The organism is Rhodococcus sp. FH8 (assembly GCF_019266085.1).
GTDB lineage: Bacteria > Actinomycetota > Actinomycetes > Mycobacteriales > Mycobacteriaceae > Rhodococcus_F > Rhodococcus_F qingshengii.
Map to the genome: position 1 here is coordinate 1 of NZ_LPNQ01000065.1, position 111864 is coordinate 111864.

Genomic DNA, 111864 nt, shown 5'->3' on the forward strand with positions numbered 1-111864 from the left:
CCGCCGCCGCGGCGTTGCAGTTCGAGGGCGAGGTGCAGGGCGATGCGGGCGCCGGACATGCCGAGGGGGTGGCCGACGGCGATGGCGCCGCCGTTGACGTTGACCTTGGCGGGGTCGAGGCCGAGTTCGCGGGTGGAGGCGATCCCGACGGCGGCGAATGCTTCGTTGATTTCGACGAGGTCGAGGTCGGTGGGGTCGATGCCTTCCTTCGCGCAGGCTTTGGCGATGGCCCGGGCGGGTTGGGACTGGAGGGTGGAGTCGGGTCCGGCGACGACGCCGTGGGCGCCGATTTCCGCGATCCAGGTCAGGCCGAGTTCTTCGGCTTTGGTTTTGCTCATCACCACGACGGCGGCGGCGCCGTCGGAGATCGGGGAGGCGGAGCCGGCGGTGATGGTGCCGTCCTTGCTGAACGCGGGACGCAGTTTGCCGAGGGATTCGGTGGTGGTGTCGGCGCGGATGCCTTCGTCCTGGGCGAAGACGATGGGCTCGCCCTTGCGTTGGGGGATGGAGACGGGGACGACTTCGTTGTCGAAGAGGCCGTCTTTCCAGGCGCGGGCCGCGTTCTGGTGTGAGGCGGCGGCGAAGGCGTCCTGCTCGGCGCGGGTGATGTGGGCGGTTTCTTGTTGGTTGACTTGTTCGGTGAGCAGGCCCATGGCCTGGTCGGTGAAGATGTCGTGGAGGCCGTCGTAGGCCATGTGGTCGCGGAGGGTGACGTCGCCGTATTTGAAGCCTTCGCGGCTTTTTTCGAGCATGTGGGGTGCGCGGGACATCGATTCCTGCCCGCCGGCGACGACGATGTCGAATTCGCCGGCGCGGATGAGTTGGTCGGCGAGGGCGATGGCGTCGATGCCGGAGAGGCACACTTTGTTGATGCTCAGGGCGGGGACGTTCATGGGGATGCCGGCGGCGACGGCGGCTTGGCGGGCGGGCATCTGGCCGGCGCCGGCGGTGAGGACCTGTCCCATGATGACGTAGTCGACCTGTTCGGGTGCGACTGAGGACTTGTCGAGGGCGCCTTTGATGGCGATGCCGCCGAGGTCGGACCCGGAGAGGTCTTTCAACGATCCGAGGAGTCGACCCATCGGGGTACGAGCTCCCGCAACAATCACAGTGGTCGTGTCGGTCATGCCAGTTCAACTTTCAGTTCGGTGCCGGTTGCGGCGACTACGTCTTCGACGCTGACATCGGGGGCGAGTTCACGCAGGACGAGTGGACCTTCTTCGCTCACGTCGATGACGGCGAGGTTGGTGATGATCCGATTCACCACGCCCTGGCCGGTGAGCGGCAGGGTGCAGGCGTCAACGATCTTGGGGTTGCCGTCGCGGTCGTTGTGCTCCATGACGACGATGACGCGTCGGGCTCCGTGGACCAGGTCCATCGCGCCGCCCATGCCCTTGACCATCTTCCCGGGGACCATCCAGTTGGCGAGGTCGCCCGTCTTCGACACCTGCATACCGCCGAGGACTGCGGTGTCGATGTGGCCGCCGCGGATCATCCCGAACGAGAGGGCCGAATCAAAATATGCTGCACCGGGATTGACGGTCACGGTCTCTTTGCCGGCGTTGATGAGGTCAGGATCGACGTTGTCCTCGGTGGGATACGGTCCGGTGCCGAGAATTCCGTTCTCCGAGTGCAGGACCACACGAACGTCCGAGCCCAGGTATCCGGGAATCAGTGTGGGAAGGCCGATTCCGAGATTGACGTACTCCCCGTCGATCATCTCTGCGGCCGCCCGCGCTGCCATCTGCTGGCGCGTCCAACCCGTCACTGTCACTGGTGCGGTCATCGTGTGGTTCCTTCCGAAGCGCTGACGGTTCGCTTTTCGATTCGCTTGTTCTGAGGTCCGGTGTGGACTACGCGCTGGACGAAGACCCCAGGTAGATGCACTGACGCCGGATCGATTTCACCGGGTTCGACGAGGCGTTCCACCTGCGCGATGGTGATGCGACCGGCCATGGCAGCGAGAGGGTTGAAGTTCATCGCGGTCTTGTCGAACACGAGGTTGCCGTCGGTGTCACCGAGAACGGCGTGCACGAGTGCGTAGTCGGCGTTGATCGCCTCTTCCATCACGTAACGCTTGGTTCCGAAGACGCGAGTCTCCTTCGGAGGCGATGCAATAGCGATCGAGCCGTCGGCGTCGTAGCGCCATGGCATTCCGCCGTCGGAGATGGGGCTACCCACTCCGGCCGGTGTGAAGAATGCGGGGATTCCGGTTCCGCCGGCACGCAGACGCTCGGCGAGCGTGCCCTGCGGCGTCAGTTCCACTTCGAGTTCGCCGGCCAGGTACTGCCGGGCGAACTCCTTGTTCTCACCGACGTACGACGCGGTCACTCGTCGGATACGGCCGGCGCTCAGCAAGATGCCGAGACCGTGATCGTCGACGCCGCAGTTGTTGGAGAACACCTCGAGGTCGGTTGCACTCGTAGCTGCGATCGCGTCGATCAACACGTCGGGGATGCCGCACAAGCCGAATCCGCCGACGGCCAGCGTTGCGCCGTCGACGATGTCGGCGACCGCCTCCACTGCGGACTCGTACACCTTTGCTGTCATGTTCTCTCCCTGCCAAGCGTTCATTGAGTAGACACTCACTCACTTCGATATCCAGTGAACTATCTCCAGTTCACAGGTACAAGGAATCTCGAACATCAACCGAGAACTGATCGACTACTGATCGTCTGAAGGAATTTCGTTCATTGAATGGACGCTAGGATGGCTGCATGCCAACTCACGGGCAATCGCCGGCCATGGTCGCGCGGGTGGCTGCACTTCTGCGAGCCCTCGGCGCGTCCGAACCAACGGGCACTTCCACCACGGAATTGGGCAAGGTCACCGGCCTCGCTCGGCCCACTGCGCACCGACTGCTCACGTCCCTGGCTGCCGAAGGACTGGTCGACCGTGACGCACGAACCGGTCGGTGGTCTCTCGGCCCGGAGTTGTACCTCCTGGGGGCGGCGGCCGGAAATCGGTACGACATCACCGACCGGGCTCGCGACGTCGTCGACGAACTTGCCCGGGTCACGGGGGAGAGCGCCTTCCTGTCGGCACGCCGAGGTGACGAGACCGTCTGCATCCTGAGTCAGGAAGGCAGTTTTCCACTGCGATCTCACGTGCTGCACGAGGGGAAGCGATTCCCGTTGGGGGTCGCGTCGGCGGGGCTTGCCATCTTGAGCCATCTACCGACGCGGGACGTCGACGACTATTTCGCCCGAGTGAATCTGGAATCGGAATGGGGTGAGATCCACAGTGAGGCATCACTCCGTGAGCGAATCGAGTCGACGCGTGTCACCGGGTACGCGGTCAATCCAGCCCTCATCGTCGAGGGAAGCTGGGGGATGGGTGCCGCGGTGTTCGATCGCAACGGTCGCCCGGCCTGGGCGCTGAGCCTGACCGGAGTGGAAACACGCTTCCGGCCCGCGCGTCATGCCGAGTTGGGAACGCTACTCCTCGAGTATGCTCATACGTTGTCGAACCGACTGAAAACACATGCAGTGAACTAGCTTTCGATAAACACGCTTTAGGCAGGAGCGTTCTTTACCTTCGTGCGCACGTGTGCCTTCTCGCCTTGCGGGCCGAACAGGTGCAAGATCTCCACCACCTGTTCATCGGCAGGCCCGAACCAATGGGGCTCGGCAGTGTCGAACTCCGCGACTTCCCCGGGGTGCAGGACAACCTCGTTCGCCCCCAGGATGAGACGCAGATCCCCGGCGAGGACGTAGAGCCATTCGTAGCCGGCGTGGGTGACGAGCTTCGGTGGACGCGGCCCGATCACCTGCTTGAAGACCTGCACTCGGCCGGGATAGCGCGTCAACGGAACGACGGCACTGCCGTTCTTGCGTCGGCTCGGGGTGAGATGGACCCGAGGATCGCCCGTAGCGGGGGCGCCGACGAGTTGGTCCAGCGCGACCCGGTGCGCTCGGGCAAGCGGCAACAGCAGATCGAGGGTGGGACGACGCTTACCCGATTCGAGGCGTGAGAGTGCGCTGACGGAGATGCCGGTGGCTTCGGACAGGCCCTCGAGGGTCAATCCGCGATCGCGTCGGAGCGTGCGCAGTCTCGGTCCGATATCGGTGATCAACTGCTCGAATTCAGCATCCATGCTGTCCATCTTTGCAGTTTCCGCAAAATTTCTACCGGCTTCGGACGCTGGAGAGCAACGATCCTTTCGACAGTCGAGTACGGCAGAGCACTTCGAGAGATGGAGTCCGACCATGAAACCTTCGAGCGGGATCGAACCGCAAGTGATCGGACTCGATGCAGGGCGGCGATGGGGCATCCTGGCGATCTGCTGCACGAGCCTGTTCGTCGTCGGGTTGGACACCACCATCGTCAACGTGGCCCTGCCGACGATCGGTGAGGGATTTCGCGTCGGAACCCGTGGTCTGGAATGGGTCGTCAACGCATACACACTCGTCCTGGCGAGCTTGCTGATCTCGTCCGGAGCAGTGGCCGATCGTTTCGGCAGGAGACGAGTCTTTCAGATCGGGCTCGTCGTCTTCGGGGTGGCGTCGATTGCCTGCGCGCTCGCTCCGTCCGTCGAGATGTTGATCGCGGCGCGGATCGTCCAAGGCGTCGGCGGGTCGATGCTCAGTCCGGTTGCCTTGGCGATCGTCGTCAACGTGATGACCGACCCGAAGGAGCGGGCCAAGGCAATCGGGGTGTGGGCCGCGGTCTTCGGCCTGAGTATGGCGGCAGGGCCGATCGTCGGCGGCGTGCTCATCGAAAGTTTCGGCTGGCGATCGGTTTTCTGGATCAACGTGCCGGTGATCTTGGCCGTGCTCGTCTTGACTGCTGTGTTTGTACCGGAGTCCCGAGCGCAGCAGTCGCGACGTCTCGACCTTCCCGGTCAGTTGCTACTGGTGATTCTTGTCGGCGGGGCGGTCGCCCTTCTGATCGAGGGTCCGCGAATCGGATGGTTCTCTGCCGCGGCGACGGCAGGGTATGTCGTTGTTGCTGCAGCGTTGGCCGCATTCATCCGCGTCGAATCACGCAAGCGCGAGCCGCTGATGGATCTGGCGCTCTTTCGCCGCAGAACGTTCTCGTCGGCTGTGATCGGCGCTGTCGTGGTGTTCGTGGCGTTGAACGCGACGCTACTGCTCGGCACGTTCTACTTGCAGCACTCCCGCGGTATGAGTCCGGCCCTGGCCGGCGCGATCACCCTCCCGATGGCTGTTGCGGCAACGGTCTGCGCGCCGTTGTCCGGAATACTCGTCGGACGCTTCGGCCCGCGGCGGCCGCTGCTGATCGCCGGTAGTTTCACGACGCTCGGTGGACTGTGCCTGGTCTCGCTCGACAACAACACGGCGATTCCGATGCTGTTGGCCGCTTACCTGTTTCTCGGTATCGGATTCGGGTTCTCTAATGCCCCCATCACCAACACCGCCGTCAACGGGCTGCCGAGATCGCAGGCGGGGCTTGCCGGTGGAATAACTTCCAGTGCACGCCAATTCGGTGCCGCTCTCGGTGTGGCGCTGGCCGGCGGCATTATCGGCGGCAGTGCATCGGTGGATGTCGCGCAGGCATCGAGGTCGGGATGGATCCTGGTTGCCGGATGTGGGATCGCAGTCCTGTTAATTGCGCTCGCATCTCGGAATTCCGAGGAACTCCCCGGCTGATCACCTCGCGCGTTCGTGGGAGCTTCACCCTGCGCGGGTGATTCCAAGCGCGTGCCCAACCGATACAGATGATGGGGTATCAGATCGTCGTATCCGAGCGGGGAGTGCCATGTGCCAGACACCTAAGGACGCAACACCGGCCACAGTCACGGCGAATCGCGAGGCAGTCGCACGGTATGCCATGGACGACCGGCAGGATTTTGCCGACGCGGATCGAGGGTTGATCGCTCCGTTGCCGGGCAAGGTTGTCGCCGATGACGGGCATACGGTCTTCGATCCCGATGCGATGGCATACCTCGGTGACGATGTTGCCGCGCCGGAGACAGTCAATCCGAGCCTGTGGCGTCAAGGACAACTGATGCGCCGAGGTGGTCTGTATCAGGTGACGGATCGCCTTTACCAGGTACGGAACAACGACCTGGCAAATTTGACGGTTGTCGAAGGTGGCGAGGGACTGATCGTCATCGACTGTATGGCGGGGGTCGAATCGGCGCGCCAGGGTATGAAGATGATTCGTGAGCACGTCAGCGACAAGCCAGTTTCGGCGATCATCTACACGCACACCCACATCGACCACTACGGCGGAGTCAAAGGGATCGTCGATCTGGACGACGTGACGTCCGGGCGAGTTCCGATCATCGCACCGGGCACGATCGCGTCGTTCGACAAGTTCGCGATCGGGGAAAACGTCGTCGCCGGAAATGCCATGGCGAGACGGTCCTTCTACGCCTTCGGTGGATTGCTCGATCTCGATGCCAAAGGGATGGTTACCTGCGGCATCGGCACGATCAGCACGAAAGGTCCACTTGTCTCGTATATTTCCCCCACTGACAGCATCACGGAGACCGGAACGAAGCGTGAGATAGCCGGTCTGGAATTCGAGTTCCTCTACGCGCCGGACACCGAGGCCCCGGAGGAAATGCACATCTGGATCCCCGAACTCGCCGCGCTGACCTGTGCGGAGAATGCCAATCATTCGCTCCACAACATCCAGACCTTAAGAGGTGCGCGCACTCGCGACGCTCGGAACTTCGCGCGGTATCTGGACGAGACTCTCGAGCGGTGGGGAGACGACGCGGCTGTTCACTACGGACCGCACACGTGGCCGGTGTGGGGTAACGAGAACCTGGTGCCGTTCATCGAATCGCAAAGGGACACTTACAAGTACATTCACGACCAGGCGCTCCGTCTCGCGAACAAGGGGTACACGCCGCTCGAAGCTGCCGAGGTGATCGAACTACCGGACGAACTCGGGCGCAAGTGGTACAACCGCGGATATCACGGCACTCTGCACCACGACGTTCGCGCCGTGTACACCAAGGAACTGGGAATGTGGGACGGCGATCCGGTGTCGCTTCATCCTCATCCGCCGGTCGAATCGGCGAAGAGGTTCGTCGATCTCCTTGGCGCGCAGAAGATCCTGGACGAGGGTAAGCGGGCATTCGACGCCGCGGACTACCGATGGGCGGCAGAGATCCTGCACAAGTTGGTGTTCGCGCAACCGGAGAACGCCGAAGCGAGGAACCTGCAAGCCGACGTCTACGAGCAGATGGGCTATCAAGCCGAAGGGCCGCAGTGGCGTGGGATCTATCTCTCGGCCGCATTGGAACTACGCGAGGGCGCCCAGCCTGCCCCGTACGTCACGGCAAGTCAGGACAGTGTCCTCGCGATGCCCATCGACATCCTCTTCGACTTCGTTGCAATACATCTCATCGGCGACAAGGCCACCGACGCGGAACTGCGGATCGATTTCGTGTTCACCGATCGCGGCGACGAGGCATGGACTGCGTGGGTCAAGCGCGGTGTCCTCAATGCACGTAAGGGTGCGTCACCGAACACACAACTGACGGTCTCGGGCCCGAAGGCGGCGCTCGTGGGAGCGCTTCTTCAACCGGGCGCGGCCGCCGAACTGGCCAAGGCCGGGCAGATTTCGCTCGACGGAGACGAATCAGCGCTCGAGACGCTGGGAGGGTTGCTCGATACCTTCGATCCCAGTTTCAATATCGTCACGCCGTAACGAAGGGATAGCTTTCGATGTGTACACGCTTGGTCTACTTGGGGCCCAACGACACTGTGATCACTGCTCGATCGATGGATTGGAAGGTCGACCTCGGAACAAACCTCTGGGCATTCCCGCGCGGCATGACCAGAGAGGGCTGTGCAGGTCCGAACTCGATACAGTGGACGTCGAAATACGGAAGTGTTGTCGCGACGGCCTACGACATGTGCACGACCGACGGGGTCAACGAGGCTGGGCTGTCTGCCAATCTTTTGTGGTTGGTCGAGTCCGAGTACCCGACGTATGACGGTTCGACCGCGGGATTGTCGATCGCGGCGTGGGCGCAATACGTCCTGGATCGCTTTGCGACAGTTCAGGAAGCGGTCGAAGTGCTCGCGTCGGAACCGTTCACGGTAGTGACCGCCGCCGTTCCCGGCGAAGACCGCCTCGCAACGCTGCACATGTCGCTCTCGGACGCCGGGGGAGACAGCGCGATCATCGAGTACGTCGGTGGACGCCCGACGATTCATCACAGCCGTGAGTACCAGGTGATGACCAATTCGCCGATCTTCGATCAGCAACTCGCCGTCAACGAGTACTGGAAGCAGATCAACGGAACCGTCATGCTGCCCGGAACCAACCGTGCCGCTGACAGATTCGCGCGGGCATCGTTCTATGTGGATGCGATACCGCAGACGGACGATCCGCGGTCGGCATTGGCATCCACCTTCAGTGTTATTCGGAATGTATCGGTGCCCCTGGGTATTTCGACTCCCGACGAGCCCAACATTTCATCGACCCGTTGGCGCACCGTCGTCGATCACAAACGCACGCTCTATTTCTTCGAGTCGGCGATGACGCCCAATACCTTCTGGGTGGACGTGGCGTCGATGGATCTCGCGGAAGGGACACCCGTCCGAAGGCTCGGACTCGGACCGAACGAGAGCACCGTCTATTCCGGTGACTCCACTGACCAGTTCGAACGGGCGGAGGCATTCACGTTCGCGGGAGCATAAGGCTTCGGGGCGTAGTAAAAATCCAATCGTGAAACTTCTTGACATTTATACTCCGTTCAGATGAAACTTTGTTGCATATTCGGGTTTCGTCAACGGAGGACGGCATGGGCATCACAGTGCAGACACGGAACGATGGTGCGCAGCTCAAACGGCGCAGGGCGCTCGTCGCCGGCTCCGTCGGAAATTTCATCGAGTGGTACGAGTTCGGTGTGTACGGGTTCTTCGCGACAATCATCGCGTCGAACTTCTTCAGCGCCGACGGTTCCGGCGACCTCGAAAGCCTGATCAAGACGTATGCGTCGTTTGCGTTGGCGTTTTTCTTCCGCCCAGTGGGGGCCGCGCTGTTCGGTCGACTCGGTGACCGCATCGGCCGACGTCCCACCCTGGTGATCGTTCTTCTGCTGATGTCGGCTGCGACGACCCTGATCGGTGTGCTCCCCACCTACGAGAGCGTCGGAATTCTGGCACCGCTTCTCTTGACGGTCCTTCGAATTCTGCAGGGATTGTCGGCCGGTGGTGAGTTCGGCGGTGCGGTGTCGGTGATGACCGAGTTCGCTCCGCCCGGACGACGTGGGCTGTACGGCTCGTGGCAGTCGTTCACCGTCGCACTCGGACTGCTCGCCGGTGCGGGTATCGCAGCACTCCTCGCCACTGTCCTCGACCCGTCACAGCTCGGTGACTGGGGCTGGCGTATCCCGTTCCTCCTTGCACTGCCGATGGGGCTGGTTGCCCTGTGGCTCAGGCTCCGGCTCGAAGAAACGCCGTCGTTCGAGCGTGCTCGATCAGTCCAGTCCGAACCGACAGCTGATGCGCCGGCGCCGGTAGTGCAGCCGACTGTCGGAGAGACGGCCAGGGCGATTCTGCTCGGAATCGGGCGGTTGATGGGGTGGTCTGCTGCCGGTTACACGTTCCTCGTCGTGATGCCGACTTATCTTCAGAGTTCGCTCAACGCGACTTTTCATCAGGCACTTGTTGCTTCCGTGCTCGCCAATGCGGGCTTCGCGGTGACCATTCCGATCGCGGGTGGACTCAGCGATCGCATCGGACGACGCGCGGTCATGCTCACCGGCACCGTGATAATTCTGGTCTTGGCTCTGCCGCTGCTCAACGTCCTGCAGAACGAGCAGACGTCTTTGACAGCCAAGGGATTTGCAGTGTTTGCCGCCGGCGCCGCAGTGGGACTTGTTGCCGGACCCGGACCCGCCATGCTCTCCGAGATGTTCCCCACCTCGGTTCGGTACACCGGATTGGGACTCGCATACTCCCTGTCCAACGCGGTCTTTTCGGGCTGCGCCGGTTTGATCATCACGTGGCTGATCAAGGAAACTTCCAATCTCGATATTCCGGCCTACTTCGTGATGGCAACGTGCGCCGTCAGCGCGATCGCCTTGAGTACCTTGCGAGGGAATGCCCACAAGCGGGCACTCGTCGACTGACCGCAGTTCTTCCGAATGCCGAAACGATGCGAGTAAGGGATATTTCATGAGAGTCATCGGTCTGATGTCCGGTACTTCGTACGACGCTATCGATGCTGCCGCAGCAGACATCCGGATCGACGGGGACACTCTTGTGCTCACCCCACTGGGCATGGTCAGCGAACCGTATTCCGGTGAGTTGCGGGCTGCGGTGGCGGCTGCGGTACCGCCGGCGTCCACCACTGTCGGTCAGATCTGCCAACTCGACACCGAGATCGGACAGGCATTTGCGGCCGTGGCTGCGCGGGCGAACGAGGAACTGTGCGGTGGCAGTGCGGAATTGATCTCCTCACATGGTCAGACGATGTTCCACTGGGTCGAAGGAGCGCAAGTAAAGGGCACTCTTCAGCTCGGGCAGCCGGCCTGGATAGCCGAGAAGACCGGATGCACGGTCGTGTCGGACCTGCGCTCTCGCGACGTGGCGACGGGTGGTCAGGGTGCACCACTGGTCAGTGCGTTCGACGTATTGTGGCTCAACGGAAGAACTTCGGGTTCCGTCGCGCTCAATCTCGGTGGCATCGCGAACGTCACTGCTCCGGGAGGCGCTCCGACATCGACGGCAGATGGTGCCGCAGTACCGATTGCCTTCGACACCGGCCCCGCAAATGCGTTGATCGACGCTGCGGTAAGCGAATTCACCGCGGGGGAGCAGTGGTTCGATCTCGGAGGTGCTCTGGGCGCAGCCGGCACACCGAACGTCGATCTGCTCGCACAACTACTGAGCGAACCGTATTACGCGCAGCCCGCTCCCAAGAGCACAGGCAAGGAATTGTTCCATCGGGACTACCTACTCGCCGCACTGCGGGGCTACGAATCCTTGTCTCTGGCCGACATCGTCGCGACACTGACTGCACTGACCGCCCGGACCGTCGCCGATTCCGTCAAAGCGCTGGCGGCTACCGAAGTGGTGGTGTCAGGCGGTGGCACCAAGAACCCGACGTTGATGGCGATGCTCCGTGACGAACTGGGCGACATCGCGCTTGTCTCTTCGGACGAGCTCGGCGTCACTTCCGACATCAAGGAAGCATTGGCTTTCGCGGTTCTCGGCTATCTCACCGCACACGGATTGCCTGGAAGCATTGCTTCGTGCACCGGTGCGCGTCACGCCAGTGTGCTCGGATCTCTGACGCCAGGAAGCCGTGGGCTGCCTAGAATCACATCGGTGCCGTCAGCTCCGAAAACGATGCGAATCGAGGCGTTATGACTTTGGACCGGAGTGCTCCGGCGTCCGTCGACCTGCTTGCTCGTATTCGTGCATCACTGAGTAGCCTCTCGCCTGCCGAGCTGCGGATCGCCGAAATCATCGAAGCCGACCCCAGTCTGGCCTCCACCCTGACGGTCAACGACCTCGCCGAACGAGCGTCGACAAGCACGGCGACAGTGGTCCGCACAGCCAAACGACTCGGTTTCGAGGGTTATCCACAGCTTCGTCTCGCGCTGGCGGCGATCAGCGGGTCCGGTACAGAGAACACGATTCCGCTCGGTGTGGACATCGTTGCTGCCGACTCGGCCGGTGAGGTGATGGCCAAGCTCGCCGAGTTCGAATCCGAACAACTCAAGGGCACGGCGCAATTGACAGATCCTGCTGCGCTCGAAGAAGTTGTGTCCCGGATTCGATCCGCCCGCCGCGTCGAGGTCTACGGCATCGGCGCCTCTGGCATCGTCGCGCAAGACCTCACGTTGAAGCTCTCTCGCATCGACGTCAACTGCCGGGTTCATCTCGACCGAGACGCGGCCATGGTCAGCGCCAGCTTGCTCGGACCGGACGACATCGCAGTGGGGATCTCACATTCGGGTGAGACTTCGGATGTCGTGGAACCACTTGCCCTTGCGCGTCGAACCGGGGCGTCGACGGCTGCGATCACCGGAGGGGTACGATCGACGCTCGCCGTGCAGTCACATCACGTTCTGCTCACTGCCGGTAGAGAATTCGGTTTCCGATCGGCTGCGATGGCAAGCCGCACCGGTCAGCTGTTGGTAGTCGACACAATTTTTGCGATGGTGGCGCACTCGCTGCCCAGCGCACTCTCTGCTCTGCAACGAAGCCATGATGCCATTGCTTCGAAGCGGCACTGACGAGGAGTCGTCGCTGTGAGTACTGACGAGGAGTCGTCGCTGTGAGTACTGACGAGGAGTCGTCGTAATGAATATCGATCGAGGAGGACTCGCCACAATGCAATTGGAAATGCTCTCCACCGAGAGACCCAACCCTCTGACCCGCGATCTCGATGTCATGTCGGTGTCGGGTCTGCTGACGGTGATGAATCAACAGGACGCAATCGTGGCCGGCGCGGTGGCAGCGGTACTACCCGCCATCGAAGCCGCAGTCGACTTGATCGTCGCGGCCCGAGCACAAGGTGGTCGACTGATCTACCTGGGAGCGGGGACAAGTGGGCGTCTGGGAGTTCTCGACGCGGTGGAATGCCCTCCGACGTTCGGGACCGATCCGGGCGAGGTGATCGGCATCATCGCCGGTGGCCCTGGAGCGTTTCTGAACGCCGTCGAGGGGGCAGAGGACGATCCGCGAGCGGCTGGGGTCGATCTCGACGCAATCTCGTTGAACGCCAACGACGTCGTGGTGGGTCTGGCTGCCAGCGGTCGTACCCCCTACGTCATCGGGGGACTCGATCACGCCCGCGAACTCGGCGCTGCAACAGTGGCAGTCTCGTGCAACCGGAACGCGGCAATGAGTTCTCACGCCGGCGTGGCCATCGAAGTGGAGACCGGCCCCGAAATCCTCACCGGATCGACGAGGCTCAAGGCCGGAACTGCGCAGAAGATGGTGTGCAACATGCTCTCCACGGCGAGTATGGTTCGCTCCGGGAAGGCATTCCACAATCTGATGGTCGATCTTCGGCCGACCAATGCCAAGCTTGTCGATCGTGCGAACCGGATCGTCGCGGCAGCCACCGGAGTCGATACCGAGATCGCTGCGGAGACCATCGACAATGCCGATGGTCATGTGAAGGCAGCGGTCGTCATGTTGTTGGCCGAATGCGACTTCGCCGAAGCAACCGAACTGTTGGACCGCGCTTCGGGTTCGGTACGTGAGGCCATCGTCGGAGCCGGCAAGAGCAGTGAGGAAGTCTGAATGGAAATCGTCATAGTTCCCAGTCCGGAGGACGGCGGGCGAATCGCTGCAGATATCGTTTGTGGCGCAATCGAAAACGGAGCGCGGACGCTCGGCCTCGCGACCGGATCGTCACCGCTGCACACGTATCGAGAGCTGATCAAGAGGCATCGAGAATCGGGAGTGTCGTTCGCGGCGATGAGCGCGTATCTTCTCGACGAGTATGTAGGTCTCACGTCCGATCAGCCGCAGTCCTACGCGCACACCATCCGCACGGAACTCGTGGATCACCTCGACATCGACAATGCGCGAGTGTTCAGCCCCGACGGCGGGGCCGCGGATCCCAGTGACGCTGCCCGGCGTTACGACGCTGCCATCGCCGAAAACGGTCCCATCGACGTGCAGATCCTCGGCATCGGCCTGAACGGACACATCGGTTTCAACGAGCCCTCCTCCTCGCTTGCATCGCGCACCCGAGTGAAGACCTTGACCGAGAGGACCCGCGCCGACAATGCACGGTTCTTCGCAGACCCAGCCGACGTACCGCATCATGTGATCACGCAAGGGCTCGGAACCATCAGTGATGCACGGCATCTCGTCCTGATCGCGGACGGCGCCCGCAAAGCGCCCGCCGTCCGGGCCGCGGTCGAAGGTCCGGTCTCGGCATTCTGCCCGGCGTCGGTGCTGCAGCTGCATCCACACGTGACCGTCATAGTCGACGAGGCAGCTGCCGGCGAACTCCAACTAGCGGACTTCTACCGCTACACAACCGAGCACAAGCCTGCAGAGCAGGGTTACTGAAAAGCGGGCTGCTGAAAGCGGACTTGATCTCCAGCGCAGTTGAGGTCCTAGCCTCGGGGGATGATCAACGCCAGAGGTCCAGCGGTATCCCCGCCTGCGGCGCCCCGATTCTTCTCACCACCGCTCAGTGTCGCGATCGTCGGAGCGGGGCCGGCGGGAATCCACGCCGCCGGCGCTCTCGCCGAACTTGCGCCCGGCACCAAGACAGACGTGTTCGAGCGTCTACCGACGCCGTACGGACTGGTGCGCTACGGTCTCGTACCAGGGCACCCCGAATCCGAAAAGTTCGCCCATTCTCTGCACACCACGCTGGTCGCCAGTGACTTCCGGCTGTTCTGCAACGTGGAGATCGGAAAGGACCTTTCAGTCGGTGACCTACGTTCTTCCTACGATGCCGTGATCATCGCAACCGGTGCGCCGCGGGATGCACCTCTCGACATTCCCGGCGTCGAGCTTCCAGGTTCTTTCGGTGGCGCCGAGTTTGTCGGTTGGTACAACGATCACCCGGACAGCTCGCCGCAGTGGCCGCTGAACGCGGAATCGGTCGCAGTGATCGGAGGTGGCAACGTCGCACTCGACGTCACCCGTATGCTCCTCGCCGAGGCGCAATCGCTGCAGGCCACGGACGTCTCCGACCAAGTTCGGGAAGGGATCGCCGGCAGTCGAGTTCGCGAAGTACACATCTTTGTCCGGCGCGGACCAGCCGACGCTCGCTTCTCCCCGAACGAGTTGCGCGCTCTCGGTGAACTGCCCGGAGTCGATGTTGTCGTCGATTCTGTCGATGTCGTACCGGACCGGCATGTCGAGCGGATGACCAAACAGTTGGCGCACACCCGACTGACAGTCGAGACACTCCGTGGTTTCGCGGACGCTGCTTCTGCCGATCGGACTTCCCGGCGCCGAGTTCACCTGCACTTCTACCGACAGCCGGCGCAGATTCTCGGCAGCGGGAAAGTCGAAGCACTCCGCGTCGAGCGGACAGACCCGGACGGATACGGTCACGTCACCGCTTCGGGTATCTGTACCGACTATCCGGTTCAAGCTGTGTACCGGGCAATCGGATTTCTCGGGACGCCACTTGCCGGGGTGCCTTTCGATCACCGACGAGGCAATGTTGCGCACCAGGGCGGCGCAGCGGTCGACGAGAGCGGCTCGCCGATCGCAGGTTTGTTCGTGACGGGCTGGATGAAGCGAGGTGCCGCCGGGCTGATCGGTGCGGCTCGGCCTGATGCACGCCAAACTGTCGAAACCTTGCTGCGACAGTTGGATTCGGCATACGAGCGTCGAGCCGGCAATGGCCGGCTCGCGGAGGTCCTCGGGGCCGGCAGAGTGGTGCCCGTCGATTGGGATGGATGGCTTCGCATCGATGCCGCCGAACGTGCCCTCGGTGTGAAGCATGGGCGTGATCGGATCAAAATCAAAGAGCGCGACGAACTCGTTCGCATCGGCACGGAGTCGGCAGTTCACGCCGAATAGATTCGCTGGGGTCTGGAGTACCACCGGGGTTACGCTGAAGTGAGTCACTCCGATTCATTGTGATCGAGGTGCGGAACAGAAGTGTCATGAATGAACGTGGTGCGCAGGCCAGTGACGCGACAATCGCGAGCGGGCCCCTGACCGAACGGGGCACCGTCACCGAGTTGCGCCTCTCAACGCTGCGGGTGGTGCGTGACGGCCAGAACGGTGCAGACGGTCTCGGCCGCCTTGTGGCGGATTGGGAGGAGGGGCGAACCCCGTCCGACCTGAGCGATTATCTGCCTGATCCAGCCAAGATTCGTCGGGCGGCGCTGATCGAACTGGTCGGAATCGACATGGAGTACCGCTGGCTGAAAAATGATTGCCCGAAACGGCTCACGGATTACTGTGCCGAGTATCCCGAATTACTCGAAGAACCATTACCGGCCGAGCTCCTGTACGAGGAGTTCCGGGTGCGGAAGCAGGGTGGGGAGGACGTCGCAGCAGCCGAGTACCTCAGCGAGTTTCCCTTGCAGGCAGAGAGTTTCGAGCAGATGTTCGACCGTGATTCGATGGCCGGTCGCGAAGACGTGATGATGTTGGGACTGTCGGGTTTCGACGAGTTCGAAATCGGGCAGCACCTGGACGATTTCGAGCTGGTGTTGGAACTCGGGCACGGCGCATTCGCCCGAGTGTTCCTCGCTCGGCAACTCTCGATGCAGCGGTGGGTTGCGTTGAAAATCTCGCGCAACGTCGGAGTCGAGCCTCAGACTCTCGCCCAGCTCGACCATCCCAACATCGTCCGGGTCTTCGATCAACGGTTGCTCGAGGAACGCGCACTGCGAGTCCTGTTCATGGAATACGTGCCGGGTGGGACCCTGCTCGACGTGGTCAAACTTGTCCGCGTGACACCGCAGGCGCAGCGGTCCGGACAACTACTTCTCGACGCCATCGACAAGACCCTGGCGAAGAAGGGAGAGATGAAGCCCAGCGAGACGAGCCTGAGGAGCGAGATCGCTGCGATGTCGTGGCCGGAGACCGTGGCCTGGATGGGGATGCGACTGGCCGATGCCCTCGAGTATGCGCGTGAGCACGGCGTATTACATCGGGACATCAAGCCGGCGAATGTCCTGCTCAGCGTCGAAGGCATCCCCAAGCTCGCCGACTTCAACGTCAGCTCGAGTGAGGAGGTCTCGACCGAGGACGCTGCATGTTTTGTCGGAGGCTCGCTTGCCTACATGTCTCCGGAGCAATTGGAGGCCTGTGCGGTGGGGGCGCCTGGCACACTCGACACCCGTAGCGACATCTATGCACTGGGCGTGATGTTGTGGGAACTCCTCACCGGGAGTAGGCCTTTCACGGACGACGGTACGGGGGAGAGCCCACCGTCGCCCAAGAAGGCGCTCGAGGCCCGCCGGCGCGGGGTGGATCCCGCAGCCGAGGCACGGCTACCGGACGACTGTCCGCCGGCGCTGCGCCGAGTTCTGGTCAAGTCTCTCTCGCCGGAGAGAGACGGAAGGTGGTCTGGCGGCCGAAAGTTGGCTCGTCAGTTCGCACTGTGTCTGGACCGGTCTGCTCGCAATCTGGTGGACCCACCGGAAGGGAGTCCACGTTCGACGTTGTGGAAGTGGGCGCTGCCGATAGTGCTTGCCGCGATCGGAATTCCGAATCTTCTTGCGGCGGGCTACAACTACTACTACAACAAGATGCTGATCATCTCGGGTCTCTCGCCGCAGGCTCAGCAGCATCTCGAGCAGGTTCATCTGGTCATCGGGGTGGCTGCGTTCTCTCTCGGTGCCGCAGCGATCCTGTATTGGTGTCGGCTTGCACTCACCGTGCCTCACGGACTGCGCAACGGTCAGACGTACAGCGCGGAGGTCTTGAACAAAGCGCGTACTGCGACGCTGAACGTCGGACATCGCGCGGTCGTGATCGCATTCGGTCTGTGGGTTCTGGCCGGTATCGCATATCCGGTCGCATTGCAGATTGCCGCCGGCGGAATTCCGCAGCGGGCCTACGTGCACCTGATGTCGTCGCTGGCGGTGTGCGGCGCCGTCGCAGTCGCGTATCCGTTCTTCATCCTGACGTACTACTCGGTTCGATGTCTGTATCCGATCTTGTTGTCACACGGCGAGTTACGAAGCGACGACGGACGCGATATTCGCTCGTTGGGTCGGAGCAGCACGCGTTACCTCGCAGTCGCGGCGTCGGTTCCACTGGTGGGAATCGCGGGGCTCAGTTTTGTCGGTTCGGGTGCCGGTGAGGAACTCAACGCAACAGTCCGTGCGTTGTGTTTGGGCGGGATCGCCGGATTCATCGTTGTGTATCAACTGTTTCGACGGATCGAAAGTGATCTCCGAGCACTGCTGCGCGTCGTGTCTCTCGAGGTGTCGGCGTCTCCGTAAGTGCCTGACAACCGTGTTCGAGTTCGGCCTATGTGGCAGTGCTCTTGCGTGCTCGGCTGCGACGAACTGCTTTGGTGGGAGGCGGAGACTTCTCTTCCGATTCTTCCTGAGGGTCGTCGCGCCAGTGAATCTCGATTTCTATCTCGACTTCGTTGCCGTCGACTTCGATCTCGAGTTCCCACCGAACCTGTTCCGGAACACTGATTTCGATCGAGTCCCCACCCGACCCCAGCTCCACTTCCGATCCACTGGCGAGGGCTTGGCCGAGGGCGATGAGTCGGTCGGCGACTTCCTGCCGTGAGAGTTCTGACTTCCTCTTGATCTCCAGTTTGGGCACGAGCACTCCTGACCTCGGCGGATTCTCCCTTTCACGGTAGTTGGACGAAGGGGAGATTGTCGGAGTTTGTGGAACCACACAGCAGGACGCGTCGACGCGCAACAAACCTGAAGGCGCTGTTGGGGGCGTGAGAAACAGCGAGGAATCCGGCTCACTTCCAGCACGGACGAATCGGTCGGGAGGGCCCTGTCAGCGATGATTTTCGCGAAAGTCTGGGTTCAGTCCAGAAGATTGCGCAATAGTGGAAAGGTGCCTTCGACGCCGGATTATGCAGCCCAACTGCGTAACGCTGAGCTTCGCGTGACTCGTCCCAGAGTCACGGTGCTCGAGGTTGTGCATGCACGCCCACACGCAGCCACCGAGACTGTCTTCGATGCTGTGCGGGCTGTTCTGCCGGGGGTGTCGCGGCAGGCGGTCTACGACGTGTTGCACGCTCTCACCGACGCCGGGCTGATCAGGCGGATCCAACCGTCCGGATCGGTGGCGCTGTACGAGTCACGCGTCGGCGACAACCATCATCACGTCGTCTGCCGGTCCTGTGGGGTCGTTGCAGATGTCGACTGCGCAGTCGGAGAGGCACCGTGTTTGACGCCGTCGGCGCACAACGGTTTCGTTCTCGACGAAGCCGAGGTCATTTACTGGGGCCTGTGTCCCGACTGCTCGACAACTCAGAGTTTGCGATCACAAACGTGATCGAAGTCCGTTCTACTCGCTCATGGAGGGATTACCGTGTCCGATAGTTGCCCGGTTGCTCACGACGGAAACACCGAGAGCACCAGCGAAAGTGAAAACCCCGCAATCCCGTCTCCGACGCCTACCGGGAATCGTCCGAGAACAAACAGCGACTGGTGGCCGAATCAGCCGGATCTCTCTGTCTTGCATTCACATTCGTCGAAGTCGAATCCGATGGGTGCCGACTTCGATTACGCCCAGGAATTCGCCAAGCTCGATGTCGAGGCGCTAAAGCGCGACGTCATCGCGTTGATGACGGCGTCGCAGGATTGGTGGCCGGCCGACTACGGGCACTACGGCGGACTCTTCGTGCGTATGAGCTGGCATGCTGCCGGCACCTATCGCATTGCAGACGGCCGCGGCGGTGGCGGCCAAGGTGCTCAGCGTTTCGCCCCGCTCAACAGTTGGCCGGACAACGCCAGCCTCGACAAGGCCCGGCGCCTGCTTTGGCCCGTGAAGCAGAAGTACGGAAAGCAGGTTTCCTGGGCCGACCTGCTGGTGTTCGCGGGCAACTGCGCCCTGGAGTCGATGGGGTTCAAGACCTTCGGCTTCGGATTCGGCCGAGAAGACATCTGGGAGCCCGAGGAGATCTACTGGGGTCCCGAGGACACCTGGCTCGGCGACGAGCGTTACAGCGGAGACCGTGAGCTGTCCGGACCGCTCGGAGCCGTGCAGATGGGCCTGATCTACGTCAATCCCGAAGGACCCAACGGGCAACCGGATCCGGTAGCGGCCGCCCGCGACATCCGTGAAACGTTCGCCCGCATGGCGATGAACGACGTGGAGACAGCTGCGCTGATCGCCGGCGGTCACACCTTCGGCAAGACGCACGGAGCCGGACCGGCCGACCTCGTCGGACCGGAACCGGAAGGTGCTCCCATCGAGCAGCAGGGACTGGGCTGGAAGAGTGCCTTCGGCACGGGTGTGGGTAAGGACGCGATCACCAGTGGTCTCGAAGTCGTGTGGACTCCCACTCCGACGAAGTGGGACAACACCTTCTTGGAGATTCTGTACGGCTACGACTGGGAGCTGACCAAGAGTCCGGCGGGTGCGTGGCAGTGGATTCCGAAGGACGGCGCGGGGGCGGGCACCATCCCGGATCCGTTCGATTCGTCGGCCGGACGCACCCCGACGATGCTGACGACCGACCTGTCCCTACGCCTGGATCCGACATACGAGAAGATCACCCGGCGCTGGCTCGATCATCCGGAAGAATTCGCCGAAGAGTTCGCCAAGGCTTGGTACAAGCTCCTTCACCGTGACATGGGACCGGTCACGCGCTACCTGGGACCTTGGGTTCCCGAGCCGCAGCTGTGGCAGGACCCGGTTCCCTCGGCCGATGATCAACTGATCGGGGACGCAGACATCGCGATCCTCAAGAGTCGACTTCTCGACTCCGGGCTGTCCATTTCGCAGTTGGTATCGACGGCGTGGGCGTCTGCCGCGAGCTTCCGCAGCACGGACATGCGCGGCGGCGCCAACGGTGCGCGAATCCGACTGGAGCCGCAGAAGAATTGGGAAGTCAACGAGCCCGCAGCTCTCTCCTCGGTGCTTCAGACTCTCGAGCGGGTTCAGCAGGACTTCAACCAGGCTGGTGGAGCAAAGGTTTCTCTCGCCGACCTGATCGTTCTGGGTGGTACAGCGGCCGTCGAACAGGCTGCGAAGAACGCCGGACAGGACATCACGGTCTCGTTCACTCCGGGACGTACGGACGCAACGCAGGAGCAGACAGACGTCGACTCGTTCGAGGTACTCGAACCCCGGGCCGACGGATTCCGGAACTACCTCAAGGGAGGCGAGAAGATTCCGGCAGAGATTCTGTTGGTCGACCGCGCGTACATGCTGTCGCTGACCCCGCCCGAGGTGACAGTGATGGTCGGCGGACTTCGCGCGCTGAACGCGAACTTCGGCAATACCCGTCACGGCGTGTTCACCGATCGTCCCGAGACGTTGACCAACGATTTCTTCGTCAACCTTCTCGACATGGGTACCGAGTGGAAGCCGTCGAAGACGGACGAAAACGTCTACGACGGTGTTGATCGCGTGACGGGCGATCCGAAGTACACGGCAACTGCGGTCGATCTCGTTTTCGGATCGAATTCGCAACTGCGTGCACTCGCCGAGGTGTACGCCAGTGCAGACGCCAAGCAGAAGTTCGCCGAGGACTTCGCCGCAGCCTGGACCAAGGTGATGGACCTCGACCGGTTCGACGTGAACTGATCCAGCAGATCGTCGACGACGCCCCGCGAGCTTGTTCTCGCGGGGCGCCGTCATTTCACGCGCACGATAGCGTGGTCGTGTGGCCGATCAATTTGCGCTGGTACCAGCGGTGTACGTGATGTTCTGTCGAAGCAACCCGGTACAACGGCGCGAGGTGCTGCTGCAATTGCGCGAGGGCACGGGATTCATGGACGGATACTGGGCTCACGCTGCTGCGGGCCACGTCGAACGGGGGGAGTCGGCGATCGACGCTGCCGTTCGGGAGGCTGCGGAAGAACTTGGTGTCGAGTTGCTTTCCTCGGAACTGAAGCCGCTGACCGTGTTGCATCGCCGCCACGCGGACGGGAGCGAACCGGTGGATCATCGAGTGGACTTCTTCTACGAATGCCGCACGTGGTCCGGTGAACCACGCCGGATGGAGCCGTTGAAATCTGCAGATCTGCGGTGGTGGCCGGTTGACGAACTCCCGGAGAAGTTGGTCGACCACGAGCGTTTCGTAATCGAAGCCCATCACTCCGGTCAGCTCGCACCCATCCACAGCTACGGCTTCTGACCGGGTGAGGATCTGATTCAGGCTTCGCTGGCAACGATGACCGGGCAGTGTGCTTTTCGAATCATCGCACTGCTCGTGGTGCCGAGAGCGGTGTCGTCGAACGAACCTCGTCCGCGCCGGCCCACGACGAGAAGCCGTGCCTCGGTGGAGAGTTGTTCAAGAATGGCAACCGAGGGGCCGTCGAACTCGATCTGACGGATTGCGACGCCAGGGTAGAGCGTGGCCCAACCCGACAGTTGCCACGTCAGCGGCGTCGAGTGCTGGGGCGAGTGCCCGGATGCGACGTCTCGACGCAGTTCGGCCTCTGGCGGCGCGGCGTGAACGACGACCAGTTCGGTGTTCGCTGCCTCTGCTTCCTTGAATGCGATGGCCAGAGCGCTTTCGCTGTAGGCGCTTCCGTCCAAACCGACGACAACCGGCAAGGCTGCCGCAGCGCTGCTTTCACGCGGTGTTCCGACTCTTGCGAACGAACATGTCGGTCCAGGTGCGGCGGGATCGTCCTGTGGTGCGACGATCAAGGCGGCCTCGGACGTCAACGCGGTGAGGATTGCGGTGTTCTCCCCGGAGATCAGATCGGTCCGGATCCGAAGATCTGGCGACACCGACTCGGCGATCTGAATGGCCTCCATGAACAGGCCGGTCGGCGATGCCGAGGTGTTCAGATCGGCGCTCGGAGCTACGAAAACGATTCGCATCCAGAGACCGTGGCGATGTGCGAACTCAGCCGCCCACGTGATCACGTCGGGGCGCAGCGGGGATCCGTCGATGCACACGACCACCGCTCCGTCCGCGGACCACTCCGAGGTGATGAGGTCAGTCGATAGTTCGGGCTTCATCGTGAACTCCTCGGGCTGTGTCTGTTGAATGCGAACTAGCTTGCAGGACAGTGCCGAACAGCAATCCTGCTCCGATTATCGAGCACGCGGCAGTCGTCAGGGGCAACCACACGAGCGTCGTGACAGCGAACATGAGCACGAGCAACGGGGCGAGGAGATGGCCGGGTTTCGCTCGGCGTTCGTGTTGCTGCTTTTCTGCCCAGGCTCGGTGCTTCGTGCCGTCATTCATGTTGTTTCACCTCAGTTCTCACGTCGGAAACCGACTTGTGACCAAGCAGTCCGACATGCGCCTCGTCGCGCATTCTTTCGACCATGTGGGGGTAGTGCAGTTCGAATGCCGGCCGCTCACTGCGGATTCGGGGGAGTTCGGTGAAGTTGTGTCGCGGTGGTGGGCAGGACGTAGCCCATTCGAGCGAGTTTCCGAAGCCCCAAGGATCGTCGACGGTCACAATTCGGCCGTACCGGTAGCTCTTGAAAACGTTCCAGATGAACGGAATTGTCGAGGCTCCGAGCACAAACGCGCCGATGGTCGAGATCGTGTTGAGAAGAGTGAAATTGTCAGACGGGAGGTAGTCCGCGTACCGCCGAGGCATGCCCTGGGCGCCGAGCCAATGCTGGACGAGAAATGTTGCGTGAAAGCCGATCAGGGTCAACCAGAAGTGAATTTTGGCGAGCTTCTCGTCCAACATCCGGCCGGTCATTTTCGGGAACCAGAAGTAGATTCCGGCGTATGTCGCGAACGCGATTGTCCCGAAGAGGACGTAATGGAAATGCGCGACAACAAAGTACGAGTCGGTGACATGAAAGTCCAAGGGCGGGCTGGCAAGGATGACGCCGGAAAGTCCGCCGAACAGGAATGTGACCAGGAAGCCGACGGAGAACAGCATGGGCGATTCGAAAGTCAACTGCCCCTTCCACATGGTGCCGATCCAGTTGAAGAACTTGACTCCGGTGGGAACTGCGATCAGGAAGGTCATGAACGAGAAGTAGGGGAGAAGAACGGCGCCGGTTGCGTACATGTGGTGCGCCCACACAGCGATCGACAGTGCAGCAATTCCCAATGTTGCGTAGACCAATCCGGTGTATCCGAAGATCGGCTTGCGGCTGAAGACGGGGAAGATCTCCGAGACTATGCCGAAGAACGGCAGCGCCAGAATGTAGACCTCGGGATGGCCGAAGAACCAGAACAGATGCTGCCACAACATGACTCCACCGGTGGCGGGGTCGAACAGGTGCGCTCCCAGGTGCCGGTCCACCCACAGTCCGATCAAGGCAGCAGCGAGCAGCGGAAAAACGAGGAGGATCAGCATGCTGGCGACCAGCGCATTCCACGTGAAGATCGGCATGCGGAACATCGTCATACCCGGGGCGCGCAGGCAGACGATCGTCGAAACGATGTTGACTGCGCCGAGGATGGTGCCGACCCCGCCGAGAGCGAGACCGATGATCCACAGGTCGGCGCCCATGCCGGGGGAATGGAGTTCGCTGGTGAGCGGTACGTAGGCGGTCCAGCCGAAATCTGCCGCACCACCAGGTGTTACGAATCCGGCGGACGCGATCAGGCCGCCGAAGAGATAGAGCCAGTAGCTGAAGGCGTTGAGTCGCGGGAAACACACGTCCGGCGACCCGATCTGCAGTGGCATGAGGTAGTTGGCGAATCCGAAGAACACCGGGGTCGCGTACAGCAGGAGCATGATCGTGCCGTGCATGGTGAACAACTGGTTGTACTGCTCGTTGGACAGGAATTGCATTCCCGGAACGGTCAATTCCATGCGCATGAGTAGTGCCATCAGTCCGCCGATCAAGAAGAAGGCAAACGATGTCACGATGTACATCAGACCGATCATCTTGTGATCGGTGGTCCTGAGGATCTCGACCAGTTTCGAACCCTTCGGAGCGGTTCGGGGAATTGCATCGGCGGGGGAATCGACCTCACCGACCGGCCGGGGCGCGAGATCAACCACGACGGCCGCCTACGCACATCGACGTGACGAAAGACCGAGAATGCCTGGGACTGTGGAACATAACGCAATGATCGTGGCGACCGGGAACTCGGACGAGGGGAAAAGGTCCCTAGGATCGGAACAGAGGCATGGCGTAGATCACGTGGTCCGGTACGGTCGAGAGAGTTGTCTTCACGAGCCGAAAGAAAGCGAGATGGTCATGGCATGTCGTATCAGTGAACTGGTGCTCGGTTGCCGGGAACCCGAGGTGCTGGGCCGGTTCTGGTGCGAGGTCCTGGACTTCGTCGTGCTCGATCGAATGGACGACGGTTCGTTGGAGATCGGCCCACGCGAAGGGTTCGGCGGTCCGCAGCCGACGATCATCCTCAGTCGCAGAGACGAACCGGAGAAGGGTAAGCCCCGCCTGCATATCGACGTCAACGCCACCGATCGCGATCAGGAGGCCGAACTGGAACGCCTGTTGAGTCTTGGTGCGCGGCCGGCCGACATCGGCCAGACAGGGCACGAACAATGGCATGTCCTGGCCGATCCGGAAGGTAACGAGTTCTGCCTGCTCAAGGCCCAACTGGATCCGCTCTGACGCTCAACGATGCTGGATCGGCAACGGACTTCGCCTGGGGCTCAGCGGAACACGCCACACCAGTTCGGTGACACCGTTCTCGCTGGTGATGTTGCTCGAGCCTCCGCACTGACGAGCGCGGGTCGCCAGGTTGTCGAGACCGTGGATTCTGGTTGCCTGGTCGATTCCCACACCGTCGTCGACGATGCTGATGACAAGCTCCTCGGTGGCCCGGATGGTGACGTCGATGGCATCGGCATGTGCATGCCGCAGAGCGTTGCTCAAGCCCTCGCGCACAACGGCTTCGGCGTGCGGGGCAAGTCGAGACGGGACGGAACTGTCGATGGTTCCCTCGAAAGTGACGCTGGGAGTGATCGACGAGTGGCCGGACAGACCGTTGACGGCATCGAGTAGTCGCCGCCGCAGGCTTGTGGGAGTAGACATCTCGCTCGTATGGAGGTCGAAGACTGCGGTGCGGATTTCACGGACTGTTCGATCGAGTTGATCGACAGAGGTGTCCAATACGGTTCGAACGGTGTCCTCGTCGCCTGGACGTTGCAGCACCCCCTGCAAACTCAACCCGGTGGCGAACAGCTGTTGGATGACGTGGTCATGGAGATCCCGCGCGATTCGGTCGCGATCTTCGAGGACGTCGACCAGTCTTTCTTTCCGTTGCTGTTCTGCGAATTCGACAGTGACAGAAGCGATGTCTGCCATCGCCGTCAGTTGCTCGATCTCGTCCACTCCCCACGGGCGGTTGCTGCGGCGTGACGCGAAGAGAACACCGCCGCCGAACGAGGTCCCGGAGAGGGGGAGTGCGACCACTGATTCGTCGCCGGAAACATTCAGTGCCGGAACGGAACTGCCATGTGGTGCAGAGATCGGCCGCCGGCTCCGCGCAGCGTCGTCGATCACGGTCCCGGACAGATCGACGGCTGATCCGGTCGCGGGGACAGGCTGGGAATCAGCAGCATCGGCGACGTGGACTACCGGCTCTCTGCCGAGGTCGTAGCGAACGACGCACACAAGATTTCCATCCGTGAGGTGCCGCGTCGTCCGAACCAGTTCCGATAGCGTCTCGTCGCGGGATCCGCCGCTGAGCAGACGTGCATTGACGGCGGCGACGGCCTTGAGCCAGGCTTCTCGCGTCCGGGATTCCTCGAACAGACGCGCATTGTCGATGGCGATGCTCGCAGCATTTGCCAGAATCTGGAGTACAGCCTCGTCGCGGTCGTCGAATGCAGTCCGTTCCGAGCTGTCCGCGAGGTAGATGCTGCCGAACACCTCGCCCCTGACGAAGATCGGAACACCGAGAAACGTGTCCATCGGCGGATGATTGGTCGGAAACCCTGCCGAGGACGGATGCGAGGAGATTCGGTCGGTTCGAACCGGGCACGGTTCTCGAACGACCAGGCCCAGCAGGCCGTGACCTTCGGGAAGATGCCCGATCTTGGCAACCTGCCCCTGAGTCATACCGGAGTGGATGAATCGGGACAAGCGTCCGTCGGGGGATTTCACGCCGAGCGCGCCGTAGTCCGCTTCGAGGAGATGTCGCGCGACGTCGACTATCTGTTGCAGGGTTTCGTCGAGCTGGAGTGTGGACCCGACGGTCAACACGGCACTGAGCAGTTTGGGAATTGCAGTCGGGTTGAGAGCAGTCAGCTCTGCGCTTCCGGCGATGTCGCCGAAAAGGCTGAGCATGAGCGCGTCGCGGCTACCTGGCATGGTGCGTGCCCGTGGTGGCGGAGAAGGGCGAGCCGGACGGCGTCAGCAGGTGAGTGGTCGCCTGGCCGGAAGGATCCGGGTGCGAAGTGCCCGCACGAAGCTTTGTCGCCAGAACTGCGGCCTGCGTTCGACGTTCGAGACCCAGTTTCTCGAGGATGCGTGAGACGTAGTTCTTGACTGTTTTCTCCGAGAGTTCTGCGTGCGAGCTGATCTCTCGATTGCTCAGTCCCTTGCCGATCAACTCGAAGATCAAGAGCTCCTGATCGGTCAACAGGGCTGCCGCAGTACCCGACTCCTGTTCGGACCGGATGCGCCGGACCAAACCGATCACCGCCTGGGTGTTCAACAGCGACTTGCCGGTAGCAACCGTGCGGATCGCCGACACCAGGTCGTGGCCGCGGATGTTCTTGAGGACGAATCCTCGTGCGCCGGCGATCAGGGCGTCGAGCAGTGCGTCGTCGTCGGAGTACGACGTGAGCATCAAAGTGGCGGCGCTCGGGTAGGTCGACGCCAGTTCTCGGCACAGTTCCACACCGTTACCGTCGGGAAGTCTGACGTCCATGACAACCACGTCGGGTCGGCATTCGGGTATTCCGGCCGAGGCTTCGCGAACACACGACGCCTCGCCAACAACGTTGAATCCCGGTACCTGATTCAACAGGTCTGCCAATCCACGACGGACGATCTCGTGGTCGTCGACCAGATAGATGCCGATCGTCACGGTGGTCACCTCTTCCAGCTCACGCCTGCCGTCGATGTTACCGGACGGTAATGTCCCGACAGGATCGGGTTGTCCGACCGATGGTCGACAAAAAACCCGCGTCGAAGGGTGCGAGACCGAGTCTCGATTGCACAGAGTCAAAGGTCCCGACCGTCACGAGATCTGAATCACCCAGATCTCGTGAGGCGGTGGGTGTGAGCTGAATGTGATTGCACCGGTGGCTGTTCGATCCGCTCAGTCGACGGGAGCGAGTTCGACGGAGACGTAGACACCCTTGCCTTTTCGGTGTGCGAGTGCCTCGCCGGGGCGATCGATACCGTCCAGTTGGAGAACGATCGGACCTTGTTCCGGGTAGAAATTGCGCCACCAACTCTTCTTGTCCGGCATGGCAACGCCGATCGTCACATGGTCGCCTTTTCGTTTGTAGGACACGGGCGCGCTGAAGGTACGACCGGACTTGCGTCCGACGTAGGTGATGACGGTCATGGAACGGCCCAATAGTTTGCCTACGATCGGAGCGCCGATCAGTGGTTGGACCACTACGTTCACGGCGGCGGATACACGTTGGAAAGTGTTCACGAGAAGCCCTTTCACGACGAATGCTGCACGAATTCGAATCCTGCACGGAAATGGTGCGTGCAGTAGTTCTATCCTGCTCGACCGGGATTGTCGCGTGGGCAGAAATTGGTACAAACCGGTGTGCCGAAGCGAGTAGCGTGGGGTACGTCGAGGGTCATTCGAATATGCGCGGTCAAGCCATGTCGTCCTCGACGCCAACCCGGTCTGTGGTCGAACGGCCGAGAACTGGAGCGCCTGTATGGCGTCGAACCCGTCCGATGTGTCGAATGCACGAGGGCAATCCGAGTCGACTGACGAGGATCAGAAAACACCGTCGATCTGCCCGGCGTGTCAGCACAGTATGGAATCCCACGATCCGCTCGGGGTTCGCTTCTGCGCAGTGACTGCCGACCGCGATCTCGATCGAAAGTGCATCTGCGCTGCAGATCGCGAGGAGATGCAGCACTATTCGCGCTACTGAGGTGCATCCTGCATCCCAATCGGAGACGCACCGACCTGTAGTCGCCGACAGTGCTGGATGCCCCGAACCCGCCCTCGTCTATCGACGATCAGCACGTGGTGGTGATGTGTGCGTAGTGCACTTTTACCTGTACGACGTGCAGGGCTGCAATGTGTATGTGCGCTGCCCGCCGCGCTCAGAGGTGACCGGATAGACCGCCGGTCGCGGTGTGTGCTCGCTTCGCCGAACGACTACCTGCTCCAACGCTGCCGTGCTTACTCGATCAGATCCACCTCCCAATTCGTTCGTTGAATCTGTGTATCGACCTCGCGAATCTCGCGGGCGAGGTCGTCCGCGATTGCCCGAAGTTCGGTGACGGGGACTGCCGCGACATAGACCAATTCTGATCGGAGTTGACGACCGTAACCTCGCTCTTCGCGCCCGGACGCGGCGTCCGCAGCGGCATTGACTGCAGAGTGTCTCAGACGCAGCACATCTCGATGGGCGAGTGCATCTGTGACAGTGCCGTTTCCGAGGATCGCCTGCGCATTGGTTCGATTGATCGCGCGCATCAACCGTTCGAGTTCGCTCAGAGTTGACGTCAGCTCTTCGAGAAGGACGGCGGCGTCTTCGGCGGGAACTTCTCCCTCCTGGTGGCGTGCATTGTCGACGATCCGCTCGCGCAAGTGCGCAACCTTGCGAGTGGTGTCACTGCGTAGCGCCAGTGCCTCTGCCAGTTTCATGGATGAAGCTCCTGCTCTGACCTGAATCGGGAACTCCAAGCTAGCACTCGGTTGACAACCTGGGTCGGATTCCATTGTCTTGCTGCGTTCTTCCCAGTTCAGCATTCGAATCATCTTGGAGACAGCTGGTGCTGCGTGTCCTTCGATGAAGCGATGCAGCCGGTGGAGCACGCTGCGCACGGTCTCGGGTCGACGGGGCGGGCGAGGTATACGATGGTCCGCCGTCGATCTCGCGGTTCAGACTGAAATAGTCGCCCCGCGACGAGTTAGAGTGCGCCTTTCCTATTTGTTCGTCTTCGGGAGGCCAGGGGGATTGACCAGCGACTTGTCGACTGCCTCGTTGGTGATCTTCCATCGCTCGAGAACTTGCTCGTATGTGCCGTTTTCGATGAGATGATCTATCGCCTCGCTGATCGGTTGTACCAAGCCGTTGTCTTTCTTGACCAGTACACCGATCTGGCCCAACGCGGCCTCACCGGCTCCGGAGAACTGACCGATCACTTCGTTCTCGCCAGTCTGTGCAGCGTGAAACTGCGATGACGGGTTGGGGCCGAAGTAAGCGTCGATTCGACCGGAAGACAGCGGCAGGTAGTAGTCAGTGGTCTTCTGGTACACGGTGATTTCAGCGGGAGCACGCCCAGCTGCGAGGTTGTCCTCATTCCACTTCACCAGCAACGCCTCCTGATTGGTGGCAGCGCCGACTCCGATCTTCAGTCCGGCGATGTCTTCCGGCTTCTCGAGTGAGAGATTCCTGTCCTTTCTGACCTCGAACGCGAGAGTGTCGAGGCGGTACGTCGCGAAGTCGTATTTCTCTTTGCGCTCTTCGGTGACCGTCACGTTGGAGATGAACGCATCTGCGTCTCCCGAATCGATCCGCACCGAATTCTGCGCCCAATCCGCGACCTGAAGGTCGATTTTCAGCCCGAGCACCTCTGCAATCAAATACGCGAAGTCGGTCTCGGAACCGATGACAGTCTTGTCGTCGTCGGCATAGAAGCGCAACGGTGGAGCGGTTCCAGCGTTGCCGGTGATTCGGATCGTGCCCCGGTCGCGGAACTCCTGAGGGACCTTCGCTGCGATCGAATCAACCTTGTCGGTGCTGATGCGGTTCTGCTCGGCCGACAAGTTGATACTGGATGTTGTTGCACCGGAGTGTTGCCCGGTCGATTCTTCATCTGGGCTTCCGCAAGCGGTACCCAGGAGAGTAACTGTGGCCAGGGTAGAGATCAGAAGCGTTGCGGTGCGAGGACGGGTGAACATCGGGTTCCTTCCGGGAAGAGGGTTTGTCGAAGCAGGTTGTCGAGATCACGAAGTGTGGGCTAGCTCTTCCACGCATCCACGAAGTCCACCGAGTAGAGATCGGCTTGGATGCGCAGGTCGTGAACCGCGGGAGTCGTCGCGTAGATCAGCGAAGAGGCGTGCAACGGGATCGCCAGTGCCTGATCGGCAATCAGTTCCTGAATCTCCTTCAACACCACGTTTCTCGCATCGACGTCTACGGTCTGAGATTGTTTGACCAGCAATGCATTCAGCTCCGGAGTCGAGGCGATGCCTTTGGTCGAGCCGAGAGTGGGACTGAACACCAGCAGTACGTCACCGTCGGCGCGCAAGCTCTGGAAGTAGATCGATTCCCATGTGCCGTCGGTTCTCGCGGCGTTGTCCTCGGCAGTCGAGCGAGGTTGCAAGTTCACTGCAACTCCGATGTCGCGCAGCTGAGATTGGATCAGTTCGAACTGCGATTGGGGGAGGTGGTTGCGGTAGGCCAATTCGACGGTCAGTTTCTCACCGTCCTTGGTTCGGAATCCGTCACCGCCGACTGTCCATCCACTGGCGTCCAGCAGTGACTTCGCACCCGACGGGTCATAGGTGTACTCGGACGACAGATCGGTGTAGCCGGGCGCTTTCACCGACAAGATGCTTCGCGCTTTCTCGTCACTCGGTGTGTAGGTGGTGTCGATGATCTGCTGGGGATCGATGCCCTTCACCAAAGCACGCCGCACGCTCAGGTCCGCAAGTACCGGCGCGAACGTGGGGTTGAGCAAGAGCGAGTCGTTGATGCCGGCAGCAAGGGACGGGATGACAGTGAGTCCGGCGCCTTCTGCCCGGTCGACGTCTGTGCTCGGAATGTCGATCGCGGCGTCCAGTTGTCCTGACGTCAAACCGCCGATTCGCACCGAGGATTCGGGGACCACCAAAAAGGTGATCGAATCCAGATAGGCCTCTCCCTTGTTCTTGTTGAGTGAGGATCCCCAGCGGTACCCGTCCCGACGAGCGAGTACGACCTTCGCGTTGGTCTCCAGTTCTTTCTGTACGAACGGGCCGGAAGCGATAACGCCCTGGGCGCAGCGTTCTTCGGGCGTCTTCTTCAACGATTCCGGTGCGATGATGGCGAGCGTGTCGGAGCGGGCGGCTTGAAGGAAGCCCGCTGACGGTTCCGAGAAATTGAGTGCGACAGTGGAAGCGTCGAGTACCTCCGCTCCAGTGAAGTTTGCGAGATGTGACTTCGCAGTGGTCGCGAAACCACTGTCTCCCAGTCTCTTCTGGCTTTCGAAGTTGTCCGCGACAACCTGCGCATCCAGACGCTCGCCGTTGCTGAAGGTCACGCCGTCCCGCAGAGCGAAGACGAATCGTCGACCGTCGTTCTGGACCTCCCAGGACGTCGCCAACCAAGGCACGATCTCCCCGGTCTCGAGGTTCTGGTCGACGAGTTTGTCGTAGAGTGGATGGAATGCCGTAGCAGTTTGACCGTTCAGGGTCTTGTCGATGCACGGTGGAAACGTATTGATCGCAAAGGTCAGATCGCCCCCTGACACGGGCTCGGAGTCGGCGCTCGCAGCTGGCGTTGCAGTGCTGCAGCCGGCTGCAACTGCAAGCGTCGACGCCAGGATGGCGACTCGGATCGGTATGGATGAAAGCCGCGACGTCGTCATGGGCTGAGTTCCGTTCATCGTGGGGAAGTGCGAGTGGTGTCGAAGATGTGGGACCGCAGGGTCGTTCCGGTGTATTCGCGCCGGAACACGCCCCGATCTTGCAGAAGTGGCACGACGGAACTCGCGAAGTCGTCGAGCCCCCTGGGGAAGTGGGTAGCGGTCAGGATGAAACCGTCAGCTGCTCCCGATTCGAAGAGGTGCGTCAACTCGTCCGCCACTTCTTGCGGCGAGCCGACAATCTCGGGAGTGAGATCATTGCGCGCGAACAACTCTGCGGTTTCGGCGATGGTGAGATTTCGGGATTCGATCAGGCGTGCCAATCGACGCGAGGGGCCACTACCGCGGTTGAGAACTTCGGCGATCGGAGTGGACGGATCGAACTGCGACAAGTCTAGTCCTGCGGAGTGGGAGACCCACTCGATTGCCGCATCCGGATGGATCAAGGATCGCAGGTACTCCTGCCGTTCCTTCGCGATGCTCGTCGTCTCGCCGACTATCGGTTGCACAGCGGCGACGAGGCGCACCGAATCAGGGTCGCGTCCGGCCTCTTCCGCGTAGCCGCGAATTGCCTTGCGCTTCGCTCGAAGATCTTCCTCCAACGGGTCGATCGCAAAGACCAGATCTGCCCACCGCCCACCGAATTCGCGCCCTCTCACAGATTCACCTGCCTGGATGAAGACCGGGCGGCCCTGAGGTGATTGTGGCAAGGTGAGTGGACCCTGCACCGACAAGTATTTGCCCTTGTAGTCGGCCGCGTGAATCTTGCTTGTGTCTGCGTAGATTCCGCTGTCGCGATCGGCCGATACGGCGTCGCCGTCCCACGACGACCAGAGTGCGGTGGTTGCTTCGAGAACTTCGTCGCCGCGCTCGTACAGTTCTTCTCTCGGAAGCCGATCGACTTCGGGAAAGTTGTCGTTAGCCGGACCGGGTGCCGTCATCACGATGTTCCAGGCCGCGCGCCCACCGCTGAGTATGTCGAGGCTGCCCAGAGTTCTCGCCAGGTTGTACGGGCTGTTGAAGCTTGCCGAAAGGGTTACGCCGAGACCGATACGATTTGTTGCGCCGGCCACCACTGCAGCCAACTGCGTCGGATCATGTTGAAAGCCGGTCAGCAGACCGTATTTGGTGTGGCCGTCGACGTAGTGCACACGCTCAGGTATCAGTATCAGGTCGAATTTTGCTCGTTCCGCTGCTTGCGCGTATCGCTCGTAGAGCGCTCTGTCCTCGAAGGCATTCTCCGAGTACGAATGCCGCCACATTCCGGCACTGTGCATACTCGGAAAGACCATGTAGGCGCCGAGGATCATCTGTCGTGTCATCGCTGGTCCGGATTCCTTGGTGTGTGATGGATGTCAGTGGAGACGGGTCGTTCGGGGTCGGCGCTCCACCCCGACCACGACGCGACGTAGACCGCGGAGCTGATGCCGACCGCTGCAAGCGCCAGTGCGTTGTGCGACGCGGCAACTCCGCCGCCGCAATAGGACACGACGGTGGCACCACGCTCTATTCCGAACTGGTGGAAGTATTCTCGTAACTCGCGGTCGGGAAGTAGGAATCCGTTGTCGTCGAGTAGGTCAGTTGCCGGCGCTGAGATAGATCCGGGAATGTGGCCGGCGCGGAAACTGCTCGATCCTCGGGCGTCGAGCAATCTGCCGGCCGATGCCGCGCGCAGGGCGTCTTCTGCGTCGGCGAGTGTCGTGCTAGTGGTGGAAGGTGGTACGGGAATCGAATCGTTTGTCGATATGCGTTTCCGGGCTGTAACCCATCCGGACGATCCGCCGTCCAAGTACCGCACTGAACGTCCTGCCCAGCGAAGCGTGAACCACGCGCGGGCCGCAAGCAGGGGGCTGTCCGAACTGTAGACCACGATGTGAGCATCGGCGGATACTTTCAGATCGTTCAGTGTTCTTCCGAATGCGTCGAGGTCTGGCAGCGGTCGATTCCCGTCAGTCCCGCCGCCACTGCTTTGAAAGTCGTTGATCGACAATGTGATGGACTGCGGCGCAGTAATGATTCCGGCTCCGCCCTCGCTGTTGTCTCGCACCACGTTGACGACGACGAGCGTCCGATCGGAACGAATGAGTTCGCGGAGTTCGGTTGCGGAAACAATGACTGCGCGACGCTCGATTCCCCCTGCTTCTGACATGAAAGATATTGTGTAACAATTGCTTCAGTCAAGAAAGAGATAAGATCGTGGCAATCTTTACTCATGGCGCCACGGCTGCCAGCACTTGTCCGGCATCGATGACATCTCCCACCGTTACTGTCACCGCCGAGACGATTCCGGGTGAGGAAGCACGAAGGGCAGTCTCCATCTTCATTGCTTCTACGACCGCGACGACATCACCTTCCGACACCCGCGTTCCAGTCTGCAGCACTGCCAGCACGGTTCCCGGCATCTTCGATGTGATCTCTCCGTCGCTGAGATCGGAATCCTTTGCTGTATAGACTTTCTCGTCCACCTTCACGGTCCAGCCACCAACGCACACCCATGTACCGGTGCCGACTCCGAGGCGCCCAGCGGTGGTTGTCAAACCATCGGCGACCAGACTGAGTGTCAGCTCGTCGGTTCCACCCCTGACGACCACCGAAATGTTCCGGCCGTCGGCGGCGACAATCCAGTGGTTGCTTCGTTGTGAGATGACGGTTGTCGGCACGACGCGGCCGTCGGCAATGAGTTCGCGTCCGATCGGGTCGGATCCCAACTTGCGCAATGTCTCTCGATGTAGTCCGTGGGGGCCGGTCCACGACGACCCGGTGACCGGCGATTGTTCCTCGACGGAAGTCCACACCATCGCAACAGCAGCGGCGGTGGCCTGGAGCTCTGCAGAATCCGGGATCAACCGAGTGAGGTGCTCGTCGACGAAGGAAGTGTGAATGTCATCCGCGCGCACAGCCGGTGTCGCCAAGAGAAGTCGGAGGAAACCGATATTCGAGGTTCCACCGAAGTAACTCGAGTCGGCCAAAGCTCGGTCCAATGATTCCAGTGCGGTTGACCGCGTCGGACCGCTTGCTATGACCTTTGCGATCATCGGATCGTAGAACGGCGGAATGCTGCCGGCACCCTCGAAAGCACTGTCGATGCGAACCCCCGACGGCCAGGCTATGTCCACGGAATGTGAAGGTGCGGGCCGAAACCCGTTCGACGGATCCTCGGCGTAGATTCTGGCTTGCACCGCGAAACCCCGCAGCGCGATATGGCGCTGCTGTAACGGCAAACGGGCGCCGAGGGCGATGTCGAGTTGCAGTTCGACGAGATCGACGCCGGTCACTTCCTCGGTGACCGTGTGTTCGACTTGTAGGCGCGTGTTGACTTCGAGAAAGTAGTAGCGGTTTTCGGCGTCAACCAGAAATTCGACGGTTGCCGCATTCACGTAGCCGACGCCTCCGAGTAGTCGCAGAGCGTCGTGCTGCATGGCTCCCAGGACCGATTCGGGGACAGAACTTGCCGGTGCCTGCTCGATGATCTTCTGGTTCCGACGCTGTAGGGAGCATTCACGGGTGAAGAAGTGAACTCCTGTACCGAAGGAATCGAAGAGGACCTGAACTTCGATGTGACGCGGACGCTCGACCAGCGTTTCGATCATCAGGTCGCCGCGGCCGAAGTTCCTTTCGTTCAAACCGATTGCAGAGGTGATGACCTCTCGTGCGTCATCACCCGGATGTAGTCGAACCATCCCCTTGCCGCCGCCCCCGAACACCGGTTTCAGCAGCACCGGCACGTCGAGAGATCGAACGTGACCGAGGACGGTATCGGGATCGGCGCTTGCCTCGCCCCACGCGGTGAGAGTCGGGATGCCGGCGTCAGCGGCGGCCTTCTTCGCTCTTGCCTTGTCTCCGAGTAGAGCGATGGATTCAGCGGCCGGACCGACGAATGTCAGACCTGCAGCGACGACGGCTTCAGCGAAATCGGAGTCTTCGGAGAGGAATCCGTAACCCGGGTGCACGGCATCGCAATCCGCGGCCAGCGCGGCCGCAATGATTTGATCCGAATCGGTGTAGGACTCCGAGGGGATGTCTCCGTCCAGAAGCACGGTGTGATCGGCGAGGCGATGCCACTGTGCGTGTGAATCGACGGGGGAGGAGATCGTCACTACCGACATGCCGAGACGACGCGCCGTGCGCGCGATGCGCGTGACGATTTCACCCCGATTGGCGATGAGAAGTCGAGTCATGTTCTCACATCCTGAAGACGCCGAAGCGCGTTGTTCCGTGATTGCGGGGAAGCATGGACAGCGCGAGTGAAACCCAGGATCGCGTGTCGACCGGGTCGACGATCGCGTCAACCCATAGCCTGGATGCGACGTACACCGACTCGCCCTGCCGGTCGTAACCTTCGCGTATCGGCCGTTTGATTTCCTCGATTTCCTCTTCCGTGAGCGGAGTTCCGCGTGTGCGCGCAGATTCGATCTTCATCAATGCCATCACCGACGCTGCTTGCTCGGAACCGACCACGGTGGTCTTCGCGTTCGGCCACACGGCCATGAAGTCAGGACCTATCGAGCGTCCGCACATCGCGAGGTTTCCCGCCCCGTAGCTTCCGCCGATGACGATGCTGAGCTTGGGAACCCTGGCGCAGGCAACGGCATTGACCAGTTTCGCGCCGTGTTTGGCGATACCTTCCGCCTCGTACTGCTTCCCGACCATGAATCCGTTGACGTTGTGCAGGAACAACAATGGGATGTCTCGTTGTGAGCACAGTTCGACGAAGTTCGCGGCCTTGAGGGAGTCCTCCGAAAAGAGCACACCGTCGTTCATGATGACCCCGACGGTGTACCCCTCGATGTGGCCGGTCCCGCAGACGATGGTTCGGCCGTAATTCGCTCGGTACTCGACTAATTCGCTGGCATCGAGCAGGTGGGCCAGAACGTCGCGCGCGACGATCGGGGTTTTCGAGGAGGCCGGGATCACCGTGTCGAGATGCTCGGGGGAGTGAAGAGGTGGTCGCGGAGATCGTGACGGCGCCCGTACCTCCCGTCGATCACCGCGGGCGACGATGTCGGCGATCATGCTCAGAGCCTCGATGTCGTCGTTGGCGATGTGATCGACGACGCCGCTGATCACCCCGTGCACGTCGGCGCCGCCGAGCTCTTGCGGTTCGACGTCGACACCGGTTGCAGCCTTGACCAACTGAGGGCCGCCCAGATAGACGGTGCCGGTACCGCGGACGATGACGGTCTCGTCGCACATCGCTGGGATGTATGCACCTCCAGCCGTGCAGGAACCCATGACTGCTGCGATCTGAACGATGCCGTCTGCCGACATTTCGGCGATGTTCTTGAACATCTCGCCGAAATGGTGCTCGTCGGGGAAGATCTCGTCCTGCATCGGAAGGAAAACACCTCCGGAATCGACGAGATAGACACACGGCAACCTCAGCCGACGAGCGACGGATTGCAATCGCAGTTGCTTCTTGACGGTCAGCGGGTAGTAGGTGCCGCCCTTGACGGTGGCGTCGTTCGCGAAGATGGCGCAGAGTGAGCCGCGGATGAGCCCTACGCCCGTGACCAGACCAGCCGACGGGAGTTGCTCGTCGTACACCTCGAATCCGGCCAGTTGTCCGATCTCGAAGAACGGGGACTGCACGTCGAGAAGAGCATCGATGCGTTCGCGAGCGGGCAATTTGCCGCGAGCCCGGTGCTTGGCGACCGACCGCTCGGGTGCCCCGTGAACGGACAAGTGTTGCGCGTCCGCAACTCGCTCGCGAATTTCCTTGTATGCCAGTAAGTTTTGCTCGCGGGTACCGGGGTCGAGTTGTGCGGTGCGTTCAATGACGGGCATGGGACGTACCTACTGTCGGTTCGGAGGAAGCTGTGCGGAGGGAGAATACGAGCGCAGTCGCTGCTGCAGTGATCAGTGCGACGATTGCCGACCACACGCGTTCATCGGATGCGAGAGGTCCGACTACAGAGGCGATGCCGGCAATTCCCTGCTGTACGAGTCCGCAGTAAGCGACGGCGATGGCTCCGCCTTCAGCAAAATGCGTCACTGCTGATGCTGCCGAGTTCGGGAAGAGAAGCGATTGCCCAAATGTCAGTGCGATGTATCCGAGCAGGAAGACCGCGAGCAACGGCGTGGAACCGAGTGGGGGATACCAGCAGAGCATGAGGACGAGGCCGGCAAGCAGCATGCACAGCGCACCTCGACGCATCAACTTCTCTGAACCGACGGTTGTGGCCCTTCGATTGACGTAAAGCGCGCCGCTGAAGTAGGCGGTTCCGTAGAGGATTCCGAAGGCTCCGAATGCCCACGGTTGCAAGTCGAATCGATCGCTGAACAGGAAGGGGCTCGATTGCTGCACAAGGACTATCGCGCCGAAACCCAGGCCCCCCGCAATGGCTGGTTTGTAGAACTGGGGTGTCAGGACTATGGCATTCCACCGAACAACGCGTTCGTTGTTGTCGCGGACTGTGGTGTTCTCGGTCCTCAGTGCCACCGCAGCGAGTGCTGCTCCGAGTACTCCGAGCACGCCGAAGCCGGTTCGCCACGAGGTGAACGACGCAAGAGCGCCGCCGATCAGTTGGCCACCGCCCAGTGCCACCACAAATGCCATCGACAACAGCGACAAGCGGCTAGCCAACTCCGAACCGGTGAACTTGTCCTTCACCATCATTCGCACGATGATGGCCGCACCTCCTGCTCCGATGCCTTGAACGATCCGGCCGATCAGTAGTACGGCGGCGCTCTGGACCAAAGCCAATGCAATGCAGGCGATCACGAACAATACCAAGCTGGACAACAGTGCCGTCCTGCGTCCGAGTCGATCTGCCAACCGCCCCCACACGACCACCGGAAGTGCGGCACTGATCACGAAGAGTGTCACCGACCACTTCACCACGGAATCTTCGATGCCCAGATCCGTCGCGATCTTCGGCAGTGAAGGGAGGTAGATGGTCGTGGCCATTTGTGCTGTCAACACGACGGCACAAGCCAGCGGTGTCACTGCGACAGTGCGGTCGTCGCTCATTCCGTGACACTTCGTAGGACGTCGGCGAAGCGCTCGATCGTTGCATGTGGAAGGTCCGCCCGAAGCATCAGTCTCAGCCCGGCTTTGCCCCGGCCGATGACAGGGAAGAAGACCGCCGATGTGTAGAAACCGCTAGCCAGCAGTTTCTGTGCTGCGGTGATGGTTTGTTCTTCCTCGTGGAGCGTGACGAAGCGGATCGGGAGTCCATCGCCCGATGCCGGCGTGTCGACGAGCGAATCGAACAGTTCGACAACCGTGCGGAGTTGCCGCTGCCGCTTGTCGACCTCTCCGCTGCGGTGGAGCTCCACGGACGCCGCAATAGCACCCAGCCCGGCTACGTTCACACGCTGCGACCACGTCAACGGGCCGCCGTAGCGAAGTGCGAGATCACGATTTCGACTGCCCCGTTCCGGCCGAGTGCGATCGCACCGCCGGAAGCACCGAATCCCTTGTTCAGTGATGTCAGCAAGAATGTTCGATCATTGAGGCTGCCGATGAGATCCAGGACCGCGCCACGCCCGTTGTGTCCGATGACCGAGGTGCTGTGCGCCTCGTCGAGAACGAGAATCAGTCCGTATTTGGCCTGTAATGCAAACAGTTCGTTCAGGGGCGCCTTCCCGCCTGTGCTGTAGACGGTGTCCGCCACGTATGCCACCTGAGAATTTGTTCGGCAAAGACTTTCGAGTTCATCGACGTCGTCGTGCCGAATGGTCACGATCGTCGTTTCGTCGGCGACGCTCGCCTTCATGGCATTGAGGCAGAAGTGTGCGTTCTTGTCGAACACCATGAGGGGAGGTTCACCGCCGGTGAGCAACCCGGACGCGACGAGGGGGAGCAAGCTCCACGCAGCGTTTGCGGCGGATCCGAGGGTGAGCACATGTGCGTCAAGCAGTTCGCTCAACGCGGCCTCTGTGTCGTCGAGAAGGCTGGAGTGGACTCTCATCCGCGAGATGGAACTGTTCAACGTTCGTTCGCGCTCGAGAGCGGCGATCGCACCCGAACGAATTCGGTCGTCGGTGTCGAGCCCCAGATACGAGTACGTGGAGAAGTTCTCGAATTCGTATCCTTGGATCGTCCGGTGTTCGAAACCTGCGACGCGATCGGCAGTGAGATCGGCCAGACCCTCACTGACTGCGCGATCCCAGAATGGGTCGCTCAAATCAGCAGCACGCCTGAGGTTGGAGTACAGATTCCTATCTTTCAAGCTCTCGGCAACCGTCATTTCGCGGCTGTTCCCTTCACTGGATTCGATAGCGGAATTACTGCGTTGATGCACTGAGGGGCATCGCCGTCAGTTGACATTGCTCATTGAGGACGAAAGACAATTCGATGTCAAGCATTACGGAATCGAGACGCCGAGAAAAAGGAAGAAACCCTATGGTTTGAAACTAGTTGAATCTGTAACTTAAGGCGTTGTTGCAGTTCAGGGACGGTGATGATTTATCACGATTTCCCGTGATAAATCGGATAATGCCGTGAGTCACAGACTTGTGTGCACTTCCGCGTGATGTTCGAAGAATATTATGATCCGCATGCGTCAAAGGGTTAGCACGGAAGCGATAAGGCTTCTGTCTCATATTTTTCGAGGATCTCGTGGAGGTTCGGCAATCAGGCGATCTTGTATCTGGAATCGATTTTCTTCTTAATGAATTTCAAAACGTGTTAGGTCCGCCTATCGAATGCTTTACTCGGAGTATGGATGATCCGGCAATGAATCATCCTCGTTGCGACCACTTGCTGCGCAGAAGCATCAGTGCGGTAAGGGTGAGGCCCCATCCGATTGTGGACAGTGCGACGCCCACGCCTGCCTGTCCGGTGACATCGGCACTGGCGTCGATGCTGAATGCTGTGGTGAATCCTGCAGCAGTGCCGGCAGCGGCCGTCATACCGCCGGCCTTCATCCATCGCGAGCAATGGGCGGAACCGAAACACGCCAGAATCACTGTCAGTCCACAGGCGACGACCTGCCAGGTGGGGAACTGTGTCGGGGCAGGCAGGCCGGGGCCGCGGAATCCGCCTTTGTAGTCGGCTGACCAGCTGAGCCAGCCCACGCAAGACAGAAAGCCCAGTGCAAAGGCCAACAGGCCGGTGCTCCACAGTCCGAGTGAGCCCGATCCCGTGTGCCCGCCGCCGAGGGCGGTCGTGGAGTGCTCCAGGCCAGTTCGTTCCGAACGCCAGATTGTCCAGATGATGCTCGCGCCGATAGTTGCGGGCACGCCGACGAAGATGAATGCAATCCAGAGAAACTGCGGCCAGGAGAACTCGAGATCGACAGTCATGGTCGGAGTATGCGCGTACTTCGAATCATGTGCGCCCATCTGTCAATCTGGCGAGTTGCGGGTCAACCTTCCTCGACCTTCTCCACATGTGTACTTGTAGGGTCCAGGTCGATATTCCGTGTGTTGATCAGTCGAAGCCTGGGAACCGGATCGCCCGTGGTGTCGTCGATCAAGATCGAGTGTGGCTCACCGTCATCGAAGGCGTGGCGCTCTCCCCACTGTCGCAGGCTAATGATCACGATGAACAGATCCATACCGCGTTCGGTCAGGATGTACTCGTTGCGGGTACCTTGCGCGTTCGGTTGGACTTCGAAGATTCCCTGCTCGACAAGGACTTTGAGCCTGTCCGTGAGAATGTTCTTTGCGATGCCCAGGTTTCGTTGAAACTGACTGAATCTCGATGACCCGTCGAAGGCGTCACGCACGATCAGCAGCGACCATCTGTCGCCGATGATGTCGGCCGCTCGGGCCGTCGGGCAGTGCGGGTCCGTCCATTGTGCGCGATCCGGCATCGAGTTCCTCATTGGTTGCGTTTTGAAACTGTATTGACGTAACCTCCAAATGGTATCAAAACGCAACCAAGTTGAGGTGGAAGTGACTGCACGTCATGCTGTCGAGAACGCGCGGGGCAAGTTGAAAATGTCTCGCGGACTTCGCCTGTTGCTCGCAGTGCTCTGCGGGGTCTCGGTAGCCAACATCTACTACGCACAGCCGCTCCTCGGGCAAATAGGCTCGGATCTTTCCATTCCTCCGGCCGGCCTCGGTTTCGTAGTCGCACTCGCCCAACTCGGTTATGTGGTGGGGTTGATCGTGTTGGTGCCATTGAGCGATCTCGTGAATCGAAAGAAATTGATCGCAATCCAGATCGTCGCTGCTGCAACGGGAACGATGCTTGTTGCTCTGGCCACCACGAATCTGCAGCTGTTGATCGGGATGGCGGTCGCAGGCACGTTCTCGGTAGTTGTTCAAGTCATAGTTGCCTATGCTGCGGCAATCAGTGACCCGGACGAGCGGGGCGCAAACATCGGTGTCATCACCAGCGGCGTTGTCGTCGGCATCATCCTCGCTCGGACTGTCGCCGGCGCAGTTGCGGATCTGGCAGGCTGGCGGGCGGTCTACGCGGGATCCACTTTCATTTCGGTACTGGTCGCGGCCGTCGCGCTGACGATGCTGCCGAAAGATCCTAGTTTGCAACACGATAGGCGTTCGTACGTGCGTGCAATGGGGTCTGTCGTGACGTTGACGCTTACGAACCGACTGTTTCGCACCCGGGCCCTGATCGCCTTGTTCCTTTTCGCGTCCTTTGGTGCTTTGTGGAGCGGAATGGCCCTGCCGTTGAGTGAGGAACCATGGCGGTTGTCGACCACACAGATCGGGCTCTTCGGAATCGCAGGATTGGTCGGAGCATTGGGCGCGGTCGGTGCCGGTCGGTGGGCCGATCAAGGCAAAGCGCAACGCGTCACCGGGGCGTCTTTGGTCGTTCTCTTGCTGTCGTGGGTATTCAACGCGCAGGCGACGCACTCGCTGGTGTTACTCGTAGTCGGTGTTGTTGCGTTGGACTTCGCCGTACAGGCTGTTCATGTCACGAGCCAGAATCTGATCGTCGCGAACACACCGGAATCGTCGGGGCAGATCATCGGTAGTTACATGGTGTTCTATTCGTTGGGCAGCGCGGCTGGGGCGGTTTCCACCACTATGGTTTTCGACGCGGCAGGGTGGGGCGCTGCAAGTATTCTCGGCGGCGCCTACGCGTTTGCAGCCTTGATCGCATGGACGATCGATCGATTGCGGACCCGCAACACTCTAGGGAGTTGGGAGCCACGTCCTGGCCGCGACGACCAAGGCGTTCACACCGATGGTCAGGGTCGGCTCGATCACGGGAGCGTAGTGCGGAGAGTGGTTCGACGGCACGGTTCGCAAAGCCGGATCAGTCATGTCACCTGTCGTGAACAGTGAAGGGTCGGTACCGCCCAACAGCCAGTACGACAGTGGCGCACCGGCACTGGTCGCGAGAATGCCGACATCTTCACTACCTGCTCCCGCACCGGGATCGAGAATCTTGTTCGTCCCCAACCATTCGGCAAACGCATCGAGTGTCTTGTCCAGCGCTGCCGGATCATTGACGACGATCGGAAAGTGCTCCGTCTCTGTGATGGTCGGTGAGGTGGGTGCACCGGCGGTGGCCGCTTCGCCCCGGACGATGCGGTCGACGCTGTCCAGGATGCGCTGACGCACACCTGCGTCGTAGCTGCGGATGTTGAGTTGCAGTTCTGCTTCGCCGGGAATGACGTTGGCGGCATCTCCAGCATGGATGGAGCCGACGGTGAGGACAGCTGTGGCAGTACTCGGGACCTCGCGTGAGATGACAGTTTGCAAACGCAACACGGTTTCGGCTGCCATGACCACGGGATCGACCGAGTTCTCCGGCATAGATCCGTGGGCGCCCTTTCCGACCAGTCTCACACGAAGTGAGTCCGATCCCGCATACGAGGGGCCGGCGTGCCCGGCGATCGTGCCTGCCGGTAGCGGCGATACATGTTGTCCAAGAACGATGTCGGGCCTCGGGAATCGCTCGAACAGTCCGTCGTCGACCATGGCTTGCGCACCCGCGCCAAGTTCCTCAGCCGGTTGGAAGACGAGGACAAGAGTGCCAGACCATGTCGTCGTATCGTGAGAGAGGATCCGGGCCGCACCGAGTAAGCAGGTCGTATGCAGGTCATGCCCGCACGCGTGGCTGACCGAGACGGTCTTTCCCTGATCGTCGGTCGTTGTCACGGTACTGGCGTAGTCCAATCCGGTTTCTTCCCGAACCGGGAGGGCGTCCATATCCGCACGCAGCAGCGCTGTGGGGCCCACTCCGTTCTTCAGGACTCCGACGACTCCGGTAGTCCCGACACCGGTGGTGGTGTCGAATCCAAGTGCTGTTAAATGTCTTTCCACCAGACTGGATGATCGTTGCTCGTGAAACCCCAGTTCCGGATGGCTGTGGAGGTCCTTGTACAGGTCGATCAAATCCAGATCCACGGCGATCGTTTCGTGCACTGACGAGGTCATGAGTGTCCTCTCGGTAGCGTCTTTTCAGGCTAACCGGGATGACGGGTCGGTAAACAGGACCTTAGGTCCCACGGTGCCGGTGATGCGGAGTCTGGTGCTACGGCACGTAGAACGATGTGACACCTGGGGTGATGATGGATCCGGCCACGGACAGCACGGCAACAGCGATTTGACCGGTCCCGGTCTGCACGATCGCCTCTGCTGGGACTCCGTTGAGACCGTCCGAGAGCCGAGCGGAGCCGGAGGCCCCGGTCGAAAGGTTCAGCCAGCGCACTTCGGACGAGAGCAGGCATCCCCACCGGCCTTCCTTGCCTCCGGTGATCGTCACCGTGCCGGGTTGTTCACCGACGACAGCTACGCAGCGGACGGCCGGCGCGTCGAAGCTGCCGTTCGGGTTGCCGTACGGCGCAGGGTTGATCTGGAATGGAATGGTCACCGCGGCGGATGCGAGCGCTACCGACGTCAGAGTAGAAGCGATCACGACGGATGTGCAGACGCTCAGTCGGCGAACGAGATTCATCACGGAGGCCTCCAGCCATGTCCAGGTGATTTGCTTGTCTTCCCCGACGTAATGTTTTGGTCGTAGCTTCCCTTCTTGCATCGCCGCATTGAAGACGACAGCCTCACCATATCCGGTTGCACAGGAGAATTCAGGTACTCGTCGCTATTCGCTACATGTGGCGGCCTCAGATGCCGTCCGTCGAACCGCCTCTGCCGTCGTCGAAGCACGTACTACGGCAACCGGTGTTCCGGCTGCGGGATCGAAACTCCAGTCCTGCCGATAGGACTGGAGTAGATCTGGATCTGTGATCATCGCACCTGGCGACAATCGCTGGGCGAGCGTGTTCAAAGCGTCGACATTGACCATGATCTGGTTTCAGCCTTCCGCTCCGAGATGTGAAACTCATTGTGTCCAAGGCATGTCCGTGGACCTGAGAGTTGAAAGTCAGTATCTCGAGTGCGGTTGAGATCCACCGAATATGGCGTACGTCATATGTTGCTGAGGTCGGTCAGTACCTGATCGAAGGCACCGGTACGTCCAGGTGTCACTACCTTCTGAAACAGTGTCAGGACACATTCGTCAAGGGCGTCCGTTGCCGTGAGGGTTCTTCTGGCGACGGTGCTTCTACCGGACCATCGGCCACGTTCCATGTGTGCCAATGCGATTCCGTCACGCCGGGCTGTTGCCTTTCGGCCCGATGAATGAACGAAGAGGTATGTTCTGCCCGCGATATCGACTTCGCACAGCTTGTTCTTGCGGCGCATGGCCTTGGGCTTCTGGTCGATCAGGGTCCCGATCGTTCCGTCGGACAATCGAAGTGATGCAGGTCGGCCTTTGCGGAATGTGAGCCTGGATCGATCCTGCTCGGCTGTTGACGATTTCCTCTTCCGCCCGCCGGCAACGCTCTCCGATCCGTCGTCGGATGCGGGAATCAGTTCGCCTTGAACGTTCCCCGACGGATCGAATATCGATACGGCCGAACCACCTTCAGCAAGGTTGACGAACCAGCCGGTCTCTGTAGGGGTGTTCCATTTCATGTAGATGATTATTCTTCATCAGTGCCGAGGAACATCAGCCGACAGCCCGAGACGAGGATCGCGGTCAGGATTCGACAGTCACCTCGATCACGCCATCGTCGCCGTTGAAGCGAACCGCCGGCCAGTACCCGTCCATGAAATGCAAACCGCACGAGTCTGTCAGACGTTGACAATCGCTTCGACGGCCTGACGGTGAAGAGCCTGGTGCTGCTCGAAGACGTGGCGTAGGCGGGGAAGCATGCCGCGTGCAAGGGTGCCGAGCGTTTCGTCGACGATGCCGAAGCTGGGATTTGTCCTCACGTGAGCAGCGCAGACATCGAAGAAGGCAAGCCGCGATTCTGCTGGGGCGGGCACAACGCCCGACCCGTGGCAGGAGCCGTTCTTCGCCAATCCACTCGCAATGTCCCGCTGACTGGGCATCCGGAACCTTCTGCGCCGCGACTGCCTTAGCGTTCTACGTCGATAACCACGTGAAGGGATTTGTTCAATGGCGAAGAATCAGGCACCCCCCGCGACACAAGCCAAGGACATCGTTGTCGATCTACTGGTGATCGGGTCCGGTACCGGCATGGCTGCCGCCCTCACCGCGAACGAGCTCGGCTTGTCCACGCTGATCGTGGAGAAGACGCAGTACGTTGGCGGTTCGACGGCGCGGTCCGGTGGAGCGTTCTGGATGCCTGCCAACCCGATCTTGGCGAAAGCCGGTGCGGGCGACACCGTTGAGCGCGCGAAGACATACGTGCGGTCGGTGGTCGGTGATACTGCCCCTGCCCAACGTGGGGAGGCATTCGTCGACAACGGTGCGGCCACCGTCGACATGCTTTACCGCACGACGCCCATGAAGTTCTTCTGGGCCAAGGAATACTCCGATTACCACCCCGAACTGCCGGGAGGTAGCGCCGCCGGACGTACCTGCGAGTGCCTGCCGTTCGACGCGTCGGTACTCGGCGCGGAACGCGGTCGCCTGCGGCCCGGTTTGATGGAAGCCGGACTGCCGATGCCGGTGACAGGTGCGGACTACAAGTGGATGAACCTGATGGTGAAGAAGCCGAGCAAGGCTTTCCCTCGCATCATCCGCCGCCTGGCGCAGGGCGTTTACGGCAAGTACGTACTCAAGCGGGAATACATCGCAGGCGGTCAGGCGCTCGCCGCCGGCCTGTTCGCAGGTGTGGTCCAGGCCGGTATCCCGGTGTGGACGGAAACGTCGTTGGTTCGGCTCATCACCGAAGATGGCCGCGTAACGGGTGCAGTTGTGGTGCAAGACGGACGTGAAGTGACGGTGACCGCTCGGCGTGGTGTCGTTCTGGCAGCCGGCGGGTTCGACCACAACATGGAGTGGCGCCACAAGTACCAGTCGGAGAGGCTCGGTGAGCACGAGAGCCTGGGCGCAGAGGGCAACACCGGCGAAGCGATCGAGGCAGCACAAGAGCTCGGCGCAGGTATCGGATCGATGGATCAGTCGTGGTGGTTCCCGGCGGTGGCAAGCATCAAGGGCCGCCCGCCGATGGTGATGCTCGCAGAGCGTGCGCTGCCAGGCTCGTTCATCGTCGACCAGACCGGTCGTCGATTCGTGAACGAGGCGACGGACTACATGTCGTTCGGCCAGCGCGTGCTCGAACGGGAAAAGGCCGGAGATCCGGCCGAGTCGATGTGGTTTGTTTTCGACCAGGAGTACCGCAACAGCTACGTGTTCGCAGGCGGTATCTTCCCCCGTCAGCCGCTTCCGCAGGCATTCTTCGACTCCGGCATCGCGCACAAGGCGAGCAGTCCGGTCGAGCTTGCCCGCAAGGTCGGTCTTCCCGAGGAGGCTTTTGCCGAGTCCTTCGAGAAGTTCAACGAGGCCGCTGCTGCCGGTAGCGATGCGGAATTTGGTCGCGGCGGAAGTGCATACGATCGGTACTACGGCGACCCGACAGTGTCCCCGAACCCGAACCTGAGGAAGCTCGACACGAGTGCCCTCTACGCGGTGAAGATGACGCTCAGCGACCTCGGCACCTGCGGCGGTGTGCAGGCGGACGAGCATGCACGCGTGCTTCGTGAGGACGGCAGCGTGATCGACGGCCTGTACGCGATCGGCAATACTGCGGCCAACGCATTCGGTCACACCTACCCGGGCGCCGGTGCGACGATCGGCCAGGGGCTGGTTTACGGATACATTGCCGCCCACCACGCAGCCGAGAAAGTAGCTTCGACTCAGCAGTAGATCCACTAGGCAACAGATCGCCGAACGGGAGATCAGCACGCGTTTCCGATGCCGGGAACGTGCACTGGTCTCCCGTTCGGCTTGTAGGAGCAATGCCACCCGTATGTCCCATCTCGGTAACGCTGACGCGCCGGGTGACCAAGACGCGGTATCGTCTCCAGAAGTGACATGGGGCACTGGCGATTGTGCGACCAGATGCCATCTACCGAAGGCGCGCCTGATATCGACCGGTCGGGTCGAATGCGCAAAAACAGGTATGTACCCAGGTAATTCAACCGTGGTGTGGAGCGTCGTGAAGCGACAGCGTATGAGGTGATTCCTCATCCGCAACGCAAGGATCTCCATGTTCCACCCCCTTTCCGACCATCCGGGTAGACACCCACCCTGTCGATCTTCGAATGAGAAGCCTTCGGTTTGTTCCGGCATTCGTAGTCCTCGATCAACGATCGATTCAGGCACTGCCTCGATGTAGAACCCGTATCTCCTGTGCTGTCACCAGGAGATACAGACCTGCGGGTCTATGCGCGCGCTCGCGTTCGAGAGCGGTCACCGTACCTCTCTCCATGGCGCGATCCGAACATTTCACTCCAACGGAGTCTTGGTGCGATACACCAAGTAGCTCAGCACGTATTGAGTGCTGTCTGCGGGTAGAGCCTGCACCTGCTCCGAGCACATCAGTCAAGGAAAACATGAGTAAGCACAGAAAACACAAGCCTTCCAGCACAAAACGATTCATCGCCGTAACTGCGGGACTGGGCGCCCTTGTGGGGGCCGGAGCAGTAGCCAATGCAGGTACCGCCGGTGCGCAGGGCTGGTCGGCGAGTTGCAATTGGGAGTGGCCGGTAAGCGGATCACTTTCGCAGGGTTACCACGCGGGACATGACGGAGTCGACTTCGCTGTCAACGTCGGCACCGCGCTCCACGCGCCCACATCGGGCACGATTTCTGTTGCCGGACCCAATGATCCGGGTGGATATGGAACGTACATCCAGTTGGAAGCGGACAGTGGCGAGCAGATTCAGATGGGCCACCTCTCCGAAACATGGGTCGGTGTGGGGCAACACGTCGAGGTAGGCGACGAGATCGGGGCAACGGGTAACACCGGTAGCTCCACCGGCCCACATCTGCATCTCCGCATTCACAGTGGAGGCGCCGTCGATCCCATGTCCTTCCTGAGTTCGATCGGGGCGTGCGATACCGGGTCAAGTATTGTTCCCGCGCCCGCGCCCGCGCCCGCGCCCGCGCCGGCACAGGACGTAGCACCCGAATTTGCACCGGAACCGGCGCCTGCTCCCGTTGTCTACTCTGAGGCATCCGAATCTGTACCGGTAGAAAGCATTCCGGAGTCGGAGACTCCAGCGCCCGGCTCAGAGGTAGTCGTTGCAGCCGGTGATACATTGTTCGACCTCGCGACAGAACGAGGTCTCACCTGGCAGCAGGTGTGGGACATGAATCCGCAGATCGTCAATCCCGATCAGATCCTTGTGGGCGACGTGATCAACTTGTGAGAGTTGATAATTCGATACTGATCCGGAGATGAGTCAACGGCTCGTACACGACCGGTTTCAGTACCCCAGTTGACTCCGAGTTCCACTTCGTGCGCGTGAGCGCTGCAGCCGGGCCGTGCATTTCACGGTCCGGCTGTTTTGCGCGCTCCGAGAAGTGATTCCTACCGAAGTACTGATGTGTGGTGGTTCGCTTCTAGGGCAGCCACGGCCAATCGCTGGGGATCTTGCCGATACTATTGAGCCCGTGAACCGGTCCGCGATCACCTCCCTACATCGACGTTGGTCAGATGAGGGCGTCGATAATTTACGGGCGCAGCTGCTCGATCAGTCGCGGATCGTCAAGCCGCCCCACACTCTCGTCTCCCCATGGGCGGAGACCGATGACGGGCTGATCGATGTGCGTGGCCTGACAGCGGGTAGCGCTGGATTGGACATCCGGTATCTCACGTTGGAACGGATTGATCTGAGTTTCGCTCGGGGTCCGATCTCCGTCTTCGAATCCGAATTATTGGACTGCCGTTTCGATTTCGTGGCACTGACCGGACAGCCCCGTTTCAATCGCCGATTCGAACGGTGCAGTTTCCGGGGTGCGACGCTCTCTCGTCTGGCGCTCGGACCGAGGGTCGTCGATTGCGATTTCACTGGAGCCAAAGCACGCGGGCTCCGCTCCGTGCCCAATACGGTGTTCGAACGATGCGCATTCGACGACACAGACCTGACTGGTGCGCAGTTCGCCGATACCTCATTCGTGGAGTGCACTTTCGGCGGCGCACGATTCTCGGCGGCCACGAGTTTCGTGCGGTGTTCCTTCACCCGGACCGCTGTCGAGTTCTCCGAGGCGCAAGTGTCGCGAACAACGTGTGACGGCACCGCGATTCCGGATCAATGGGAAGGTGAGGCCGATTCAGCAGTCGCACTGGAGCGGTATGCCGGTCGATATGCCCGAGCACTTGGCGTGGGGGATACAGAGGGTATGGCCCTCGATCCTGAAATGGATGATTCGTAAAGGGGGCAGATCGATGACTCGCGGGGTCACGTTCAGGACAGTATTCGGTGGACCGTCGGTGCCGCTTGACTTCATCGAGGAGTTGACTCGGCTCAGACACCGGCTGAGGGGCATCGCGATGCAGTACGACTTCGATCTGTTTGTTGTCGTTGGTGGCGACATCTCCGTGGTGACCGATCCGACCGGGATCCGGCTTCCGCGTGTGTTTCTGGGCAGGCGTACCGCTACGGCGCAGGTACAGATGAACACTGACGACGTGATGGGGGTGCCCGACCCGCGTGCATTTCTGTACACGACGATCCATGCGGCACTGACGGAACTGATCACGCGTGTCTCAGACCGCGACAACGACTTCGATGCGGACGGGGAGCGAGCGAAGATCGAGTTCTTGATCCTCGATGACATTGGCGAGCGCGAATCAAAGCTGTGATGGCAAATGACAAATGCTGCGCTCCCGAATTCGTCAGGCTGTTGTAACTCTCTGGCATCAAACACTGCGGTGACCACTTCACAGAAAATCGCCGGGTGCCGGCAATGGACGAACCTCACTATGAGTTCTGCGGTGCGCGGTAGCGGTGACAAGTAGGTAGCGTTCAGCTGCGGCGTAGTCGGTGATCGATGTTCCGTCGGGCCCGGGGGTTTGAGTGATCAGGTCGAGGTATCGGCGGCGATAGAGGTATGCGTCGGGCTGGGTCAACAGGTACTCCGCGGCAGCGACGACGTCCAGGCTCGGTGCGGCTCGTCTGAGCCGGGTGCGCGCCGGCTGGTACGCAGCTCTGGCGTGTTTGGTCGGCCCGGTGGCCGTGTAGTGCCCGTCGCTGTGGTCGTCGTCTCGGGCATTGTCATTCATATCGTCGCCTTGGTGTGAATGAGCTCGACGTTGCCGTTGTAGTAGCCGAGGACACGGTGATCCATCATCCGCCGCCACAGTGGTGGTACGGCAGCGCAGACGATCATCACCGCGTATCCGGCAGGGAGTTGCGGAGCGGTTGGAGCGCTGCGCAGAGATTGGTAGCGCAGACGCGGATTCGCGTGATGGTCACTGTGTCGTTGTAATTGGTACAGGAACAAATTGGACAAGAGATGATCACTGTTCCAACTGTCTTCGGGCCGGGCTTTGACAAAGCTGCCGTCTTGTCTTCGCGCACGGAGCAATCCGTAGTGTTCGAGGTAGTTTGCGGCCTCGAGGAACGTGATCCCGGCCAAGGCTTGCAGGAGCAGCCAGGGCAGTATCTGCCACCCGAATAAGGTGATCAACGTCCCGAACAGTGCGGCGCTCAGCGACCATGCCTGCACGATGTTGTTTCGAGGCGACAGTGCGGGTGAACCCTGCCGGCGCAGGCGTGCTGATTCGATCCGCCAGCCCGATTTCAGACCTCCGAATACGCTGCGGGGCAGGAATATCCAGAACGATTCCCCGAAACGAGCACTGGCGGGATCGCGCGGCGTCGCAACGTTGACGTGGTGACCGTGATTGTGCTCGATGTAGAAGTGCCCGTAGAACGATTGAGCGAGCACAATTTTCGCCAACCGCCGCTCGAGGCGGCTGCTCTTGTGGCCTAGTTCGTGTGCGGCATTGATACCGACGCCCGCAACGACGCCGACGGTCATCGCCAGTGCGATCTTCTCTCCGGTTGCCATCGGGGCGTGCGCCCAACACCATGCGGCGAAGACGAGGCCAGCGTATTGAAGTGGCACGAACAGGTAGGTACACCAGCGGTAGTAGCGGTCGTCCTGCAATGCCGCGATCACGTTGTCGGGTGGGCTGCGGCCATCTGCGCCGACTGCGACGTCGACGATCGGGATGACGAGAATCAGGATCCAGGCACCGGTCGCCCAGAACAGGCCGAGGTGCAAATATTCGACCAGCAGCCAGGACAGGAAGGGACTCAGCGGGATCAGCAATCCCAACGGCCACCAGTAACGCTTCCGATCCCGCCATGCAGTAGCGTCGACACCTGCTTCGGCGCTCGCTCGAATGTCGTCGGTGTCTGTCATCGAAACTTCTCGAGCACGGGAAAGTGGAATACGGTCATTGCTCTCCAACGGTTCGTGCGGACTTTCGAAGTGGTGTGCTGCGGCGTCTCAGGCGGTTAGGCCAGGTCGGCGAATGCGATGATGTTGTCGTTGTAACTGCGTGCGGTTTCGTCGAAGGATCCACCGCACGTGATGATCCGGAGTCCGGGGTGGTCGATGTCGCCGTATACGACGTCGGTGGGAAAGTCCTCTTTGGGGAAGTGTTCGACACTGGTAGCGGTGAACACTGCGCGACTTCCGTCTTCGCTGGTGACGATGATGTCGGCTCCTGTTTCGAGATTCCGCAGATCGAAGAAGACCCCGTCGGTGCCTTGCCAGTCGACGTGGCCGGCGATGATTGCCGGTCCGACCTCACCGGGTGCGGGAGCGCCGGTGTACCACCCTGCGTCCTTCCCATCCGGTGGGACCTCGAGTGCTCCATCGGTATCGAGTCCGAGATCGATGATGTCGGTGTCGACGCCGATGGACGGGATTTCGAGGCGCGCGGGGCGGTGGTCAGCAGTTACCGGCGCCCTTTCGGGCAGTGCAGAGTCAGTGGCGCGCGGCGCGGATGTGGTGTCTTGTCGAGGCGACGAGTGTGGTTGTGAATTTCCGCTGTCGGATTGTCCACCGGCGCATCCGACCACCGTTACGAGTACTGAAACAGTAAGGGCGAGAGCCGTGATGGCTCGGCGAGTTCGCGGAGCCATCACGGAGTTTTCGTCTTTCATCTATCGACTTGTCCGACGGATGACGAGGGCCGACATAGCCACGACGCTGAAGAAGCCGACGAGCAGGGCGATCCACCCTCCACTGGACTGTCCGCCGCGTTGGGATTGTGTGCTTCCGTCACCGGTGTCGACCGACCCTCGTGGTACCTGCTGCACCTGAGGGGCTCGAACATTCGGGGATTCCGGGCCTACCGGTTGAGTGGTCGGGGTACCCGTTCGAGAAGCTGACGTCGTCGGCACCCGAGACGGGACGGTTACCGTCCCGGGAACGGTGGGAGGTATTCCCGGCAGTGGTGGGAGACCGGGAATCTCGGGTATGGACGGAATGTTTCGGCTGGTCGTGATGATCGGCGGTACGTCCACAGTGGTTGTAGTCGTGCCGTTCGGCCCTGGTGTGGTGGTCGTCGCTTCCACCGGTGTACCAGTCGTGGTTGTAGTCACCTCCGGCGGGACGACCGTCGTGGTTGTAGTCACCTCCGGCGGGACGACCGTCGTGGTTGTAGTCACCACCGGCGGGACCACAGTCGTGGTGGTAGTCGTCGCGGTGTCAGGCGGGACTGTAGTCGTCGTAGTGGTCGGAGTCGTGGTCGTGACAGGAGGCGCACAGGTCGGGATCGTAACGGTGTTCGTATCCAGAGTGACCGCGCCATTGATCGCCAACAGTCGACCCTCGACGGTTGCCTCGGTTGTGGCAGTAATGTCTGTCAGCGCCAACAGGTTTCCTCGGAAGACGGAGTTGGTGCCCAGGGTGGCGGAACTTCCAACCTGCCAGAAAACATTGCACGCCTGCGTTCCGTTGATCAGTGCAACGGTGCTGGACGACGATGTGATCAGCGTTGATCCCGCTTGGAAGACGAAGACTGCATCGGGGTCACCTTGCGCGTCGAGGGTGACGGTTCCCGACAGTGCGATCGACGAACCGGAGTTGTAGACACCCGAAACCAGTGTCCGACCGGTCAAGTCGTCTCCCGTCGGTTGTGTGGGTCCCTGACCGGCAAGAGTGTTGTAGGCAGTCAACACGTCGGGTTTCGCTCCCTGCGATACCGCGTCGCCACCATGATTGGTGCCGGTAATCGTCAGGTCCGATACACCGGTGATGGTTGGAGTCGGATACGTGCCGATATCGCCGCCGAGGGTTGTCGGTCCGGTGTTGGTGATTCCTGCTCCGGCAAGGACTGCAAAGGGCTCAGCGGTGCCGAGTCCGACAGCAGTCGCTTCCGCGCCGGCAGTGCCGGCCGGCAAGACGAGAATGCCGACGGAGAAAACGGAAATCGTTGCAATACCCGAGAATTGAAAGAACCGCGAGCGTCGTGTTGCGGTGGGTGCTGTCATGTTCTGTTCATCTTCGATCCTTTGAAGAAGGGACTCATGCGACGAAAGTGAGTCCGTACGTCCGCGCCGACTCCGGCGCCGGGACGTATCGATGAGCGCCCACGTAAATCCGGACATTCCGGGTATACGATGTGTGTATACGTTGTATGCATAGGGCGTATCCGAACAGTAAACCAGCCGTACTGTTCTGTCAACGCGTAGGCATACGATGTATGTTTTGTGGATGACCGGACACTCGCCAGATCGCACTAAGGGTTTGATTCCCGCCGCGGACCGCGAGGAGCCCCTCACCAGGGCGCTCGTACTCTCGACGGCGTTGGCGATCATCGACGAGGAAGGTGCCGACGGCCTCTCCATGCGCCGACTGGGCAAAGCGCTCGACAGAAATCCGATGACTCTCTACAGGTACGCGGCCAACAAGGCGGCCCTGCTGGACGGGGTCGTCGAGACCGTGCTCGAACAACTGGTCGTCGACCCGTCCGATCGCGACTGGAGGGGGCAGCTGCACGCAGTTGCGTACGGGTATCGCCGCCTCGCGCTCGCGCACCCCAACGTGGTTCCTTTGCTGGTCACTCGGCCGCTGTCCACCCCGCTCGGATTGCGTCCTCCCGGGACGTTGCGCTACGTCGAAGCGATTCTCGAACTGCTGATACGGGCCGGTTTCACTCCTGAAGACGCATTACACATCTACCGAGCAGTGTTCGGCTTCCTCAACGGGCACATTCTCAACGAGCTTCAGGAAATAGTCGAAAATCCCGAGGAGACGGACGATCTCTTGCGGCTCGGTCTGCATCGGCTTGCGCTTGCCGAGTTTCCGAGACTGCGGTCGATGGCTACGATCATGGCTCACTACGACGGGCAGGACGAACTCGAGCGCGGTCTGGCAATCCTTCTGGAGGGTCTGGCGACGGCATCTCCTCCGACGAGGGTTGAGGGCTGACCACTTTCAGTTTGGGTATAGACATGAGACGACCTCGACGGCCACACAATTCAGGGGACCGACGAGGTCGGTAAGCGTCAGCGCAGTCACTGACGTCTACATTTCAACCGTACGAGTCACGGTTGGCAGGTGGCGGCGAGCTTCGTCCTTGTTGTGTGAGTGTTTCGTCCTGCTTCGCCCATTTCGGGCGGTTCCTGACCTGCTGCAGGTGATGGCTCTTCGGTTCGGCCGGAATGCTTCATCGAGCTGAACGTGTGTAGAGCGCCTGTAAATGCCGTCCGTCCGCCTCGGTGGACGGACGGAAGGCATCAATTCATTTGTGGGTGACCGTATTCGGCGAACACGGTCTGGTTTTGTCAGGGTTGAAATTCTTCGTTGGTGGGGTTCTCGGGCGGGGTGGCCGCGAGGATGCGCTTCCACCAGCCTTGCCGCTGCGGGTCTTCGTTCCAGACGACCGGTTCAGCCAGAGCTGCGGCGGGGGCCATGATTGGCGCGAGCATTGTGGACCTCCTGGATGAAAGGCTCTCGTACAGTCGATTTCGTGCCAAGCCGTTCAGGTCAGGCTTCGATCTGTCCTTGGGTTTTCACCTCGGAGTTTGCGGTGCGGGACGGCGGTCCCGACGAGATTTCGATCCGCCGCGGTTTCGCCTTCTCTGCGATCGGTAAGGTCACGGTCAACACGCCGTTGTCGTATGAGGCGACGATCCGTTCGGAATCGATGTCCTCACTGATGGACAGCTGCCTTCTGTATGTTCCTGTGAAACGCTCACCGGCCAGCCACGTCACTCCCTCTTCGGAAATGGCGCTGCGGTGCGCGGTCAGGGTGAGGGTCGAGCCGTCTACCTGTACGTCCACTGATCCTGGGTCGACGCCGGGAAGATCGGCGTGAAGGACGTAGTGGTCATCGATCTTGTAGAGGTCCATCGGCATGAAGCGTGGACTTCGGCTGCTGCCGGTTCCGGTGGCAAGCAGGGACTTGGTGATCGCGTCGATGTCGGTGAAAGGATCGAAACGAAGCACAGCAACACACCTCCCGTATCGTCTAAGAAAGGTCACCGTCACCTCGACGGCGACCGAACTTACTGTGCGAGAACATGATAACCAGCCAAACTGGCACTCTGCAACCTCGAGTGCCAGATTTTTTCGGTGAACTTCGGTCCAATTTTCGGAAGTATCCGAAATGGCGCGATCAGTTCGCCAGGGATGTCAGAGGGTCCGGCGAAACACCTTGTCTTCGTCGACTGTGACGGCACCGGATGCGATGAGTCGTTCGAGGTGTAGCTGAGCTGTCCGTCGTTCGACGGCGTCGACGTACGGGGCCGATACGTGGGGGCGGTAGACGAGTCGATGAGCGACTATATCTTCCAAGAGTTTTGGTTCGCCGAGGAATTGGATGAGACGGTCCTCGCGGCTCAGTAATTTGTCGCGGTATGCGGACAACCGGCGACGGAACTCGTCGCTGCCCTCGACCACGCCCTTCTGATGGAATGTTCCGTACCAGCGTGCGTCGATCGTTGCGACGTGGTCGATGGAGTCGAGGAAGTCGTTGACGCTGCTACCCAGGTCGCCGTACATCGGGCCGAAGGAGGTGAGGTCGATGTCGGCAACGTAGAAGAAGCCGTCTGGTTCGACGAGGACCCCGCAGTGTCCGCGGGTGTGCCCTGGCAAATGAATGACTGTCGCAGTGCGGTCGCCGAGGTCGAAGACGTGGCCGCCCGCGATCCCCGACACGTCCTCGTGGGTCGGGGGTATGCCGTATTGCGTAGCAATCGACTGCTGGACCTCGACTCGTTCGTTCGGAGGAAGGCCGTAATTGGTGAGCATCGTGTCGAGGGATGCGACTGCGGGTGCGTCGAGATGGTGCGCATAGGCCGGGGTGTCGAAATGGCGTAGTCCGGCGATGTGGTCCTCGTGCCCGTGGCTGACGAATACGAGGTCTGCGCCGACGGGATCGCGGTCGAGGGAGAGCGAAGGGTCGATCACGAGCGTGCTTTCAGATCCGTGCACTACCACGGTGTTCCCGTAGGGGACGGCACCACCGTTCGCAGGAACCAGTACCGAGACCTTGCCGAATTCTGCAGGTGTGAACATCTTTCGCCTTCCTCGTGACGATCGTGTCGTGACGACACCGGCTTGCAGGCTCGAATCAGTGGAGATGTTGTCGAGACGTCTCGACAGTATCCGTTGCCCAAGCGGCGAGGTGCATCGGATAGTGGCAGTAGATCCAGTCAGTGTGCAGTGCCGGCTATTTCGTCGAGAGTCCGTTCGACGGCTCGGGCGATCTTGCTTGCAGGTGGGAGATGCTCGGCATCGGCCTGGATTCCGATCCAGAATGTGTCGTTGTAGGACGCTGCGGTGAAGCCGACGCGGACATTGCCCGCCAACGGGCCCAGAGGCCAGAGTTCGACTAGCGCTGCCCCGTCGAGCGTGAGCGGGCCGCGCGGTCCATGGACGTTGGACACGACTGCACCGATCATGTGCTGCCGCTTTGCGAGCTTGTCGAAAACGCCGGCGATACGCGGTGACCGAAAGGTTGTTCCCGCAGCGCGTGCGGAAGGTTTGGCCGCAGCGGTTTGCTTCGCGACGATCGCGACTGTGCGTTGTGGGTCGGTTTCACGAAGTGGAAGGTCGATGATCATGAACCCGACGGCATTGCGTGCGCTACCGATCGCTGTGACTGCGACGGGTACCGATACCGCAATCGACTTGGGGATGGGCTCGCCGCATTCTTGGAGGATGAATCGCAGTCCGCCGCCCACCGCAACGAGATAGGCATCGTTCAAAGTGCCTCCCACTTGCTGCGCGGCATGCTCGATCAGAGAGGTGCGGACGTTGACGGACGAGATCGATCTCGTGGGACCAATGGCGCCCAGCAACACCCGTGATCGGATTGGCCGGTGCAGGAAAGTACCGATTCGAAATCGGAGGAGGTCGAGGGAACCGGCGGCCTTCGGAGGGATGTTCGGCACGGGAGCGCCCGGGTCGGTACTTTTCGAATCAGGTGAGGCGAACAAGCGCTCGAAAAGGTCGCTGGCTCTGGCGCCGTCGAGAACCGCGTGATGCACTCGGATGACAATGCCGCACAGACCCGGTCGAGCTGCAGGAACGAAGGCGATGTGCCACAACGGTCGGGTGGTGTCGAGGGGTTGCATCACGAGTCGACCACAGACGGATTCGAAGTCGGGTTCTGTAGGCCCGCGTTCGTCAAGCGAGAGATGGAGGTCGAAGTCGATGTCGTTTTCCGTCCACCACCATGACCCGTTCCGCATGATCGGTCGCTGCCGCAGTAACGGCTCCTGCGCGATGTGAGCGGCGAGAGTGCGGTGAAGTCGCACTAGATCAGGTCGACCGTCTCGATCGACGAAGCCACCAGGAGCGAGCAGTCCGGCAATAGTGACCAGGTAGGGCTGGACGTGCACACCGAGCTGGAGGCTCGCAGCGTCGACGGGTGATATCGGCACGTCGGGTGTGGTGTCGACCATCTGCTGAGCCTAATCGAGGCGACACGGTGGACGGCGCTGGTTTCGGCTAGCGGATCACCAAGTCGTGGTCGGTGGCGCTGAGCGTGATCGCGGCAATGGGGTTTCCGCGCATCCAGTCCTGCACGAACGCGTCCAGAGCGGGGTTCGATGCCCGATCCGCGTACGCGTCCGACGGGATCTCGATTGCCCCGACGAGGTGGCGCGGATCGGCATCGAGGCCGGATGCGCGGGGAGTCATCCGTAGTCCGTCGGCGGTGTGCAGGACGACCGGAAGAACCGTGCCATCCGGTGCAGTCACGGTCGCGGTCCGCGTGGTGGCGACCGGGTCGAAATGGTCCACATCCAGTCGGTATCCGGACGGTTGTGCGGGCTGGCCGATCGCGTCGAGCATGCGCGGATCCACCACAGAGTACGGAAACCCGATGTCGATCAGAGTCTGACCGTCGATGGCACCGTCGCGGGCGGGCAAGGTCGTGGACAAGTGCCAGGGGGCAGCGGGGGACAGGGTATCCGTCGACCGGTCTGTCGGCGCGTTTTCGATCAGTGTGCCGAGGAGGGACGCGCCGGTCGGCGTGAACTCCCAGGCATCCCCGACGAGATCCTTGTGCCAGAAGCCGGATTCGGCGCCGCGGAGACCCTCGACGCGCAACTCCCGCCGGTTCGGGCCGGGACCGAGTGAGTGCACACTGATCGCGGATGTGACTTCACCGGGAATTTTGGGCTGGTGCACCCAGTCTGGGGCCGGAAGTCGGATCGCGGCGGTGCTGCGGTCGAGTGTTTCGGCCACGAGGTTGGGTGCCGACGGCTTGTCCGACTGATCTTCCCAGCTGTAGCGGAAGAAGATCGAGTCCGATCCCGAAGAATCGAAATCAAATGTGCGGGTGTATATGTCGCCGTACTTGTTCATCACGAAAGTGGTTGATCCGGCCGCCGACAGCGAGTCCGCCTGGAATCGCCCGCCGAGCGGGCCGCCGATCTCGTAGCTGTCGTCGTTGGGCAGCCACGGGTCCGCGTAGGTTATCCGGCTGCCGTCCCCGGTCAACGTGGGGATCATCGTCATCTTGGCGAGTCCGACGAAGTGAATCCGTCCTGCGACGTCGGTGAAAGTTTGGTTGTCCCAAGGCGACGAGACGCTCAGTGCCCACCCGTTCGGGTGGTCTCCGGGGAGTTGTCGGCCGGGACCGCTCCACAGCGGTGCGCCCCATGCCGAGGTCCAATTCCACACCAGCGGATCCTGGGATGCGTTGTCCATCGTGTAGATCCAGCCGTTGTCGTCGACCGCGACGAGTTCGTCGTCGTCCAGTGATATCCCGACCAGTCGTCCACGCAGGCACTCGGGCATCGGCACGAAACGCCACGGTTGAGCCGTTGATGCGCCTGTCTCTCGCGGCCGAGCGAGTAAGTCGTGGTCGACTAGCGCGAAGTCCCAGAAACGATTGAATTGCGTAGTTGGCGTGCGGATCTGGACCGAGCTGGGGGCGGTTGAACCGGTGAATGTCGGTAGGTTTGCCAACCCGACTCGACCTCCACCGGAGGGCGCACCTGGTGGCAGTTGGGCGGTTCCGAATGATATGCAACTGGCCGGCCCAGGTTCGGTGGGCGCGGCAGCGGCGAGGGGAGTGGACCACAGGAGGGCGGCGGAGAGTAGGACGCCGACGCTCAGCAGTCGCGGGCGGTGCGGGTGCGAAACTCCACTCGCGGTCTCGTTCACCGTCCGATTGTCGCATGATCGGCACGTTGAATCTGAGAATTGTGAGGTTTGTCCATCTGTGTCGGTTGCGGCGAGAGTGCCGATCGCTGCGTTGGTTGTTGTGAGTGGAACGAGAGTGCTTGTACTGCAAAGGTATTCGCCGTGTAGCTGAGTTTTGCCATGACCTGCAGATACGGTGGGGTGATGAGAAGGCCGAAGTCGCTGGGTGAATGGTTGGTAGCTGACCCTCCGGAGTCGTCCAAGCCACCGGGGCCGATTCTTTTGGCATTCACCGTTGTTCCGCTCATTGCGTTGGTCTGCCGGCATTACGGTTGGTGGCCTTCGCCGTTCGGGGAGTACAGATGGTTGGATCCCTTCCTCGTCAGCGCCGCGGCTCTGCTCATCTTGATCGTGGTCGGTCTGGTGTGGGCGATCCGCACCCTCTATGTCCTTGGCCAGGACCGGCGGTGGTCGTGGTGGATTCTGTCCTCCCCGATCGCCGTCATCGCTGCAGTAGCTCTGGTGTTGTTGATGCCGCCGGCAACTTTCCTCGACAAGAGCGGAGAGTTCGAGACCATCGCGATTGGTCTTTTGGAGCAGCCTGAATCGACCGTGGAAGAGCTCGAGATCGGCCAGTTCGATATCAGTAGTGCCCATGTCGTGCGGCCGGATGAGGTCTACTTCATCGACAACGACAGCATGTTCATCACCTCGAGTGGGTGGGTGTACTCGCCCAGCGGCCCACCATCGGGGTTCGATGATTTCTCCGCAACTCACCTCGGCGGACCTTGGTACGAGTTCACGGCGGTATGGCGTGACTGATAAATCGAGTGGCCTGTAACGCAGGCCTGTAGCTACCATCGCGGTGTGGATACGTACACGGTGACGCCCCATGGGCGTGAGGGGGTTGTCGGCGTCGTCTTCGCCGGCGACAGATAGCGCATTTCGGACCCGACAGCACTTGGTGCTGATCGGGCCATGAGCTGTACCTACCTTCACCGAGCCACGATTGGTATACACCCATGATCATTTTGACCGATACATCTATTCGTTCCAGCCTCGTCAACGCGAGTCGTAAGGAGAAGTCCGATCTCACCCTGCCGGACGGTTTCGGCACCATCGACTTCGACGCTCTCGACTACCTGGGCTGGCGAGATCCGAAAATGGGCCGACGCGCCTACGCGATCGTCCCGACACTCGACGGGGAGACCATCGGAGTCTTGCTCGTTCAAGCCGAGGCCACTCCGCGATCGCGCGCCCAGTGCTCCTGGTGCCGCGACACGCGACTCCCCAACGAGGTCGTCTTCTACGGCGCCAAGTTGGCCGGGCCCGCCGGTCGACGTGGCAGCACGGTCGGAACACTGATCTGCCGAGACTTCCAGTGCTCGTCCAATGTTCGTAACGACCCCCCGCTCCCGTATGCCGGCTACGATGCCGCCGCTGCGCGCCAGAACCGGAAAGATGAACTGGTGCTGCGGGCTTCGAGTTTTGTCGAGCGGGTGGCTCGGCAGTAGAGCGGACCAAATCGGGGACGAGGTAGCACCCTGTTGCGACGTTCGTCCCCCTTCCTGACTCAGGGAGGGGGACGAGCTGTCTAGACGGGTTTGATCCGACGAGCACTTCGAAACGACGCGACATGTGGCGTCGCACATGATTGCGCGGTCACGGCGTTGCTCGACGCAACGTCGCCCAGGCTCCGGCGATGCACGCGATGGCAAGGGCCAGAGGGAGTAGCGCCATCGGTACCACTCGGGGAGTATCGACAAACCACGAACCGATCGCCGGCCACCACCCAGCCCAGGTGATCGCGATCGCTGACAAGCCGAGCAAGCCGAAAAGCCCGGTGAGGGAGGGGAGTAGACCGGTGATCCTCCACCGCTGGTAGATAGCACCTGCCAGCATTGCGATCGAACTGGTCAGCAGCAGCGTCGCGAACAGTGCGAGCAACTGTACGGCGGTGTTGTCGGTGAAATAGCGTGCGATGCCGAACATGCGCATGTGCACACCCCAGCCGTTGGTGGCGGACTCCAGCACGGACAGCAGTTGCAGCGCGATTGCGAAGACTGCGGACTGTGCCAGCGCCATAACCGTGGTGGCAGTGAAGAACTCGCGGCGGGTCACGCTCAGTCCGAGCGCGAATGGGAACGTCTGCGTCATCGACTGGAGGTAGAACGCCAGCACGAAACCGTAGACCGAGAACACACTGCCGGTGAATCCTTCACCCTCCTCGTTCCCGACGATCGCGTAGATAGTGAAGCTGATCAGGAACGAGATCAACAGGATGCCCACCGGCCAGGCGATCAGCAACGGCCACGCGACCGTGTGCAGTTGTAGGACGGCACCGATCCTGGACCGAGCGGGCGTCTTCGGGACCGTCCGTGGCTCTGTCGTTGCGATACTCATACGGTGATCTCCTTGCGCTGCGTCGAAGTCGCGATGACAAGTTCCTGCAAAGATGCCGGTTCCACTTGGACTCCAGCCTCCCGCAGTCGGTTTCGCTCGGTCTCTGTCACATCGGCCTGCAACATGATTCGGCTGTGGGCGCCCAGTGTCTCCCGGCGCAGGACCCTGCCGGACGCAGCAACGGCATCCACCGCATCAATGGGACCGGATACCACCACGGCGCGGCTACGCAGTGCATCCGCGTCTGCGTCGACGACAATCCGGCCGCCGTCGACGACAATCACGTGCTCGAGTAGATTGGCTACCTCGTCGATCAGGTGAGTCGAAAGCACCACAGTGCGAGGATGTTCGGCGTAGTCCGCAAGCAGGCGATCGTAGAACAGTTGGCGTGCAACGGCATCGAGACCGAGATACGGCTCGTCGAAAAGCGTCAGGGGCGCGCGGGAGGCGAGTCCGATGATCACCCCCAATGCCGACCGCATGCCGCGTGAAAGCTTCTTCACCTTGCGACAGAGGGGAAGTTGGAAGTCGTCGAGCAGTGTCTCGGCGAACGCGTGGTCCCAATTCGGGAGTAGATGGCCGGCGGCGACGAGTACGTGCTTGACCTTGAGGTCTTCGGGGTACGTCTGGCTTTCCTTGACGAAGCACACGTTTGCCAGGACGTCGGCATTTTCGAAAGGGGCAGCGCCGAATACCTCGACGTCGCCGCGGGTGTGCAGGTCCTGCCCGGTCAGTATCTGCATGATCGTCGTCTTGCCTGCGCCGTTACGGCCGAGCAGACCGTAGATCTTGTTGCGGGTGATCTCGAACGAGACGTCCGCGAGCGCGTCGACATCCCCGTACTTTCTGTCCACGGAGCGCATCGAGGCGACAAGTTCAGTTTCGTCGAAACGCCTGACTCGGGGCTCGGTCGTTGTCGTGCTTGCGTTCATCGGTCCGCCTTCCTGTCGTCCAGCATGGATTTGAGTTCGCCGAGGGAAATCTGGAGCCGGTCGGCCTCCGTGACCAGCGGCTCGATGTATTGGCGCGCGAACGCTTCTCGTCGTCTGAACCTGAGTGCGTCGCGGGCGCCGACCGTGACGAACATTCCGATTCCCCGTTTCTTGTAGAGGATCCCCTCGCCTACGAGCTGATTGAGGCCCTTGGCTGCAGTCGCCGGATTGATTCGGTGGAACGCCGCCAGTTCGTTGGTTGAGGGCACCTGCCCGTCTTCCGGCAGGGAGCCGTCGATGATCGAGCCTTCGATCTGCTCGGCGATCTGCTGGAACAGTGGTCGTCCGTCGTCGATCACGATGATCGACGCCCGGTGTTCACTGGTTCATTACTCATGTAATGAACCATAGAACGTCGTGGAGCATGTTGGCAATGAGATCGCGGAATCTGGCACCGATGACGTGGGTCTCCGAGCGCTACCCATCGGGGCATTCATCGCAGAGGCTGATGGAACAGCTTGGATGCAGACCAGCTACGACTTCCAGATCCCGGGGCGTTGCGCACAGGCATTGAGCTTCTTCGGAACCATGGAACCGCCGATCTAGGTGGTCGACCACGGGACGGGGCACCTTCGGGTGGCCGGTAGTTATCGCCTCAATGAATTCGGCCACCTCGTCGAAGGCGGCAACTATGTCGCGGGGGTCATTCTGCATGGACGTTGTAGATGGGGAGTTCGCTATGTGTTGAAACGCAAACACCCGTCAGCATCGGCAGTTCGCCACCCACCCGTGAAGCAGGCGAAACCAGAAGCCTCGGCTTCGGGGCGTAACCCGTAGTCGTAGAACGGAAGCCGGACCGCACGCGGCGGTCGGGCTGTTTTTCGTCAACCCAAAGGCGGAGTCGTATCCACCGCAAGTAGGGACTTAGCGCCCCGTTTTGGTGTTTCTGTACTGATTTGCAATCCCGATACGTACGCTTCCGGCCAGGGAATCGGACACTCGACCAGCAGGGGTATCTATGCCGAATGTGACAGTGAAATTCGGGGGTTCAGACCCGGAAACAGCAGACCTCGCACGCCGGGCACTGCAACCAGTACTCGACAGCATCTACCGCACATACCGCAGGAAACCGCTCCCATTCGTCGAAGCCGCACTTAGACGCGCAGGTCGAGGAAGCTTCTCACAAGCAGGAATTGAACGATTTGCCGACTACATTTCAAGAGGAGACCGACCGATCCTCACCACATAGCGGCCGCTCGTGATCACGCCGAAGAGTGAAGCGCTTCCACGGGCTACCTGTTCGACGACCTAAATTGGTCAGTGCCAACTAGGCACAGGTCCATCGTGGTCAACATCAACATCAAGAGACAGCGCCCGCGTCCGAGATCGGTAGCTTGCCTCCCCGTAGCAAGGGCACTCGAGCCAGCAGACGTATTCGATCAAACGGAGCTGAGAAGGCTGATTCAGCAGATGCACATTAATCGACCTCTGTGTGAATTCTGCTCACGGTGCACACTCGCGTGATCAAACCAGTCGGCGCTGTGACATTCGGTTGCTGATCCTATTCGGGGCGGCCTCGACCGACTATTTGGGACCTGTCAAACATAAGCTCCCCTTCCTGGCCAGGAAGGGGAGCTTATGTTTGTGACCACCGCACGATCCACGCATCTTCTGATATGCAGGTTTCAGGCAGAGCTGAAAATGTCATCCACATGCGGTCGGCCGATCTTCTCTACAAGTCGGGAGCGGTTAGTGGCCCTGCGCCTTCTAATGAGAAGGGGATCGTGGAACCGTTCGCCATCGCCACGATCACGTTGACGATAGCAAAGAGGACGTTATCCATTTGAATTCACCTCCTCGCTCCGTCTAGGGCCCGGCAGTATTCGCTACTGCATACAGGGCAGATGTCCTGCTATCGAAATTGAGACCTGCAATGTAAGCGGCGAGCCTGGACCGAATGAGGTGACTGTCCTGATATATCCGAGGCCATTCGAGGAGTTGTAGTCCACCAACCAAGATCCACCAGAAGCACCTGCGCCAAAGTTGCCCGGTTTGGCAGTTGCGTGAGAAGCCGTAGTTCCGAACGTCATAACCAGGGAAGACGCTGCGATGCTTGCGGGGAATGAGGTTTCGACTCTGGACACTTACGGCCTTCTATCGAATTGGGGCCAATCTGCCGGTTTCTAAAGATCTTCGGGAAGGTAGCGCGACGCTAATGTGACAGTCCTCGAAACTGGGGTATTTCTTCGAGCTTTATCCGGCTCTCCGGATTCGGAGTGTATGAGTTGATCCACGGATGATCCGAGCAGGCACAAGATGTAGGTTGGTGAGGGTTTTAATGTGCAGACCGATGGCGTGCGTTGGGACTTACGGTCAGGGCTGTCCGGTACTGAGGAAGAATACGTACTTGATGCTTTTCGAAGGTGATTTTTTGACGCACTTGGGTCCTTTCACAGTTGTGATTGTGAGAAGACCTGCATTCGTGCGTGAGTTGTGGTCCTCGGCGTATGGGTGCGCTACGGCAGATCGTTTTTGCAATATTCAACTGACAAGCTGTGCGGAGTCCGAGCGGAGACAGTTTCCAAACCCATTTGTTGGTAGTCGCGCTCGAATCACTGATGGAAGGCAAACGAACCGAGGTACCGGCGACCATCGGCTTCGAGGTCGACAGCACTCTCCTGACAGTGCGCGCAATGGACACCGATTCAGGCCGGGGCACGACCAGTCGGACGGCATCGATGAACTGCAGAATTCCGAGACGCGGTCCTCTAGCACCCCCATTTTCGTTGGATTCACATTGACTGATCACTGAATGGAGGGGGTTGTGTACCTGCCGTGTACCTGTCACAGGATTTGGGACCCAAACAAGCGAAGTTCGACTGCCCCAAAAGGGCTCTGAACTGCGGAGAATCTGTGGAGCCGATGACGGGAATCGAACCCGCGTATTCAGCTTGGGAAGCTGATGTTCTACCATTGAACTACATCGGCGTCGCAGCCGACCGGACGTGTTTTCACCGCCGATCAACGTGCTTTCCGAACATTATCAGACGAGCTTTCAAGCAGCGGTGTCCCCGGCCGTAATTGATCAACACAGGCGTGTGGAAGTCGGCGCCATCGGTAAATGATTTGCCCACAAGTTCTGCGCGGGAAAGCCTTTCGGCATGGAGAACTTGAGACAGGTGGGGCTGGGCTCTGCCGTGGGAGTCCAGAACCCGCGCATCGTGTTCGGTAACCACAGTGTGATCGCCCCGGCGATGGGTCGGCACTGCCCGCAGAACCGGTAACCTCTACCTGTGCTGCTCTCCGATCGTGACATCCGTGCCGAAATCTCCGTTGGACGTCTGGGTATCGACCCTTTCGACGACTCCATGGTGCAACCGTCGAGCGTCGACGTCCGACTGGACGGTCTGTTTCGGGTGTTCAACAATACGCGGTACACGCACATCGACCCGGCACTGCGCCAGGACGAGCTGACCAGCCTGGTCGAACCGGCAGAGGGCGAGCCGTTTGTACTGCATCCCGGCGAGTTCGTTCTCGGTTCGACTCTCGAAGTGTGCTCGCTGCCGAACGACCTGGCCGGGCGCCTCGAAGGTAAGTCGAGCCTCGGGCGCCTGGGCCTTTTGACGCACTCCACCGCCGGTTTCATCGACCCGGGTTTCAGCGGCCACATCACACTGGAGCTGTCCAACGTCGCAAACCTGCCGATCACGCTCTGGCCGGGAATGAAGATCGGACAGCTCTGCCTGCTCAAGCTCTCGAGCGCTGCAGAGTTCCCCTACGGAAGCTCCGAGGCCGGATCCAAATACCAGGGCCAGCGCGGCCCGACACCGTCGAAGGCGTACCTGAACTTCAACCGCGGCTGAACGAACGAACTTCGGGGGGAGTCGCATGATCGGAATTTTCTACGGTCTGGTTTTCATGAACTTGTTGTTCGTGACCAGCACCGTGTGTTTGATGAAGCCGTCCAAAGCCAGTGTTGTTGTGACCGTCTGTGCAGGGGTGGCGTGGCTGTTCTTCAATGGACCGCTGGAAGGTCAGGTCTTGTGGTCGTTGAACAGAGAACACGGTCTGACGGTCTCGGATCTGATGTCGCTTGTTGCCTTCGGCATCGCCGCTCGTGGTTGGAATCAGGTTCGCAAAGCCCGTGAAACTGTCGACGCAGATCGTTTCTGACCTGCGCGCTCACCTGGATTGACCGCCACGATTCGGACAGATGTTTCGACCTGGAGCACAACAGTCGTCGAATCGGGCACAATTACTGGTTATGTGGTGGATTGTCGGAGGCGTACTACTCGTATGGGTCGTGTGTTCCATTCCGATTGCCATCCTGGTGGGGCGGGGTATCGCGCGTCGGGACCGCGCGGAATTCGACGGGCGAAATCAACAGTGGGCCGACGAGGTTGTCAGGTCGATCGAGAAGCAATCGGAGCAGGACAATGCCGATCGGCGTAAGCCACCACTGATAAGCTGACCAGCTGGACTTTTCCGGAGGTGAGTGGGCATGGAACTTCCATCCGATACTCCCGACGACGTCGTGGCCGCGGCCGCCGGCGGACCAAGGGTTCCGCAGTTCGATCCCACAGTGGGGATTCCGGTAGTTCCGCCAGGGGGAGATGCTCCCCACCGGTTGGTGGTCATCGGCGATTCGCTGTCTCAGGGATTCCAGAGCGGGGCGATCTTCAATACCGATCTGTCGTATCCGGCGATCATTGCTTACCAGCTGGGCCGGCTCGACCAGTTCCGCTTTCCCCGTTACGGCGGCCCGGGCGGGCTTCCGCTCAACATCGAACTGTTGCTCCGCACCCTCGAGGAGCGCTTCGGCCCACGGCTCGACCTCTGGGAGGTGCCGCTCGCACTCTTTGCTGCGCGCGCGTTCATGGATCAGGTAGAGGACTATTGGGAACGCGGACCGGGCAGCGAAGCGCCGACATTCTCGACAATCAACCACAACCTCTCGGTGTACGGGTGGGATCTTCGTGACGCTCTGACCAAGACGGCGCAGGGCTGCGAGGATGCTCTTCACCAACCGCACGACGATTTGATCAGCCAGATCGTCGAGAACAACGGCGAGCGCGCCGCACTGCGAGTTCTGCCGCGAGGCTCCGACGCCGAGAAGCGTATGACCGCGTTCGACGCAGCAGCGGAGTTGGGCAAGGAAGGCATCGAAACTCTGATCGTCTTCCTCGGTGCCAACAACGCGCTCCGCACCGTCACCGAACTTCGAGTCGAGTGGAGCGGCAACAACTTCCGTGATCCGGGCGGCAAGCGCGACTACACGGTGTGGCGGCCTGAGCACTTCGCGTCGGAGTACGCCGAGGTGCTGGCCGCGATCCGCAAGATCAACGCCCAGCACGTCATCCTCTGCACCGTCCCACACGTGACCATCGCACCGATCGCCCACGGGCTCGGGGGGAAGATCGAAATCGGATCCCGCTACTTCCCGTACTACGCACGACCGTGGGTGCGCGACACCGACTTCGACCCACAACGCGATCAGCACATCACCGGCGCGCAGGCGTGGGCCGTCGACACCGCAATCGACATGTACAACGACGGAATCGAGCAAGCCGTCGCGAATGCCCGTCGGGTGGGGAAGGACTGGTACCTCTGCGATATTGCCGGGTTGCTCGAGCGCGTGGCCTCACGGCGCTACGTCACCGACGTCAATGCGCGGCCGTCATGGTGGACGCCGTACCCCCTTCCCAAGGCGCTGACCGACTTGCAACCCGTGCCGGACTCGCTGTTCTTCTCCGCCGACGGTCGCGGCGGCCGCGCTTCGGGCGGCCTCTTCTCGCTCGACGGCGTTCATCCCACGACAGTCGCGTACGGGGTGATGGCGCAAGAACTGGCGAACATCATGGTCACGGCAGGGGTCCAGTTCGACCGCGCTCAGATCGATTTCGACCGACTCGTCCGACGCGACACCTTGGTGCGCACTCCGCCGCAGAATCTCGATTCCACGCTCGGCGTCATCGGCTGGGCCGACGAGCATCTCGGCTTTGCCAAACGTGTGTTCGGCCTCTGACTTTCAGCTTGCCTTCGACATCGTCGGTGCAACGATGCGTTCCGCGTACTCCCGCAGCAGTGCCACCAGGTCTGCGTCGTCGACGGAAAGTCTGCCGGTCGGACCTATCGCAGCCAAGGCACCGACGACACACCTTTCCGCGTCGTGGATCGGGACGGCGACGGCGGAGCGTCCGACACGAATCTCGTCGACCTCACGGGCGGCCTCACCGCGCCGGATCCGCGAGAGCTCGAGTTCCAACGCGTCGCCGTCGGTGATGGTGTGTGCGGTGACCTTTCGCAGTGGGGCCTCGGCCAATTCGGGTCGGTTGGCGAGGAGCAGCTTCCCGATAGCCGACGCGTGAACGGCTGTGACCAGTGTCCGTTCACCACTGAGTTCGTGGTCGGGATCGCGATCGACGAGCCGAATTCTGTTTTCTGCAAACGACGCGAGGTAGACGCCGAACCGTAGCTGTTCGCGGAGTTCTTCGAGGAGCACCGAATTGTCGATGGGTGTGGGTTCGGCGGCAGCCCCGGCTAATTCACGGGTGCGTCGGCCTAGTGCGAAGCCGGAGAGGTCGGCGATCCGAACCAGGTAACCGTCGGCGACAAGGATGTTGAGTAACCGATACGCAGTGGCAGGTGGGATGTCGGCCAGGGCGGCAATGTCCTTGGCGGTGGCTCCCGATCCGAGCCTGGCCGCCGACTCGAGGAGGGCAAGGGCGCGCTGAACCGCTCGGGGTTCGTGCCCACCGAGGTCGCGTGGTCGGCCCACCATCAGCGGGCGCCGGCAGTCGGCTCGCCCACCAGCACGATGTTTCCGGCTGCGTCGGTGGCGAACACCCCAGCTCCTGGTAGTACGTCCTCGGTTTCGGGACTGTCGAAAGCGCCGACGTGCAGCAGACTTTTGGGGCTTCGGCGTCGCAGGTAGAACTGCCAGAGTGTGCCCGAGGTCAGGATCACGAGTACGGCGATCGGTGCAACGTACGCGTGGTCGATCGTGTTGGCATAAACCAGGTAACCGAGGACTATCGCGCCGGCACCACTGCCACACGACGCGGCCGCGAGAACGTCGGGAGTGTGCTCGCCGATCCGTGTCAGGAAGACAACGGATGCGATAGCCGTCAGTGCATAGGCCACGATGACGGCGCCGCGAACAGTCAGTCGAACGTCGTCGAAGATTTCTCCGCGCCCGAGAACGGCAAAGGTTCCGCCGCCCAGCAGGACGGTGCAGACCACGGTAGTCAATGCGAAGTAGGGCGTACGGAAGGCACTGTGAACCGAGGCGAACCGGCGGGGGAGTAGGCGCTCGACACCGAACGAATAGACCAGGCGTGACGCAGCATTGGACGACGCCATCGAGGACGCCAGCCACGAGCACCCCAGACCGACGTTGAGCGCGATTACGACACCGGGGCTCACGCCCGTCGCCGTTCCGTGGAGATAGGCGTTGACGAGGGTGTCACTGCGCCCGGACCAAGCGGCCCAGCCCGCGAAGATGAAGAGCGATCCACAGATGATCGGAGTGAGAAGGACTGTGCGGGTGACGGTTACCAGCGGGCGACGGGCCTCGGGGCCGAAGAAGGCCGCGCTCTCGAATCCGGCGAGAGCGAACACGGCAGCCAGGGCGGTGAGTAACAACCCGTGGCCGGAGGTGGGTGGAACGATCTGTGCTTGTTGACTTCCGGAACCGCCCAGGATCATGAGCCCGACGATGAACAGAAGTGAACAGCTTTCGACGACGAGGATCGCGAGCGCGGCAAATCTGACACTTCGCACGAGAGCGCCGAGAATCAGCAAGGCTATCCCCAGATAGAGCGCGATGACGTGAAAAGTCTTGTCCACGTGCACACCCGCGAAGCCGAGCAATGCGATTGCGGCCTGTCCGCCGTGATAGAGCGTCATCACCGCGCTGCCGACGTACTTGACCAGCATGGCGATGCCGGTGGTCAATGCTGCCCGGGTGCCCAGGCCACGAAAGACGAAGCTGTGCAATCCGCCCGACGCAGCCATTCGGCGAGTGAACTGCGAAACGCAGAAGGCTATGAGCGTCACCAGCACGGTGGCCGCGATGATGGTGATCATCCCGCTCAACAATCGGCCGTGTGTCAGCATGGTGACGGGCAGAACGACCATCGACACAGCAGGGGCAGTGGTTGCCACCGACTGGGCCAGCACTTCGGCGCCCGAGAGTTGCCGACGGCCCAACGCCCGCAGCGGTGATCGCGCCGGGGGCTGCTTCTCGCGCGTGGTGAAGGACCGCGCGATGGCTTCGGTGAGAGCGGACATGTCGCGTCACGCTAGTCCGGTTCTGTAACGCCGATATTGCGGGCATGCTTCCGCTGATCGCACTCGGGTGAGAGAGCCCGATGCTGATGCTCGCAGGTTTCTCACTCGGTCCCCACTGACTGTTTCCTGTGCGTCAAGTTCCGGACCCAACGCTCCTGAAGTCTGTGTTCAACACCAACCACCCGGGTCACCGGGAGCACACTGGGGAGCTCGAATGCCATACACACGTAGATCTTTCATGCGCAGCCTGGGAATCACCGGCGGCGCCGGCCTGGCACTCGGTGCTATGTCGTCCATCGGCCTGGCGCCGGCAGTGGCGTCGACGCCGAGGCGATTTCAGGCACCTGCTGCGGGTGACCTGATCGGAAAGGTCAAGGGAAATCACTCCGTCGTGATCCTCGGCGGCGGACCGTCCGGGCTGTGCTCTGCCTACGAACTGCAGAAGGCCGGATACAAGGTCACCGTCCTCGAAGCACGCAACCGCCCGGGTGGTCGGGTGTGGTCGATCCGCAACGGCACCGAAGAAACCGACCTGAACGGTGAGACACAGACCTGTACGTTCTCGGAAGGGCACTTCTACAACCTCGGTGCGACGCGTATTCCGCAAAATCACAACACCATCGACTACTGCCGCGAACTGGGCGTCGAACTGCAGATGTTCGGAAACCAGAACGCGAACACCTTCGTCAACTACACCGGCAACAAGCCGCTGGCGAATCAGTCGATCACCTACCGAGCAGCCAAAGCCGACACCTACGGATACATGTCCGAGCTGCTGCAGAAGGCCACCAATCAGGGCGCTCTCGACCAGGTCTTGAGCAAGGAAGACAAAGAAGCACTCTCGTCCTTCCTCACCGACTTCGGTGATCTCTCCAGCGACGGCCGCTACGTCGGATCCTCGCGTCGAGGGCACTCCGCGGAGCCGGGCGCCGGCCTCAACTTCGGAACCGAGATCGAACCATTCGGGATGAGCGATGTCATCCAGGGCGGCATCGGGCGTGCATTCTCCTTCGAGTTCGGTTACGACCAGGCCATGACGATGATGACCCCCGTCGGTGGCATGGACCGGATCTACTACAAGTTCCAGGACGCGATCGGGATGGACAACATCGAGTTCGGCGCCGAGGTCAGCGGCATGAAGAACGTGCCGGAAGGCGTCACCGTCGACTACGTCGTCGACGGCAAATCCAAGTCGATCACCGCCGACTACGCAATCTGCACGATCCCACCGCACCTGATCAAGCGGCTGAACAACAACCTGCCCTCCGACATCCTGCTCGCGTTGGATGCAGCCAAGCCGTCGTCGTCGGGCAAGCTCGGTATCGAATACTCGCGTCGGTGGTGGGAGACCGAGGACCGCATCTACGGTGGCGCGTCCAACACCGACCGCGACATCTCCCAGATCATGTTCCCCTACGATCACTACAACTCCGACCGCGGCGTCGTCGTCGCGTACTACAGCTCGGGTAAGCGTCAACAGGCTTTCGAATCGCTCACCCACCGTCAGCGGCTGGCAAAGGCCATCGCCGAAGGCGCAGAAATCCACGGCGACAAATACACTCGCGACATCTCGTCGTCCTTCTCCGGAAGCTGGCGTCGCACCAAGTATTCGGAATCCGCCTGGGCATCATGGGCCGGCGCGGGAGATTCCCACGGCGGCATGGCAACTCCCGAGTACACCAAGCTGCTCGAACCCGTCGACCGGATCTACTTCGCCGGCGATCACCTCTCCAATGCCATCGCCTGGCAGCACGGGGCCTTCACGTCCGCGCAGGACGTCGTGACCCACCTGCATCAGCGTGTTGCGCAAACTGCCTGACGTGCTTCGTTTTCCATCACTTTCTCTGGAGGTCACATCATGAAATCTCGCAGAACCAAGGTCCTTGCAGCGGCATTCGCCGCCACTACGCTACTGGGCTTCGCCACTGCCTGCTCGTCTGACGAGGCGGACGCCGAGACCGCATCGAGTTCGTTCGTCTCGAAATCGATTCTCGAAGCGGGGCAGGCAAACCCGATGATCGCTCAGGGCGTCGCGATCGGCGGCGACACCGCAATCTACAAGACCAGCGGCATCGGCCCGTCGGCAGGAAACAAGGCGGCGCCGGAAGGTTCGCCGGAGTCGTACATCGACGGTCAGTTTTCCGGCGGTGTTCTGCCGGCCGGTGTCACCGTCACCGAGGCGCAGGGCATCAACGTACTCAAGAAGATCCGCGACAACCTCGAAGCACAGGGATTGAGTCTCGAAGACGTCGTGACGATGCGCGTCTTCCTCGACAACGCGCCGGGATCGGACAAGGCCGACTACACAGGATGGAATCGCGCGTACCGGCAGTTCTTCGCCAACACCAATCTCGACACGGGTGACACCGAGTTGGTGCCGATGGGCACGGCCGAGCCGATCGCTCCGATCGAGCGAAACAGCGCCCGGCCCACCCGCTTCGCCCTCGAGGTTGCCGGACTGCCCGTTGCCGGTTGGCTCGTCGAGGTAGAGGTCGATGCGGTGTACCCCGACGGCAAGGAACCCGCCTGATGGGCGCGCTCAGCCCGACTCACTGGGCGATCGTCGCAGTAGTGCTCGTGGTGCTGTTCGGTTCGAAGAAGCTGCCCGACGCGGCCCGGGGCCTCGGCAGGTCGATGCGGATCCTGAAGTCCGAAGTCGGTGAACTGCAGTCGGATACGGACCTCGCGTTGGAGCAGCGAGCCTGACCCCCGTGCGCGGTTGAGGAGCCCCCACACTCCTCAACCGCGCACAGGTCTACTAGATCAGACCTTCGGAACGAGCTACCGACGGTGGTGACGGCGGACCCTTCACGAAGACATCGATCAGCACGTCCTCGTCCTGGTACGACGCGAACTGCGCCAACCCCGGCGTCTGGCGCACAGCCGAATGAACAGCGTCACCGTTTTGCGGATACTCCGGCACGACGTGACGCCAATGGGCGCACAGCAGCGTTCCGCCAGGCTCGAGATGCTCGACGACCTGCAGCATTGCCTCGATGAGCTTTTCGAAGGTCAGGTAGTAGCCGACTTCGCTGATGACGACGAGGTCGAAGGTTTCTTCGGACCAGTCGTCACCCAAGGCCCAGAGCCGAAATTCGGCGTCATGTCCGGTAAGCCTCGCACGAGCGCTCTCGAGTGCGGTCGGGACGATGTCGGTGGCGAGAACGCTGTCGCAGCGCTCGGACAACTTCTCGGTGAGAACCCCGATCGAGCACCCCGGTTCGAATGCGCGACGGTATCGAGGTTTCGGGAGCATAGCGACACTGAGTGCGTACTTCCGCTGCTCGTACCAGCGGGATTCGAAATCCCATGGGTCGGACTGTGCGGCATACATCTTGGCGAAGTAATCCGCGGGGAGTTCACGATCGCTCATACGAACACCGTCTCGTACGGCCTCAGTAATCGTTCCATCGCGTGGCGGGGGAGGATGGGTGCATCCGCGGGATGATCGGAAAGCGGAGCGATCTGTGAAGTGAACTCATTGGTGGCAGCAGATTTCGCAGCCTGAACGTCGGAGGGCAAGGTCACCTTTCGTGCTCTTTCCCACGGGACTGCCGCATGATCCGGCGCGGCCCAATGCCACGCCCAGATGGGATACTCGATCAAGCGCGATCCAGTGTCCGCGCACGCCCTCGCCGCCGCGTCTCCGGTGGCTTCGTGGTCCGGGTGGCCGTCCCCGCGCCACGTGGAGGCGCACCAGGTATCCGCCGAGGAATCACCGAGAATCGAGCTGAGGCGGTCGGTCAACTCCTGTCGGTTCTCGCCGATCTTTCCGTCCGGGATGCTCAATCGAACCGGTGTGGGAATTCCGAGGACACGCGCTGCCCGATCCGACTCGGACCGTCGACGGCGTTCCATCTCGGGCTGAGTCACGGTCGGTGAATCGGGATGCGAAGCTCCGCCGTCGGTGACAGATACGACCTGAACACTGATGCCGGAAAGTATTGCCAGAAGAGCGGTTCCGCCCAGACCGAGTATTTCGTCGTCGGGATGGGGAGCGACGATGATCAATCGTGAGCATCCGGTGAGATCCAGTTCCGGAAAACTTCTTCCCCACTCCCGCCATGTCGATTCGGGAGTACCGCCGTCGTCGACAGGTTTCTGCGCGAACAGTTTCGAGTTCACCACGGCCGTTTCCCCTTGGCTGCAATCCGGCCCAGCTCGGCGAGATCCTTCTCGGCGTGACTCTGCCGCAAGTAGACGGTGAGATCGGCTACCCGTGCGGCGTGCGCGGCGTCCATGCAGAGCGGTGCGGCGCCGAGAGCGCGTCCCACCCGATCCAGGGTCTCGGTAGCGGCGCGCTCGACAATTGCGCGCACACGGAGTGCCCGCTGCATGGCCTCGGCATTTTCGTCGAAGGGATCCGCATCGATCTCGGCCGCCGCGACTGCGAGCGCGTTGCGCGCTGCGGCGAGCGCTGCATCGACCGCGCCGAGGTGTGCGAGTACGTAGGGGTCTTCGCTGCTTGCAGCCTTGTCGTACAACGGATCAGCGACGCCGCAGGCGCCGCCGTACCAGCATGCAGCCACGCCGATCGCGCCGTGCCAGAACCCCGGGCGGCTCAGGTAGTCGCCTGCCGTCCCGACCGGTATGGCCGGAACCATGTCGAAGTCGACCGCGCTGGAGTCGCTTTCGGCCATACCGACGGCCTTCCACGAATCGGGAACGGGATGCACCCCAGGTAGTCCGAGCTCGACCGCGAAGAGGGAGGGGACACCGTCGACCAAGGCGGTGATCAGTGCATGCGTGCAGGTGTTGGCGCCGGAACACCACAACTTGCGACCGGTGAGCGTCCAGATCCCCACGTGCTCAGACGCATTCACCACAGGTTCGGGTGGCTCGGCCGCCCACACTCCCCACAGCTGCCCGGGTTCGGGATCCGGTCCGTCGAGTTCGGTGAGTATCGCGACGGCATCGGTGTGAGCCTCAGCCATCCGGCCGAGAACCACATTCTCCCGTGTGAGCTCTGCCAGGGAGGTCCACCGTGCGGCCGTCGCGCCGCCGCCGGGCAGCGGCAAGTACAGTCCACCTGCGTCCAGGAGTGTGTGTAGTCGTTTCATCGTGCCAGCTCCGCTTCTTCGTTATCGGCGGTCGTACCACCCAGGTTACGGATATGTCCGGCAAAGCCGCCCGGAGTTCGGCCGTCGAGACGCGCAGACGTGGTGACCGCAATGTCCTCTGCCCACGCGATACAGGCACCGGCCTCGCTCAACCGCCGGACGAGATCGACATCCTCGTCTTCTTCGAGATCGCAGAATCCTCCGACGTCCCAGTACATATCGGCGCGGACACCGAGGTTGGCACCGTGGACGTGACCGTGTCGACCATAGGGGTGTGCGTGGTACATACGTTCGTACCGTTCGCGAACGGAGTGCGGATGGCCTTCCCAGTCCGCGATGCGAACGGTGCCCGCGACGACGTCCGCAGTACGCGCATACTCCAATTGGCGCGCAATCCAGGTGGGGCCGACCACCGAATCGGCATCGGTCGTGGCGAACCACGCTGAGGCCCCCAAATCCGAGCCGAACGCAGAGAAACCCGTCGCTCGCGAACGGCCGACGTTCTGATGCTCGACGCGGAGTACTTCCACCCCGTCGGGGATGACCCCCGCGGTTCCGTCCGAACAGTTGTCGAGGACGGCAACCACTCGGACGGGGACAACGCAAGCCGACGCCGCTGTTGCGAGTGCACGAAGGCAATTGGGGAGGTCTTCGGCTTCGTTGTGGGCGGGAACTACGACAAGAACCTGGTCGATTGGCACAGTGACGATCCTTTCCTCACCCTGGTACGGTCGGGTCTTCTTTCGTCCCGGTTCTCAACAGATAACCACATTTCGGACGGGTGCCGCCGCGCGACCGCCAGCAGCCGTGCAGGTCGAAAACTGTTTCGGTGAAACATCTCTGGATACGTTTGAGAGATGTGCCGGCGGGGTACAAGACGGGGTTTTGCGACTGTGCTTTCGGGTGCAAAACGGGGTTTTGCACCGAAGAATCTTCAGAACCGGCGGTGGCGCACCGAATCGACGAGCATCCGGGCCACCTCGTGCAGTTTCACGTTGGTGTGCTGCGATTGCTGAACGAGTCGGCTGAATGCTTCGTCGGCGTCGATGCCGTGGATGGCGATCAGCACGCCCTTGGCTTGTTCGATCTCGGCACGAGATTCCATGGCGCAGTGCAACTGTTCGATGTGCTCGTGTGCCTGACGCCAGCGTCGTGAATCTGCGATCGCCGCGCCCGCACCGGCGGTGAACAATTTCATCAACTCTTCGTCGAAGGGCTTGAACTCTGTCGAGGCGAATCCGTAGACGTTGAACGCGCCGAGAAGTTCGGTGCTTCCTTCGCCCATGGTGAGCGGCACGGACAAGTAGGACCGGACACCCTGTTTCCGGGCCTCGGCGGTGAATTCCGGCCATTTGTCGTCGTGATCACCCACCTTCGACCGAACCGACGACATGGTGCGCGCGGCGTCAACGCACGGACCACGATCGGCGGAATGCTGGGCATCGTCTATCGCGGAAAGGTAGTCCGCGGTAGATGCAGCAGTTCGTGGGCCATCGGCGGACAGCACCGTCACGCTGACAGCATCGGCATCCGGCAGCGCTTTGACCGCCGTCTCGGCCAGACGTTGGAGCATGGAGTCGAGATGCGCGTCCGTGTTCAGAGTGGACCGGAGTCCGGCAATCGCTTCGGCGAGGGTGTCGAGCGAATCTGCTGCGGAAGCAAACGCCGCGGCTCCCTCTGGGGTGTCCGCATTGCCTGTCATGATTCAGGTCTACTCCGCAAATTGCGGCGATGTAACCGTTCCAGGCGGTCTTTGCTTCGATGTTGCATGAAATCCGAGGTTCCTGGGTAGCCGCACGCAGCGATGTGCGATGTCGCCTGAAAAAGAGGAGCCGATGATGATCCTGCGTTTACCTGGTGTGTATCCACCGCAACACGACACGTCGTTACTGGCGGATGCGCTGCTGTTCGAGCGCCTCACCGCTCGCAGTCGGGTGCTGGATCTGTGCACGGGGACCGGCGCCCTCGCTGTCGCGGCATCCGCGGCAGGCGCAGGCCACGTCGTCGCGGTCGACATATCTCGCCGCGCGTGTGCCAATGCTCGTCTCAACGGGATCCTCAACGGAACCTCGATCGACTCCCGTCGTGGCGACCTCACCGAGGCGGTGCACGGCGAACTCTTCGATCTGGTGATCTCCAACCCGCCGTACGTCCCTGCTCTTGCAGATGATCTCCCTACCGCTGGAATCGAACGTGCTTGGGACGCAGGAAAGGACGGACGCGCCCTCATCGACAGGATCGCAGCCACCGTTCACGAGGTGCTCGTCCCGGGCGGCACACTGCTTCTCCTGCAATCGGTGCTGTGTGGGGTCGACAAGACCGAGGCGATACTCGAAGAACACGGTATGGCCGTAGAGATTTCAGCCCGGAAGTACGTTCCCTTCGGGCCCGTGATGCGCGAGAGGCGCACCATGCTCGAGGCACGAGGGTTGATCACCACCGGTCAGGAAATCGAACAACTCGTGATCATTCGCGCAACGAAGTCTTGCCCTTCTCCCAACTCGATGTGAGGTGATCGCCGAGAAGATCGTCGAACGCCAGGCACGCTGCGGCGCCGAACAAGATGTCATCAGTGCGGTGCGGCTGCGAAGAAGCGAGACCGCCGGCAAGGTCCCGAACGGCGATCTGTTCGTGAACGGAATCCGCTTCCACGTGCTCGTCGTAGAACAGTGTCGCGCCCGAACCGAATCCGAGTCGGCGCAGTCCTGCGCTGTATCGTTTGCTCGGCAGCGCAGACGTGGTCTCGACAGCGCACAGGTGCCCGACCAGCGTTCCGAGATGGCGGCGATGAAAACCGAAGAGCGAGAGAGCATTCAACGACGCCAACGTTACCGCGGGAACAGAATCGATGTAGTGGCCGTAGCGGTCCGAAAGACCTACAGCCCGCATGGTGTCGGCAAAAAGACGCGAATGCATTCGCTCTGCGCGACCGCCTCCGTACTCGTCGCTCTGCACTTCGACGAGGGCGGCCTTGACGGCACCGGAGAGACGCGAAATTCCGAGGGTGTGCACATCCGCCTCGCGGAGCTGATTGAGCGAACGGTGAATCAGCACCTCCGAGAACTGATCGATCGTTGCATCTTTCGCCATGAAGGACGCAAGACCTGGGCCTGCACTGGGGGCGGTCAGCGACCAGAGGTCGGCCACGACGTCGCCAGACGACTCCACTGTCCCCACGAGTTGCGCGATGGCGGACTCGAAACGCTCTTCGAGCCGAGACCGCACCGCGAGCAGGTCCGGATTCCACTCCCACTTGTCCGAGACGTTCTCGATTCCCTGCAAATGAAGCTCGTAGAGGAGCGTCAGGGTCAGCTGAGCGTCGTCGTCACGAAGAATGTCGTAGGTGAGGTCGGTGGACTGTGCATCCTCGTACGCGTCAGCGGCAGCCGTAATCTCCCTCGGATCGGCCGAGGAGCGCAGAATGGAAACGAGAGTGGCGCTCAGTGGGCCGCGGGCCTGTGGAACAGGCATGGAAGTGGGCACGCCAGTGGCCGAATCGAGAACTGAAGAGGACATATGACCGCGTTTCCCGAATCGTCATCTGCCGAAACACCGAGTGTTCCCGGTAACAACACCACCATAACCGCCTGCACGGACGGCCCGCTGCTGGTGCGTGGTGACTTCGAGTTGCTCCGTGACGACGGAACCCCGATAGAGAACAAGCGCTCTACGGTTGCATTGTGTCGATGTGGGCGGACCGGCATCGCGCCGTTCTGCGACAGCTCCCACAAGAAGAAGCGGGCGCGAGCGACGTAACCGGTGCCAATATTCGGAACAAGCCCGACCCGTGAACCAAGACGACCCGGAAACCAAGAAAAGGCTGGATGCCGGCACCATGCGGTGCAGCGTCCAGCCTTTTCAGTCTGAAGTCAGACTGGGATCGAACTCAGATGGCGCGAACGTTCTGAGCCTGGGGGCCCTTCTGGCCCTGTCCGATCTCGAACTCGACCTTCTGGCCCTCGTCGAGGGACTTGTAGCCGCTGCCCTGGATCTCCGAGTAGTGAACGAACACATCCGGTCCGCCACCTTCCTGCTCGATGAATCCGAAGCCCTTTTCACCGTTGAACCACTTGACACTGCCCTGAGCCATAACCAAATTCTCCTGGATCCATCGAGCCGAGCCCTCCCATCGAGAGTCCGGTCTCACACCTGATCCTGCCATGCTCTTCTTTTTCTGTCTCCAATTACATGCATGGCGAGTTGCAGTATTTGACGGCTTTGTCCCGTTCCGGGACCACGTCGGAAGCAGGTGATTGTTCAACTATGCGCGTTTACCTGCTGTGATGTATTCGTCCCTTCGATGCAGCGCGAAATGACAACACCTGTGTTAAATCTGGATTCGCGGCGCAGAATGCCACCCCGATACCGAGGAGGGGACCAAATACCCAACTCGATCGGGGTCGAGATCAGTCCGAATCGTCGGGTTTGGCGTGCCCGTCGAACGTCACATGGATGTTCTCGTGGGGAACCGCGCGTTGTGCTTTTGCTTGATCGGCGAAGGTGCGCCGATCGCCTTCGATGAGTTCGGTGTTGTCGGTGAACGGAGCCAACAACGCCCGCGGATGGAGTTTGTCGACTCGCACGACGTTGATTTCCGCACACATGACGATCGAGGCTGCAGCGAGGAACAAGAAGGCCAACAAACCCAGAACGATGGCAAAGACGCCATTGGTGGTGGAGGCACCCCGCACCACAGAGGTCACATAGAGGGCACCGAAGGACTGAAGTGCTTGCCAGAGAACAGCAGCGGCGATCGCTCCAGGTGCCACATCGGCTACCGAGAGCGGGCGGGCGCAGGTGAGCCGGAAAGCGACGATGAAGATGCCCGCATTCAAGACGACTACCGCAAGGGTCAGCAGGAAGCTGAACGAACCGCCCAGATGAAGCGCACCGCCGATGTTGGAGACAGCGGTGGTCCCCAAGATCGCGAGACCGATCGTGCCGAGGAGTAGTAGCCCTTGGAGACGCCCGCGGATGGGATCCGGTCGCATGTTTCGGGGCACCGACCACACCGTGTTCATCGCGTTCTGGCAAGCCAGAGCGACACCGAGGCCACCGTAGAGACCACCGACGATTCCGATCACCAGACCTGTGACACCGCCGCCGATCTGTTGCGCATTGCCCAGGTCGTCACCGATCACCGGAAACTGATGCAGCGCGGAGTCCAAGATCTGTTGCTGAAGCTCAGGGTTGCCCGACAGCACGAAGCCGAGAATGGTCGAGAGCAACAGAAGAAGAGGAAAGAGCGAGACGAAGCCGTAGTAAGCGATCAGCGCGGCTAGATAAACACCTTGATCGTCGAGGAACTTGTAGAGGACCGCTATCGGGAACCCCAGGGCCGGATGCTTCTGTTGCAAGGCATCGAGGCGCTTGGCGATTGTCATTCTCGGTTCTCTCTCAGCTCGTCGGACAGCCCGACGAACCTTAGTCGCTGCGAGCGCCCGGCGCTCGACGCCGGTGCAGCCGTCGCGTCAGGAGGCTTCGAGTGACTTCTCTGCTTCGTCGAGCGCGCGCATTGCTCCCTCGACAGAGTTGGTGACCGGGAATTCCTCTTCCGCCCGCGCCGCGCGAAGCAAGCGTCGAAGCGGGTGTGACCCGATCGCGGCCCACTGGAAGTCGTTGGCTCGCGAACGGGAGTTCAGCTCGGCGAACAGTTCGAGGCAGACCGCACCGACGAACAGTGAGTTGGACAAGTCCAGAATGACGCGAGACCACTCCGCAGCGTACGAGTTGAGAAGTTCTCGTAGTGCTGGGGCGGAGAGTTTGTCGAGGTCGACGTCGACCTGGATCAAGACTGTCGAGGGCGCTATCCGCCAGGCCGCGAAACCATGCGTTTCCACGATCGGCCCCAATTGTGTTGAGGGATCGATGGAATCGATCGGTGTGTGGTCGAGTTCATTCAGATTCATGGCAGATCCGGTCTGTGTGCTTTCATCGAAAGGCTGACGACCGATCTGGCGGCGCGGAAAGTGAATGCGTCCAGGCGTGGAAAGCTTTAGAGCTCAATGGAAATGAACAGTACAGATGTGCGCAGGAAATACTCACCTGATCCAGAGCCTTGATGCGAACCGAGCGCCAGTGGCTTCAACCCCGGCTGTATTCTCAACCTCGGTACCGTTCAGTGTAGCTCGAGGGCGTGAATCGGTCCAGGTGAGAGGTCGAATATTAAGCGGTGCAATGTTTTTGGCTCGACGCTTCGGTATGGTGGAAGATCAGCGTCACCGGACGAAGGGAATCAGATGAACGACCGCGATGCACTCACGGCCATCTCGACCAAGCTCGACACACTGATCGGCGCGGAGACCAACGGTTTGCGGGACGAGGTTCCGCCCGGTTCCAGTGTGCAGCGCACCGAGCAGGACGGCGAGCACGGCCGGTGGGGGCACGATTACCGCCTCGCCAACAAGTATCTCGAGGCCCTCGACATCGGCCAGCCCGGTCTCATCGATCGAGACGAGCTGGAACGTCTTGCACAGGAATACATCTGATCCTCGAGACGTACCTTCAGAAGATTTCACCCATCTCGGTGCGTAGCTGCTTCAGTGACTGAGTGAGGATTCTGGATACATGCATCTGAGAGATGCCGACCTTTTCGGCAATCTGGGATTGGGTGAGATGGCCGAAGAATCTGAGAACGACGATCGTGCGCTCGCGCTCCGGTAGTGCCAGGAGCGCGGGCCGCAGGGTTTCGTGATTGTCGATCCGACTGATCGCTTCGTCGTACTGTCCCAAAGTGTCTATCAGAGTCAGACCACTCCCGTCGCCGGCGGACGCGGTGTCGAGCGGTGTGGTTCGGTACGAATTACCGGCGGTCAAACCTTGTTCGACCTCGTCCGGTTCGATGTCGAGTTCCTTGGCGAGTTCCGCGACTGTCGGTGCACGGCCGAGCGTCTGGGACAAAGTCGTGAGCGCCCGGTTGAGGGCAAGGTGCCGTTCCTGAAGGCTACGAGGCACTCGCACGGACCAGCCGTGATCGCGAAAATGCTTGCGAACCTCACCCATGACGGTCGGGACGGCGAACGACAGGAAATCCGATCCTTTGTCGACGTCGAATCGCTGCACGGCCTGTATGAGCCCGACACGAGCAACTTGCTCCAAGTCCTCGAAAGGCTGGCCACGCCCCTGGTATCGGCGAGCGACGTGTGTGGCCAGGGGTAGGCACAGTTCGATGATCGAGGTGGTGATCTTTTCTCGGCTGGGATCATTCGGCGGAAGCGAGGCCATCGAGACGAACAGTTCGACAGCTGTTTCGTACTGGTCCTTCTTGTCCGGTGGGACAGCGGTCACGCACGCTCCTGGGGCAAGCCCTTTTCAAGCGTCATCGTCAGGGTGATGTGACCGTCCGCGTCGATTTCCGACTGTTCCAAGCGGACGGAATCGACCAGCGCTTCGAGAACGAACCATCCGAAGCTGTGCGACTTGTCGGGTATCTCGGAGTGCGCGATCACGGACACGACGGTCCGAAGTGTGCGGCCGACGGTGTCGAATCGGCAGGTCAAGTCGCTGGACGGTATCGCGTGGCCGATGAGGATGCTCGCGACTTCGTCCATCGCCAGAGCAAGGTCGGCTGTTCCGTCGACATCGAGTCCGGTGTTGTTGGCAACCGTTCGGGTGATTCCGCGCAGAGTGGGAAGTTGAGAGTACGACGCGCGGACGCGGAGCGAGGCGATGGAGTCGTGAGTTAGTTCGGTTTCGGTCGGACTCGACAGAGGGATCAAGGGGCTTCCTGTAGGTAGATGTGGCGTAATTCCGGCGGACCGAGGCAAGGACCGGTACCGGCCGTGCGTGCCAGCCATCTCTACCCCGGAAGTATTCATGGCCTTGGATTACCCTTCGCCCGGCGAACTAACCCTCTTTACCCGAACTAGAGGATGAATTGTGAGACACATCACCTGTGGTGCGGACGTACCGAATCCTCATCTTTCATTTTCGCGTCGTTCGGGTACAGCCGCTTCATGGACACCCATTCGGACAGACAGATCCCCGTACACATACGACCGGAAGGTGTCACTGATGACGAGGTGAAGGCGGCAGGAGTGCTGTCGAACGCCCTTGAAACGGTGGAACGGGCACGCGGTGCCCTGTACGACTTCCATCAGCTGATAGGGCATGCCGATCTGATGCTCGACGAGGTCGTCGAGCTACTGCGATCCAGCGGCAACGACGACCTGGCCGATCAGGTCGAGGGCGAGTTGATCGGCCGGAACGTGGTCGAGGGGCGCTGGACTTTCCAGTTGGTCGAAGAGTTCGACGAGAACTACTGGTCGTTTTTTCGTGAATGCGAGAAAGTGGTGCGCGACAAGCTGGCAGGCGGAGTGCCGCACCTCTTCGAAGCCGAGATGAAGGAGCGACGCCGCACGCACGGTTTGCGGCACCACGAGGCCAGGCCCTGAGGTTCCTACCTACTCTCGTGAGCTCGTCGCGGCACTGATCAGTGGTTCAGTTCGAGCTTTGCGCAGCGATTCTCGCTCGGTCGCCGTCATGCCGCCCCAGATACCGTGGGGTTCCCCGGTCTGGATGGCGTGCACCAGGCATCTCTGCACGACAGGGCATCTGGCGCACACCAGCTTCGCCGAACTCTCGCGCTTCGCTCGCCTGGAGCCGCGCTCGTTCGTGTCGTCGTAGAACAGAGCGGGGTCGGTGTCGCGGCAGGTGCCGGACAGTTGCCAATCCCACTCGTCGGCAAGGGGCCTGGGAGATGTGTAGGAGCGCATGAACATGGACGTTCCCTTCGCTGCGTGACGAACTCGACTCGGATCGCGGATCCAGGTCGGGTGTTAAGGCAAAGCTCGGTCCCGCCGGCCTGAACCGGCGGGACCTTCGAGGCTCCTCCCTCGAGGGGGAAGATTTCGGGGGTACCTCTGGTCGGTCATTACCCAGCCGTACAACTTTTGAATCCCGGTCGTCAGGAATTCTTTTGATCCACGGCACGTCGTTCTGCTGCGGCGACAAGACCACCGGCGATGTCGCGCACCTTGACGTTCCATTCCTGCGACATCTGGACCAGAAAGTCGAAGGCTTGGTCGGCCGAGCACTCACGCTCGGCCATCAGTAATCCCTTGGCCTGCTCGATCAAGGGCCGAGAATCCAAAGCTCTTCTCAGTTCGTCATTTTCCGCGCGAAGGCGGGTGAGGACGTCTGACGCCGAACTGGACTGCTGAGCCAGCGGTCGTTGAACCTCGTATACACGATGAAGCACACCGATGACTCTGCCGTCATCATCGGTGACGGCGGAATTCACCGTATTCCAATAGCGGGTGACAAACATCCCGCTCCCGCGCTCGTCGCGCACGTCGTAACGCTGAGTCGGCAGTGCGTCCCGAGTTCGGGAGTGCATCGTGCGCTCGAATGACGTTGTCAACGAGAAGATTCCATCGGCAAACGAGTCGTCGGGATTGTCGGGGAAGGCTTCGAACACTTCCACTCCGTGCAATTGATCGAGGCTGCGACCGGATACGGCAAGGTATTCGTCGTTTGCGCCCTGGATACGAAAATCGCTGTCCACGAGCAGAAGAGAAGAACTGCTTGCCGCAAATCGATCGCTACGAACGATCGAGCGGAGAGTGCTCGAACTCATGATTGTGTCGTTTCTGTCCTGTCTTCGACGGTTGCGGCCCCTGATATTTCAGAAGTAGTTGATCGCGAGAACTCCAAGGGCGGTGCCTGCCACGATCGATCCGAACAACAAACGCTGCTGCAACACGAACATCTGATACTCGCGACGTGTTTGTGTCGACGTGCCGCGCGAGTCCGCAGACATGCTCTTGCCCTTTCCTGTTGTGGGGAGTGCGGTTTCGGCCGACCCCCGATCGGCCGAAACCGCGGACGGTGCGTCAGTTCTGACGCGCCTCATTTGCGGCATCCTGCTCGGTGGACGCGCCTTCGTGTACGAGGCTGCCACCCGAGTTCTCGAGGTGAGCACGAACGAACCACTGGAACTTTTCCAACTGCGCCGTCTGGCCGATCAACATGTCCTCGGTGATCGGATCGATCTTGCCGACGCTGTCGATTGCGGTGCGACTGTCGGTGATGATCCCGGTGTAGACGAGGTCGAGCGCAGCGAGGTGCGCACGAGCGTCGTCTCGGCCGACGGAGTAGTCGTCCCACGTTCGATCGCGCTCGATTGCTCCCGCAGTGCCCTTGGGCGAGTTACCCAGTGCCGCGATACGTTCGGCCACATCGTCGGCGTAGCCGCGAACCAACTCCACCTGGGGGTCGATCATCTCGTGCACGCCGATGAAGTTGGGGCCCACGACGTTCCAGTGAACGTGCTTGAGCGTGAGGTGAAGATCGTTGTAGGCGCTGAGGCGTTCCTGCAGAATATCGGCGACGGACGAACCGTCTGCGCTGCTCAGTCCCGGTACGGTGAACTCGGACATATGTTTTCCTCTCGTCTTGATGGGGATCGCCCTCCAGTGGGGCGGTCTCGCGCCATCGTCAATCGGATCGCGTGTCGGTCAGGTTCAGTGCGCGAGTGCTACTGGCTCCTCTGTCACCGGGTCGCCGTACATCATCGCGATTCGGCGCTTGACCTCTTCGGTTGTCAAAGTCGCACTTGCGACAGTGATTCCGATGCCGGTGGTGCTCTCGCCCTGTGTGGGCGGGATGTCGATCGTCGTCATCTTGCTCCCGGTGAAGAGTGTGCCGTGAGGGAGTCGGCTGAACCACCGACTCCGACGTCTGGGTGTTCTGCGCCTTCGAGCTCCAGTTATGGCGCTTTCAGGTGCTACAAAATCTATATCAGCCGATGTAGATAATTGGCAAGGCTACTTCGATTCGCGGGCGAAGGAAAGCGCATTGTGCAATCTTGTCGAAATCGGCTTTGATCTGCCATTTCACGCCTTTTCTGCTCGACGATTCTTGTTGTCAGTGGTCCTGGACACGCTTGAATCTATGTCCTGGGCGTCAGATTCACTGCGTGATGGTGCTAAGGTCGGGTGACGCCGATTGAGACAGCCGACACCGAACTAGGAGGTTCCAGTGACGTCGGAATCCCAGACCCGGGCGCTGCGCGGCGTGTACGGGATCTCAGTGATGTCTGAACTGTCCGGGGTAGGACCTCAGACGCTGCGCCTTTACGAGCGAAGGGGCTTGCTCACACCAACCCGCACCGATGGCGGTACGCGCCGGTACAGCGAGGCCGACCTGGATACGCTCGGACGAATCACCGCGCTGATCGACGACGGAGTCAATCTCGTCGGTATTCGTCTGATTCTGTCCCTCGAGGCCGAGAATGCAGTCTTAGCGGCTCGAATCAGCCAGTTGACCGCCGAGGGGGACTAGTGGTGCTGCTCGAGACGATGCCGTTCAGGATGGAGTTTCGGTGCGGGTAGGGTCGCCGAAGTCCGCGTCGGCGGAGATTTTGTTCCCTGCCGCTGCGATCTGTTCGAGCGCGGCGTCCAAAGCATCGACCAACCATTGATGCGACGCCTCCGCGAGGAGGCGATCCGGAGTGTCGGTGTTCTCGGATTGGAAGAACCGCACCAGCCATGATTCTCCGTTGTCGGGTCGATCGGAGAGTCCAGCCGCGGTATTGGTCGCCAGAAGGAACCGGTTGTATTCGAGGTCAACACGAATGGCGTACTCGCCGAACAGGTTCACCACGTTGGCCGGCCGATGAGTAGCGGCAGCGAGCGCAATGAGAGCGTCGTTGTAGGTTTCGGAGTACTTCATCGTGAGGGGCATGGTCGGCCTGTCTTTCTGGGCCGATGCAGCATTGCACGGCTATGTCGAGGAGATCAGTTCGCAGCCGCTGCTTGACGATGAACTGAAACCAATCCTAGCTCGAGTCTCCGAGCGCACTGACGCAAGCCCGTGGGGGGTCAGTTGTTGCGCGCAAAGTTCGACTCACGCTCCGTGAGGAACTGATCGTCCGGAAGCGGTCCAGGTGGGGCAAGCGCAGTCAGGAACGACTCGGCCCACTGATGCACATCGTGTGTCATGACCTGTCGATGCAGCGCAGCCATACGTCGGCGGCCTTCCTTCGGATCCTGATGAACCGCGGTCAGGATCGTATTCTTCACGCCGTCCAGATCGTGCGGGTTGACCAGATATGACTGTCGTAATTCCATTGCGGCACCGGTGAACTCGCTGAGAACGAGAGCACCTCCGAGGTCGCCACGACAGGCCACGTACTCCTTGGCCACCAGATTCATCCCGTCGCGCATCGGCGTCACGAGCATGACGTCGGCAGCGACGAACAGTGCGATCAGTTCTTCACGGTCGACCGGCTGATACAGGTAGTGAACGACGGGGCGGCCGATCTGACTGTGGTCACCGTTGATGCGGCCCACCTGCTCTTCGATGACGCTACGCAGGTCGATATAGTGCTGCACGCGTTCACGACTGGGCGTCGCGAGCTGCACCATCGTGTACTTCTCCGGATCCAGACGGTCCTCGTCGAGGAGTTCCTTCAAGGCTTGAAGCCGCAGGTCGATACCCTTGGTGTAGTCCAGCCGGTCGACTCCCAGCAAGATTTTCTCGGGATTTCCCAGCTCTTCCTTCAATTCGCGCGCGCGACGCAGGACCGAATCGCTTTTCGACTGGCGCTCGAGTTCGGCAGAATCGACGGAGATGGGAAAGGCGCCCACCTTGACGACGCGAGAATCGAAATCCACATGCCCGAGCGCACTTCGAACACCGACGCCCGCGGTCGTCGTCTTGAGGCCGAGAAGTTTGCGGGCCAAGAACAGGAAATTGTTTGCGCCACCAGGTAAGTGGAAGCCGATCAGATCGGCGCCCAGCATTCCCCTGACGATCTCCTTGCGCCACGGAAGCTGCATGAAGAGCTCGACCGGAGGGAACGGGATGTGAAGAAAGAACCCGATCGTCAGATCTGGGCGCAGCTCGCGCAGCATCGCCGGCACAAGTTGCAACTGATAGTCCTGCACCCAGACAGTCGCTCCGTCCGCGGCGCAACGCGCGGTTTCCTCGGCGAACCGCTGGTTGACTGCGACGTAGGTGTGCCACCACGACCGCTCGAACGTCGGAGCCACCAGAACGTCGTGGTAGAGCGGCCACAACGTGTCGTTGGAGAACCCCTCGTAGTACTCGGCGAGGTCCTGAGAGGTCAGCTCGACGGGAAACAGACGAAGGCCGTCAACCACTATCGGATCGACCTTCTCGTCCGCGACCCCCGGCCAGCCGACCCAGGCGCCATCCCGCTGTCGCAGGATGGGTTCGAGCGCAGTGACGAGCCCACCCGGACTTCGCTTCCAGTTCTTGCTTCCGTCTTCGTCGGTTTCGAGATCGACCGGCAGTCGGTTTGCGACGACGACGAATTCGGAGAGCTTTTCGAGATCGGTACTCACGCCGACATCGGCTCCGCCAGGGTCTCGTCCAGGACGGAGGTCGAGGACAGGTACGCGACTGCATCGGCTGTCGAGTCGGTGTACACGATGTCGGTGTCCATCTTCAGAAGAGACAGCGGACGCCTGACAGGGTGCGCTGCGACGAGCGTCCACGGCACGCCGAGCCTCCGTGCCTTGGCCGACAGAGTCTCGATGATGGAAAGACCTCCGACGGAGATGAACTGGACGTCCGAGCAGTCGAGTACGAACGGGTGTCGCTCACCGATCAGGTCGTCGACGCAGGCAGCGAAATCAGCTCGGGACCGGACGTCGATCTCGCCGCTGACCACGAGCGACTGAATGTTTTCGGCACAGGTCGTCGTGAAGGTGGGGGGACTGTCCGTACGCTCATCTGTAGTTCTCGAAAACTCGTTCATCGAAACTCCTGACGGATTGCTCGAAACGGTTCGTTCGAACGGTCTGGTTCGAAACGGTTTCGTTCGAAACCGGGAAACGGCACGGGAAGCAACGCACGAACCGTGCTCGTCTTCAACGGCTGGGTACTCAACCGTGCTGAGTGCCTACCTTACCGCATCGCGAAAACCCAGGTGAAAAGCGTTAGATCCGTACGGATTTCAAGGTCCCGTGAGCGTCGGCCCACGGGACCTTGGTCCCGATGGTTCAGACCTTCCGGGATCAGTCGGTGTCAGTCGCCGGGCCGGTGCTCGAGGCTCCGCCCTCGTCGGCCCACGTACGTTCGCCCGACGGATCGGTCTGAACGTCCTTGGGTGCGGTGTCGGAGCCGGTTCCCGGACCGTGGTCGGTGCCGGTGGTCTGCGGCTCGTCCGTCTGATCCGTGCGGTCGGTGGAATTCTGTTCACTCATGGTGTGCGTTTCCTTCGGGAAGTCGTTGTTCATGTACTTGTCGTTTCCTGCTCACCCGCGAGGGGTACTCAGTAGGGGGTAGTGCGTCACGTCGAGCCAGTACGTCACGTCGAGTCCATACCGGCAAAGTCAGCTGTCACCGAAGCAGGAGATTTCACGTGAACCATATGACCGTGACGACCGAACACCTGCGTGCACTGCTGGGCAGTGGCCCCCATTCGGAACTGGTAGCGGTCGGGGGCGAGATCGAGATCTACGTCCCCGATGAAGAAGGGTTCGGTCTCGAGGGTATCTCGCTTGTCACTCGCGAGCAGTTGGCCGAACGTCTACCGTCCTCACCCGACAACCCCGACGAAGGTGAACTACGTATCGCCGCAGAATCGTTGAGCGAGATGATCGCCGAACTCGGCGGTTGAACTCCGAAGTTCGGGGCAGCCGACGTCAGATCTGCGGGATCGGATCCGGAGGGTACGGGTTCGGTGGCGTCGGAGTCGGTGGCACGGGCGGCGGATTCATCGGATCGGGTGGTGTCGGCGCCGGTGGTGTCGGCGGCCCCGGGTCGGGGGCGGGGCCCGGATCCGGTGGTGGGGGAGTGGTCATGAGTGCCGGGTTCCCAAACACTTGCCGAACAAACACCTAGTGTTCGGAGTGGCTTTTGGTGTTCGCTTCGGCAGGTAGATCATCGACGATGTCGACTACGGCGACGTGGATGCTCTCTGCAGAGACCGGTGGGTCCGTCTCGCCGAGGATCAGGTGAACGACATCGACGACGGTGAATCGAACCCGGTCCGACAGTTCGGCCAGATCCACTCCGTATGGCGCTGCCAGTTCGATACGTAGTGAACGTATTTCGTGGCCGTCGACGAAGAACTCGATGCTGCTCGGCGAGCAGTGGTGCCGAGAACGTATCTCGGCGGCCAAGTGGGTGCGGAGTACGTGATCGCTCACCGACACCGTGCCTAGACGTGGACCTTCCGACGCGTGTGCGTCGAGCGGCCAACCGGACGCCGAGGTCGACCGTAGCGCCCGGATCACCTTGTCGCTGATTCGATCCCAGCCCGGCTCGGGAGCGTTCCGCAGGACGTCGGATGCGTGCGCCATCAATGCGTCGGTTCGTGATTCAGTCATCGCCACCTCGTCATTCGTTCACTCAGGTTAGCCCGTGCGCGATGGTGATGCCCGCGCACCGCATCCGGGGTGAGTCTTAGAATCTTGCCGATTTGAACGAACGTGAGCATCTCCACCTCTCGCAGCGTCCATGCCGCACGCTGGCGATAAGGCAGTTCACCCAACGCTTCTTCCAGTGCCTCGAGGAACGCGGAGTTCGAGGTCGTGTCGAACGGGCCGGCCTCGGGAGACGGCACGAGAGGATCGAGCAATCTGTCGTCGATCGGTTGAGCTCTCTTGATTCGATAGCTGTCCACGATCTTTCGGGAACAGATCGCGAAAAGCCATGTTCGCATCGACGATTCGCCACGAAACGAATCGAGTCGACGCCAGGCGGCCACGAAGGTGTCCTGGACTACCTCGAGAATGTCACCTTCGTCTGCGAGCATGCGACGCGCATAGCGGTGAAGTGCAGGTCCGTAGTAGTGCACCAGTGACTCGAATGCTTCTCGGTCGCCGAGTATCGCAGCGTTCACTGTCGCGGTGTCCAAACCGTCAGGTGCTTCGGTGAGCCCCTGTGTATGCGGTAACGCCACAGTCGCTCCTCTCGCGGAAATGCGGAAAACTCGGCTGCGTTCGAAGATTGTTCGCCCGGCCGGGGCGTTGAATGTTACGGATAGTAACTAACAAGTGTCAGTGATGCACGTCACCTGACTGGGGCATTCGGTTTTGCCTTCGAGTGACGACTACACAGGTAGATCGATCAACAGGAGGAGATGACAATGGTCAGCACGCAGGTTGCGACAGCATCTACGAAGGATGTTGCATCATCGAACGACTCGGCTCTCGTGAGTTCGCAAGGAAAGACGTCGATCGCCGACACCGTTGTCTCGAAGATTGCCGGCATCGCCACGCGAGAGGTGAGCGGCGTGTACGACGTCGGCGGCGGAGCGTCGCGGGTTGTCGGGGCACTGCGCGAGCGGATCCCCGGCGCGAGTGTCAACCACTCCCAGGGAGTATCGGTCGAGGTCGGCGAAAAGCAGGCAGCGGTCGACATCGACATCGTGGCCGAGTACGGCGTATCGCTCGCCGATCTGGCCACCGGCATTCGCCGCAACGTCATTGCGGCGCTCGAACGGATGACGGGTCTCGAAGTGACCGAGGTGAACATCACGGTTCACGACGTTCACCTCGACGAGGGCAGTGACGACGAAACCGGCGAGCCCAAGACTGCACGGGTGCAGTGAGTTCCGAAATCGCCGACACCATCGCGGCGGCTGTGACGGGGATACCTGGGGTCGCCTCGCTTCATGCCGGAATGTTCGGCGAGGTTGGCACGTACCTCCCCGGCCGCCGCGTCGTCGGCGTGCGGGTGACGGAGTCGTCGACAGACATCCATGTGTGCATCTTCGCCGACGCCGCCGTTCGAGACACGGCTTTACGTATCCGCCAAGCGGTTTCAGGACTCGTTACAGGCCCCGTGAACGTGACCGTGGAAGACGTAGTCGGTCGTGCGCACGATGCCTGAGCACTCTCGGGGTTCAGTTCCCGATCGACGATCCGCACGCCGAGAGGCGATCAGGAGCTACCACCCCGACGTGGGCGGATCTGCCGACGCGCTCAATCGAGCGCTCGAACGCGTCGACCGGGACTTCGCGTCCCCGATCGGTGTGGGTGTGCGCAGGACACTGCGCGGCACGATGCGGCAGATAGCGAAACCCGCTCGGACCCAGTACACGCGTTTGCGCGCTCGGTTTCCGGGTGCCAAGACCTACACCGAGATCTGACTCGCACCAACGAACATCATCCACAACGGAGGATTCACATGACCACCTCGACTGTCGGCCTACTGGCAGGACTACTTCTCGGAGTCGCAGCTGCTGCAGGCGGTTTCACCGGATTCCTCATCGCTCTGGTTCTCGGTGTGATCGGATACCTCGTCGGTGGTCAGCGTGACGGCGAGTTCGATCTCGGTGTGATGCTGAAGGGTCGCGGACGTGGCTGAGACAGCTCGACCGGAGTCGTCTGTGCTTGCCGAGCCGGGCGATCGCGGAACGCTGACGATTCGAGACAGAGTCGCGCAGAAGTTGGTTCTCGAGGCGACGCGCGGGACCCCAGGGGTGCGTCATCACGCCGGCGGCATGGACAAACTGACCGGGCGTGAACTGCCGAGGGCGCGAGTGCTGGTATCCGGCAAGCGGGTACGGGCCAAGGTGGACATCGCGATCGAGTGGCCCGGATCCTTGTCGGTCATCGGTACCGCGGTGCGAGAGAACGTGACAACCCAGTTGCAGTCTGTATCGGGCCTGGACGTAGACGGCGTGGACGTGGCGATCGTGAGCGTTCTCCCGGCATCGACCAAGCGTGACGCGGGAAGGAAAGTGCGATGACCGCCGACAAGGTCGCACCACCCACTGCCTCGAGGGCTGCTGCTCCTGTTCCCCTTGCGGCGCCCGGATCGGCCGTCACGGGATTCCTCATCGCCGCGGCGCTACTTGCGCTCGGCGTGGTCGGCGTCCGCGACGCGCTGGTGGATACCGGCGTGATCACCGGGTCGCAGTGGATACCAAGTGCTGCCGCATATGTGGACGGGCTCGCGTACCAGGGTTGGATGTTGCCGGCGGGGATCGCAGCCGTCGTTCTCGGCCTGTGGTTCGTCATCCTCGGACTCAAACCGCGACGAAAGACTGCCAATGCCTTGGTCGGAGTCGCGAATACGTGGATCGATCCCGCCGATGTAGCGGCGATAGCGTCTGTTCGCGTCGAGTCACTGGCCCAGGTTCGATCCGCTTCGTCACACGCGACCCGGCGCAAGCTGGAAGTGAAGGCCTCGGTCACGCCCGATGGAGCCGCCACCGCTGAATCGGAAATCCGTGCGGTGCTGGGGGACTTGGCCGGGTCGCTGTCACCATCGCCGCGAATCAAGGTTCGTATCCAGACGGGATCGCTGTCATGACTCGGACGGCGACGGCGATGGATCGTATGGCGACATGCGTCGTAGGGATGCTTGCGATAGCGCTGGGAGTTGCAGCGATCCTGTGGAATCGCGACGTGATCAAGGATTTCCCGGCGCGTATCGAGATCCCGTGGGCTGAAGATCTTGTCGATCACTCGTGGTGGCCATGGGCTGTCGGAGCTGGGGGAGTACTGCTAGTCCTCCTCGCGTTGCGGTGGTTGATCGCGCATGTGCCGCTGCGTCGGGTGAAAGAGATCACGGTCCCTGGGTCGAACTCGCACAATTCCATCACCGCGGATCTGGGTGCAGTGGCGGAAGGAGCGAGCGCATCACTGGAGGACTTCGACGAAGTGTCGCGTGTCCGAGGAAAAGCGTTGCTCGATCGTGGAGTTCGCACGATCGATTTGCGAGTGACATTGAGACGTAGCGTCGTATCCGGATCGGAAACGTTGTCCGAGTTGATTTCTCGCGTCACTGACACCGGGGATCAAGTCGAGTCGATGGTCGGTGATCCATCCGTCGCGACCAGAACTCACATCGCCGTGGAAAGCGCGAAACGCGATGAGCCGAGAACTCTCTGATCAATCGAGGTTTGAGCCTCCCGGTGACCGGGTATTGGTAGACCTCCCGATCGTGCACAGAGTCATGGATGTTGCTGTGGCACTGTGTGTCACGTTGCTCCTTGCGACCGTGACCTCGATGGCGATCGCGATCGTAGTGACGCTGATCATGTGCGCGTCGGTGAGTGTCGTTTCTCGTATGTGGTGAATCGCCAGTCATTTTGGTTCTGTCGTGAACACCTGATAGAAAGGTAAGCAGACAATGTGGCTGCTACTGAGTGCACGATCCCCCGCGTCGTGCGGCGGAGAGTCCGGTTGTGTGCAAACACAACCCGCGATCACGGTCTAGTTGCGCGGGCCGATCGCTCGGAACTCTCCCTTCACCGGCAGTCTCTCATTGCGCCGTCCCTTACCTCAAGGAGTCACAATGCTCTCACTCGGAATCATCGCCTGGATCATCATCGGTGGACTAGCGGGTTGGATCGGCAGCAAGATCATGAAAACCGATGCGCAGCAGGGGATCTTCCTCAACATCGTTGTCGGTGTGATCGGCGGCCTGATCGGTGGTTTCCTGCTTCGAGTCTTCGGCGTCGATGTCGAGGGCGCGGGCTGGATCTTCAGCTTCCTCACTTGCCTCCTCGGCGCTGTCATCTTGCTGTTCCTGGTCAAGGCAGTCACCGGAAAACGCTGACACATTTGTCCACGCAGTTCGAGTTCGACTGAATCCACGGCCGAATCCCACGGCCGAACGCACGACCGAATCCAAGAAGGAGAAATACATGTCTGACTTCATCGACAAGGCAAAGCACCGCGCTGAGGATCTCATCGGCGAAGCGAAGGAAAAGTTCGGAAACGCCACGGGCAACGATGATCTGGCTGCCGAGGGTGTTGCCGATCAGGGCGAGGCGAAGGTCAAGAAGGCCGGAGACACTGTCAGTGACAAGGTCTCGGATATCAAGGACAAGTTCACAAGCTGAGTGAGCTTCAGCGCGGTTGATCGGCACGTCCGGTCAACCGCGCTTTTGTGTGCCTCCCCGGCCGTTGCGGCTACCGCGATACGCGAACTTGCGCGTTTCTGCGAGCCACTCCGGAAGCATGCGCATGTGGGCCGGTGTGTTCAGAATCGGATCGAAGGACGGCTGGAGGCAATCCGGGTGGTCCTCGACTTCGTCGAGGCAGAGATGTCCGATCGGTATCAACTGAAGTTGAATCCTCGCGAGGTACACGGAGAAGTGCAGCGGGGAATGATCGACCGCAGCTTTCAATGCTGACAAAGAAGTGCCGGCCGGATGGACACCGCGCGGTGTCACGATCAGCCACGCCGCGGCACCGCCCGCGCGTGAGTAAGGAACCAGTGTGCTGTATCTCGCGCCGTTCCACGAGAAAGCCGGAGCTGGAAACATTTTCGAGAAGGTAGAAAGTCCTGATGTTGCGAGAAGAATGTCCCACGGGTTTTCATCTGCGCCGACATCGTGCAACCGAAGCGCCAGGCCGAGTACGTCGGGTAGGTCTCCGGGTGTTCCGAGGGCTTTCGACATTCGAGCGGTGACGGTAATCGTCGACGACTCCGATACCGGCCACCATGGGGTGGCCGGCTTCAATGTTCCCTTCAGTTCGATCCCGTGAGGGTGAAAAACCCTGGCCATGCGCAGCGATGATGCGAAGTGGAACGGCGCACCGACCAGCTTCCCGATCGCACTCTTGCCGGCGGGGATGATCGAATTGATCGTCACAGCTTCCTTTATCTGAGAATTCTCCGCCCGTGAAGCGCCCGGACTGGACGGACGTTCAGGCGTATTGACGGGCTTTTCAGTGGCGTCTTTCGACTTTCCAATGGTGGTGATTGCTAATCATGTGACATGCCGTAACAAAAGTCTCGCCCGCCGGGATAATTAGCCAAACGCATAAATTGGTCGTTATGGTTTGTTTGTCCGTAACGGTGCGATCGGACCTGCGACCGTCGCGAACTGGCGAGATTGCTACTCGTGATTTGTGTTTGGTGATTGCGCGGAAACAAGAAATGTCGAGGAGACACGCTGATGGGCCACTCTCGAACCTGGCTGACGCGCGCGCTGGCAATGCCGGTGGCTGTCGCGGTCACTTTGTTGCTTCCGCTCGGCAGTGTCGCCTCCGCCCAGGATTTCGAGGACGACGCAGATACTTCGGTGGCCGCCGCAGCCACAACTCCGATCTCCTTCACCGAACTCGGACGAGGAACAGACATCGTGTTCTCCTCCGATGACGCACCCGTCTTGGTGACCGTGCCGGTGCCGGACGGACTCACCGCAACAGCCGTGACCGGAATCCTGACCGCCCCGACCGACTTCAGTAGGGGTTGGCTCGAAGTGACTGCGGACGGCAGATTGGTGAGCCGCGTCGACTTCGACGCCGGGCAGGCCGGAACCGGCCTACCGATTTCGGTTCCGTTGCAAGGTCTCGAAGTGGTCGACCGGAGCGTGACCGTGTCGATGATCGCTCACCTCGTTCCCGTCGACGACCGCTGCTACGACCGAACGAGATACCAGCCCCTTGCGCTCCGGGACGCCTTTGTCACCTACGACGGTGCCGAGCAGCAGCCCACGACTGTTGCAACCTTCTTTCCGCCGATTTTGAGGAAGGCAACCATCTACGTCACGGATGGTTCGTCACGGTCACAGCAGAGTGCGGCTCTGCAGCTGAGTGCAGCGATTGTCAACAAGTACGGAAGTCAGCCTGACGCCGTGGTGGTGGAGCAACTGCCGAACGGCCAGAGTCTGCCGTCCGTTGAGCCGGGACTGTTCGAGAGAGCTGTAGTGCTCGGCAACAGTGGGGACGCCGGGATCGATCTCGCGACTGCTCCGAATGGTGCACCAGTGCTGCGAATTTCAGGGGACGACAAGACCCTCGTTCCTCAGGTCAGTCTGTTGGCGGCGAACTTCGACGGCTACTGGGCGGCGAGCAGGGCGCTCGCGTCACCGGACAACACAGTTGCCCAGATTTCCCAGGACGCCATCACCGTCGGTGAGCTGAAGCTCGGAACGATGACGGCTTCCGGTCTCAATCACATCGAGGTCGACGTCCCGTTCAGCCAGTCGCAACTGGGGCGTCCGATGAAGGACGTGTCGATCCGAATGATCGGATCCTATGTACCGCTGCCGAATTCACGCAACGGAGAACTGTCGATTTCGCTGGGGGACTCACGGCTTGCTTCGCAGACGGTGAACGAGACAGGGCGCTTCGACATCGGCGTCGATGTTCCGAACGAACTCCTGCGTCGCGACCTGACCTTCGAGGTCTCGATGGATGTGACCGGCGACTTCCAATGCGGCACCAGTAGCCCGTCTTCGCTCACTGTCGATCCGGCAAGCACCATCACGTCCACTACCGGATTCCCGCCGACGCCTGGAGGCTTCCAGGCATTACCGCAGTCGATGCTGCCCACACTCGATGTCGGTTTGAGTCACGGTGATTTCGCAGATCTCGTTCGAGCGCAGCGCCTCGTTGTGGCGATGCAGCGGTTGAGCTATCTGCCGCTGCAACCGCGTGTGCTCCCGTTCGGCGACGCGGCGACCAGTTCTCTGCCGGCGTTGTTGATCGCGGCGGACGGGACGCTCCCCACTCCGGTGGCCCTACCCATGGACACAGCAGATCAAGGGCTCCTGCGCTTGCAGGGTCTGGAATTCGGTGGACAATACGGTGCCTTGCAGGTGGTTTCGGGTTCGCACAACGAAGTGGTGGCGCTGACCTCTGAGGGTGATGCGGCCGATGCCGACGGTCTGCTCAACTGGTTGGAAAGTGGGAAGGACCGGTTCGCAGAACTGACCGGCGATCTCCTGGTCGCGCCTCGGGGAGGTGAGCCTTTCGATGTCGGAGTCAACGTCGCCCCGTTGGGCACCGCGACCTCGGCCGAAGAGGAGACCGGACTGAGCGCGGTCACGATCGGCTGGATCGGATTCGGGACCGTGGTTCTGATCGCTGTTGCCGTCGGTGGTGTGCTCGTGGCTCGGCGTCGCGGACAGTGACCGTCACCGATCGCCCGGCCCTGTCCGTCGCGGTCCACAATCTACCGGGCCGCAAGCCATGGCGGATGTTCGTCGCGCTCTTCGCGATCTACACCGCGTTGGGCGTGTGGATGAACGCGGGTATCGGGTTCATCTTCACCGATTCGCTGAGCCGCGTCGCCGCGGTGTCGGCGATGCTGCTCAGCCGTGATCCGCACTTCGCGGCGATCGGGTTCGTGTTCACCCCGTTGACGGCGGCAGTCCAGATTCCGATGGGCCTGATGGGTCATTGGTGGCCGGATCTGCTGCGGTGGAACATCACTGCGGTCGTGATGTCCGCGGCCTTCATGGCTGGTGCTGTGATTCAGGTACGTGGGATCAGCCGCGACCGTGGGTGTGCGCGATGGGTCACCGTCGTCCTGACCGTGCTGTTCGCTGTCAACCCGATGATCGTCATGTACGCGGCGAGCGGAATGAGCGAAGCTCCGTTCCTCTTCTTCGTTCTGTGGGCGACACGTCGGTTGATTCGGTGGATGCGAAGCGACGACGTACACGACCTCATCGGTGCCGGCCTCGCTTTCGCTCTGGCGTACCTCACCAGATACGACGCATTGGCCCCGCTGTTCGTCGCGGTGGTGCTGGTGACCGTGGTGAGTTGGCTTCGTTTCCGTCCGACTGCTGAGGAGCGCGGCGAGGGCGCGGGGCCTGGCTTGCGGCTCTGGGCAGCAGCCCTCGACGGTGCCGTAGTGCTGATGCCGGGATTCCTTGCCTTCGCCTTGTGGTCGTTTGCCAGTTGGCTCATCACAGGTCAAGCGTTCCAACAGTTCTCGTCGGTCTACGGGAACAGTTCCATCCTGGAGCAGGCTGGTGCCGGAACCGACTCACCGATCGCCCGTCTTGCGTTCTCGATTACCGAAATGGCCGTACTCGGCCCGGCGCTCCCGGTGCTCGCGGTCCTTGCAATCATCTACGCACTTCGGCGGCGCGACACCGAAGTGGTCGTGCCTCTTGTGTTGTTCGGCGCCATCCTCGGTGCCCAAACCTTGCTCTACGTGATGGGATCGACGTTTCCCCTTCTGCGCTTCTACATTTCGATCATTCCGCTGTGTTTCGTGTTGGTCGTCCTGATCGCACCTCGCGGTGCGCCGGTCGTCACGCGTCGACCGGGGGCTGCTGCGTCACGCTCGGTATCGACGTACCCCGAGCAGTCGGGGCCATCTCTGCCCCTTGTGATCTCTCTGTGCTTGCTGGTCGGGTCGACGCTGGTCACGTTTGTCGCGATGGGCAATGCGCGGATCGCAGTGCTCGAGCATTCCATTGCCAGTGCGATCATTCCGGGCCGGCAGAACCTGGAGGAGCAGACGAATCTGCGCACGTTTGCGGCCGAGCGTCGCATCGCCAGGTACCTGGATGACTTGACTTTGCCGGAGGGGTCGGTTCTGCTCGACACCGTGCAGAGCTATGCCGTCGTGGCGTCGTCGAACAACCCTCGGCAATTCGTCGTGCCTTCCGATGCGGACTTCGTGCGCGTACTGAACAACCCCGCCGAACATCACGTCGAATACATCCTGTCGGTGCCGAACACCGGTCGCGGTGTGTCGGACGCGGTCAATCGGCGTTATCCGACGATGTACGACACCGGGGCCGGCGGTGTGGGAGCGCTGGTACTCGAGGTTCCCAACGACGGCGGCATGGACCCTTCGGCCTGGCGTTTGTATCGCGTCACCGGTGAACGGCAAACGGGTCGATGAGGCAATTCGTGTGGGAGGATTGTCCGTATGACGTGGATGGTTGTAGATGTCTTCTGAAGAAGTGCGTCCGCGTGTGCGTGGCACAGTGCGTCGCCGCATCGCTGCCGCTGTAGTCAGCTTCGCAACCGTCGCGGTGGTGACAGGAATGTTCACGACGCCGGTGGTTGCCGATTCGCCCAAGACGGTTCGGGTGGGAGCGTCGTCGAGCGGACTGACGCTCGACGGACAACCATGGTGGCCTACCGGGCTGAATGCTTATCAACTGGCCACTGATTGGTCGGTGAACTTCGGCTGTGGCGCCATGGTCGATCTCGATGCCTACTTCGGTTCTCTGCCACCGAACTCCGTCACGCGTTTTAACGCGTTCCAGGCGCTCGCGGTGAACAAGGTGTCCGGGGAGATGGATTTCGGCCCGATGGACGCGGTGTTCGACGCTGCGGCGCGACACAACCAGTTCACGATTCCGGTGCTCTCACCCCAGGACAGCGGGTGTGATGACGGGCTGTTCAAATCCAAGGACTGGTACACCGACGAGTGGAAGGTCGCGAACCTGATCCCAGGTCGAGCCACCATGAGCTTCCAGGACTGGATGCACACCGCCGTCGACCGTTGGAAGAACGAGCCTTCCGTCGCGGCGTGGGAATTGGTGGGGGAGCCGGAACCGAGCCTGTGTACCGATGCCGCCTGCAATTGGTGGACAAGAACGTGCCCGTCTGATTCCGCGCAGGTGTTGCGGGAGTTCTTCGACACGGCAGGCGCCGAACTTCGGGCGATCGATCCGAACACCCTGATCACGGCCGGATACGTCGGGGGCGGTCAGTGCGGCACTGCGGGTGACGACTACCAGTACGTGAGCGAGTCCAACTTCGTCGACGTTCTGCAGTATCACGACTACGGAGCAGACGGGGTTCCGCTTCCGGGCGACCAGTGGAACGGACTGGCGCGTCGCATCGAACAGGCCTCGAACGTCTCGAAGCCGTTGTTGGTCGCCGAGACAGGCGAATTGGCAGGCAGTTGTGAATCACTGGCGACCCGAGCCACGAATATCGAGACGAAGCTGACGGGGCAGAAGGTGGCCGGTACGGCCGGAGCTCTCCTGTGGGCCTTCGTGCCGGATCCACGGCCGAACGAATGCACAATGGATATCGGGCCTGACGATCCACTCTTCGACATGATTGCTTCACCGGCAAGTTAGGACACTGCGAGTAGTCCACTGGGAGTTCCGCCCAGTGGGAGTATGGTCACGATTTGATAACAACCTGAACCTGGTGTTGCGGCGTGATGATCGTATTTCGTTCGTATTCAATGGTATTCAGTGGCATTCACCTGTGGATAACCGAACTTGAAGGCTGGTGAAGTCGCACGGGACCATCGATGCGACGCCTCCAGGACCTACGTCCGGGTCGGCTGGGGACGGTCCGGTTGAGGCGCTGAGTTCGGAAGTTGTGTCGTACCTGTCTCTTTGGTCAGTTGCTACGTCCCGCCGTGGTCAACGTCGAAATACGATCACAACCGTTCGCCGCAGTAACGGGTAGTGCGCGGAGTGCGGCGCGCCCCTCGCGGAAGTGACATCGAGGGGTGGTGTGTAGCTCTCGCGCGCAACGAATTCCGAGTTCGAGTCAACTTGCGGCGGCATCGGCCGCCCGGTAGACCTTGTGCGCAGGCTGTACATGCGGTGTGAGCTTCGGTCGTCGAAATGAGGGGACGACCGCTGCATGCGCGTAACGGTAAGTGTGTGAAACATCGCGTGAGCGGAGAGGTGAACGATGACTGGGTGCGCTGAACGGCCTTTCAAGACTGCTGTGGTTCCGGCTGCCGGAATGGGGACTCGTTTCCTCCCGGCCACCAAGACGGTTCCGAAAGAGTTGCTCCCCGTGGTCGATACACCCGGGATCGAGCTGGTCGCCAGCGAAGCGGCGCAAGCAGGCGCGGAACGTCTGGTGATCGTCACTGCGCCGGGCAAGGCATCGGTCGTCGGGCATTTCGTCGAGGACCTGGTGCTCGAGGGCAAGCTCGCCGCCAGCGGGAAGCACCATCTACTCGAACGTGTGCGTCGGGCTCCGGGCCTGATCTCGGTGGAGCCGGTTGTGCAAGAGTCTCCGCTGGGATTGGGACACGCTGTCGGTCTGGTCGAATCGGTGCTGGATGCGGACGAGGACTCGTTCGCGGTGCTGCTTCCCGACGATCTGGTCCACCCCTGCGGCATTCTCGACGCGATGGCGAAGGTACGTGCCGAGCGTGGTGGTTCTGTGCTGTGCGCGTTCGACGTCGCGCCCGATCGTGTTGGGGCCTACGGAGTATTCGACGTCCAAACACCTGTGGAGGGCAGCGATCCCGATGTGCTTGCCGTCATCGGCATGGTTGAGAAGCCGGCTCCTGAGGATGCTCCGTCCACTCTCGCCGCGGCCGGACGATACCTTCTCGATCGCGCCGTGTTCGACGCGCTCAGACGAATCTCACCCGGGCAGGGTGGCGAACTACAACTGACGGATGCGATAGCGCTGTTGATCGCGGAGGGGCATCCGGTTCACGTCGTCGTCCATCACGGAACCCGCCACGATCTTGGTAACCCGGGAGGCTTTCTGCGAGCATCTCTCGACCATGCGCTCAGTCGCACCGAGTACGGACCGGAGTTGCGAGTCTGGCTCAAGGAACGATTGGATCAGCCGGATCCGCAGCTGACCTACTGACTTGCAAGGCTATGCGACGCGGAGCGTCTCGCCAGCTCATCGAGGAGATCTTGCGTGCTGAGCGACGACAGCGAAATCGGCTTGTCGTCCAGACCCGACTCGTCAGGTGTCATGTAGCCCGCCGCGACAAGAATTTCCTGGACGTGGACGTCGAAGACGCGGCAAGCAGTTCTGATCGTGTCCTGCGTGGGGGGGCGTTTCGCGGACAGCCACCGACCGAGCTCGGAGGGGCGTATTCCCAGCGCACGCGCAGCATCGGCTACGTCAGTTTCTTGGCGAAGTTCCAGTTGATGCTTCACCCATTCCGAAAAACCGCTCATACCGGTCATAGTGCCTGAGTGCTGCGCGGTAAGCCAGCGCCGTCTCGACATGTAAGGCGCTCGACGGCTGATCTGTGATCATTCGGCAACCAATCACCGCAGTTCTCGCGTACCGGTAGTTAAGTTTTGTGACTGGATTGTGTGTTTACCGCAACCATCTAGCTGTGCGTTTTCCGGTGAAACCCGAAATCGGGTGAAATTGTGGGTGAGGCGGATCAGTAGACATAACTCACACCTGTGTAGAACGTGAGGGTTGCGTTGTCACGTGTTCAGACCGTGGAAGGTTTTTTCCCAGTAGGACGGGTTGCGAATCAATTGGTAGGTCCCCTTGATCGCCGCGATGCTCATCAGCACCCAATACAACGGAGCAGTCAGACAGGCGAGGAGGAGCATCGCGTTTCGCGTTTCTCGGCACGCCACGAGGTTCATGTAGAGAACAGCGGCATTACCGAATGCCAGAGAGATCAACGCGGGGAAATAGACATAGTTGGGGAAGACCTGGTGGATCACTTCAGGTTGTCCGAGAATCCAGTCCAGACTGATGAGCCAGAACACCATGTTCAAAGTGGCGACCAAAGGTGTGCCGGCCATGAGAATCGTGAATCGGAGAAAGCCGATCGGACCCAATCCTCGCCATAATTTGACGGGTTGGCGCATGTGGACGAGCCACGTCTGCAAATAGCCCTTGTACCAACGCGAGCGCTGTCTGATCCAGTTGATCGTGTCACTGTTGGCTTCTTCGAGCGTGGTGGAATTCAAGACCGCGGTGCGATATCCGCTCTCTGCAATCCGCACGCCGAGGTCCGCATCCTCCGTGACATTGAAAGGATCCCACGCCCCGATCTCGTCGAGGACGCTACGGCGTAGGTGATTCGAGGTGCCGCCGAGAGGAATCGGTGAATTGCTCCGCATCAATCCAGGAAGGATGAAGCTGAACCACAGCGCGTAATCGGCGGTGAACCACGCGGTCAACAGGTTCTGAGTTCCGTTGTGGAATGCAAGTTTGGCCTGAACACAAGCAGTGTTCTCGGGAAGTTTCGCGAAAGTTGCGACTACTCGACGTAATTGGAGTGGGTCGGGGGAATCCTCGGCGTCGTAGATCGTGACGATCTCGCCCGTCGAGAAATGCAGACCGTAGTTGCATGCTTTCGGTTTGGTTCGTGGATCGGCCGCGGGCACCTTCAGAATGCTGACGACCTCGTCCACACCGGCGGCAAGTGCAGCTTCGATAGTGACGGCGTCGTCCTCCTCCAGTAGGAGAAGGACTTGCATCTTGTCTGCCGGATACTCGATCGCTCGCATGGCTGCGATGAGGTCGCCGACGACTTCAGGCTCGTTGTATGCGGGGACCAGAATGGTATAGGTGGGAAGGTCGTCGTATGAAAGAGCAAGTGCCTCTTCGTCACTGATCGTCATGATCGAGGACGCATCGAGACCCCTCGTGAACAAGATCAGACGGTCGACCATCGCCCAGATGTATCCAATGGTGCAGATCAATGTCAGCGCGATGAGAGTCGGGACGAGGAAGAACACGAGGCTGACGACGACTAGCGCAAAGCCTGCCAACAACGTATTTCGCTGCCACGGATAGAAGGCCACGGAGGCGGATGAGATCGGATGGCGCTCGCGTAGACCGTTCACTGCATCGTGCAGGGCGGCCTCGCGGTACTCCGCTGTATCCGGGTCACCGCTGACCACGACACTGTTGGACTGGCTGCGGTTTTCGTTCACCACGTCTGAGCCTCCACGAGTAGTCGAGCGAGTGCTTCGAGCATGTCCAGGTCCTTGTACTCGGATTCGGTGTCTTCGGTCGAGGTTTCACCACGCAGTAGAACGGCGAGGGTATTGCTACCGTTGGACGCCATCGACGGCTTCGGTTCGGGGAAGTAGGCGTCGGGTTCGTGATTGTCGACGCTGATCAGGCTGACTCGTTGCGCGGCTCCGTCGCCCCGCGTCCAGACGAAATTGAGATTGCTCCATGTGAGAAGGAGAGCGTCGTCGACGATCGTGTACATCTCGGCGACGATCCCGTGCGGCAGCTCCAGCGTGACCGTCGGGCTGACTCTCGCGTTCTCCAGGTCGTAGGTGGTCTTGCTGGGATACACGGCGAGCGTGGAGGGTCGACGGACCTGGACGACGTCAATCTGTACCGTGCGAGGCCGCATCTGTGAGTCCCAAGCGGGATTCGGAGTGTCGGCCCGAATGGTCTGACGACTCAGTTCGGAGGTGCTGCCGAAGTAGCGACGGGGCCAGTCGTATTCGGATGCTCCAATCTGATGCCAGCCCAGCGGAACTACAAGTCGAGGATCCGCAGTAGCCGGGGGCGGACCGACGTTGACGGTCAAACTTGTCGATGGCAGCGGCGTGAAGAACATCAGCACTGCGGCGGCAAACACCGCGAGGATGGTCCAGTTGCTTGTGGCTGTCGAAGGCTTTCGGAGTGGTCGGTCGAACGGTTTGAGCGACTTACCCCGGCGTTCGTACAGATAGAAGGCGCCGCCGACGACGATTGCGGTTCCGAGTGCCGGAAACAACTGCACGGCGAAAAGCGGAGCAGTGGGATACTTCTGAATCGTGAAGTAGAGAATCACCACACCGAGCACCGTTGCGGCGACGAAGGCGATCGCCCCTCGCCTCCACGTTCTACTGACGGCGATCGTGGTCGCGGCAGACGCGACAAGCACCATGAGGACGCTGTAGTCGAAACGAGTCCCGCCCATTTCGGTCGCGATGGCGCGGTAATGCAGCGGCGCCAAGATGATCGGGACCACCCAGATTGCCCAGTACCGATTGACCGGACGGAGGCCGAACATCAGAACCGCTGCGCTCCAGACGAATACCCAGGCTGCGATGACGTCGATATGCATCAGTTCGTAGGTCTCGGCGAAACGCGGTAGCAGGAGCGCTTGAAGTCCCAACGCGACGAAGAGACCGATGCAGCCGACTATCTTGTCGGTCTCACGATCGTGAATCGGAAGCTCCGGGCCGCGCCTCAAGTCTGTTCCGACGGCTGCAACCAGGCACAAGAGCGGTAGAGCGAAGACGTAGCCGATGGCAGTTCCGCTGGCAGTGCTCTGCCAAAGCTTGGTCCAGGTGGGCCAAAATGCAAAGATCGTGGCGAGCGCGATCATCAACCACCGCACTGCGAGTCGAGGAATGATCCCGGACTCGGAGCGGATCTCACGAATCTTCAACATTTCCAGTTCCATTCGCTTGCTACCCGACATCTGCGTGCGATTCGAGGCTGCGCACCGCTAGGGACTGCCGACCATCGCCATCGGTCCGGCGCCATATGCAGACATTACTTGATCGAGACATATCGCCCTCGCCATGTCGAAGCGCCAATCTCCGAGCAGTCCGGCCGGAAGGTTTCACGTGCTCACATCTCACATAGTGGGAAGTTTGAAATCTTTTTTTCGGTACCCAGCGCGTGTCTGCGTCGGCCGGATGGCATGACGAGATTTCGGGTCTGCCGAATTACTCCATATCGAAGGGCAATTCACTTTCGGATTGCAGAAAGTTCAATCAGGTCCAGCGGATTCGACCTACGGGGACATAGGTCCCCGGCGTGCAGGGACGGTTCTCGGTTGTGTGGATTCGGGTCCAGTTACCCATGCGAAAGAACTGTGGTCAGCAGCGAGAGGCAATGTCCGCTTTGTGAGCTATTGCGGTAGACGGGACCTAAGCCCTGGACGTTTCCGCGGATCTACTGAATAGCTGAACTATAGCTACCGAATGGTAACTACAGCGTAAATAGCACCGTGGCATTGCGACGATCGAACGTGAACGATCGTCCAACATTCTTTGGGTGTGCGCTCGGAGGAAAAATTGCCGGTTAGAGTCTTGACCTGCAACATTATTCGAATTGAACTCCGGCCTTGGAGATGTTCTCATAGTACTCACGCGGCACGTGCAATGCCTCCGGATTATCGAGTTGCAATGTTGCCGATACCTAAGCGGAACATTTGCTCTTCTCCATCTCTAGCTGTGCCTGAAGCATTCGGGTGCAAACGGGAAATTCCGAAGAACGGTCGGGGCCTGGCGGCTCGCAAACGGGAAGGTTGGTCAGATGTCGGCATTGGACATGTCCATGGCGCCGTCGCTCGGGTATCGGCGTCCGCGCATCGTGCCGGACTCCCGTGCGGAGTTTTCCTCGCGTGCTGCGTGGCAGCATCGATACATACGTGCTCTGGCAGTGACGGATTCGCTGATTGTCGTAGCGGCGGTTTCGGCTGCGCAGTGGCTTCGATTCGGCGCCGCGCCGACCGCCGTCGACGCTCGTGAGCTCGGGCAGTTCAGCTACACCGGCTTGTCGATCGGCGTGGTGATCGCGTGGCTGGCGACGTTGCAGATATTCAGGACCAGATCTGCGAGTGTGATCGGAAGCGGTCCTGAGGAGTATCGGCGAATCCTGGTGTCCGCGATGAGATTGTTCGGCGTCATTGCGATAGTAAGCCTTCTGCTTCGTCTCGATATCGCCCGGCTCTACCTCGCATTCGCGTTCCCTGTCGGCCTTCTCGCGCTACTGGTGAGCCGTTGGCTCTGGCGTGGGGTGATCGTGCGAAGGCGTACTCGCGGTGAGTGCCTCACATCGGTACTGGTGGTGGGCAGCAAGGATGCCGGCGCTGAACTTGCACGAAACTTCGAGCGGGGTAGCGCAGACGGTTTCCGCGTGGTCGGAGTGTGTGTGCCGGGGTTCCTTCGGCGCGCGGACGAGTCCATCGCAGTCGACGGGCGTGACATACCGCTCCTCGGTGGTGAGACATCGGTGGTCGAAGCGCTGGAACTGGTCGGCGCAGACACCGTTGCCGTGACGGCAACCGAACATCTCGGCTCGGATGGAATCCGTGCGCTTGCCTGGGATCTGGAATCGCGGGACGTAGATCTGGTCGTTGCGCCAAGTATCGTCGACGTGTCGGGGCCGCGCCTGTCGATGCGGCCGGTGGCCGGTCAGCCTTTGATACGCGTCGAGCGCCCGAAATATCATGGTGCGCAACGCTTTGCGAAATCTTCGTTCGACGTAATTTTCGCGTCATTGTTACTGGCAGCAATTGCACCTGTTCTCCTGGCCGCGGCTCTGGCGGTCAAGCTCTCGAGCCCGGGCCCGGTGTTGTATCGAGCGGAGCGAATGGGACTGGACGGCAAACCATTCCCGATGCTCAAGTTCCGTTCGATGGTCCAGAACGCAGACTCACAGGTGGAGTCGTTGATGGCCCAGAACGACGGCGCCGGTGTGCTCTTCAAGATGCGCGACGACCCGCGCGTTACACCGGTCGGGCGCTTCTTGCGCCGTTACTCGATTGACGAGCTGCCACAGTTCGTCAATGTTCTTCGGCGCGAGATGAGCGTGGTCGGCCCCAGGCCTCCGCTTCGCCGCGAGGTCGAGGCCTACGACGGAACTGTCAGTCGCCGACTTCTTGTCAAGCCGGGGATCACAGGATTGTGGCAGGTCAGTGGACGATCGGACCTTTCTTGGGAAGAGACTGTACGACTGGACCTTTCGTACGTCGACAACTGGTCGCTGATGGGTGATGTATTGATCGTCGGCAAAACGTTGAAAGCGGTGTTGGCCAGTGACGGTGCGTACTGAGACGTGAATGCGGATTCGGGACCGACTTCAGTTCGTGACGTTCTCGGTGGAAAGGCATAGCTCCCCTTGATCTTTCGTACGTCGACAACTGGTCGATGGCGAGCGAGAACACGATCGTCGCGAAGGCGCTCAAGGCGATGTTGGGAAGTGATGGAGCAAATTGACCAGGAGAAGTTTGTGTCGGAACCGCCAAAGTTGAAGTCGTTGCTTGTTGTGGCGCCCTGGTTGGAAGGTGGGGGTGCACAGAAATCATTGTGCGGGTTATTGCGCGGGCTTACCGACACACATACGACCGTGGTCACTTTGTTTGCAGGCTGCCGCGACTTCAACGAGGTTGCGGACCTCGCAGACGAGTTCGTCATGCTCGACTATCCAAGGAGTCCTGGCGGACTGGTCGGAGCCAGTCGTGCCATAGCAACACATCTACAGCATTCGGATGTGGTCTATTCACTGATGAGGGGTAGCCATGTCGCACTAGGCGTTTCGAGTTTGCTCAAACGTCTTCCGAGTGAGCTGATTGCGACCTTCCATCAGTTGCCGAGTGCGGATGAAACTGGCGTTTTCTCCCTGGTCGAGAACATGCTCGTTCGTAAAGCACTTCGGCACGCAAAGCTGATCACCGCGCCTTCGGAATCAGCCGTGAGTCAGATTCGTCAACGACGTTACGGACCGCACGCTCGGCTTGTTTACGAGCCGAACTTGATCCGAGTTGACTCGAGAGAAACCATTCGTCGTGAATCTTCGGAGGCACCTCTACGGCTCGTGGCCTGTGGCCGTCTATCCAAGCAGAAGGGCTTCGATCGTATTCCCGAACTGCTGTCAGATATCGAGATTCCGTGTGAAATAAAGATCTTGGGATCAGGACCGGAAGAAGAAGACCTGAAACGGCGGTTCGGCAATACGAAGCCTTCTTCGCATACGGTGGAACTAGTAGGACGCGTCGATGACGTTGTGCCCTATCTGGATTGGTCAGACGCGGCATTTATGCCCAGCCGAAACGAACTCAACCCTGTGTTCGTATGGGAGGCGTGGGCGCGCGGCCGGCCGGTTGTTGCTGCCCATCTACCTGCATTCGAGGATCTGCGAACCTCCGGGCCGGTGCTCACATTTACCGGCGCGGCCAGCCTTCGG

At 60.9% G+C, this 111864-nt stretch carries 119 protein-coding genes, 1 tRNA gene and 1 pseudogene (1 of these 121 only partly in view); 54 read left to right on the top strand and 67 right to left on the bottom strand.

All coding sequences use genetic code 11. The features are described from left to right. The 3 genes from ATN38_RS14315 to ATN38_RS14325 all read right to left on the bottom strand — a co-directional run. Window positions 1-1127 (bottom strand): acetyl-CoA C-acetyltransferase (locus ATN38_RS14315; RefSeq protein ID WP_218748154.1); only part of this gene is annotated, 1127 nt, incomplete at its 3' end. Next, entirely contained in the window at window positions 1124-1786 is a 663-nt protein-coding gene (locus ATN38_RS14320; protein WP_007726396.1) for a 3-oxoacid CoA-transferase subunit B, read from the bottom strand. The genes ATN38_RS14315 and ATN38_RS14320, both read right to left, overlap by 4 nt. Beyond that, window positions 1783-2550, bottom strand: a complete 768-nt coding sequence (locus ATN38_RS14325; RefSeq protein ID WP_218748155.1) for a CoA transferase subunit A — start codon at window positions 2548-2550, stop codon at window positions 1783-1785. Before ATN38_RS14325 ends, ATN38_RS14320 begins: the two co-directional genes overlap by 4 nt. Before the next feature lie 167 nt (window positions 2551-2717). On the opposite strand from ATN38_RS14325, the gene ATN38_RS14330 reads away from it, so the two are divergent. Then, complete coding sequence (locus tag ATN38_RS14330; protein ID WP_063314910.1) at window positions 2718-3497, top strand: IclR family transcriptional regulator; 780 nt, start codon at window positions 2718-2720, stop codon at window positions 3495-3497. Window positions 3498-3514: 17 nt separating this feature from the next. Here ATN38_RS14330 and ATN38_RS14335 read toward each other — a convergent pair whose 3' ends face one another. After that, window positions 3515-4096 carry a helix-turn-helix domain-containing protein gene (locus tag ATN38_RS14335; protein WP_042453490.1) on the bottom strand — a complete coding sequence of 194 codons (582 nt, stop codon included), beginning with the start codon at window positions 4094-4096 and terminating at the stop codon, window positions 3515-3517. A gap of 112 nt (window positions 4097-4208) precedes the next feature. Here ATN38_RS14335 and ATN38_RS14340 point away from each other — a divergent pair, with 112 nt between their 5' ends. The 10 genes from ATN38_RS14340 (at window position 4209) to ATN38_RS14385 (ending at window position 17833) form a co-directional block, all read left to right on the top strand. Continuing rightward, entirely contained in the window at window positions 4209-5612 is a 1404-nt protein-coding gene (locus ATN38_RS14340; protein ID WP_161120327.1) for an MFS transporter, read from the top strand. 109 nt (window positions 5613-5721) lie between these two features. After that, a complete protein-coding gene (locus ATN38_RS14345; RefSeq protein WP_042452401.1) occupies window positions 5722-7629 on the top strand; it encodes an alkyl/aryl-sulfatase in 1908 nt (635 codons plus the stop codon). A gap of 17 nt (window positions 7630-7646) precedes the next feature. Beyond that, entirely contained in the window at window positions 7647-8627 is a 981-nt protein-coding gene (locus ATN38_RS14350; protein WP_218748157.1) for a linear amide C-N hydrolase, read from the top strand. Window positions 8628-8731: 104 nt separating this feature from the next. Further along, a complete protein-coding gene (locus ATN38_RS14355) occupies window positions 8732-10063 on the top strand; it encodes an MFS transporter (protein WP_042452397.1) in 1332 nt (443 codons plus the stop codon). Window positions 10064-10109: 46 nt separating this feature from the next. Then, window positions 10110-11306, top strand: coding sequence for an anhydro-N-acetylmuramic acid kinase (locus ATN38_RS14360; RefSeq protein ID WP_042452394.1), 1197 nt, complete (start codon window positions 10110-10112; stop codon window positions 11304-11306). Beyond that, entirely contained in the window at window positions 11303-12178 is an 876-nt protein-coding gene (locus tag ATN38_RS14365; protein ID WP_047269009.1) for a MurR/RpiR family transcriptional regulator, read from the top strand. Before ATN38_RS14360 ends, ATN38_RS14365 begins: the two co-directional genes overlap by 4 nt. Before the next feature lie 97 nt (window positions 12179-12275). Then, window positions 12276-13193, top strand: a complete 918-nt coding sequence (gene murQ, locus ATN38_RS14370) for an N-acetylmuramic acid 6-phosphate etherase (protein ID WP_039972677.1) — start codon at window positions 12276-12278, stop codon at window positions 13191-13193. Further along, entirely contained in the window at window positions 13194-13973 is a 780-nt protein-coding gene (gene nagB / locus ATN38_RS14375) for a glucosamine-6-phosphate deaminase (RefSeq protein WP_003941456.1), read from the top strand. It begins immediately after the preceding gene. A 60-nt stretch (window positions 13974-14033) separates the two neighbouring features. Next, a complete protein-coding gene (locus tag ATN38_RS14380) occupies window positions 14034-15449 on the top strand; it encodes an FAD-dependent oxidoreductase (protein WP_218748159.1) in 1416 nt (471 codons plus the stop codon). 86 nt (window positions 15450-15535) lie between these two features. Then, window positions 15536-17833 (top strand): serine/threonine-protein kinase, encoded by a 2298-nt coding sequence (locus ATN38_RS14385; protein ID WP_218748161.1) that lies wholly within the window; start codon window positions 15536-15538, stop codon window positions 17831-17833. A 28-nt stretch (window positions 17834-17861) separates the two neighbouring features. Here ATN38_RS14385 and ATN38_RS14390 read toward each other — a convergent pair whose 3' ends face one another. Further along, complete coding sequence (locus tag ATN38_RS14390; RefSeq protein ID WP_192712026.1) at window positions 17862-18170, bottom strand: amphi-Trp domain-containing protein; 309 nt, start codon at window positions 18168-18170, stop codon at window positions 17862-17864. Window positions 18171-18419: 249 nt separating this feature from the next. Here ATN38_RS14390 and ATN38_RS14395 point away from each other — a divergent pair, with 249 nt between their 5' ends. The 3 genes from ATN38_RS14395 to ATN38_RS14405 all read left to right on the top strand — a co-directional run bounded on the left by ATN38_RS14395 (window position 18420) and on the right by ATN38_RS14405 (window position 21675). After that, the gene (locus ATN38_RS14395) at window positions 18420-18863 is read left to right on the top strand and encodes a Fur family transcriptional regulator (RefSeq protein ID WP_037129600.1); all 444 of its coding nucleotides are present in this window, start codon (window positions 18420-18422) and stop codon (window positions 18861-18863) included. A gap of 36 nt (window positions 18864-18899) precedes the next feature. Further along, window positions 18900-21122, top strand: coding sequence for a catalase/peroxidase HPI (katG, locus tag ATN38_RS14400; RefSeq protein ID WP_212633930.1), 2223 nt, complete (start codon window positions 18900-18902; stop codon window positions 21120-21122). A gap of 79 nt (window positions 21123-21201) precedes the next feature. Continuing rightward, window positions 21202-21675: an NUDIX domain-containing protein gene (locus ATN38_RS14405; RefSeq protein WP_218748162.1), complete on the top strand. Its 474-nt coding sequence runs from the start codon at window positions 21202-21204 to the stop codon at window positions 21673-21675. 17 nt (window positions 21676-21692) lie between these two features. Here the strand turns inward: ATN38_RS14405 and ATN38_RS14410 are convergent, their stop codons facing one another. Together ATN38_RS14410 and ctaD are read right to left on the bottom strand one after the other, a co-directional pair. Further along, window positions 21693-22511 carry a universal stress protein gene (locus ATN38_RS14410; protein WP_125050399.1) on the bottom strand — a complete coding sequence of 273 codons (819 nt, stop codon included), beginning with the start codon at window positions 22509-22511 and terminating at the stop codon, window positions 21693-21695. A 221-nt stretch (window positions 22512-22732) separates the two neighbouring features. Beyond that, a complete protein-coding gene (ctaD, locus tag ATN38_RS14415; protein WP_007726434.1) occupies window positions 22733-24475 on the bottom strand; it encodes a cytochrome c oxidase subunit I in 1743 nt (580 codons plus the stop codon). A gap of 199 nt (window positions 24476-24674) precedes the next feature. Here ctaD and ATN38_RS14420 point away from each other — a divergent pair, with 199 nt between their 5' ends. After that, a complete protein-coding gene (locus ATN38_RS14420) occupies window positions 24675-25055 on the top strand; it encodes a VOC family protein (RefSeq protein WP_007726436.1) in 381 nt (126 codons plus the stop codon). Between the two features lie 3 nt (window positions 25056-25058). Here the strand turns inward: ATN38_RS14420 and ATN38_RS14425 are convergent, their stop codons facing one another. The 3 genes from ATN38_RS14425 to ATN38_RS14435 form a co-directional block, all read right to left on the bottom strand. Next, entirely contained in the window at window positions 25059-26759 is a 1701-nt protein-coding gene (locus ATN38_RS14425; protein ID WP_039972680.1) for a GAF domain-containing protein, read from the bottom strand. Then, the gene (locus ATN38_RS14430) at window positions 26749-27480 is read right to left on the bottom strand and encodes a response regulator transcription factor (protein WP_042925689.1); all 732 of its coding nucleotides are present in this window, start codon (window positions 27478-27480) and stop codon (window positions 26749-26751) included. Before ATN38_RS14430 ends, ATN38_RS14425 begins: the two co-directional genes overlap by 11 nt. 234 nt (window positions 27481-27714) lie before the next feature. Then, window positions 27715-28059 (bottom strand): nitroreductase/quinone reductase family protein, encoded by a 345-nt coding sequence (locus ATN38_RS14435; RefSeq protein WP_037129595.1) that lies wholly within the window; start codon window positions 28057-28059, stop codon window positions 27715-27717. Window positions 28060-28297: 238 nt separating this feature from the next. Between ATN38_RS14435 and ATN38_RS14440 the strand changes: the two genes are divergently transcribed. After that, the gene (locus tag ATN38_RS14440; RefSeq protein ID WP_116057132.1) at window positions 28298-28519 is read left to right on the top strand and encodes an RGCVC family protein; all 222 of its coding nucleotides are present in this window, start codon (window positions 28298-28300) and stop codon (window positions 28517-28519) included. A gap of 254 nt (window positions 28520-28773) precedes the next feature. On the opposite strand, the gene ATN38_RS14445 is transcribed toward ATN38_RS14440, so the two are convergent. The 12 genes from ATN38_RS14445 to ATN38_RS14495 form a co-directional block, all read right to left on the bottom strand. Next, window positions 28774-29241 carry a DIP1984 family protein gene (locus ATN38_RS14445; RefSeq protein ID WP_037129592.1) on the bottom strand — a complete coding sequence of 156 codons (468 nt, stop codon included), beginning with the start codon at window positions 29239-29241 and terminating at the stop codon, window positions 28774-28776. Between the two features lie 282 nt (window positions 29242-29523). Then, window positions 29524-30501, bottom strand: coding sequence for an ABC transporter substrate-binding protein (locus ATN38_RS14450; RefSeq protein ID WP_007726443.1), 978 nt, complete (start codon window positions 30499-30501; stop codon window positions 29524-29526). A gap of 59 nt (window positions 30502-30560) precedes the next feature. After that, window positions 30561-32171 (bottom strand): ABC transporter substrate-binding protein, encoded by a 1611-nt coding sequence (locus ATN38_RS14455; protein ID WP_218748163.1) that lies wholly within the window; start codon window positions 32169-32171, stop codon window positions 30561-30563. Between the two features lie 14 nt (window positions 32172-32185). Continuing rightward, the gene (locus ATN38_RS14460) at window positions 32186-33490 is read right to left on the bottom strand and encodes an NtaA/DmoA family FMN-dependent monooxygenase (protein WP_007726446.1); all 1305 of its coding nucleotides are present in this window, start codon (window positions 33488-33490) and stop codon (window positions 32186-32188) included. Beyond that, complete coding sequence (locus ATN38_RS14465; protein WP_007726448.1) at window positions 33487-34317, bottom strand: sulfurtransferase; 831 nt, start codon at window positions 34315-34317, stop codon at window positions 33487-33489. The genes ATN38_RS14460 and ATN38_RS14465 overlap by 4 nt, the downstream gene beginning before the upstream one ends. 61 nt (window positions 34318-34378) lie before the next feature. After that, window positions 34379-36346, bottom strand: coding sequence for a biotin carboxylase N-terminal domain-containing protein (locus ATN38_RS14470; protein ID WP_116057130.1), 1968 nt, complete (start codon window positions 36344-36346; stop codon window positions 34379-34381). 4 nt (window positions 36347-36350) lie between these two features. Continuing rightward, window positions 36351-37952, bottom strand: coding sequence for a carboxyl transferase domain-containing protein (locus ATN38_RS14475; RefSeq protein ID WP_065456039.1), 1602 nt, complete (start codon window positions 37950-37952; stop codon window positions 36351-36353). Beyond that, window positions 37939-39138 carry an MFS transporter gene (locus ATN38_RS14480; protein WP_054187583.1) on the bottom strand — a complete coding sequence of 400 codons (1200 nt, stop codon included), beginning with the start codon at window positions 39136-39138 and terminating at the stop codon, window positions 37939-37941. Before ATN38_RS14480 ends, ATN38_RS14475 begins: the two co-directional genes overlap by 14 nt. Continuing rightward, window positions 39135-39482 (bottom strand): hypothetical protein, encoded by a 348-nt coding sequence (locus ATN38_RS32765; RefSeq protein ID WP_256931829.1) that lies wholly within the window; start codon window positions 39480-39482, stop codon window positions 39135-39137. The genes ATN38_RS14480 and ATN38_RS32765 overlap by 4 nt, the downstream gene beginning before the upstream one ends. A gap of 14 nt (window positions 39483-39496) precedes the next feature. Further along, a complete protein-coding gene (locus tag ATN38_RS14485; RefSeq protein WP_256931830.1) occupies window positions 39497-40297 on the bottom strand; it encodes an aminotransferase class I/II-fold pyridoxal phosphate-dependent enzyme in 801 nt (266 codons plus the stop codon). Between the two features lie 556 nt (window positions 40298-40853). Then, a complete protein-coding gene (locus ATN38_RS14490) occupies window positions 40854-41456 on the bottom strand; it encodes a hypothetical protein (RefSeq protein ID WP_116057128.1) in 603 nt (200 codons plus the stop codon). A gap of 23 nt (window positions 41457-41479) precedes the next feature. Continuing rightward, on the bottom strand, window positions 41480-41929 hold the full coding sequence (locus ATN38_RS14495; protein WP_007726458.1) for a helix-turn-helix domain-containing protein: 450 nt from the start codon (window positions 41927-41929) through the stop codon (window positions 41480-41482). A 127-nt stretch (window positions 41930-42056) separates the two neighbouring features. Here ATN38_RS14495 and ATN38_RS14500 point away from each other — a divergent pair. Beyond that, window positions 42057-43154: pseudogene (locus ATN38_RS14500) on the top strand (MFS transporter); the annotation flags it as partial. A gap of 66 nt (window positions 43155-43220) precedes the next feature. On the opposite strand, the gene ATN38_RS14505 reads toward ATN38_RS14500, so the two are convergent. The 4 genes from ATN38_RS14505 to ATN38_RS14520 all read right to left on the bottom strand — a co-directional run bounded on the left by ATN38_RS14505 (window position 43221) and on the right by ATN38_RS14520 (window position 46430). Next, entirely contained in the window at window positions 43221-44471 is a 1251-nt protein-coding gene (locus tag ATN38_RS14505; protein WP_116057127.1) for an amidohydrolase, read from the bottom strand. Window positions 44472-44568: 97 nt separating this feature from the next. Beyond that, window positions 44569-44991 (bottom strand): hypothetical protein, encoded by a 423-nt coding sequence (locus ATN38_RS14510; RefSeq protein ID WP_116058204.1) that lies wholly within the window; start codon window positions 44989-44991, stop codon window positions 44569-44571. Between the two features lie 470 nt (window positions 44992-45461). Further along, window positions 45462-46010: a hypothetical protein gene (locus tag ATN38_RS14515; protein ID WP_003943619.1), complete on the bottom strand. Its 549-nt coding sequence runs from the start codon at window positions 46008-46010 to the stop codon at window positions 45462-45464. 159 nt (window positions 46011-46169) lie between these two features. Further along, entirely contained in the window at window positions 46170-46430 is a 261-nt protein-coding gene (locus ATN38_RS14520; RefSeq protein ID WP_136472433.1) for a hypothetical protein, read from the bottom strand. 67 nt (window positions 46431-46497) lie between these two features. Between ATN38_RS14520 and ATN38_RS14525 the strand changes: the two genes are divergently transcribed. The 4 genes from ATN38_RS14525 to ATN38_RS14540 all read left to right on the top strand — a co-directional run bounded on the left by ATN38_RS14525 (window position 46498) and on the right by ATN38_RS14540 (window position 51157). Further along, entirely contained in the window at window positions 46498-48213 is a 1716-nt protein-coding gene (locus ATN38_RS14525; protein WP_075832435.1) for a 3-ketosteroid-delta-1-dehydrogenase, read from the top strand. Window positions 48214-48902: 689 nt separating this feature from the next. Beyond that, on the top strand, window positions 48903-49721 hold the full coding sequence (locus tag ATN38_RS14530) for a peptidoglycan DD-metalloendopeptidase family protein (RefSeq protein ID WP_256931834.1): 819 nt from the start codon (window positions 48903-48905) through the stop codon (window positions 49719-49721). 244 nt (window positions 49722-49965) lie between these two features. Then, window positions 49966-50727, top strand: coding sequence for a pentapeptide repeat-containing protein (locus tag ATN38_RS14535; protein WP_218748164.1), 762 nt, complete (start codon window positions 49966-49968; stop codon window positions 50725-50727). Between the two features lie 13 nt (window positions 50728-50740). Continuing rightward, the gene (locus ATN38_RS14540) at window positions 50741-51157 is read left to right on the top strand and encodes a hypothetical protein (protein ID WP_042452357.1); all 417 of its coding nucleotides are present in this window, start codon (window positions 50741-50743) and stop codon (window positions 51155-51157) included. A gap of 78 nt (window positions 51158-51235) precedes the next feature. Here ATN38_RS14540 and ATN38_RS14545 read toward each other — a convergent pair whose 3' ends face one another. From ATN38_RS14545 to ATN38_RS14560, 4 genes are all read right to left on the bottom strand, one after another. After that, a complete protein-coding gene (locus ATN38_RS14545) occupies window positions 51236-51577 on the bottom strand; it encodes a hypothetical protein (protein ID WP_003943650.1) in 342 nt (113 codons plus the stop codon). Then, complete coding sequence (locus ATN38_RS14550) at window positions 51574-52725, bottom strand: alkane 1-monooxygenase (RefSeq protein WP_042453481.1); 1152 nt, start codon at window positions 52723-52725, stop codon at window positions 51574-51576. The genes ATN38_RS14545 and ATN38_RS14550 overlap by 4 nt, the downstream gene beginning before the upstream one ends. A 95-nt stretch (window positions 52726-52820) precedes the next feature. After that, window positions 52821-53474, bottom strand: a complete 654-nt coding sequence (locus ATN38_RS14555) for a class F sortase (protein ID WP_042452354.1) — start codon at window positions 53472-53474, stop codon at window positions 52821-52823. Then, entirely contained in the window at window positions 53475-54806 is a 1332-nt protein-coding gene (locus ATN38_RS14560; RefSeq protein ID WP_218748165.1) for an ice-binding family protein, read from the bottom strand. A gap of 223 nt (window positions 54807-55029) precedes the next feature. On the opposite strand from ATN38_RS14560, the gene ATN38_RS14565 reads away from it, so the two are divergent. Next, window positions 55030-55746: a TetR/AcrR family transcriptional regulator C-terminal domain-containing protein gene (locus tag ATN38_RS14565; RefSeq protein WP_042452349.1), complete on the top strand. Its 717-nt coding sequence runs from the start codon at window positions 55030-55032 to the stop codon at window positions 55744-55746. A gap of 356 nt (window positions 55747-56102) precedes the next feature. Here ATN38_RS14565 and ATN38_RS14570 read toward each other — a convergent pair whose 3' ends face one another. From ATN38_RS14570 to ATN38_RS14590, 5 genes are all read right to left on the bottom strand, one after another. Then, window positions 56103-56246 (bottom strand): hypothetical protein, encoded by a 144-nt coding sequence (locus ATN38_RS14570; protein WP_193595562.1) that lies wholly within the window; start codon window positions 56244-56246, stop codon window positions 56103-56105. 58 nt (window positions 56247-56304) lie between these two features. Further along, entirely contained in the window at window positions 56305-56766 is a 462-nt protein-coding gene (locus ATN38_RS14575; RefSeq protein ID WP_007726499.1) for an Hsp20/alpha crystallin family protein, read from the bottom strand. A gap of 186 nt (window positions 56767-56952) precedes the next feature. Further along, window positions 56953-57837: an MBL fold metallo-hydrolase gene (locus ATN38_RS14580; protein ID WP_064074896.1), complete on the bottom strand. Its 885-nt coding sequence runs from the start codon at window positions 57835-57837 to the stop codon at window positions 56953-56955. A 137-nt stretch (window positions 57838-57974) separates the two neighbouring features. After that, entirely contained in the window at window positions 57975-59228 is a 1254-nt protein-coding gene (locus ATN38_RS14585) for a wax ester/triacylglycerol synthase domain-containing protein (RefSeq protein WP_218748166.1), read from the bottom strand. 46 nt (window positions 59229-59274) lie between these two features. Next, complete coding sequence (locus ATN38_RS14590; protein WP_257216675.1) at window positions 59275-60939, bottom strand: hypothetical protein; 1665 nt, start codon at window positions 60937-60939, stop codon at window positions 59275-59277. A 183-nt stretch (window positions 60940-61122) separates the two neighbouring features. Between ATN38_RS14590 and ATN38_RS14595 the strand changes: the two genes are divergently transcribed. Further along, complete coding sequence (locus ATN38_RS14595; protein WP_042452341.1) at window positions 61123-61740, top strand: DUF1109 domain-containing protein; 618 nt, start codon at window positions 61123-61125, stop codon at window positions 61738-61740. Between the two features lie 200 nt (window positions 61741-61940). Further along, complete coding sequence (locus ATN38_RS14600; protein ID WP_007726512.1) at window positions 61941-62432, top strand: FBP domain-containing protein; 492 nt, start codon at window positions 61941-61943, stop codon at window positions 62430-62432. Window positions 62433-62580: 148 nt separating this feature from the next. On the opposite strand, the gene ATN38_RS14605 is transcribed toward ATN38_RS14600, so the two are convergent. Genes ATN38_RS14605 through ATN38_RS14615 form a run of 3 tightly spaced genes read right to left on the bottom strand, consistent with a single transcriptional unit; the run spans window position 62581 to window position 64612 of the window. Further along, window positions 62581-63321, bottom strand: coding sequence for an ABC transporter permease (locus ATN38_RS14605; RefSeq protein ID WP_218748167.1), 741 nt, complete (start codon window positions 63319-63321; stop codon window positions 62581-62583). Then, entirely contained in the window at window positions 63318-64253 is a 936-nt protein-coding gene (locus ATN38_RS14610; RefSeq protein WP_218748168.1) for an ABC transporter ATP-binding protein, read from the bottom strand. The genes ATN38_RS14605 and ATN38_RS14610 overlap by 4 nt, the downstream gene beginning before the upstream one ends. Further along, on the bottom strand, window positions 64250-64612 hold the full coding sequence (locus ATN38_RS14615) for a GntR family transcriptional regulator (RefSeq protein ID WP_042452337.1): 363 nt from the start codon (window positions 64610-64612) through the stop codon (window positions 64250-64252). Before ATN38_RS14615 ends, ATN38_RS14610 begins: the two co-directional genes overlap by 4 nt. 58 nt (window positions 64613-64670) lie before the next feature. On the opposite strand from ATN38_RS14615, the gene ATN38_RS14620 reads away from it, so the two are divergent. Beyond that, window positions 64671-64859, top strand: coding sequence for a hypothetical protein (locus ATN38_RS14620; RefSeq protein ID WP_042452334.1), 189 nt, complete (start codon window positions 64671-64673; stop codon window positions 64857-64859). A 2308-nt stretch (window positions 64860-67167) separates the two neighbouring features. Here ATN38_RS14620 and ATN38_RS14625 read toward each other — a convergent pair. Beyond that, window positions 67168-67241, bottom strand: a tRNA-Gly gene (locus ATN38_RS14625). A 173-nt stretch (window positions 67242-67414) separates the two neighbouring features. On the opposite strand from ATN38_RS14625, the gene ATN38_RS32770 reads away from it, so the two are divergent. The 4 genes from ATN38_RS32770 to ATN38_RS14640 all read left to right on the top strand — a co-directional run bounded on the left by ATN38_RS32770 (window position 67415) and on the right by ATN38_RS14640 (window position 70278). Next, window positions 67415-67537, top strand: a complete 123-nt coding sequence (locus ATN38_RS32770) for a hypothetical protein (RefSeq protein WP_256261805.1) — start codon at window positions 67415-67417, stop codon at window positions 67535-67537. 9 nt (window positions 67538-67546) lie between these two features. Beyond that, complete coding sequence (gene dcd / locus ATN38_RS14630; RefSeq protein WP_003943702.1) at window positions 67547-68116, top strand: dCTP deaminase; 570 nt, start codon at window positions 67547-67549, stop codon at window positions 68114-68116. Window positions 68117-68141: 25 nt separating this feature from the next. After that, window positions 68142-68426: a hypothetical protein gene (locus tag ATN38_RS14635; RefSeq protein ID WP_042452329.1), complete on the top strand. Its 285-nt coding sequence runs from the start codon at window positions 68142-68144 to the stop codon at window positions 68424-68426. 328 nt (window positions 68427-68754) lie between these two features. After that, a complete protein-coding gene (locus ATN38_RS14640) occupies window positions 68755-70278 on the top strand; it encodes a hypothetical protein (RefSeq protein ID WP_042452327.1) in 1524 nt (507 codons plus the stop codon). A gap of 3 nt (window positions 70279-70281) precedes the next feature. Here ATN38_RS14640 and ATN38_RS14645 read toward each other — a convergent pair whose 3' ends face one another. Beyond that, window positions 70282-71034 carry an IclR family transcriptional regulator gene (locus tag ATN38_RS14645; RefSeq protein ID WP_007726535.1) on the bottom strand — a complete coding sequence of 251 codons (753 nt, stop codon included), beginning with the start codon at window positions 71032-71034 and terminating at the stop codon, window positions 70282-70284. Beyond that, a complete protein-coding gene (locus tag ATN38_RS14650; protein ID WP_218748169.1) occupies window positions 71034-72545 on the bottom strand; it encodes an APC family permease in 1512 nt (503 codons plus the stop codon). Before ATN38_RS14650 ends, ATN38_RS14645 begins: the two co-directional genes overlap by 1 nt. A 238-nt stretch (window positions 72546-72783) precedes the next feature. Here ATN38_RS14650 and ATN38_RS14655 point away from each other — a divergent pair, with 238 nt between their 5' ends. Genes ATN38_RS14655 through tatA form a run of 3 tightly spaced genes read left to right on the top strand, consistent with a single transcriptional unit; the run spans window position 72784 to window position 75251 of the window. Then, window positions 72784-74364: an FAD-dependent oxidoreductase gene (locus tag ATN38_RS14655; protein WP_003943721.1), complete on the top strand. Its 1581-nt coding sequence runs from the start codon at window positions 72784-72786 to the stop codon at window positions 74362-74364. A gap of 39 nt (window positions 74365-74403) precedes the next feature. Beyond that, window positions 74404-75075 carry a Rid family hydrolase gene (locus ATN38_RS14660; protein WP_076948780.1) on the top strand — a complete coding sequence of 224 codons (672 nt, stop codon included), beginning with the start codon at window positions 74404-74406 and terminating at the stop codon, window positions 75073-75075. Beyond that, window positions 75075-75251 carry a Sec-independent protein translocase subunit TatA gene (gene tatA / locus ATN38_RS14665; protein ID WP_218748171.1) on the top strand — a complete coding sequence of 59 codons (177 nt, stop codon included), beginning with the start codon at window positions 75075-75077 and terminating at the stop codon, window positions 75249-75251. Before ATN38_RS14660 ends, tatA begins: the two co-directional genes overlap by 1 nt. Window positions 75252-75303: 52 nt before the next feature. Here the strand turns inward: tatA and ATN38_RS14670 are convergent, their stop codons facing one another. The 5 genes from ATN38_RS14670 to ATN38_RS14690 form a co-directional block, all read right to left on the bottom strand. After that, on the bottom strand, window positions 75304-75918 hold the full coding sequence (locus tag ATN38_RS14670) for a class I SAM-dependent methyltransferase (protein WP_007726541.1): 615 nt from the start codon (window positions 75916-75918) through the stop codon (window positions 75304-75306). Continuing rightward, complete coding sequence (locus tag ATN38_RS14675) at window positions 75915-76673, bottom strand: PIG-L deacetylase family protein (RefSeq protein WP_003943643.1); 759 nt, start codon at window positions 76671-76673, stop codon at window positions 75915-75917. Before ATN38_RS14675 ends, ATN38_RS14670 begins: the two co-directional genes overlap by 4 nt. Next, window positions 76667-77605, bottom strand: a complete 939-nt coding sequence (locus ATN38_RS14680) for an acyl-CoA dehydrogenase (protein WP_208689803.1) — start codon at window positions 77603-77605, stop codon at window positions 76667-76669. Before ATN38_RS14680 ends, ATN38_RS14675 begins: the two co-directional genes overlap by 7 nt. Beyond that, entirely contained in the window at window positions 77602-78306 is a 705-nt protein-coding gene (locus ATN38_RS14685) for a glycosyltransferase family 2 protein (protein ID WP_042452319.1), read from the bottom strand. The genes ATN38_RS14680 and ATN38_RS14685 overlap by 4 nt, the downstream gene beginning before the upstream one ends. 233 nt (window positions 78307-78539) lie before the next feature. After that, entirely contained in the window at window positions 78540-79307 is a 768-nt protein-coding gene (locus ATN38_RS14690) for a GAF and ANTAR domain-containing protein (protein WP_204856238.1), read from the bottom strand. Window positions 79308-79416: 109 nt separating this feature from the next. On the opposite strand from ATN38_RS14690, the gene ATN38_RS14695 reads away from it, so the two are divergent. After that, window positions 79417-80115 (top strand): HemK2/MTQ2 family protein methyltransferase, encoded by a 699-nt coding sequence (locus ATN38_RS14695; protein ID WP_037131016.1) that lies wholly within the window; start codon window positions 79417-79419, stop codon window positions 80113-80115. Here the strand turns inward: ATN38_RS14695 and ATN38_RS14700 are convergent. After that, window positions 80072-81121, bottom strand: coding sequence for an iron-containing redox enzyme family protein (locus ATN38_RS14700; protein WP_136472452.1), 1050 nt, complete (start codon window positions 81119-81121; stop codon window positions 80072-80074). The two genes, ATN38_RS14695 and ATN38_RS14700, sit on opposite strands and share 44 nt — an antisense overlap. Here ATN38_RS14700 and ATN38_RS14705 point away from each other — a divergent pair, their 5' ends adjacent. After that, complete coding sequence (locus ATN38_RS14705) at window positions 81122-81361, top strand: CDGSH iron-sulfur domain-containing protein (RefSeq protein ID WP_003943717.1); 240 nt, start codon at window positions 81122-81124, stop codon at window positions 81359-81361. Window positions 81362-81491: 130 nt separating this feature from the next. Here ATN38_RS14705 and ATN38_RS14710 read toward each other — a convergent pair whose 3' ends face one another. The 3 genes from ATN38_RS14710 to ATN38_RS14720 form a co-directional block, all read right to left on the bottom strand. Further along, a complete protein-coding gene (locus ATN38_RS14710; protein ID WP_003943666.1) occupies window positions 81492-81695 on the bottom strand; it encodes a cold-shock protein in 204 nt (67 codons plus the stop codon). A 316-nt stretch (window positions 81696-82011) separates the two neighbouring features. After that, window positions 82012-82989: a YihY/virulence factor BrkB family protein gene (locus tag ATN38_RS14715; RefSeq protein ID WP_204856239.1), complete on the bottom strand. Its 978-nt coding sequence runs from the start codon at window positions 82987-82989 to the stop codon at window positions 82012-82014. 87 nt (window positions 82990-83076) lie between these two features. Beyond that, the gene (locus ATN38_RS14720; protein ID WP_058038940.1) at window positions 83077-83514 is read right to left on the bottom strand and encodes an STAS domain-containing protein; all 438 of its coding nucleotides are present in this window, start codon (window positions 83512-83514) and stop codon (window positions 83077-83079) included. A gap of 330 nt (window positions 83515-83844) precedes the next feature. Here ATN38_RS14720 and ATN38_RS14725 point away from each other — a divergent pair, with 330 nt between their 5' ends. Continuing rightward, complete coding sequence (locus tag ATN38_RS14725; RefSeq protein WP_003943680.1) at window positions 83845-84093, top strand: hypothetical protein; 249 nt, start codon at window positions 83845-83847, stop codon at window positions 84091-84093. 16 nt (window positions 84094-84109) lie between these two features. Here the strand turns inward: ATN38_RS14725 and ATN38_RS14730 are convergent, their stop codons facing one another. Together ATN38_RS14730 and ATN38_RS14735 are read right to left on the bottom strand one after the other, a co-directional pair. Beyond that, on the bottom strand, window positions 84110-84892 hold the full coding sequence (locus ATN38_RS14730; RefSeq protein ID WP_003943639.1) for a SigB/SigF/SigG family RNA polymerase sigma factor: 783 nt from the start codon (window positions 84890-84892) through the stop codon (window positions 84110-84112). Continuing rightward, on the bottom strand, window positions 84889-85323 hold the full coding sequence (locus ATN38_RS14735) for an anti-sigma factor (protein WP_003943620.1): 435 nt from the start codon (window positions 85321-85323) through the stop codon (window positions 84889-84891). The genes ATN38_RS14730 and ATN38_RS14735 overlap by 4 nt, the downstream gene beginning before the upstream one ends. Before the next feature lie 237 nt (window positions 85324-85560). Between ATN38_RS14735 and ATN38_RS14740 the strand changes: the two genes are divergently transcribed. Next, window positions 85561-85998 carry a hypothetical protein gene (locus ATN38_RS14740; RefSeq protein ID WP_037131043.1) on the top strand — a complete coding sequence of 146 codons (438 nt, stop codon included), beginning with the start codon at window positions 85561-85563 and terminating at the stop codon, window positions 85996-85998. A gap of 9 nt (window positions 85999-86007) precedes the next feature. Here ATN38_RS14740 and ATN38_RS14745 read toward each other — a convergent pair whose 3' ends face one another. The 5 genes from ATN38_RS14745 to ATN38_RS14765 form a co-directional block, all read right to left on the bottom strand. Continuing rightward, complete coding sequence (locus ATN38_RS14745) at window positions 86008-86325, bottom strand: WhiB family transcriptional regulator (RefSeq protein WP_003943622.1); 318 nt, start codon at window positions 86323-86325, stop codon at window positions 86008-86010. A 185-nt stretch (window positions 86326-86510) separates the two neighbouring features. Then, entirely contained in the window at window positions 86511-87182 is a 672-nt protein-coding gene (locus ATN38_RS14750; RefSeq protein ID WP_003943739.1) for an ANTAR domain-containing protein, read from the bottom strand. A 48-nt stretch (window positions 87183-87230) separates the two neighbouring features. Further along, a complete protein-coding gene (locus ATN38_RS32775) occupies window positions 87231-87365 on the bottom strand; it encodes a hypothetical protein (protein WP_003943674.1) in 135 nt (44 codons plus the stop codon). A gap of 73 nt (window positions 87366-87438) precedes the next feature. Beyond that, window positions 87439-87984 carry a Dps family protein gene (locus ATN38_RS14760; RefSeq protein WP_003943731.1) on the bottom strand — a complete coding sequence of 182 codons (546 nt, stop codon included), beginning with the start codon at window positions 87982-87984 and terminating at the stop codon, window positions 87439-87441. 84 nt (window positions 87985-88068) lie between these two features. After that, window positions 88069-88227, bottom strand: a complete 159-nt coding sequence (locus tag ATN38_RS14765) for a hypothetical protein (protein WP_003943664.1) — start codon at window positions 88225-88227, stop codon at window positions 88069-88071. Between the two features lie 358 nt (window positions 88228-88585). Between ATN38_RS14765 and ATN38_RS14770 the strand changes: the two genes are divergently transcribed. Next, on the top strand, window positions 88586-88888 hold the full coding sequence (locus ATN38_RS14770; protein ID WP_003943719.1) for a MerR family transcriptional regulator: 303 nt from the start codon (window positions 88586-88588) through the stop codon (window positions 88886-88888). A gap of 24 nt (window positions 88889-88912) precedes the next feature. On the opposite strand, the gene ATN38_RS14775 is transcribed toward ATN38_RS14770, so the two are convergent. The 4 genes from ATN38_RS14775 to ATN38_RS14790 all read right to left on the bottom strand — a co-directional run bounded on the left by ATN38_RS14775 (window position 88913) and on the right by ATN38_RS14790 (window position 91779). Further along, the gene (locus tag ATN38_RS14775) at window positions 88913-89290 is read right to left on the bottom strand and encodes a hypothetical protein (protein ID WP_007726560.1); all 378 of its coding nucleotides are present in this window, start codon (window positions 89288-89290) and stop codon (window positions 88913-88915) included. A 137-nt stretch (window positions 89291-89427) separates the two neighbouring features. After that, window positions 89428-90915, bottom strand: a complete 1488-nt coding sequence (locus ATN38_RS14780) for a trehalose-6-phosphate synthase (RefSeq protein WP_003943632.1) — start codon at window positions 90913-90915, stop codon at window positions 89428-89430. Beyond that, complete coding sequence (locus ATN38_RS14785; protein ID WP_007726563.1) at window positions 90912-91331, bottom strand: STAS domain-containing protein; 420 nt, start codon at window positions 91329-91331, stop codon at window positions 90912-90914. Before ATN38_RS14785 ends, ATN38_RS14780 begins: the two co-directional genes overlap by 4 nt. A gap of 259 nt (window positions 91332-91590) precedes the next feature. After that, window positions 91591-91779, bottom strand: coding sequence for a PI-type proteinase (locus ATN38_RS14790; protein ID WP_136472457.1), 189 nt, complete (start codon window positions 91777-91779; stop codon window positions 91591-91593). 167 nt (window positions 91780-91946) lie between these two features. Between ATN38_RS14790 and ATN38_RS14795 the strand changes: the two genes are divergently transcribed. Next, window positions 91947-92195 (top strand): hypothetical protein, encoded by a 249-nt coding sequence (locus ATN38_RS14795; RefSeq protein WP_007726566.1) that lies wholly within the window; start codon window positions 91947-91949, stop codon window positions 92193-92195. 220 nt (window positions 92196-92415) lie between these two features. On the opposite strand, the gene ATN38_RS14800 is transcribed toward ATN38_RS14795, so the two are convergent. Both ATN38_RS14800 and ATN38_RS14805 read right to left on the bottom strand, forming a co-directional pair. Beyond that, the gene (locus ATN38_RS14800) at window positions 92416-92907 is read right to left on the bottom strand and encodes a hypothetical protein (RefSeq protein WP_202426214.1); all 492 of its coding nucleotides are present in this window, start codon (window positions 92905-92907) and stop codon (window positions 92416-92418) included. Next, window positions 92904-93482, bottom strand: a complete 579-nt coding sequence (locus tag ATN38_RS14805) for an RNA polymerase sigma factor (RefSeq protein WP_007726571.1) — start codon at window positions 93480-93482, stop codon at window positions 92904-92906. Before ATN38_RS14805 ends, ATN38_RS14800 begins: the two co-directional genes overlap by 4 nt. A gap of 186 nt (window positions 93483-93668) precedes the next feature. Between ATN38_RS14805 and ATN38_RS14810 the strand changes: the two genes are divergently transcribed. The 10 genes from ATN38_RS14810 to ATN38_RS14850 all read left to right on the top strand — a co-directional run bounded on the left by ATN38_RS14810 (window position 93669) and on the right by ATN38_RS14850 (window position 97379). Then, window positions 93669-94133, top strand: coding sequence for an Asp23/Gls24 family envelope stress response protein (locus ATN38_RS14810; protein ID WP_003943699.1), 465 nt, complete (start codon window positions 93669-93671; stop codon window positions 94131-94133). Further along, a complete protein-coding gene (locus ATN38_RS14815; RefSeq protein WP_042452304.1) occupies window positions 94130-94414 on the top strand; it encodes a hypothetical protein in 285 nt (94 codons plus the stop codon). The genes ATN38_RS14810 and ATN38_RS14815 overlap by 4 nt, the downstream gene beginning before the upstream one ends. Window positions 94415-94484: 70 nt before the next feature. After that, window positions 94485-94673: a hypothetical protein gene (locus tag ATN38_RS14820; RefSeq protein ID WP_007726577.1), complete on the top strand. Its 189-nt coding sequence runs from the start codon at window positions 94485-94487 to the stop codon at window positions 94671-94673. Window positions 94674-94711: 38 nt separating this feature from the next. Continuing rightward, on the top strand, window positions 94712-94891 hold the full coding sequence (locus ATN38_RS14825) for a hypothetical protein (protein ID WP_003943629.1): 180 nt from the start codon (window positions 94712-94714) through the stop codon (window positions 94889-94891). Continuing rightward, a complete protein-coding gene (locus ATN38_RS14830) occupies window positions 94884-95276 on the top strand; it encodes an Asp23/Gls24 family envelope stress response protein (protein WP_051649755.1) in 393 nt (130 codons plus the stop codon). The genes ATN38_RS14825 and ATN38_RS14830 overlap by 8 nt, the downstream gene beginning before the upstream one ends. Further along, complete coding sequence (locus tag ATN38_RS14835; protein WP_019747451.1) at window positions 95273-95842, top strand: DUF6286 domain-containing protein; 570 nt, start codon at window positions 95273-95275, stop codon at window positions 95840-95842. The genes ATN38_RS14830 and ATN38_RS14835 overlap by 4 nt, the downstream gene beginning before the upstream one ends. Continuing rightward, window positions 95839-96423, top strand: coding sequence for a hypothetical protein (locus ATN38_RS14840; protein ID WP_193595556.1), 585 nt, complete (start codon window positions 95839-95841; stop codon window positions 96421-96423). Before ATN38_RS14835 ends, ATN38_RS14840 begins: the two co-directional genes overlap by 4 nt. Before the next feature lie 64 nt (window positions 96424-96487). Beyond that, a complete protein-coding gene (locus tag ATN38_RS32780) occupies window positions 96488-96610 on the top strand; it encodes a hypothetical protein (RefSeq protein ID WP_256520448.1) in 123 nt (40 codons plus the stop codon). Between the two features lie 219 nt (window positions 96611-96829). Next, window positions 96830-97093, top strand: coding sequence for a GlsB/YeaQ/YmgE family stress response membrane protein (locus tag ATN38_RS14845; protein ID WP_047890188.1), 264 nt, complete (start codon window positions 96830-96832; stop codon window positions 97091-97093). 88 nt (window positions 97094-97181) lie between these two features. Next, complete coding sequence (locus ATN38_RS14850) at window positions 97182-97379, top strand: CsbD family protein (RefSeq protein ID WP_007726588.1); 198 nt, start codon at window positions 97182-97184, stop codon at window positions 97377-97379. 33 nt (window positions 97380-97412) lie between these two features. Here the strand turns inward: ATN38_RS14850 and ATN38_RS14855 are convergent, their stop codons facing one another. Beyond that, window positions 97413-98135 (bottom strand): hypothetical protein, encoded by a 723-nt coding sequence (locus ATN38_RS14855; RefSeq protein WP_003943634.1) that lies wholly within the window; start codon window positions 98133-98135, stop codon window positions 97413-97415. 306 nt (window positions 98136-98441) lie between these two features. Here ATN38_RS14855 and ATN38_RS14860 point away from each other — a divergent pair, with 306 nt between their 5' ends. From ATN38_RS14860 to ATN38_RS14875, 4 genes are all read left to right on the top strand, one after another. Next, complete coding sequence (locus ATN38_RS14860) at window positions 98442-100403, top strand: hypothetical protein (RefSeq protein WP_047269044.1); 1962 nt, start codon at window positions 98442-98444, stop codon at window positions 100401-100403. After that, the gene (locus ATN38_RS14865; protein ID WP_218748172.1) at window positions 100400-102133 is read left to right on the top strand and encodes a glycosyltransferase family 39 protein; all 1734 of its coding nucleotides are present in this window, start codon (window positions 100400-100402) and stop codon (window positions 102131-102133) included. Before ATN38_RS14860 ends, ATN38_RS14865 begins: the two co-directional genes overlap by 4 nt. A 46-nt stretch (window positions 102134-102179) precedes the next feature. After that, on the top strand, window positions 102180-103328 hold the full coding sequence (locus ATN38_RS14870) for a beta-mannosidase (RefSeq protein WP_218748173.1): 1149 nt from the start codon (window positions 102180-102182) through the stop codon (window positions 103326-103328). Window positions 103329-103899: 571 nt separating this feature from the next. Further along, window positions 103900-104823, top strand: a complete 924-nt coding sequence (locus ATN38_RS14875; RefSeq protein WP_007726597.1) for a UTP--glucose-1-phosphate uridylyltransferase — start codon at window positions 103900-103902, stop codon at window positions 104821-104823. Here ATN38_RS14875 and ATN38_RS14880 read toward each other — a convergent pair. The 3 genes from ATN38_RS14880 to ATN38_RS14890 form a co-directional block, all read right to left on the bottom strand. Further along, the gene (locus ATN38_RS14880) at window positions 104817-105143 is read right to left on the bottom strand and encodes a helix-turn-helix transcriptional regulator (protein ID WP_228232489.1); all 327 of its coding nucleotides are present in this window, start codon (window positions 105141-105143) and stop codon (window positions 104817-104819) included. The two genes, ATN38_RS14875 and ATN38_RS14880, sit on opposite strands and share 7 nt — an antisense overlap. Before the next feature lie 261 nt (window positions 105144-105404). Next, on the bottom strand, window positions 105405-106877 hold the full coding sequence (locus ATN38_RS14885; RefSeq protein WP_003943718.1) for a glycosyltransferase: 1473 nt from the start codon (window positions 106875-106877) through the stop codon (window positions 105405-105407). Next, complete coding sequence (locus ATN38_RS14890) at window positions 106871-108340, bottom strand: hypothetical protein (protein WP_232508984.1); 1470 nt, start codon at window positions 108338-108340, stop codon at window positions 106871-106873. Before ATN38_RS14890 ends, ATN38_RS14885 begins: the two co-directional genes overlap by 7 nt. An 872-nt stretch (window positions 108341-109212) precedes the next feature. Between ATN38_RS14890 and ATN38_RS14895 the strand changes: the two genes are divergently transcribed. Further along, on the top strand, window positions 109213-110733 hold the full coding sequence (locus ATN38_RS14895) for a sugar transferase (RefSeq protein ID WP_007726602.1): 1521 nt from the start codon (window positions 109213-109215) through the stop codon (window positions 110731-110733). Window positions 110734-110883: 150 nt separating this feature from the next. Beyond that, window positions 110884-111864 carry the 5' portion of a glycosyltransferase gene (locus ATN38_RS14900; protein WP_218748290.1) on the top strand. Its footprint extends 117 nt past the window's final position, so 981 of the gene's 1098 nt are visible here — the first part of the coding sequence; the start codon lies at window positions 110884-110886; the stop codon falls past the right edge of the window.

What these genes read in the sequence shown, in the direction of transcription:
- ATN38_RS14750 (WP_003943739.1), bottom strand. Translation starts at nt 87,182, where the DNA reads ATGAGTTCGAGCACTCTCCGCTCGATCGTTCGTAGCGATCGATTTGCG.
- ATN38_RS14835 (WP_019747451.1), top strand. Translation starts at nt 95,273, where the DNA reads ATGACCGCCGACAAGGTCGCACCACCCACTGCCTCGAGGGCTGCTGCT.
- ATN38_RS14655 (WP_003943721.1), top strand. Translation starts at nt 72,784, where the DNA reads ATGCGCAGCCTGGGAATCACCGGCGGCGCCGGCCTGGCACTCGGTGCT.
- ATN38_RS14340 (WP_161120327.1), top strand. Translation starts at nt 4,209, where the DNA reads ATGAAACCTTCGAGCGGGATCGAACCGCAAGTGATCGGACTCGATGCA.
- ATN38_RS14610 (WP_218748168.1), bottom strand. Translation starts at nt 64,253, where the DNA reads ATGAACGCAAGCACGACAACGACCGAGCCCCGAGTCAGGCGTTTCGAC.
- ATN38_RS14470 (WP_116057130.1), bottom strand. Translation starts at nt 36,346, where the DNA reads ATGACTCGACTTCTCATCGCCAATCGGGGTGAAATCGTCACGCGCATC.
- ATN38_RS14450 (WP_007726443.1), bottom strand. Translation starts at nt 30,501, where the DNA reads ATGTTCACCCGTCCTCGCACCGCAACGCTTCTGATCTCTACCCTGGCC.
- ATN38_RS14670 (WP_007726541.1), bottom strand. Translation starts at nt 75,918, where the DNA reads ATGAGCGATCGTGAACTCCCCGCGGATTACTTCGCCAAGATGTATGCC.
- ATN38_RS14645 (WP_007726535.1), bottom strand. Translation starts at nt 71,034, where the DNA reads ATGGTGGGCCGACCACGCGACCTCGGTGGGCACGAACCCCGAGCGGTT.
- ATN38_RS14580 (WP_064074896.1), bottom strand. Translation starts at nt 57,837, where the DNA reads ATGTTCACACCTGCAGAATTCGGCAAGGTCTCGGTACTGGTTCCTGCG.
- ATN38_RS14515 (WP_003943619.1), bottom strand. Translation starts at nt 46,010, where the DNA reads ATGAAATGGAACACCCCTACAGAGACCGGCTGGTTCGTCAACCTTGCT.
- ATN38_RS14715 (WP_204856239.1), bottom strand. Translation starts at nt 82,989, where the DNA reads ATGACAATCGCCAAGCGCCTCGATGCCTTGCAACAGAAGCATCCGGCC.
- ATN38_RS14330 (WP_063314910.1), top strand. Translation starts at nt 2,718, where the DNA reads ATGCCAACTCACGGGCAATCGCCGGCCATGGTCGCGCGGGTGGCTGCA.
- ATN38_RS14845 (WP_047890188.1), top strand. Translation starts at nt 96,830, where the DNA reads ATGCTCTCACTCGGAATCATCGCCTGGATCATCATCGGTGGACTAGCG.
- ATN38_RS14785 (WP_007726563.1), bottom strand. Translation starts at nt 91,331, where the DNA reads ATGAACGAGTTTTCGAGAACTACAGATGAGCGTACGGACAGTCCCCCC.
- ATN38_RS14325 (WP_218748155.1), bottom strand. Translation starts at nt 2,550, where the DNA reads ATGACAGCAAAGGTGTACGAGTCCGCAGTGGAGGCGGTCGCCGACATC.
- ATN38_RS14355 (WP_042452397.1), top strand. Translation starts at nt 8,732, where the DNA reads ATGGGCATCACAGTGCAGACACGGAACGATGGTGCGCAGCTCAAACGG.
- ATN38_RS14775 (WP_007726560.1), bottom strand. Translation starts at nt 89,290, where the DNA reads ATGCCCCTCACGATGAAGTACTCCGAAACCTACAACGACGCTCTCATT.
- ATN38_RS14530 (WP_256931834.1), top strand. Translation starts at nt 48,903, where the DNA reads ATGAGTAAGCACAGAAAACACAAGCCTTCCAGCACAAAACGATTCATC.
- ATN38_RS14700 (WP_136472452.1), bottom strand. Translation starts at nt 81,121, where the DNA reads ATGTCCTCTTCAGTTCTCGATTCGGCCACTGGCGTGCCCACTTCCATG.
- ATN38_RS14425 (WP_039972680.1), bottom strand. Translation starts at nt 26,759, where the DNA reads ATGCCAGGTAGCCGCGACGCGCTCATGCTCAGCCTTTTCGGCGACATC.
- ATN38_RS14705 (WP_003943717.1), top strand. Translation starts at nt 81,122, where the DNA reads ATGACCGCGTTTCCCGAATCGTCATCTGCCGAAACACCGAGTGTTCCC.
- ATN38_RS14745 (WP_003943622.1), bottom strand. Translation starts at nt 86,325, where the DNA reads ATGTTCATGCGCTCCTACACATCTCCCAGGCCCCTTGCCGACGAGTGG.
- ATN38_RS32770 (WP_256261805.1), top strand. Translation starts at nt 67,415, where the DNA reads ATGGAGAACTTGAGACAGGTGGGGCTGGGCTCTGCCGTGGGAGTCCAG.
- ATN38_RS14455 (WP_218748163.1), bottom strand. Translation starts at nt 32,171, where the DNA reads ATGACGACGTCGCGGCTTTCATCCATACCGATCCGAGTCGCCATCCTG.
- ATN38_RS14585 (WP_218748166.1), bottom strand. Translation starts at nt 59,228, where the DNA reads ATGGTCGACACCACACCCGACGTGCCGATATCACCCGTCGACGCTGCG.
- ATN38_RS14695 (WP_037131016.1), top strand. Translation starts at nt 79,417, where the DNA reads ATGTCGCCTGAAAAAGAGGAGCCGATGATGATCCTGCGTTTACCTGGT.
- tatA (WP_218748171.1), top strand. Translation starts at nt 75,075, where the DNA reads ATGGGCGCGCTCAGCCCGACTCACTGGGCGATCGTCGCAGTAGTGCTC.
- ATN38_RS14825 (WP_003943629.1), top strand. Translation starts at nt 94,712, where the DNA reads ATGACCACCTCGACTGTCGGCCTACTGGCAGGACTACTTCTCGGAGTC.
- ATN38_RS14850 (WP_007726588.1), top strand. Translation starts at nt 97,182, where the DNA reads ATGTCTGACTTCATCGACAAGGCAAAGCACCGCGCTGAGGATCTCATC.
- ATN38_RS14480 (WP_054187583.1), bottom strand. Translation starts at nt 39,138, where the DNA reads ATGAGCGACGACCGCACTGTCGCAGTGACACCGCTGGCTTGTGCCGTC.
- ATN38_RS14860 (WP_047269044.1), top strand. Translation starts at nt 98,442, where the DNA reads ATGGGCCACTCTCGAACCTGGCTGACGCGCGCGCTGGCAATGCCGGTG.
- ATN38_RS14365 (WP_047269009.1), top strand. Translation starts at nt 11,303, where the DNA reads ATGACTTTGGACCGGAGTGCTCCGGCGTCCGTCGACCTGCTTGCTCGT.
- ATN38_RS14545 (WP_003943650.1), bottom strand. Translation starts at nt 51,577, where the DNA reads ATGAATGACAATGCCCGAGACGACGACCACAGCGACGGGCACTACACG.
- ATN38_RS14680 (WP_208689803.1), bottom strand. Translation starts at nt 77,605, where the DNA reads ATGAAACGACTACACACACTCCTGGACGCAGGTGGACTGTACTTGCCG.
- ATN38_RS14510 (WP_116058204.1), bottom strand. Translation starts at nt 44,991, where the DNA reads ATGAATCTCGTTCGCCGACTGAGCGTCTGCACATCCGTCGTGATCGCT.
- ATN38_RS32780 (WP_256520448.1), top strand. Translation starts at nt 96,488, where the DNA reads ATGGATGTTGCTGTGGCACTGTGTGTCACGTTGCTCCTTGCGACCGTG.
- ATN38_RS14790 (WP_136472457.1), bottom strand. Translation starts at nt 91,779, where the DNA reads ATGAGTGAACAGAATTCCACCGACCGCACGGATCAGACGGACGAGCCG.
- ATN38_RS14690 (WP_204856238.1), bottom strand. Translation starts at nt 79,307, where the DNA reads ATGACAGGCAATGCGGACACCCCAGAGGGAGCCGCGGCGTTTGCTTCC.
- ATN38_RS14555 (WP_042452354.1), bottom strand. Translation starts at nt 53,474, where the DNA reads ATGAAAGACGAAAACTCCGTGATGGCTCCGCGAACTCGCCGAGCCATC.
- ATN38_RS14420 (WP_007726436.1), top strand. Translation starts at nt 24,675, where the DNA reads ATGGCATGTCGTATCAGTGAACTGGTGCTCGGTTGCCGGGAACCCGAG.
- ATN38_RS14800 (WP_202426214.1), bottom strand. Translation starts at nt 92,907, where the DNA reads ATGACTGAATCACGAACCGACGCATTGATGGCGCACGCATCCGACGTC.
- ATN38_RS14440 (WP_116057132.1), top strand. Translation starts at nt 28,298, where the DNA reads ATGGCGTCGAACCCGTCCGATGTGTCGAATGCACGAGGGCAATCCGAG.
- ATN38_RS14385 (WP_218748161.1), top strand. Translation starts at nt 15,536, where the DNA reads ATGAATGAACGTGGTGCGCAGGCCAGTGACGCGACAATCGCGAGCGGG.
- murQ (WP_039972677.1), top strand. Translation starts at nt 12,276, where the DNA reads ATGCAATTGGAAATGCTCTCCACCGAGAGACCCAACCCTCTGACCCGC.
- ATN38_RS14495 (WP_007726458.1), bottom strand. Translation starts at nt 41,929, where the DNA reads ATGCCGGATCGCGCACAATGGACGGACCCGCACTGCCCGACGGCCCGA.
- ATN38_RS14540 (WP_042452357.1), top strand. Translation starts at nt 50,741, where the DNA reads ATGACTCGCGGGGTCACGTTCAGGACAGTATTCGGTGGACCGTCGGTG.
- ATN38_RS14740 (WP_037131043.1), top strand. Translation starts at nt 85,561, where the DNA reads ATGGACACCCATTCGGACAGACAGATCCCCGTACACATACGACCGGAA.
- ATN38_RS14345 (WP_042452401.1), top strand. Translation starts at nt 5,722, where the DNA reads ATGTGCCAGACACCTAAGGACGCAACACCGGCCACAGTCACGGCGAAT.
- ATN38_RS14875 (WP_007726597.1), top strand. Translation starts at nt 103,900, where the DNA reads ATGACTGGGTGCGCTGAACGGCCTTTCAAGACTGCTGTGGTTCCGGCT.
- ATN38_RS14840 (WP_193595556.1), top strand. Translation starts at nt 95,839, where the DNA reads ATGACTCGGACGGCGACGGCGATGGATCGTATGGCGACATGCGTCGTA.
- ATN38_RS14320 (WP_007726396.1), bottom strand. Translation starts at nt 1,786, where the DNA reads ATGACCGCACCAGTGACAGTGACGGGTTGGACGCGCCAGCAGATGGCA.
- ATN38_RS14505 (WP_116057127.1), bottom strand. Translation starts at nt 44,471, where the DNA reads ATGACCTCGTCAGTGCACGAAACGATCGCCGTGGATCTGGATTTGATC.
- ATN38_RS14570 (WP_193595562.1), bottom strand. Translation starts at nt 56,246, where the DNA reads ATGCTCGCGCCAATCATGGCCCCCGCCGCAGCTCTGGCTGAACCGGTC.
- ATN38_RS14350 (WP_218748157.1), top strand. Translation starts at nt 7,647, where the DNA reads ATGTGTACACGCTTGGTCTACTTGGGGCCCAACGACACTGTGATCACT.
- ATN38_RS14465 (WP_007726448.1), bottom strand. Translation starts at nt 34,317, where the DNA reads ATGTCAGAAGCAGGGGGAATCGAGCGTCGCGCAGTCATTGTTTCCGCA.
- ATN38_RS14605 (WP_218748167.1), bottom strand. Translation starts at nt 63,321, where the DNA reads ATGAGTATCGCAACGACAGAGCCACGGACGGTCCCGAAGACGCCCGCT.
- ATN38_RS14870 (WP_218748173.1), top strand. Translation starts at nt 102,180, where the DNA reads ATGTCTTCTGAAGAAGTGCGTCCGCGTGTGCGTGGCACAGTGCGTCGC.
- ATN38_RS14550 (WP_042453481.1), bottom strand. Translation starts at nt 52,725, where the DNA reads ATGACAGACACCGACGACATTCGAGCGAGCGCCGAAGCAGGTGTCGAC.
- ATN38_RS14795 (WP_007726566.1), top strand. Translation starts at nt 91,947, where the DNA reads ATGACCGTGACGACCGAACACCTGCGTGCACTGCTGGGCAGTGGCCCC.
- ATN38_RS14710 (WP_003943666.1), bottom strand. Translation starts at nt 81,695, where the DNA reads ATGGCTCAGGGCAGTGTCAAGTGGTTCAACGGTGAAAAGGGCTTCGGA.
- ATN38_RS14765 (WP_003943664.1), bottom strand. Translation starts at nt 88,227, where the DNA reads ATGACGACGATCGACATCCCGCCCACACAGGGCGAGAGCACCACCGGC.
- ATN38_RS14760 (WP_003943731.1), bottom strand. Translation starts at nt 87,984, where the DNA reads ATGTCCGAGTTCACCGTACCGGGACTGAGCAGCGCAGACGGTTCGTCC.
- ATN38_RS14445 (WP_037129592.1), bottom strand. Translation starts at nt 29,241, where the DNA reads ATGAAACTGGCAGAGGCACTGGCGCTACGCAGTGACACCACTCGCAAG.
- ATN38_RS14895 (WP_007726602.1), top strand. Translation starts at nt 109,213, where the DNA reads ATGTCGGCATTGGACATGTCCATGGCGCCGTCGCTCGGGTATCGGCGT.
- ATN38_RS14725 (WP_003943680.1), top strand. Translation starts at nt 83,845, where the DNA reads ATGAACGACCGCGATGCACTCACGGCCATCTCGACCAAGCTCGACACA.
- ATN38_RS14720 (WP_058038940.1), bottom strand. Translation starts at nt 83,514, where the DNA reads ATGAATCTGAATGAACTCGACCACACACCGATCGATTCCATCGATCCC.
- ATN38_RS14360 (WP_042452394.1), top strand. Translation starts at nt 10,110, where the DNA reads ATGAGAGTCATCGGTCTGATGTCCGGTACTTCGTACGACGCTATCGAT.
- ATN38_RS14650 (WP_218748169.1), bottom strand. Translation starts at nt 72,545, where the DNA reads ATGTCCGCTCTCACCGAAGCCATCGCGCGGTCCTTCACCACGCGCGAG.
- nagB (WP_003941456.1), top strand. Translation starts at nt 13,194, where the DNA reads ATGGAAATCGTCATAGTTCCCAGTCCGGAGGACGGCGGGCGAATCGCT.
- ATN38_RS14890 (WP_232508984.1), bottom strand. Translation starts at nt 108,340, where the DNA reads ATGTTGAAGATTCGTGAGATCCGCTCCGAGTCCGGGATCATTCCTCGA.
- ATN38_RS32775 (WP_003943674.1), bottom strand. Translation starts at nt 87,365, where the DNA reads ATGTCTGCGGACTCGCGCGGCACGTCGACACAAACACGTCGCGAGTAT.
- ATN38_RS14410 (WP_125050399.1), bottom strand. Translation starts at nt 22,511, where the DNA reads ATGAAGCCCGAACTATCGACTGACCTCATCACCTCGGAGTGGTCCGCG.
- ATN38_RS14490 (WP_116057128.1), bottom strand. Translation starts at nt 41,456, where the DNA reads ATGGGCGCACATGATTCGAAGTACGCGCATACTCCGACCATGACTGTC.
- ATN38_RS14335 (WP_042453490.1), bottom strand. Translation starts at nt 4,096, where the DNA reads ATGGATGCTGAATTCGAGCAGTTGATCACCGATATCGGACCGAGACTG.
- ATN38_RS14560 (WP_218748165.1), bottom strand. Translation starts at nt 54,806, where the DNA reads ATGACAGCACCCACCGCAACACGACGCTCGCGGTTCTTTCAATTCTCG.
- ATN38_RS14595 (WP_042452341.1), top strand. Translation starts at nt 61,123, where the DNA reads ATGAGAAGGCCGAAGTCGCTGGGTGAATGGTTGGTAGCTGACCCTCCG.
- ATN38_RS14635 (WP_042452329.1), top strand. Translation starts at nt 68,142, where the DNA reads ATGATCGGAATTTTCTACGGTCTGGTTTTCATGAACTTGTTGTTCGTG.
- ATN38_RS14660 (WP_076948780.1), top strand. Translation starts at nt 74,404, where the DNA reads ATGAAATCTCGCAGAACCAAGGTCCTTGCAGCGGCATTCGCCGCCACT.
- ATN38_RS14475 (WP_065456039.1), bottom strand. Translation starts at nt 37,952, where the DNA reads ATGCCCGTCATTGAACGCACCGCACAACTCGACCCCGGTACCCGCGAG.
- ATN38_RS14565 (WP_042452349.1), top strand. Translation starts at nt 55,030, where the DNA reads ATGACCGGACACTCGCCAGATCGCACTAAGGGTTTGATTCCCGCCGCG.
- ATN38_RS14520 (WP_136472433.1), bottom strand. Translation starts at nt 46,430, where the DNA reads ATGCCCAGTCAGCGGGACATTGCGAGTGGATTGGCGAAGAACGGCTCC.
- ATN38_RS14640 (WP_042452327.1), top strand. Translation starts at nt 68,755, where the DNA reads ATGGAACTTCCATCCGATACTCCCGACGACGTCGTGGCCGCGGCCGCC.
- ATN38_RS14600 (WP_007726512.1), top strand. Translation starts at nt 61,941, where the DNA reads ATGATCATTTTGACCGATACATCTATTCGTTCCAGCCTCGTCAACGCG.
- ATN38_RS14460 (WP_007726446.1), bottom strand. Translation starts at nt 33,490, where the DNA reads ATGACACGACAGATGATCCTCGGCGCCTACATGGTCTTTCCGAGTATG.
- ATN38_RS14380 (WP_218748159.1), top strand. Translation starts at nt 14,034, where the DNA reads ATGATCAACGCCAGAGGTCCAGCGGTATCCCCGCCTGCGGCGCCCCGA.
- ATN38_RS14810 (WP_003943699.1), top strand. Translation starts at nt 93,669, where the DNA reads ATGGTCAGCACGCAGGTTGCGACAGCATCTACGAAGGATGTTGCATCA.
- ATN38_RS14880 (WP_228232489.1), bottom strand. Translation starts at nt 105,143, where the DNA reads ATGAGCGGTTTTTCGGAATGGGTGAAGCATCAACTGGAACTTCGCCAA.
- ATN38_RS14525 (WP_075832435.1), top strand. Translation starts at nt 46,498, where the DNA reads ATGGCGAAGAATCAGGCACCCCCCGCGACACAAGCCAAGGACATCGTT.